The organism is Bacteroides sp. RTP21281st1_H5_RTP21281_210402, from assembly GCF_040918965.1.
Lineage (GTDB): Bacteria > Bacteroidota > Bacteroidia > Bacteroidales > Bacteroidaceae > Bacteroides > Bacteroides congonensis.
Genome location: NZ_JBCOWR010000001.1, coordinates 794,749 through 910,091, shown reverse-complemented (window position 1 = coordinate 910,091; position 115,343 = coordinate 794,749). Strand labels below are relative to the sequence as shown.

Annotated in this window: 99 protein-coding genes, 1 tRNA gene and 1 pseudogene (2 of these 101 only partly in view); 54 read left to right on the top strand and 47 right to left on the bottom strand. The window is 40.7% G+C overall.

Annotated features, from left to right (window positions below; all coding sequences use genetic code 11):
* On the top strand, positions 1 to 1,068 hold the 3' portion of the coding sequence (locus tag AB5443_RS03650; protein WP_368119588.1) for a restriction endonuclease subunit S. It extends 378 nt beyond the left edge of the window; 1,068 of the gene's 1,446 nt are visible here — the last part of the coding sequence; the start codon falls outside the window, past its left edge; its stop codon occupies positions 1,066 to 1,068.
* Here the strand turns inward: AB5443_RS03650 and AB5443_RS03645 are convergent.
* The gene (locus AB5443_RS03645; protein ID WP_368119587.1) at positions 1,063 to 1,590 is read right to left on the bottom strand and encodes a restriction endonuclease subunit S; all 528 of its coding nucleotides are present in this window, start codon (positions 1,588 to 1,590) and stop codon (positions 1,063 to 1,065) included. The genes AB5443_RS03650 and AB5443_RS03645 overlap by 6 nt on opposite strands.
* Before the next feature lie 6 nt (positions 1,591 to 1,596).
* On the opposite strand from AB5443_RS03645, the gene AB5443_RS03640 reads away from it, so the two are divergent.
* The gene (locus AB5443_RS03640; RefSeq protein ID WP_368113264.1) at positions 1,597 to 2,400 is read left to right on the top strand and encodes a tyrosine-type recombinase/integrase; all 804 of its coding nucleotides are present in this window, start codon (positions 1,597 to 1,599) and stop codon (positions 2,398 to 2,400) included.
* A 29-nt stretch (positions 2,401 to 2,429) separates the two neighbouring features.
* Here AB5443_RS03640 and AB5443_RS03635 read toward each other — a convergent pair whose 3' ends face one another.
* A complete protein-coding gene (locus AB5443_RS03635) occupies positions 2,430 to 3,692 on the bottom strand; it encodes a restriction endonuclease subunit S (RefSeq protein ID WP_368113263.1) in 1,263 nt (420 codons plus the stop codon).
* 282 nt (positions 3,693 to 3,974) lie between these two features.
* Between AB5443_RS03635 and AB5443_RS03630 the strand changes: the two genes are divergently transcribed.
* Positions 3,975 to 6,311, top strand: coding sequence for an AAA family ATPase (locus AB5443_RS03630; RefSeq protein ID WP_368113262.1), 2,337 nt, complete (start codon positions 3,975 to 3,977; stop codon positions 6,309 to 6,311).
* Positions 6,308 to 7,354 (top strand): 5-methylcytosine-specific restriction endonuclease system specificity protein McrC, encoded by a 1,047-nt coding sequence (gene mcrC, locus AB5443_RS03625; protein WP_368113261.1) that lies wholly within the window; start codon positions 6,308 to 6,310, stop codon positions 7,352 to 7,354. The genes AB5443_RS03630 and mcrC overlap by 4 nt, the downstream gene beginning before the upstream one ends.
* Positions 7,355 to 7,357: 3 nt before the next feature.
* Here mcrC and AB5443_RS03620 read toward each other — a convergent pair whose 3' ends face one another.
* A complete protein-coding gene (locus tag AB5443_RS03620; RefSeq protein WP_368113260.1) occupies positions 7,358 to 10,132 on the bottom strand; it encodes an AAA domain-containing protein in 2,775 nt (924 codons plus the stop codon).
* A gap of 256 nt (positions 10,133 to 10,388) precedes the next feature.
* Here AB5443_RS03620 and AB5443_RS03615 point away from each other — a divergent pair, with 256 nt between their 5' ends.
* Positions 10,389 to 11,423, top strand: a complete 1,035-nt coding sequence (locus AB5443_RS03615; RefSeq protein ID WP_368113277.1) for an alcohol dehydrogenase — start codon at positions 10,389 to 10,391, stop codon at positions 11,421 to 11,423.
* 54 nt (positions 11,424 to 11,477) lie between these two features.
* Positions 11,478 to 12,284, top strand: coding sequence for a TrmH family RNA methyltransferase (locus tag AB5443_RS03610; RefSeq protein ID WP_368113259.1), 807 nt, complete (start codon positions 11,478 to 11,480; stop codon positions 12,282 to 12,284).
* A 35-nt stretch (positions 12,285 to 12,319) separates the two neighbouring features.
* Here the strand turns inward: AB5443_RS03610 and AB5443_RS03605 are convergent, their stop codons facing one another.
* On the bottom strand, positions 12,320 to 12,733 hold the full coding sequence (locus AB5443_RS03605) for a secondary thiamine-phosphate synthase enzyme YjbQ (protein WP_022138118.1): 414 nt from the start codon (positions 12,731 to 12,733) through the stop codon (positions 12,320 to 12,322).
* A gap of 765 nt (positions 12,734 to 13,498) precedes the next feature.
* On the opposite strand from AB5443_RS03605, the gene AB5443_RS03600 reads away from it, so the two are divergent.
* The 13 genes from AB5443_RS03600 to AB5443_RS03540 all read left to right on the top strand — a co-directional run bounded on the left by AB5443_RS03600 (position 13,499) and on the right by AB5443_RS03540 (position 29,813).
* Positions 13,499 to 13,819, top strand: a complete 321-nt coding sequence (locus AB5443_RS03600; protein ID WP_368113258.1) for a helix-turn-helix domain-containing protein — start codon at positions 13,499 to 13,501, stop codon at positions 13,817 to 13,819.
* Positions 13,820 to 13,822: 3 nt separating this feature from the next.
* Positions 13,823 to 15,079 (top strand): type II toxin-antitoxin system HipA family toxin, encoded by a 1,257-nt coding sequence (locus AB5443_RS03595; RefSeq protein ID WP_368113257.1) that lies wholly within the window; start codon positions 13,823 to 13,825, stop codon positions 15,077 to 15,079.
* 326 nt (positions 15,080 to 15,405) lie between these two features.
* A complete protein-coding gene (locus AB5443_RS03590; RefSeq protein ID WP_009036648.1) occupies positions 15,406 to 15,636 on the top strand; it encodes a helix-turn-helix domain-containing protein in 231 nt (76 codons plus the stop codon).
* 10 nt (positions 15,637 to 15,646) lie between these two features.
* Complete coding sequence (locus AB5443_RS03585; RefSeq protein WP_368113256.1) at positions 15,647 to 16,732, top strand: DNA cytosine methyltransferase; 1,086 nt, start codon at positions 15,647 to 15,649, stop codon at positions 16,730 to 16,732.
* A gap of 2 nt (positions 16,733 to 16,734) precedes the next feature.
* Positions 16,735 to 18,252, top strand: a complete 1,518-nt coding sequence (locus AB5443_RS03580) for an ATP-binding protein (protein WP_368113255.1) — start codon at positions 16,735 to 16,737, stop codon at positions 18,250 to 18,252.
* Positions 18,227 to 21,118 carry a Z1 domain-containing protein gene (locus AB5443_RS03575; RefSeq protein ID WP_368113254.1) on the top strand — a complete coding sequence of 964 codons (2,892 nt, stop codon included), beginning with the start codon at positions 18,227 to 18,229 and terminating at the stop codon, positions 21,116 to 21,118. The genes AB5443_RS03580 and AB5443_RS03575 overlap by 26 nt, the downstream gene beginning before the upstream one ends.
* On the top strand, positions 21,108 to 22,019 hold the full coding sequence (locus AB5443_RS03570; RefSeq protein ID WP_368113253.1) for a PD-(D/E)XK motif protein: 912 nt from the start codon (positions 21,108 to 21,110) through the stop codon (positions 22,017 to 22,019). The genes AB5443_RS03575 and AB5443_RS03570 overlap by 11 nt, the downstream gene beginning before the upstream one ends.
* A 12-nt stretch (positions 22,020 to 22,031) precedes the next feature.
* Positions 22,032 to 24,149, top strand: coding sequence for an AIPR family protein (locus AB5443_RS03565; protein WP_368113252.1), 2,118 nt, complete (start codon positions 22,032 to 22,034; stop codon positions 24,147 to 24,149).
* 10 nt (positions 24,150 to 24,159) lie between these two features.
* The gene (locus AB5443_RS03560) at positions 24,160 to 25,152 is read left to right on the top strand and encodes a hypothetical protein (protein ID WP_009036654.1); all 993 of its coding nucleotides are present in this window, start codon (positions 24,160 to 24,162) and stop codon (positions 25,150 to 25,152) included.
* On the top strand, positions 25,149 to 26,954 hold the full coding sequence (locus tag AB5443_RS03555) for a hypothetical protein (protein WP_368113251.1): 1,806 nt from the start codon (positions 25,149 to 25,151) through the stop codon (positions 26,952 to 26,954). Before AB5443_RS03560 ends, AB5443_RS03555 begins: the two co-directional genes overlap by 4 nt.
* A gap of 3 nt (positions 26,955 to 26,957) precedes the next feature.
* Positions 26,958 to 27,917, top strand: a complete 960-nt coding sequence (locus AB5443_RS03550; protein WP_005939588.1) for a hypothetical protein — start codon at positions 26,958 to 26,960, stop codon at positions 27,915 to 27,917.
* Positions 27,918 to 28,253: 336 nt separating this feature from the next.
* Positions 28,254 to 28,763: a very short patch repair endonuclease gene (locus AB5443_RS03545; protein ID WP_009036657.1), complete on the top strand. Its 510-nt coding sequence runs from the start codon at positions 28,254 to 28,256 to the stop codon at positions 28,761 to 28,763.
* 27 nt (positions 28,764 to 28,790) lie between these two features.
* Complete coding sequence (locus AB5443_RS03540; RefSeq protein ID WP_009036658.1) at positions 28,791 to 29,813, top strand: virulence RhuM family protein; 1,023 nt, start codon at positions 28,791 to 28,793, stop codon at positions 29,811 to 29,813.
* 809 nt (positions 29,814 to 30,622) lie between these two features.
* On the opposite strand, the pseudogene AB5443_RS03535 reads toward AB5443_RS03540, so the two are convergent.
* The 6 genes and pseudogenes from AB5443_RS03535 to mnmE all read right to left on the bottom strand — a co-directional run.
* Positions 30,623 to 30,916 (bottom strand): annotated as a pseudogene (locus AB5443_RS03535) (mobilization protein); the annotation flags it as partial.
* Positions 30,917 to 30,918: 2 nt separating this feature from the next.
* Positions 30,919 to 31,296 (bottom strand): helix-turn-helix domain-containing protein, encoded by a 378-nt coding sequence (locus AB5443_RS03530; RefSeq protein ID WP_368113250.1) that lies wholly within the window; start codon positions 31,294 to 31,296, stop codon positions 30,919 to 30,921.
* Between the two features lie 122 nt (positions 31,297 to 31,418).
* Complete coding sequence (locus tag AB5443_RS03525) at positions 31,419 to 32,207, bottom strand: hypothetical protein (protein WP_368113249.1); 789 nt, start codon at positions 32,205 to 32,207, stop codon at positions 31,419 to 31,421.
* Between the two features lie 175 nt (positions 32,208 to 32,382).
* A complete protein-coding gene (locus AB5443_RS03520; protein WP_368113248.1) occupies positions 32,383 to 33,495 on the bottom strand; it encodes a tyrosine-type recombinase/integrase in 1,113 nt (370 codons plus the stop codon).
* A gap of 115 nt (positions 33,496 to 33,610) precedes the next feature.
* Positions 33,611 to 34,489, bottom strand: coding sequence for a helix-turn-helix domain-containing protein (locus tag AB5443_RS03515; protein ID WP_368113247.1), 879 nt, complete (start codon positions 34,487 to 34,489; stop codon positions 33,611 to 33,613).
* 272 nt (positions 34,490 to 34,761) lie between these two features.
* Positions 34,762 to 36,159: a tRNA uridine-5-carboxymethylaminomethyl(34) synthesis GTPase MnmE gene (gene mnmE, locus AB5443_RS03510; RefSeq protein WP_368113246.1), complete on the bottom strand. Its 1,398-nt coding sequence runs from the start codon at positions 36,157 to 36,159 to the stop codon at positions 34,762 to 34,764.
* A gap of 166 nt (positions 36,160 to 36,325) precedes the next feature.
* Between mnmE and AB5443_RS03505 the strand changes: the two genes are divergently transcribed.
* Complete coding sequence (locus AB5443_RS03505) at positions 36,326 to 36,985, top strand: NAD(P)-dependent oxidoreductase (RefSeq protein ID WP_368113245.1); 660 nt, start codon at positions 36,326 to 36,328, stop codon at positions 36,983 to 36,985.
* Positions 36,986 to 37,088: 103 nt separating this feature from the next.
* Here the strand turns inward: AB5443_RS03505 and AB5443_RS03500 are convergent, their stop codons facing one another.
* The 4 genes from AB5443_RS03500 to AB5443_RS03485 form a co-directional block, all read right to left on the bottom strand.
* Positions 37,089 to 37,967, bottom strand: coding sequence for a nucleoside phosphorylase (locus AB5443_RS03500; RefSeq protein WP_044655146.1), 879 nt, complete (start codon positions 37,965 to 37,967; stop codon positions 37,089 to 37,091).
* Between the two features lie 157 nt (positions 37,968 to 38,124).
* Positions 38,125 to 39,126, bottom strand: coding sequence for a flotillin-like protein FloA (floA, locus tag AB5443_RS03495; protein WP_073347997.1), 1,002 nt, complete (start codon positions 39,124 to 39,126; stop codon positions 38,125 to 38,127).
* A 22-nt stretch (positions 39,127 to 39,148) separates the two neighbouring features.
* A complete protein-coding gene (locus tag AB5443_RS03490; RefSeq protein ID WP_368113244.1) occupies positions 39,149 to 39,619 on the bottom strand; it encodes an NfeD family protein in 471 nt (156 codons plus the stop codon).
* A 17-nt stretch (positions 39,620 to 39,636) separates the two neighbouring features.
* Positions 39,637 to 41,058 (bottom strand): tetratricopeptide repeat protein, encoded by a 1,422-nt coding sequence (locus AB5443_RS03485; RefSeq protein WP_368113243.1) that lies wholly within the window; start codon positions 41,056 to 41,058, stop codon positions 39,637 to 39,639.
* Between the two features lie 184 nt (positions 41,059 to 41,242).
* On the opposite strand from AB5443_RS03485, the gene AB5443_RS03480 reads away from it, so the two are divergent.
* Both AB5443_RS03480 and AB5443_RS03475 read left to right on the top strand, forming a co-directional pair.
* Entirely contained in the window at positions 41,243 to 41,989 is a 747-nt protein-coding gene (locus tag AB5443_RS03480) for an ATP-binding protein (RefSeq protein WP_277135638.1), read from the top strand.
* A gap of 25 nt (positions 41,990 to 42,014) precedes the next feature.
* Positions 42,015 to 42,386, top strand: a complete 372-nt coding sequence (locus AB5443_RS03475; RefSeq protein WP_044653118.1) for a DMT family protein — start codon at positions 42,015 to 42,017, stop codon at positions 42,384 to 42,386.
* Positions 42,387 to 42,526: 140 nt separating this feature from the next.
* Here AB5443_RS03475 and AB5443_RS03470 read toward each other — a convergent pair whose 3' ends face one another.
* Entirely contained in the window at positions 42,527 to 43,852 is a 1,326-nt protein-coding gene (locus AB5443_RS03470) for a VapE domain-containing protein (RefSeq protein WP_368113242.1), read from the bottom strand.
* A 309-nt stretch (positions 43,853 to 44,161) separates the two neighbouring features.
* On the opposite strand from AB5443_RS03470, the gene AB5443_RS03465 reads away from it, so the two are divergent.
* Entirely contained in the window at positions 44,162 to 44,803 is a 642-nt protein-coding gene (locus tag AB5443_RS03465; protein ID WP_195408258.1) for an HU family DNA-binding protein, read from the top strand.
* A 148-nt stretch (positions 44,804 to 44,951) separates the two neighbouring features.
* Here the strand turns inward: AB5443_RS03465 and AB5443_RS03460 are convergent, their stop codons facing one another.
* From AB5443_RS03460 to AB5443_RS03435, 6 genes are read right to left on the bottom strand one after another with little or no spacing between them, the layout of a single operon-like run.
* The gene (locus tag AB5443_RS03460) at positions 44,952 to 45,962 is read right to left on the bottom strand and encodes an FAD:protein FMN transferase (protein WP_368113241.1); all 1,011 of its coding nucleotides are present in this window, start codon (positions 45,960 to 45,962) and stop codon (positions 44,952 to 44,954) included.
* 30 nt (positions 45,963 to 45,992) lie between these two features.
* Positions 45,993 to 46,574: a manganese efflux pump MntP family protein gene (locus AB5443_RS03455; RefSeq protein WP_307997555.1), complete on the bottom strand. Its 582-nt coding sequence runs from the start codon at positions 46,572 to 46,574 to the stop codon at positions 45,993 to 45,995.
* A 6-nt stretch (positions 46,575 to 46,580) separates the two neighbouring features.
* Positions 46,581 to 47,378, bottom strand: a complete 798-nt coding sequence (locus AB5443_RS03450) for a DUF6048 family protein (RefSeq protein ID WP_368113240.1) — start codon at positions 47,376 to 47,378, stop codon at positions 46,581 to 46,583.
* A complete protein-coding gene (locus AB5443_RS03445) occupies positions 47,314 to 47,865 on the bottom strand; it encodes a DUF6452 family protein (RefSeq protein ID WP_307997551.1) in 552 nt (183 codons plus the stop codon). The genes AB5443_RS03450 and AB5443_RS03445 overlap by 65 nt, the downstream gene beginning before the upstream one ends.
* A 20-nt stretch (positions 47,866 to 47,885) precedes the next feature.
* Entirely contained in the window at positions 47,886 to 48,836 is a 951-nt protein-coding gene (locus tag AB5443_RS03440; protein WP_022137230.1) for a glycosyltransferase family 2 protein, read from the bottom strand.
* 29 nt (positions 48,837 to 48,865) lie between these two features.
* Positions 48,866 to 49,423 carry a DUF4199 domain-containing protein gene (locus AB5443_RS03435; RefSeq protein ID WP_044655467.1) on the bottom strand — a complete coding sequence of 186 codons (558 nt, stop codon included), beginning with the start codon at positions 49,421 to 49,423 and terminating at the stop codon, positions 48,866 to 48,868.
* Between the two features lie 308 nt (positions 49,424 to 49,731).
* Between AB5443_RS03435 and AB5443_RS03430 the strand changes: the two genes are divergently transcribed.
* Positions 49,732 to 49,805 (top strand) — tRNA-Thr (locus AB5443_RS03430).
* A 318-nt stretch (positions 49,806 to 50,123) separates the two neighbouring features.
* On the opposite strand, the gene AB5443_RS03425 is transcribed toward AB5443_RS03430, so the two are convergent.
* Positions 50,124 to 50,600 (bottom strand): hypothetical protein, encoded by a 477-nt coding sequence (locus AB5443_RS03425; RefSeq protein WP_195408255.1) that lies wholly within the window; start codon positions 50,598 to 50,600, stop codon positions 50,124 to 50,126.
* A gap of 349 nt (positions 50,601 to 50,949) precedes the next feature.
* Positions 50,950 to 52,230: a phosphopyruvate hydratase gene (gene eno, locus AB5443_RS03420; RefSeq protein WP_073348026.1), complete on the bottom strand. Its 1,281-nt coding sequence runs from the start codon at positions 52,228 to 52,230 to the stop codon at positions 50,950 to 50,952.
* A gap of 328 nt (positions 52,231 to 52,558) precedes the next feature.
* On the opposite strand from eno, the gene AB5443_RS03415 reads away from it, so the two are divergent.
* From AB5443_RS03415 to AB5443_RS03405, 3 genes are all read left to right on the top strand, one after another.
* On the top strand, positions 52,559 to 53,197 hold the full coding sequence (locus tag AB5443_RS03415; RefSeq protein WP_288862937.1) for a Crp/Fnr family transcriptional regulator: 639 nt from the start codon (positions 52,559 to 52,561) through the stop codon (positions 53,195 to 53,197).
* A gap of 140 nt (positions 53,198 to 53,337) precedes the next feature.
* Positions 53,338 to 54,021: a hypothetical protein gene (locus AB5443_RS03410; protein WP_277135679.1), complete on the top strand. Its 684-nt coding sequence runs from the start codon at positions 53,338 to 53,340 to the stop codon at positions 54,019 to 54,021.
* Positions 54,018 to 54,626 (top strand): hypothetical protein, encoded by a 609-nt coding sequence (locus tag AB5443_RS03405; protein WP_277135678.1) that lies wholly within the window; start codon positions 54,018 to 54,020, stop codon positions 54,624 to 54,626. Before AB5443_RS03410 ends, AB5443_RS03405 begins: the two co-directional genes overlap by 4 nt.
* 48 nt (positions 54,627 to 54,674) lie before the next feature.
* Here the strand turns inward: AB5443_RS03405 and AB5443_RS03400 are convergent, their stop codons facing one another.
* Genes AB5443_RS03400 through AB5443_RS03385 form a run of 4 tightly spaced genes read right to left on the bottom strand, consistent with a single transcriptional unit; the run spans position 54,675 to position 57,353 of the window.
* Positions 54,675 to 55,337, bottom strand: a complete 663-nt coding sequence (locus tag AB5443_RS03400) for a pentapeptide repeat-containing protein (RefSeq protein ID WP_277135677.1) — start codon at positions 55,335 to 55,337, stop codon at positions 54,675 to 54,677.
* Entirely contained in the window at positions 55,334 to 55,708 is a 375-nt protein-coding gene (gene crcB, locus AB5443_RS03395; protein WP_022137351.1) for a fluoride efflux transporter CrcB, read from the bottom strand. The genes AB5443_RS03400 and crcB overlap by 4 nt, the downstream gene beginning before the upstream one ends.
* 18 nt (positions 55,709 to 55,726) lie before the next feature.
* A complete protein-coding gene (locus tag AB5443_RS03390; RefSeq protein ID WP_277135676.1) occupies positions 55,727 to 56,509 on the bottom strand; it encodes a hypothetical protein in 783 nt (260 codons plus the stop codon).
* 10 nt (positions 56,510 to 56,519) lie between these two features.
* Positions 56,520 to 57,353 (bottom strand): M23 family metallopeptidase, encoded by an 834-nt coding sequence (locus AB5443_RS03385; RefSeq protein ID WP_277135674.1) that lies wholly within the window; start codon positions 57,351 to 57,353, stop codon positions 56,520 to 56,522.
* A gap of 272 nt (positions 57,354 to 57,625) precedes the next feature.
* On the opposite strand from AB5443_RS03385, the gene AB5443_RS03380 reads away from it, so the two are divergent.
* The 6 genes from AB5443_RS03380 to AB5443_RS03355 all read left to right on the top strand — a co-directional run bounded on the left by AB5443_RS03380 (position 57,626) and on the right by AB5443_RS03355 (position 66,770).
* On the top strand, positions 57,626 to 59,785 hold the full coding sequence (locus AB5443_RS03380) for a glycoside hydrolase family 97 protein (RefSeq protein WP_368113239.1): 2,160 nt from the start codon (positions 57,626 to 57,628) through the stop codon (positions 59,783 to 59,785).
* Between the two features lie 164 nt (positions 59,786 to 59,949).
* Positions 59,950 to 61,359, top strand: a complete 1,410-nt coding sequence (locus AB5443_RS03375) for an amidophosphoribosyltransferase (RefSeq protein WP_022137355.1) — start codon at positions 59,950 to 59,952, stop codon at positions 61,357 to 61,359.
* 119 nt (positions 61,360 to 61,478) lie between these two features.
* Complete coding sequence (pepT, locus tag AB5443_RS03370) at positions 61,479 to 62,702, top strand: peptidase T (protein WP_277135672.1); 1,224 nt, start codon at positions 61,479 to 61,481, stop codon at positions 62,700 to 62,702.
* A 76-nt stretch (positions 62,703 to 62,778) separates the two neighbouring features.
* The gene (gene gcvT, locus AB5443_RS03365; protein WP_277135671.1) at positions 62,779 to 63,864 is read left to right on the top strand and encodes a glycine cleavage system aminomethyltransferase GcvT; all 1,086 of its coding nucleotides are present in this window, start codon (positions 62,779 to 62,781) and stop codon (positions 63,862 to 63,864) included.
* Between the two features lie 154 nt (positions 63,865 to 64,018).
* Positions 64,019 to 66,292, top strand: coding sequence for a cation:proton antiporter (locus tag AB5443_RS03360; RefSeq protein WP_277135670.1), 2,274 nt, complete (start codon positions 64,019 to 64,021; stop codon positions 66,290 to 66,292).
* Positions 66,293 to 66,344: 52 nt separating this feature from the next.
* Positions 66,345 to 66,770 carry an HIT family protein gene (locus AB5443_RS03355; protein ID WP_022137359.1) on the top strand — a complete coding sequence of 142 codons (426 nt, stop codon included), beginning with the start codon at positions 66,345 to 66,347 and terminating at the stop codon, positions 66,768 to 66,770.
* 163 nt (positions 66,771 to 66,933) lie between these two features.
* Here the strand turns inward: AB5443_RS03355 and AB5443_RS03350 are convergent, their stop codons facing one another.
* From AB5443_RS03350 to AB5443_RS03335, 4 genes are all read right to left on the bottom strand, one after another.
* Positions 66,934 to 67,356 (bottom strand): RNA-binding S4 domain-containing protein, encoded by a 423-nt coding sequence (locus AB5443_RS03350; protein ID WP_022137360.1) that lies wholly within the window; start codon positions 67,354 to 67,356, stop codon positions 66,934 to 66,936.
* A gap of 13 nt (positions 67,357 to 67,369) precedes the next feature.
* The gene (gene pth / locus AB5443_RS03345; protein ID WP_044656324.1) at positions 67,370 to 67,936 is read right to left on the bottom strand and encodes an aminoacyl-tRNA hydrolase; all 567 of its coding nucleotides are present in this window, start codon (positions 67,934 to 67,936) and stop codon (positions 67,370 to 67,372) included.
* Positions 67,937 to 68,074: 138 nt separating this feature from the next.
* On the bottom strand, positions 68,075 to 68,665 hold the full coding sequence (locus tag AB5443_RS03340) for a 50S ribosomal protein L25/general stress protein Ctc (RefSeq protein WP_044656322.1): 591 nt from the start codon (positions 68,663 to 68,665) through the stop codon (positions 68,075 to 68,077).
* Positions 68,666 to 68,801: 136 nt separating this feature from the next.
* Positions 68,802 to 69,203, bottom strand: coding sequence for a PUR family DNA/RNA-binding protein (locus AB5443_RS03335; RefSeq protein ID WP_022137363.1), 402 nt, complete (start codon positions 69,201 to 69,203; stop codon positions 68,802 to 68,804).
* 168 nt (positions 69,204 to 69,371) lie between these two features.
* Here AB5443_RS03335 and nusB point away from each other — a divergent pair, with 168 nt between their 5' ends.
* The 6 genes from nusB (at position 69,372) to AB5443_RS03305 (ending at position 73,259) form a co-directional block, all read left to right on the top strand.
* On the top strand, positions 69,372 to 70,298 hold the full coding sequence (gene nusB, locus AB5443_RS03330; RefSeq protein WP_073348036.1) for a transcription antitermination factor NusB: 927 nt from the start codon (positions 69,372 to 69,374) through the stop codon (positions 70,296 to 70,298).
* Between the two features lie 39 nt (positions 70,299 to 70,337).
* Positions 70,338 to 70,655, top strand: coding sequence for a preprotein translocase subunit YajC (gene yajC / locus AB5443_RS03325; protein ID WP_073348037.1), 318 nt, complete (start codon positions 70,338 to 70,340; stop codon positions 70,653 to 70,655).
* 21 nt (positions 70,656 to 70,676) lie between these two features.
* On the top strand, positions 70,677 to 71,690 hold the full coding sequence (locus AB5443_RS03320) for a YbbR-like domain-containing protein (protein WP_073348504.1): 1,014 nt from the start codon (positions 70,677 to 70,679) through the stop codon (positions 71,688 to 71,690).
* Positions 71,680 to 72,297 carry a dephospho-CoA kinase gene (gene coaE, locus AB5443_RS03315; RefSeq protein WP_195661849.1) on the top strand — a complete coding sequence of 206 codons (618 nt, stop codon included), beginning with the start codon at positions 71,680 to 71,682 and terminating at the stop codon, positions 72,295 to 72,297. The genes AB5443_RS03320 and coaE overlap by 11 nt, the downstream gene beginning before the upstream one ends.
* Positions 72,298 to 72,317: 20 nt before the next feature.
* Positions 72,318 to 72,752, top strand: a complete 435-nt coding sequence (locus tag AB5443_RS03310; RefSeq protein ID WP_073348038.1) for a DUF5606 domain-containing protein — start codon at positions 72,318 to 72,320, stop codon at positions 72,750 to 72,752.
* A 258-nt stretch (positions 72,753 to 73,010) separates the two neighbouring features.
* The gene (locus AB5443_RS03305; RefSeq protein ID WP_022137758.1) at positions 73,011 to 73,259 is read left to right on the top strand and encodes a hypothetical protein; all 249 of its coding nucleotides are present in this window, start codon (positions 73,011 to 73,013) and stop codon (positions 73,257 to 73,259) included.
* A 57-nt stretch (positions 73,260 to 73,316) separates the two neighbouring features.
* On the opposite strand, the gene clpB is transcribed toward AB5443_RS03305, so the two are convergent.
* A complete protein-coding gene (gene clpB / locus AB5443_RS03300; RefSeq protein WP_022137759.1) occupies positions 73,317 to 75,905 on the bottom strand; it encodes an ATP-dependent chaperone ClpB in 2,589 nt (862 codons plus the stop codon).
* Positions 75,906 to 76,128: 223 nt separating this feature from the next.
* On the opposite strand from clpB, the gene AB5443_RS03295 reads away from it, so the two are divergent.
* Positions 76,129 to 76,713 (top strand): DUF6621 family protein, encoded by a 585-nt coding sequence (locus AB5443_RS03295; protein ID WP_073348039.1) that lies wholly within the window; start codon positions 76,129 to 76,131, stop codon positions 76,711 to 76,713.
* A gap of 54 nt (positions 76,714 to 76,767) precedes the next feature.
* Complete coding sequence (locus tag AB5443_RS03290) at positions 76,768 to 77,664, top strand: LysR family transcriptional regulator (protein WP_044656511.1); 897 nt, start codon at positions 76,768 to 76,770, stop codon at positions 77,662 to 77,664.
* Positions 77,665 to 77,880: 216 nt separating this feature from the next.
* Here AB5443_RS03290 and AB5443_RS03285 read toward each other — a convergent pair whose 3' ends face one another.
* Complete coding sequence (locus AB5443_RS03285; protein ID WP_277135669.1) at positions 77,881 to 78,525, bottom strand: HU family DNA-binding protein; 645 nt, start codon at positions 78,523 to 78,525, stop codon at positions 77,881 to 77,883.
* A gap of 499 nt (positions 78,526 to 79,024) precedes the next feature.
* Between AB5443_RS03285 and AB5443_RS03280 the strand changes: the two genes are divergently transcribed.
* The 3 genes from AB5443_RS03280 (at position 79,025) to AB5443_RS03270 (ending at position 80,946) form a co-directional block, all read left to right on the top strand.
* A complete protein-coding gene (locus AB5443_RS03280; protein ID WP_277135668.1) occupies positions 79,025 to 79,444 on the top strand; it encodes a DUF1810 domain-containing protein in 420 nt (139 codons plus the stop codon).
* 15 nt (positions 79,445 to 79,459) lie between these two features.
* Positions 79,460 to 79,834: a YccF domain-containing protein gene (locus tag AB5443_RS03275; RefSeq protein WP_277135667.1), complete on the top strand. Its 375-nt coding sequence runs from the start codon at positions 79,460 to 79,462 to the stop codon at positions 79,832 to 79,834.
* Positions 79,835 to 79,953: 119 nt separating this feature from the next.
* Positions 79,954 to 80,946, top strand: coding sequence for a YeiH family protein (locus tag AB5443_RS03270; protein ID WP_022137765.1), 993 nt, complete (start codon positions 79,954 to 79,956; stop codon positions 80,944 to 80,946).
* Between the two features lie 149 nt (positions 80,947 to 81,095).
* Here the strand turns inward: AB5443_RS03270 and recA are convergent, their stop codons facing one another.
* The 4 genes from recA to AB5443_RS03250 all read right to left on the bottom strand — a co-directional run bounded on the left by recA (position 81,096) and on the right by AB5443_RS03250 (position 85,212).
* Positions 81,096 to 82,133: a recombinase RecA gene (gene recA, locus AB5443_RS03265; RefSeq protein ID WP_044655992.1), complete on the bottom strand. Its 1,038-nt coding sequence runs from the start codon at positions 82,131 to 82,133 to the stop codon at positions 81,096 to 81,098.
* A 26-nt stretch (positions 82,134 to 82,159) separates the two neighbouring features.
* On the bottom strand, positions 82,160 to 82,615 hold the full coding sequence (gene bcp / locus AB5443_RS03260; protein WP_073348043.1) for a thioredoxin-dependent thiol peroxidase: 456 nt from the start codon (positions 82,613 to 82,615) through the stop codon (positions 82,160 to 82,162).
* 22 nt (positions 82,616 to 82,637) lie between these two features.
* Positions 82,638 to 83,831: a saccharopine dehydrogenase family protein gene (locus AB5443_RS03255; protein WP_022136868.1), complete on the bottom strand. Its 1,194-nt coding sequence runs from the start codon at positions 83,829 to 83,831 to the stop codon at positions 82,638 to 82,640.
* A gap of 97 nt (positions 83,832 to 83,928) precedes the next feature.
* Positions 83,929 to 85,212 (bottom strand): hypothetical protein, encoded by a 1,284-nt coding sequence (locus AB5443_RS03250; protein WP_277135666.1) that lies wholly within the window; start codon positions 85,210 to 85,212, stop codon positions 83,929 to 83,931.
* A gap of 143 nt (positions 85,213 to 85,355) precedes the next feature.
* Between AB5443_RS03250 and AB5443_RS03245 the strand changes: the two genes are divergently transcribed.
* From AB5443_RS03245 to AB5443_RS03200, 10 genes are all read left to right on the top strand, one after another.
* Positions 85,356 to 86,144 (top strand): META domain-containing protein, encoded by a 789-nt coding sequence (locus tag AB5443_RS03245; protein ID WP_022136866.1) that lies wholly within the window; start codon positions 85,356 to 85,358, stop codon positions 86,142 to 86,144.
* Between the two features lie 326 nt (positions 86,145 to 86,470).
* Entirely contained in the window at positions 86,471 to 88,387 is a 1,917-nt protein-coding gene (gene dnaK, locus AB5443_RS03240; RefSeq protein ID WP_022136865.1) for a molecular chaperone DnaK, read from the top strand.
* 203 nt (positions 88,388 to 88,590) lie between these two features.
* Complete coding sequence (locus AB5443_RS03235) at positions 88,591 to 89,136, top strand: helix-turn-helix domain-containing protein (protein WP_277134801.1); 546 nt, start codon at positions 88,591 to 88,593, stop codon at positions 89,134 to 89,136.
* Positions 89,133 to 90,395, top strand: a complete 1,263-nt coding sequence (locus tag AB5443_RS03230) for a site-specific integrase (protein ID WP_283139984.1) — start codon at positions 89,133 to 89,135, stop codon at positions 90,393 to 90,395. Before AB5443_RS03235 ends, AB5443_RS03230 begins: the two co-directional genes overlap by 4 nt.
* Positions 90,396 to 90,705: 310 nt before the next feature.
* On the top strand, positions 90,706 to 91,059 hold the full coding sequence (locus AB5443_RS03225) for a helix-turn-helix domain-containing protein (protein ID WP_277134803.1): 354 nt from the start codon (positions 90,706 to 90,708) through the stop codon (positions 91,057 to 91,059).
* Positions 91,056 to 91,655, top strand: a complete 600-nt coding sequence (locus AB5443_RS03220) for a BT4734/BF3469 family protein (protein ID WP_277134804.1) — start codon at positions 91,056 to 91,058, stop codon at positions 91,653 to 91,655. The genes AB5443_RS03225 and AB5443_RS03220 overlap by 4 nt, the downstream gene beginning before the upstream one ends.
* Positions 91,606 to 93,411, top strand: coding sequence for a DUF3987 domain-containing protein (locus AB5443_RS03215; protein WP_277134805.1), 1,806 nt, complete (start codon positions 91,606 to 91,608; stop codon positions 93,409 to 93,411). Before AB5443_RS03220 ends, AB5443_RS03215 begins: the two co-directional genes overlap by 50 nt.
* 102 nt (positions 93,412 to 93,513) lie before the next feature.
* Positions 93,514 to 93,882: a MobC family plasmid mobilization relaxosome protein gene (locus AB5443_RS03210; protein ID WP_277134806.1), complete on the top strand. Its 369-nt coding sequence runs from the start codon at positions 93,514 to 93,516 to the stop codon at positions 93,880 to 93,882.
* Complete coding sequence (locus AB5443_RS03205) at positions 93,866 to 94,765, top strand: relaxase/mobilization nuclease domain-containing protein (RefSeq protein WP_277134807.1); 900 nt, start codon at positions 93,866 to 93,868, stop codon at positions 94,763 to 94,765. Before AB5443_RS03210 ends, AB5443_RS03205 begins: the two co-directional genes overlap by 17 nt.
* A complete protein-coding gene (locus tag AB5443_RS03200) occupies positions 94,765 to 95,391 on the top strand; it encodes a hypothetical protein (protein WP_277134842.1) in 627 nt (208 codons plus the stop codon). Before AB5443_RS03205 ends, AB5443_RS03200 begins: the two co-directional genes overlap by 1 nt.
* A gap of 133 nt (positions 95,392 to 95,524) precedes the next feature.
* On the opposite strand, the gene AB5443_RS03195 is transcribed toward AB5443_RS03200, so the two are convergent.
* The 10 genes from AB5443_RS03195 to AB5443_RS03150 form a co-directional block, all read right to left on the bottom strand.
* Entirely contained in the window at positions 95,525 to 97,324 is a 1,800-nt protein-coding gene (locus AB5443_RS03195; RefSeq protein ID WP_227211374.1) for a hypothetical protein, read from the bottom strand.
* Between the two features lie 10 nt (positions 97,325 to 97,334).
* Positions 97,335 to 101,447, bottom strand: a complete 4,113-nt coding sequence (locus AB5443_RS03190) for a restriction endonuclease (protein ID WP_368113238.1) — start codon at positions 101,445 to 101,447, stop codon at positions 97,335 to 97,337.
* 10 nt (positions 101,448 to 101,457) lie between these two features.
* Complete coding sequence (locus tag AB5443_RS03185; RefSeq protein ID WP_277134809.1) at positions 101,458 to 104,337, bottom strand: helicase-related protein; 2,880 nt, start codon at positions 104,335 to 104,337, stop codon at positions 101,458 to 101,460.
* Between the two features lie 5 nt (positions 104,338 to 104,342).
* Entirely contained in the window at positions 104,343 to 109,529 is a 5,187-nt protein-coding gene (locus AB5443_RS03180; protein ID WP_283139986.1) for a DEAD/DEAH box helicase, read from the bottom strand.
* A 27-nt stretch (positions 109,530 to 109,556) separates the two neighbouring features.
* Positions 109,557 to 110,387, bottom strand: a complete 831-nt coding sequence (locus AB5443_RS03175) for a hypothetical protein (protein WP_277134811.1) — start codon at positions 110,385 to 110,387, stop codon at positions 109,557 to 109,559.
* A complete protein-coding gene (locus AB5443_RS03170; protein WP_277134812.1) occupies positions 110,384 to 111,097 on the bottom strand; it encodes a hypothetical protein in 714 nt (237 codons plus the stop codon). Before AB5443_RS03170 ends, AB5443_RS03175 begins: the two co-directional genes overlap by 4 nt.
* A 14-nt stretch (positions 111,098 to 111,111) precedes the next feature.
* On the bottom strand, positions 111,112 to 112,611 hold the full coding sequence (locus AB5443_RS03165; RefSeq protein WP_007845336.1) for an RNA-binding domain-containing protein: 1,500 nt from the start codon (positions 112,609 to 112,611) through the stop codon (positions 111,112 to 111,114).
* 376 nt (positions 112,612 to 112,987) lie between these two features.
* Complete coding sequence (locus AB5443_RS03160; protein ID WP_022136864.1) at positions 112,988 to 114,004, bottom strand: inorganic phosphate transporter; 1,017 nt, start codon at positions 114,002 to 114,004, stop codon at positions 112,988 to 112,990.
* 16 nt (positions 114,005 to 114,020) lie between these two features.
* Positions 114,021 to 114,668 carry a DUF47 domain-containing protein gene (locus tag AB5443_RS03155; RefSeq protein ID WP_022136863.1) on the bottom strand — a complete coding sequence of 216 codons (648 nt, stop codon included), beginning with the start codon at positions 114,666 to 114,668 and terminating at the stop codon, positions 114,021 to 114,023.
* A 78-nt stretch (positions 114,669 to 114,746) separates the two neighbouring features.
* Positions 114,747 to 115,343, bottom strand: the 3' portion of a protein-coding gene (locus AB5443_RS03150) for a DedA family protein (RefSeq protein ID WP_022136862.1). 39 nt of this gene lie beyond the right edge of the window; the window shows 597 of its 636 coding nt (coding positions 40-636); the start codon falls outside the window, past its right edge; the stop codon is at positions 114,747 to 114,749.

Below are 115,343 nucleotides of genomic sequence, written 5' to 3'. Positions count from 1 at the left end.
ACGCATCAGAAAATGAAGGGCACTGAAGTGCTTGCTAACGACTTATTATTGAATATTACAGGTGGATCATTAGGAAGATGTGCCGTAGTTCCTGCTGATTTTAATCGTGGCAATGTTAGTCAGCATGTTTGTATAATGCGTCCGATTCTAATAGAGCCTGAATATTTTCATGCATTAATCTTATCGTCATACTTTTCTAAATCAATGAAGATTACGGGGAGTGGTCGTGAAGGATTACCAAAATACAGTTTAGAACAAATGACTTTCCCTTTACCACCTTTTGCCGAACAACATCGTATCGTAGCTGAAATAGAAAGGTGGTTCTCTTTGATTAACATCATTGAAAATGATAAATACGATTTACGAACTACAATCAAACAAGCCAAGAGCAAAATCCTTGGCCTTGCTATTCATGACAAACTTGTACCACAAGACCCGAATGATGAGCCAGCCATTGAACTGCTGAAGCGCATAAATCCCGACTTTACACCTTGTGATAACGGGCATTATACGCAGTTGCCTGATAGATGGACTATAGCTACACTCAAAGATTTATGTGAGAACATCAATGGCTTGTGGAAAGGAAAGAAAGAACCATTTGTTAATGTGGGGGTTATACGCAATGCAAATTTTACAAAAGACTTTAAGTTGGACTATACAAATATTGAGTTTATTGACGTAGAACAACGAACTTTTGCTAAACGCCATTTAATCAATGGCGATTTAATTGTAGAGAAATCAGGCGGCAGTGATAATAATCCTGTGGGAAGAACAATACTATATGAAGGAGAAAGCGGTGTCTTTTCATTCAGCAATTTTACAATGGTGTTAAGAATAAGGTATAATGATACCGTATTAAGTAAATACTTGTATTACTATATTCTAGCAAAATATCAGACTGGGGCTATGAGATTGATGCAAACACAAACTACGGGTTTGCACAACTTAATTCTTGATAAATTTTTATTGATGCCTATATGCTTACCTCCACTCTATGAGCAGAAACGAATAATAGACCGAATAGAAACGATTTTTACCACTTTAGATGCAATAATGGAGAGCCTATAAACTCTCCATTACTGTATCCAAAGACATAAACGCTTTATTTATAGCCTTTATAATCCTTTGTTGTTCCTTGTAAGGTGGAATAGGAACTTCTATCGCTTTGAATAATTTCTTGTTCAAGTGAGGAATGGCAGAACCAACCTTACTTTCTCGCAAGACTTTCCTATGCAAGTTGATAACTTGTAGTACATATTCTTCGTTCATATTTTCGTTGATAAGCAACTGTTTGAAAGTACTTCCTTGATAGCCGTCAATCGGAGTCCTAAATACCTCACCAGAGTTCTCGCCATCTACTAAAATCAAAAGTGAATTTGCAGTAATATATTTTCCAGAAGTCAAAGTTTTGGCATCACGCTCACCACGCAAATATTTGACATCAAGATTTATTCGTTCTATTCCTTTTTGCTTATCACCATCAATCAACGAACATAGTATGTGCATAGGAGCTACAGTCCAACAATCAGGTAAGTTCGTATAATGCCCGATATATTCTATTATATTGTTACCGTATTCATTATAAATCAATATAATATGGTAACAAAATTCAAAAGCTATCTCGCCAAAACTAATTTGGCAAAAAACACTGTTACATCGTATGTGTGGACAGTACAGTATTTCCTCAATCATTATGGAGAAGTAAACAAAAAGAACCTTTTAACATATAAAGGGTATCTGGTGGAGAACTTTAAACCGCAAACGGTAAACCTACGATTGCAAGGTATCAACAAGTATTTGGAATTTACAAAACAGGAGAAACTGAAGGTAAAGTTCGTTAAAGTGCAGCAGAAGAACTTTTTGGAAAATGTCATCAGCGATGCAGACTACAAATTTCTAAAAACACGCTTAAAGGCTGATGGTTATAATGAATGGTATTTTATCGTATGGTTTATGGCTGCCACAGGCGCACGTGTCAGCGAATTACTTCACATCAAAGCAGAGCATGTACAAATTGGTCATCTTGATCTTTACAGTAAAGGTGGAAAAATACGTCGTTTATATATTCCGAAAAATTTGCGTACAGAAGCCACAAAATGGCTCAAAGAAAAAAGTCTTATTTCCGGCTATATATTCCTGAACCGATTTGGGGAACGTATTACAACACGTGGCATAGCCCAACAACTGAAACATTTTGCGGGAAAATACGGAATGAATAAGGAAGTGGTTTATCCTCATTCATTCCGTCATCGTTTTGCCAAGAACTTCCTTGACCGATTCAATGACCTTGCTCTACTTGCTGACCTTATGGGACATGAAAGTATTGAAACTACTCGTATTTATCTCCGTCGAACAGCTAGTGAACAGCAAAAAATTGTGGACAAAGTAGTAAACTGGTAAGTTTTATCTATCCTTAGAAGTGTAATTAGTTACACTTCTAAGGATTTTTGAATATCATCAAGGAATGAAAAAAGTTCTTCTATCTTTTGAACGATGCGTTGTTGCTCGTTGATAGGGGGGAGTGGAAAATACATATCATTAAAGTCTGTAATATTAAATCCTGTTTGAGCCGTCCTTGAAATTTCTTTTAGTTTTCCTTGATATAGGTCAGATAAATAATAATAGTATGCATACTCCTTGTATATGAGATTTTCAAATTTAAAGATAACCTTTGCCATTGCCACATTATAAGCCCCTTGTTTAGCATGAAACACTTTTCCTAAAGAACCACCATAACGTGCTAATAATATATCTCCTTTTTCGGTCTGTTTTGAAGCAAGATTAATTGGGATATAAACAGGTACAGGAGACTCTCCATAATCTCTAATCTGATAAAGTCTAATGTAATTTGGTTTAGGTATAGTTTCAAAATAACTCTTCGCAGGTTGTGATCCTCCAGATATGTCTAAGATAGAATTATGACTACACCATACCCATGTCTTAGGTATTTTATAAGGTAACTTCCCACTATGCCCGTTATCACAAGGTATGAAGTCGGGATTTATACGCTTCAACAGCTCAATTGCTGGCTCTTCATTTGGGTCTTGCGGTACAAGTTTTCCGTGAATGGCAAGGATGAGTATTTTGCTTTTGGTTTGCTTGATGGTTGTTTGTAAATCAGCTTTGCCTTGTTCTATTTGGTCAATCAACGCAAACCATTTCTCTATTTCTACCACAATACGTTGTTGCTCGGCAATGGGTGGTAATGGTATCATTCCTTTGCACGCATCATTTGTGCTTAATCTTGGCATTTTAACACCGTAACCACATTGTTGCGTATAATCAAGGAAATATGCAGACCGCAACACATGGCACAAATAAAAATTGGAAATACCACAATATGAATTGAAAGGAATAATTTCCGTTGTACAATACCCAGTTTTAGGAGCAACCAACACCTTATTTAAATATGTGCGCAATTTGGAATATAATACATCTCCTTTGTCGAATTTGTAACGTACACCTTTGATGTTTCTTTCTTTTTTCGATAGCATTTGAATAATGGAAGCTGTATCTTTTTCTAAATCTTCAAGTTCTAGTATCCATTCGTCAGCGGCAATATCTATGACAGAAACATTATTGCAATCACCATAATTACTTATTTCTCCTAGTGTTGTCCATACCCATGAACTCGGCACCTCAAACGGTACATTCTCATAATGTGGCGTATGTGGTTTTAAAGTAATAAACAAAAGTGGTTTATTGCATGAGTATTATTCATAGCGACAATATTATTCTGTGTAATGTAGATAGTAGGTATATTTCAATAAAAAACACAGGTGTTTACTATATTAAAATAACTATTCTGTATCTTTGTGACTTAAAAAGTAATTCGCGGGTAGGTGATTTTGTTTTTATAAAGGTGTTTGTTCTGTTGTAGGGTGCTTTTGATTACATTGTTGAAAGAATTGAACATGATAAAATAAGGCATTGGAAGGTGAATTAATGAAGAAAAGTTTTAATACTATTTGAGTATGATTGACAGAAGACAGATATATCAAGATTTTCAAGCTGCTTTTCCGAAAGAGCATCTTGTAAAAATGACACTTACACAATATACAAATCTCGAAAGACAGAATTCGTTTTGTTATTGGGTTGAATCTAAAACATATGATTTAGGTTCTATTTGGGGTGGCTCTTCTTATAAGTTTGGTATTTATGAATATAGAAACAAACCCAATAAGAATGATTCTCGCATTGTTAGCAATGATAAGTATGCTTGGTATAACAAATATGATAAGCAGACTGCTGATGAAGCATTTTCTGTTGTCAGAAGTACAATAATTAAAATAGTGGAACATGCAAGCAAAGGTGAATTGGAAGCAATAGAAAAAATAGATGAGTTAGGTGACGCTTACAAATGGAAAATAGCATTTTTATATTCAGATGAGACTCTAATACCAGTATATAAGCGTGATATGTTGGTTAAGTTGGCTAGTTATTTTGGTATGTCTGTCACAAATAAAACTAAAATTTCTGATTTGCAAAGGTTCCTGATAGAACAGAAAGGCGAAAAAGACCTTTTCGAATTTTATGAGGAGTTACTAAATATTGTAAATGAATTAGATAGTTCAAATATGGAACATAAGATTTGGTTATACGCTCCGGGAGAAAATGCATCCAAGTGGGATGTATGTCTATCTCAAAATATAATGTGTATTGGTTGGGATGATATGGGTAACCTTTTGGAATACTCTTCTAAGAAAGAAATGGCAACTAAGTTGCAGGAGATATATGGAAAACCGGAGGCTTCATTTAAAAATGATAGTTTGGCATTATGGGAGTTTGCTCATGAGATGCAAGTGGGCGATATTGTTATAGTCAAGAAAGGTCAGAATCAAATAATAGGGCGGGGTATTGTGGAAAGTGACTATGCTTTTGATGATTCTTTTCCTGATTTTAAGCATATTCGTAAAATGCAATGGACGAATGTCGGAGAATGGGAGACAGTAGGTAAGAATGTCCAAAAAACTTTGACCGATATAACCAAACAGCCGGATTATGTGAAATCTTTGGAGAAGCTATTTGAAAATAAATCTCAAAAACAATATTGGTGGCTTGTGGCTAGTCCTAAGATATGGAGCTTTTCGAAAGCTCCGGTTGGGGAAATACAAGACTATACGCTTTATAATGATAGTGGAAACCAACGAAGGGTATTCCAAAATTTTATTGATGCAAAAGAAGGAGATGTTGTTATTGGCTATGAAGCTACTCCTGTTAAACAGGTGGTAGCTATTGCCGAAATAGCCAAATCTGCCGATGGACAAAAAATATATTTCAAAAAGACTGAAAGTTTATTGAATCCTGTTGATTATTCAGTTATAAAGGATATACCGGAATTAAGTGGTATGGAATTCCTGAAGAATAAGAACGGCTCGTTTTTCAAACTGACAAAAGACGAGTATAACATCTTGATGAAATTAATACGTGGCGGAAATCCTATGCATAATCCTCAATATTCCGAAACAAATTTTTTGGATAATGTATTTATAAAATCAGAAGAGTATAACAAATTGAGAAACCTGTTGTTGGCAAAGAAAAATGTCATATTACAAGGCGCTCCGGGTGTTGGTAAAACGTATTCGGCAAAACGTTTAGCTTATTCTATTATAGGAGAAGAAGATAGAACTAAAATAGAGTTCATTCAATTTCATCAGAATTATTCCTACGAGGATTTTGTGATGGGGTATAAGCCAAAAGAAGATGGTGGTTTTGAGCTTAGACGAGGGGTATTCTATAATTTCTGCCGGAAAGCCCAAAGTGATCCGGATAAGAAGTATTTCTTTATTATTGATGAAATTAATAGAGGAAATATGAGTAAGATTTTTGGTGAGTTACTGATGCTTATTGAAAACGATTATCGGGGCGAAAAACATCAAATCCGTCTTGCATACAATGATGAGTATTTTTCTGTACCGGAGAATCTTTATATCATAGGTATGATGAATACGGCAGACCGTAGCCTGGCTATGATTGACTACGCTTTGCGTCGTCGGTTCAGTTTCTTTGATATGGTGCCGGGATTTGATTCTGATGGTTTCAAAAAGTATCAGGAGAATCTTGATTGTGACGCCTTTAATAGGGTGATTGATGCCATCAAAGCTCTGAATGTTGAGATTGCTAAAGATGATTCACTCGGAAAAGGCTTTTGTATCGGTCATAGTTATTTCTGTAATCAGGAATCTATTGATAATATGTGGCTTGGAAATGTGATTGAATATGATATTGCCCCTATGTTACGCGAATATTGGTTTGACAATGATAAGAAATTCAAAGAAGAAACGGACAAATTATTGAGCTTGATAAAATGACAATAGACAAAGGTATATTCATTCGCAATATCTATTATATGTTGACTTATGCTTTTCAAGAGCTTAAGCAGAACAACTATGAAGAAATAGCAGGTGAAGAATTTGACGAGATTCATGATTTATTTGCTGAAATTCTAGTTCGTGGTATTTCGTATCAACTTAAGCAGGGGTTACATAAAGAATATATTTCCTGTCATGGTTCATTATCTACGTTGAAGGGTAAGCTTGATATAAATGGTACTATCAATAATTTGATGCGAAAACAACAGAAAATAGATTGTGAGTATGATGAATTATCAGAGAATAACAAGTTTAATCAGATATTAAAGACGACTGTTCAATTCTTGCTGAAACATCCGAAAGTCAAATCGGACAGGAAAGCTTCGTTGATGCGTCTTATGCTTTTCTTTAGCAATGTAGAAGTTATTGATATTCTGACAATAAACTGGACTATTATGCGCTTTGATAGAAATTGCAAGACTTATCAGATGCTTCTATATGTTTGTTATTTCATTCTCGACGGGATGTTAATGACTACGGAAAAGGGTACGTATAAAATGAGGGATTTCTCCGATGAACATATGTGCAGGCTTTACGAGAAGTTTGTTTTGGAATATTACCGAAAGCATTATCCGGAATTAAAAGCAAAGGCTACGCAAATAGACTGGAATATTGATAAAGAGCAGTCTACTTCCAGTATTCTTCCTATAATGCGGACGGATATAACGCTGACATTTAAAGAGAGAACATTGATTATTGATACCAAATATTATAGTAAATCAATGCAATGCCAATTTGACAAGAGAACTATTCATTCTAATAATCTGTATCAAATCCATTCTTATGTAATGAATTATGATGTTGATCATACTGGGAACGTGGATGGAATGTTGCTGTATGCCAAGACAGAAGAAGATATAACACCTGATGGACAGACGACATTTAGGGATGGGAATATCATATATTACCGGACACTTGATCTGAATCAGGATTTTGAGAATATCAAGAAACAATTGGATGGATTTCTAGTACATGGTCTATAACTATTATTGGTGTAATACTTCACATAACTTATCTACAACAACTTTCTTCTCATTACTACCAATAGTAGACAATCTCACCAACGGAATGCCGTACAACTCCAATATATGATCCTTTTTAACATCACGTTCCGCCTGCCTTGTCCCAGATTTATGATACATATAACCGTCCGTCTCAATAGCCAATACCGGTTGTTTGCTCACACGATTATAAATCAGAAAGTCGATATGGGTATTAATATTTGCAGCATATTTGCTCTCTTCAGCATTTAGCAGAGAATAGTCTTGAATCAACATATAAAGAGGTAAATGGCAAATGATATTCAAATGACTCATATTGATGTTCTCTTGCAGAATGTCTTCTATCAAGGCAAAGGTCAGATTCTCGGAATCATATTCAGATATTTTCTTATGTTTCTTTAAATAGGCGATTCGGGCATCCGTATATTGTTCGTATAGATAATCGAATATGGAATGAATCTTACTGGCGATGACTGTACCGTTATTGTATTCGATGTAGGCAATCAGGTCGCTGATATTACAATCTTTGGGCTGTTCGTTTCCTGATACGACCAGATAGAACTGCTGTTTGGCTCGGGAAACAGCGACATTCAGCAGATTCGGATCATCGGAAAAGGCGGTGATAGTGTCATCGACCGTAGTCATGATGATGGCATCCTTCTCCCTTCCCTGAAACTTATGGACTGTTGCTACATCAATACTTTCTTCAAGTGCGGATTTAACGGCATTTACCTGCTTGTTATATGGGGCAATGACACCTATCTCATCTGTTTCATAGGATAGGGCAGGTAACACTTCTTCTTTGATAACATCTATTTCCCGTTGATTCAGATGGCTGCGGGAATGGTTGCCTTTGGCGGTTCTTATGGCACGGATTACGTCCTTTTCTCCTTTATCACGTGTCATGATAACAAGGTTTCCGCCATAAAATTTTTGATTGCAGAAGTTGATGATTTTAGGGTGACACCGATAATGCTCCCGTAATAAAGTCTGTGGTACATTCGGAATCACTTTGCAGACAGATTGCAGGAAACTCATACGGGCACAATCATATTCAGCCTTAATCAGACATGCGTTAGCGATAAAGTCCAACTTTTCCTTATCTTCTTCCGTGACTACATTGGGGAGCTGCATGGTGTCTCCGACAATGATTGCATTTTTAGCGCATGACAATGCCAAAGCTCCTGTTTCTACCGAAACCTGTGAAGCTTCATCCATTATCAGATAATCATATACGGTATCCCGATGCAGGCTACTTACTGATGAAAATGTAGTGCTTAGTATAATCGGATACTCTTTCTGTACTTCCCGCCAATTATATTTCAAGTCTTCTAAAGTAAAGACCGTTTTGTCATGATTATTACCATAAGTATGGAATAACTTGTTTTTCAGATACTTCATCGATGCATCAGCCATTTGCTTAGCCATTTCGGATGCATCTTTGTTGGCAAGTTCCTTTTCTAATGTATCTATCTCAACTTTCAGTTCAGCGTGTTTTGTCCGGTAGAATAAGGTTTGGAAGTCTGCGATAATCGAGCTCATCTCCCGCTTATAGAAATTCTTGTCGGGGATTTTGCAAACCGTTTTGCTTTTGAATCTGAAGAACAGCCATTTCAACCGTTGTATAAAAGCTACGATTCCCCGGAAATTTGACGTCTGCTCTTTTTCCGTAAATTGCTGACATTCGTTCCATAAGTTCAGAAGAGTAGCAGAGCCGGAGTTTCCACGTAGTTTTATAGTAGATTCTTTAGTACCGAATTCTTGCAGGTAATGCTGCCATTCTATTTTCAGGGCTTGTATTTCCTGTCTTGCCATGGCAAGGCGTTCCTGTTTGGAAAATATGCTTTTGAGTTCTTCCGTCTGACGATGTATCTTATCGAGAAACAGGGGCTGGTCGGCTTCCACATCATGCCACGATTCGAAATTCTCCGGATATTGTTTCTCTTCTTCCTGAGTCTCTATGAATTTCTCTTTGTTGGCTGTGCTGCCGAGCAATGCGACGATAAATCCCATATCGTATTTGGATAACTTCTCAAGTATATTTACAATGGCGGAGTTATTGTTAGATACAACCTGAACAGTTTTGCCGCGTACCAGAATATTGGCGATAATATTCAGGATAGTCTGTGTCTTTCCGGTTCCCGGCGGGCCTTGTACAACGCTTATCTGGTTCTCAAAAGCTGTCTGGACTGCCTTTTGTTGGCTGGCATTACAACCGAAAGGGAAAATCAGAGTCGATGTGCTTTGAGCCTGCAATTTATACTTTTGAGGATTCAAATATGCGGCAATAGCCCTGTTATCCGCTATAAAGTTAACCTTTTCATATTGTTTAGCCAATAACTTCGTTCCGTCATCAGCTTTTAATCCGTTCACATCGGCAACTTTCTTCAAATATTCGAATACGCTTCTCGAACAAGGTTCTCCCAGACATGATTGGGTAATCTGCAAATCTTCTCCTTTATAATCATACTCTTTGCCGTTCTGAAAACGAATGTGCCAATAACTGTGTTTTCCGGCGTAAAAAACGTATAGAGCTTCAATATTTGATAAAGTTCTTCCTTTACTGACTATTTGATAATCATTGGGAGCAGGCTTCTCGGGAGAGGTTAACCAAAGAACATTTTCTTCTTTGTAGGTATAAGCACTCGAAGAATTACGGAATAGTATCTTATAGTTGCCACCATAGTTTTGGCAACTCTCTATCTCGGCAGTCTTGATTTGTCCTTTTATTATAATCAGATTTTCGGAAGTATCTATCATAGGCTTGTGTGCAGATGTTATAAGGCGTGCTGATGTCTTTGTTGTTTATTGATTATTTAGGACATAAAAGTAAGAGTATTTTTCAAAATATCAAAGAGCTGAAGTAAAAAAACAGTAAACTACTTTATTGTGCTTTTTATTACTGTAAAATAGAATGGGATTCTGTTTGAGATTATCGAACATGATAAAATATTTATGTTTTGCCAATGAAATCACTATCTTTGCAAGGTATATATTAATAGACAAGGAGAAGATTATGCTTGCATACACATATATTGAACACGGAAAATTTGAGTTGCTCGAGAAGCCGAAACCGGAAATAAAAGATTCACGGGATGCGATCGTACGCGTGACACTTGGCAGTATCTGTACTAGTGATCTTCATATCAAACATGGTAGCGTGCCGCGTGCAGTGCCCGGAACGACTGTTGGGCACGAAATGGTAGGTATCGTGGAAGAGGTGGGGAGTGATGTAACTTCAGTGAAGCCGGGAGATAGAGTGACTGTGAATGTGGAAACTTTCTGTGGGGAATGCTTCTTCTGTAAACGAGGATATGTGAATAACTGTACTGATTCCAATGGTGGTTGGGCTTTGGGCTGTCGTATTGATGGCGGTCAGGCGGAATATGTCAGAGTTCCTTATGCTGACCAAGGGTTGAACCGCATTCCTGATACGGTTAGCGATGAACAGGCTTTATTTGTCGGTGATGTGCTTGCGACAGGCTTTTGGGCTGCTCGTATCTCGGAGATTTCCGAAGATGATACTGTTCTTATTATCGGCGCCGGGCCTACCGGAATCTGCACTTTATTGTGTGTGATGCTGAAGAAACCACAACGTATTATTGTCTGTGAAAAGTCTCCTGAAAGAATACGGTTTGTTCGTGAACATTATCCTGATGTATGGGTGGTAGAACCTGAAAACTGCCAGGATTTTGTACTTCACAACAGTGAGCATGGTGGTGCTGATGTTGTGTTAGAAGTGGCTGGTAGTGAGGATACTTTTCGTTTGGCGTGGGAATGTGCCCGTCCCAATGCTATTGTGACTATCGTAGCCCTTTATGACGAACCACAACTTCTCCCTTTGCCTGATATGTATGGCAAGAATCTGATTTTTAAGACAGGTGGAGTGGATGGTTGTGACTGTGCGGAGATTCTAAATCTGATTGCAGAAGGCAAGATAGATACTACTCCTCTTATTACACATAGATTTCCACTTCATAAAATAGAGGAAGCCTATCGTATCTTTGAGAATAGACTGGACGGCGTCATTAAGGTAGCTATTTATAAATGACCTGTTCAGTGAATGAAATGCCCGTATGTTTAATTGAAAGTAATAAATAATAGTATGCCTATTATCGAAATATCATCTTTATCTCATCCCGGAGTTGAAGTATTCAGTACTCTTACTGAAATACAGTTGCGTAATCGCATCGAACCTGATAAGGGTATTTTTATCGTAGAAAGTCCAAAGGTTATCAGGAGAGCTTTGGATGCCGGTTATGAACCTTTGGCTATTTTGTGTGAACAGAGACATATTATCGGTGATGCCGCTGATATTATTGAACGTTGTGGTGAACTGCCTGTCTATACGGGTAGCAGAGAATTACTTGCCGAGCTAACCGGCTATGTTCTGACACGTGGTGTGCTTTGTGCCATGCGTCGTCCTGTGTCACGTAGCATGGAAGAAGTGTGTCAAGAAGCCCGGCGTATTGTTGTAATCGACAGTGTTGTTGATGCAACCAATATCGGCGCAATTTTCCGTTCGGCTGCAGCCCTTGGAATTGATGCCGTATTACTGACACGCAATTCTTGTGAACCGTTGAACCGGCGTGCGGTCAGAGTATCTATGGGAAGTGTTTTCTTTGTTCCATGGACTTGGATGAATGGCTCTCTCTCTGAACTGAGGAATTTAGGGTTTCGCACGGCTGCTATGGCACTCACGGACAACTCTATTTCTATTGATAATCCTATCCTGGCTGTTGAACCTAAACTAGCTATCGTGATGGGGAACGAGGGGGACGGACTTCCCTGTGAAACGATTGCCGAGGCTGACTATGTAGTCCGTATCCCTATGTCGCATGGCGTCGATTCGCTCAATGTAGCTGCTGCGGCCGCTGTGGCCTTTTGGCAACTTCGTGCTCCACAATCTTGAGATTAGTGTGTACCAAAGTTATAATAACCATATAGTTATTCTCCACTGATAGTTGCTACAATTCTCCGATTACCACCGTAATCCCGGAATTCACAGAGATAGATGCCTTGCCAAGTTCCGAGATTCAGCTTTCCATTGGTAATGGGTACTGTGACGGTTGTTCCTATAATGGAACTTTTTGCATGAGCCGGCATGTCGTCATCTCCCTCTAAAGTGTGTTGATAATATGGTTCACGTTCTTTTATCAAGTGGTTGAAGATACTTTCCATATCAACCCGAACATCAGGATCTGCATTTTCATTAATACTTAACCCGGCAGAAGTATGTTTGATAAATAAATGCAATAATCCGACTTTGGGCAATGGTGGCAAATTACGCAGTACTTCTCCCGTTATAAGATGAAATCCACGTTTGCGTGACTGCAATTCAAATTCTACTTGTTTCCACATATTATTATAGTTTCATATTTCAGGCACTGTACTTGTAGTCATATATTGATAAGTAAAAGTACGATTGATGTAAGAATTCTACTTACCGATGCAGCATACATAGCTGCTTGAATGATAGATTATTGCAATTTAATCGGTAGAAAAGTCGTTTTTGAGACCTCTGAGACTTGTTTTTGAGGCTGTTTTACACTCTTTTCTTAATGAATCAGAACCATGAGGAAATTTTGCATCCTCAATGAAGTTCACCTATCTTCTATCCGGCTACAAAGGTACAAAATTCCGTGATGTTTTCGCCTATAGTGTCAACTAAATGCAAGATATTCTCATGGATAATGTTTGCTGACCAAAAGAGTAAAAATCGGTTGAAGCCTTTTCTTCCCTCTGCTTGACTTAACTTTATTGCCCGTGTATATAATGACGGTCATTAAAGTCAAGTTGAGAGGTAGAGTCAAGTCTTTTTCTTTTGGCGAGCAAAATAGTTCTTTGATATGATGAGTGTATGATGAACAATTTGCATCGTTTGTAACGAATAACATATTGTTTGTAGGTGTATATGGTGCTTACAAACAGCATTATGGCATTTAGTTTTTGGAAGTTTTTGCTCAAAATAGATTATGTATATGGTTAATTATGCCAAGACGTGCATTTTTCTATGTGTAATACATCATTAAATAAATAAAAAGTATTACCTTTGCATATTATATGATAGGTTGATTATAGCAAGGTCATTAACATAGTTGCTTTGCACCTTAAATTGATGTAGTAATGGCAAAGAATACAATGGGAACCAAGCTTCCTCGAAAATTGGATCAGAAGATGCAGATTGTGGGCGAGCAGATTAAGTTGGCTCGCTTACGTCGGAATCTGAGTGTGGCTCAGGTTGCTGAACGTGCCACCTGTTCACCGCTTACTGTGTCCCGAATAGAAAAAGGGATTCCTACAGTTGCAATAGGGATCTATCTACGTGTTTTGTACGCATTGCAACTTGACGATGATATTCTATTGCTTGCCAAAGAAGATAAAATGGGAAAAGCTTTGCAAGATTTGAGTTTGAAAACAAGAGAACGTGCATCCAAGAAAGAATAATCTATGAAAAAGTTGTATGTATATGCCGATTTCGATTGGCTCAAAGAAGTGGAACTCATAGGCGAATTGGGCTATGAGTCTCTTCGTGGTGCGGACAGCTATAGTTTTACGTTCAATAATGAATGGTTAAGGCAGCACAGCGATCTGTTTTTGAGTGACGACTTGAATAATTATCCCGGTCAGCAATACACGCAACCAGGTAAAGATATATTTGGTTGTTTCTCTGATGCCTTGCCCGACCGTTGGGGACGTACTTTGTTGTTGCGTCGTGAGCAAATTGTAGCGGCAGAAGAACAACGCCCCGTAAGGAGATTGTCATCTTTCGATTTCTTAACTGGTATCGATGATTTCTCTCGAATGGGTGGATTCCGTTTTAAGGAAGACCTCGATGGCGAATTTATCAATGTGAGTGAATCATTGAAAATTCCACCTTTGACGGATATTCGGGAACTGATTGCAGCCAGTGCCGAGATAGAGAAATGTGAAGAAAACAATATGCTCCCCGATAGAAAATGGATTGCACAACTTGTGCAACCGGGAACATCATTGGGCGGTGCGAGACCTAAAGCCAATGTCGTAGATGCAGATAAGACTCTTTATGTAGCCAAGTTCCCGTCTCGCAAGGATGACTATGATGTAGGACTTTGGGAGCATTTCAGTCATTTGCTTGCCACAAAAACAGGGATAAACGCTGCAAAAACAAAAGTGTTAGCAACTGGAGAAAAATATCATACATTGCTGTCACAACGCTTCGATAGAACCCAAGAAGGAAAACGCATTCATTTAGCATCTGCCATGACCTTATTGGGGCTGAGTGATGGTGACAATGCAACTACCAGGCATGGTTATCTGGATATAGTTGACTTTATTATTCAGAGCTGTACCGATGTGGAGCGAAACCTACAGGAACTATACCGTCGTGTGGCTTTCAATATATGCATAGGCAATAGTGACGACCATTTCCGCAATCATGGTTTCCTTTTGACTGCAAAAGGATGGATACTGTCTCCTGCATATGACATGAACCCCACGTTAAATGAGTATCAAAGTTTGCTTGTTTCATCAACTTCTAACAAAGCAGAGTTGAGTATTTTGCTGGATGCTTGCGAAGACTACATGCTAAACCGTAAAACGGCAGAAAAGATTATTTCGGAGGTGATTGAAGCTGTAAAAGGATGGCGCGAATTGGCAACACGATTAGGAATTTCCAAGAGAGAGATGGATATGTTTGCCGGAGTGTTGGATGAACGATGTAAGTGAGAATAACTGTTTCAGTGTGCCAAATTACCAAATAAAAACGCGCTAAATTTCCAAGAGATATGATGTTGATTTGTATGTAATTGAGTAGTGAAATGCGATTGAAGATTTGTATTATGCTGCGCGAACATAATGTTTGTGTAGCATAATTTTTTGAAAGGTGAAATTCATTGATGGAATGGATAAAAACAATACATGTGTTCTTTTGCATATCTTTATGCCAACTGTAGTCATTCCTTTAAACGATGTTTTTGTTGCTTATCTACTTGGCTATATGGGAAATTAGATGTATCTTTGTTTGCAATATAACGAGTATAATTTGAATACTGATGTCGAACAATCAACAAATAATGATGAATAGGATTAAGGCGGTACTGGCTGAAAGGCAACGAACCAATAGATGGTTGGCAACTCAAATGGGCAAATCAGAGAACACAATTTCAAGATGGTGTTCTAATAAATCGCAACCATCTATTATTCAATTGCAAGAAATAGCGAATTTGTTGGATGTTGACATTCGACAGTTGCTAACTACAACAAAAGATAATAATGACTTATGATGCTCTGCTTATGAAAAAAATCGGTATAGACATATTTTCAGGAGCAGGCGGATTAAGTCTGGGGGGGGTAATGGCGGGAATTAAGGTTCGCTATGCTATTGAGGTTAATCCTCACGCAGCCAAATCTTTTGAACTTAATCACAAAGGAGCAAAAGTAATATGTGGCGATATTCGGGATGTCAAAGCTACAGATTTCTTAAATAAAGACGAGGAAGTATTTATAATCATGGGAGGCCCTCCTTGTCAGGGATTTTCTATGTCAAATACGATGTCTCGCAATATGGACAATCCTAATAATTTATTGTTCAAAGAGTTTGTTCGTTTGGTCTCAGAAATAAAGCCTAGATGGTTTGTCCTTGAAAATGTTTGGGGAATGACTAAAATGAACAATGGAGAAACAATAGAAATGATAAAACATTGTTTTGAGGAGATAGAGCCAGGCTATAAGGTCAAATGGAAGGTTCTATGGGCTGATGAATATGGTGTTCCACAAAGACGGATGAGAATGTTTATGGTCGGAAACAACCAAGGAATTGACTTTGAGTTTCCAAAGCCTTTTGATTATAAAGTGAGTGTAGAAGAAGCTATTGGAGATTTACCTGTTTTACATAATGGTGATATGATAGATTCATTGCCTTACACTAAGTCAATAAAGGAATCTAGCCCTTATGCGCAACAGATGAGAAAAGGTTCAATAGAATCAAAGCAGAATTTTGTGTCAAAGAGTAACGACCTTGTGATGCAACGTTACAAATATATCGGTCAAGGTGAGAATTGGAGAGCTATTCCGGAGTCCTTGATGCGAAATTATTCAGACAAGACTCGTTGTCATAGTGGAATATATAAACGTCTGAAAGCAAATTGCCCTTCTGTTGTCATTTCAAACTATAGGAAGAGTATGCTAATTCATCCATATCAAGACAGAGGTTTATCGGTGAGGGAAGCGGCACGTTTACAAAGTTTTCCTGATACGTTTATCTTTCAAGGGCCTCATATGAGCATACAGCAACAGATAGGTAATGCGGTTCCTCCGTTATTGTCTAAAGCTGTGATGGCGCAGATTCTGGAATACGATTCATCATACAATAAGGAATAACTATGAGTACTTATAGACAAAGCATTCCACAAGCTGATACTCTTATGGGGGCTATGCGTTCAATGGGGTATTCTTTCGAAGCTGCTATTGCTGATATTATTGACAATGGTATTAGTGCAAATTGCAGCGTAGTCAAACTATTCTTTCCTTCAGAACCTATTGATGATCTTGTTGTGGGAATCTTAGATGATGGAGAAGGAATGTCTGCAGGCGTCCTTTTTGAAGCTATGAGGTATGGAAGTAGGGACTCTGAACTTGAAAGAAATGCAAATGATTTGGGACGATTCGGTTTAGGAATGAAATCTGCCTCTTTGTCTCAATGTAGAATTTTGACGGTTGTCAGTTTGCAGGAAGAAAAGATTAGTAGCTATTCTTGGGATTATAATTATATTCAAAATAGAAAAGAGTGGGTGGTGAAGGAGCTGTCACAAAATGAAATAAAAGCACTTCCTTATATTCACTCTCTCCTCGAATTGCCACATGGCACGCTTGTACTATGGCAGGATTTCGATGTGTTGGAGAAATCAAGTGGTGGAATGGTTTATGATGCTCTTGTTGAACTTAAAGAATCTGTAGCCAATAATATTGCTCTGATTTTTCATAACTTTCTTTCAGCAAAAGGTAAGGGGCAGATCAAGATGTACTTGAATAAAGGGAGAATAAAACCAATGGAGCCTTTCCTTGAATCACATTCTAAGACAACAACGAAGAAAGCACGTTCCATTGCTATTCGTGACAGTAAGGGTCAAGAACGGCAAATCTGGGTTAAACCATATATCTTGCCATTTGCAACAGATTTAAACGATGAATACAGAAAACTCATAGGAGGAGTAGAGACATTAAGAATCAAACAAGGTTTCTATGTTTATCGAAATAAGCGTTTGATAATTTGGGGAACTTGGTTTGGGATGAAACCGCGTGGTGAACTCACAAAAAATGCTAGAGTTAGAGTAGATATTCCGAATTCACTTGATGACATATGGAGTATTGATATAAAGAAACAAACAGCTTCTATTCCAAAGCAGATTCAGCGTCAATTGCGCCAAACAGTTATTGAAGCGATGGATATTTCTGTTAGGAAGCAAACCCATCGTGGTCGAAAAGAAAATGTTGAGGATATTGACTATATTTGGGATAGAATGGAAGGCAGAGGAAAGACTTTTTATTATCAAATCAATCGTGAGAGCAAAGTGTTCCAGATGGTGAGGGATAGAATGTCAGAAGAAGACTATACTCTGCTTGAGATGCTTTTGAAAGAAATTGAGCAAAACGTTCCGACTCAGCAGATTTACATTGACAAGTCTAATGATGCAATCAGTCAAGATGAACCAGATAATCGTGTCGATGAGATTTTCCAACTTGGGATTTATATGGTAAACTTGGCAAAATCTTTTAACAAGAAATCTATAATAGAGATTGTTTCTGATCTGATGAAATCAGAGCCATTCTGCAAATATAAAGTTGTTGAGGAAAAACTTTTAGATAACTACAAGGATGAAATTAACAAACGAAGCATATAATAAGATTCTACTCATAATTTCCGCACGTTTGGAACTTATGAAGGAACTGTCGGGCTTTGTTCCATCTTTGGAAAATATTAAGCCTGCGATTGAAGACGCAATAGCCTTCTCTGGTATTGATTGTGATGAGGAAGACAAAAATAAATTGTTGGAAGAAATAGAATACCGAGAGAAAATCACTCATGTATTGGGCGATATTATTTATGATGATTATGAACAAAAGAAGTGGTATTTCAATGATAAAGTAGATGACAGCTATTTTTGGGAGAGATATTATCGTTATTTAAAAGAACACACTTCAATTGACGACAAAAGTATTAATCTTTTGCACGAAAAGACATTGCCTGACATAATGAATTGTTTATACAATCCAAAGGAAGAATTTGAAGGTAAACGTTTGAAGAGGGGCTTAATAATTGGTGATGTACAGTCTGGTAAAACCGCTACATATTCAGGTCTGATTTGTAAAGCTGCTGATGCAGGATATAAAGTTGTTATTCTTCTAGCTGGTATAACAGAAAGTCTTCGTCAGCAAACACAAGAACGTATTGATGAAAGTGTTGTTGGGTACACTATTCGTAAGGTTGAAAAACATATTCGCGAGGGGAAGGTAGGAGTTGGTAAAGACAACAAGCAACGTAGAGCTACTTCTTTTACTACATGTGTAAAAGATTTTGTTAAAGGAAGTAATTTGATTTCAACGACTTTATCGGAGCATAATTCTCTGGTCCTTTTTGTCGTTAAAAAAAATGTATCAGTTCTGACAAAATTGCATGATTGGTTGAAAAACCAGAATATGGATGTTCGTACAAATAGTATAAACCATCCAATGCTTCTTATTGACGATGAGGCAGACAATGCATCGGTTAATACAAAAAAAGATAATACAGATCCAACTAAGACAAACGCTATAATTCGTAAGATTTGCAATCTTTTTCAGACTGCGAATTATATTGGTTTTACTGCTACTCCATTTGCAAATGTTTTTATAGATCCGGATTCGGTGGACAGTATGAAGAATGCAGATTTGTTTCCAGAGCATTTCATATATACGTTACCGACCCCTTCCTCATATATTGGTGCCGATAAAATTTTTTATGAGGATAAAGAGTACTATCGCAATTTACGTTTTATAACTGATGTTGAAGAACCAGACTACACTTCAGATGAATATAGGACTGATTTACACGAAAATATAGAAGAACTTAATTCTGGGACATTCTACTCTCGTCACAAAAAAGAATGGAATGGAGTCTTGCCAAATTCGCTGAAGGAGTCCGTATATTGTTATTATCTGGCAAATGTTATTCGAGATTTAAGAGGACATGCCTCTAAACCAAGAAGTATGTTGGTTAATATGTCTCGTTTCATAAGGGTGCAACAGGTGATTAAGGAACATATTGAAGAAATACAGAACAACTTTATTCAAATACTAAAATACAACTTTGACGAAGATACCTCAAAGAATGCTCATCTGTCACTGTATAAAGAACTGAAACGACTTTGGAAAAAACATTTTGATAATATTACTGATATCTGTTTTATTGATGTTATAAAAAAGAAGAATTTATTAGGTGCTGTGTTCGATATTGAAGCTGATGTTCCAAAGATGGAAATTATCGTTGTTAATGGTAGTAGCGCAAGCAAATTAGATTACAAATCTAATCCTTCGTTGAGAGTAATTGCTATTGGAGGACTTGCTCTTTCGCGAGGTCTCACATTAGAGGGCTTGCTTGTAAGCTATTTCTATCGAAACACTGCAACATTTGATGTGTTGATGCAGATGGGGCGTTGGTTTGGTTATCGACCTGGTTATGCTGATTTGTTCCAAATATGGACAAGTCAAGCAAGTGCAACTTGGTATAGAGAAATAGCGACAGCCACCACCGAATTGAAAGCAGATATTAAGAAAATGTTTGAGCAACATCTTACTCCTAAAGATTTCGGCATTAAAGTTCGTGACTATTGCGACGAATTACAGATAACAGCCAACAATAAGATGCGGACTGCGTACGAATTGTTGATGATGGAATCCTACTATGGAAATATCTGTGATACCCCTTACCTTAGTGTCAAGGCGGAACATAATGAAGAGAATTGGAATCAAGTAAAATGTTTTACTGCCCACCTGTTTGAAAATGATTATAAATTTGGTTTCGCGAATGTCGACAAATACAAAGATGAGGATGTATGCTCAGATATTGATAAATCTAGATATTTTTCTGATGTGTCCAAAGAATTGGTGGTAGACTTCCTGTCTAATATAAAATGTTCATTAGTTAACATGAAATTTAACCGGCAAAACTTAATTGATTTTATTTGCGACAAAGAAACAGAAGGAGTAGATAAATGGGATATTGTTTTCGAAGGTGGTGATGGGCAGACCTTTTATGACATACCAGGACTTGAAATGATACGTTGTCCGAAACGTCAGATTGAGGAACATGATCATGTAATTCAAATTTCGAGTCGTCGTAGGATTCTTGGTTTACGAGAAGGAAAGTTCTGCTTAAGTCAAGATGAGATAGATTTGGCAGAAAAACGATGCAGAGAAGTTTGGGCGAGAGAAGGTTCTGAGTTTGGAGGACGGCATATTCCTATTAAAGCATATTTTGAGCATCTTCCACACAGAAAACCTGTATTGATAATTATGCTCATCGAACCGGTAGAGCCAGAAAATATTGAAGCCAACAAGAATGCCTTAAAATTCATAGAGAAACTTAATGGCAATAAAATGATAGCTTTTGCTATTGGTTTCCCTGGATTAAAAGAAACAGGTAAAACCAAGAAATATAAAGTTAATAAAACATATTATCAGCTTAACATGCTTGATGAACCAGACGAAATAGAAGAGGATGAAGAATAAATTATCTACAACATTCTCGCAAGGATTCCAAAGCGGAGCTTTTATCCGTGTTGGTGAAAACCGCGACCTCAGTCTTTTTGTAGGAAAGGATGAGAAAGGAAACTATGCCTTTGATTTTAGAGGTACATACGTTCCAGTTAGAATAGCTCAGTCGGATGTGATTACAGTACAGCAGGGAAAGAGTGGCGAGAATTATATTCTTCGCTTTTCACTCTGTAATTCAGAGTTGCTGGAATATTTTAGTACGTTTTGCCAGGATTTGCTCGATTCTACGGAAGCTATTAAGGACGATGAAGATGCTTATAAAACACTTTGTTCAAGATATTTCTCATGGAAAAAATTGTTCCGACCAAATAATGGTGGAATGAATGACAATGAGGTAATGGGGTTGATAGGCGAACTGCTTTTTATGCAGGATTATATGATTCCTCACTATGGTGTGGATATGGCATTAGATAGCTGGATGGGTCCAGAAAAGACCCATAAGGATTATTCTACAGAGAGTGTTTGGTATGAGATAAAGGCAATAAGTGCAGGCAAAGATTCTGTAAAGATTTCATCACTTGAGCAACTGGATGGAGATGACGAGGGCTATCTTGCTATTTATTGTTTGGAAAAGATGAGTCCAACATTCAGTGGTATAAAATTGAATGTACTGGTTCAAAACCTAATGGCAAAAATGGGGACAGCTCAAAATAGAGAGACTTTCATGTCTAAACTGAGTATGTACGCATTCGATTTCTCTCCAGAATACGACAAATTCGTATTTACGAATGTGGGATTCTCAATGTACAATGTAAGCAACGATTTCCCTCGCTTATGCAGAAAAAACATACCGAATGCAATAAACAGAATTCAGTACGAGATTTTTCTTTCTGAATTAGAAGAATATAAACTTTAAATCCGTTACACTATGGAGATTGAAGAATATAGAGCGCAATTTATTGATCAGCTTAGATTTGATGCCGATCACGAAGGAACAGAACCGGAAACTCAGTTTATTCTAAAAACATTAGAAGAACTGGAATCTATCGGGGAATTTAATGATCCGATGCCGATGTCTATTGAAATGAGAGGCAAGCGTGGTCGTATCATGGCTTTTGATGCTTATGCTTACGACGAAGCTGACAGTGCACTCATATTGATTGCAAGTGATTTTACCAATGAGCGTGATGCCGTAAACACGTTGACCAATACCCGCATCATGGATTTGTATACTCACATGTGCAATTTCCTTGACGAAGTTGTCAACGGCAAGATGAGTGACTATTGTGACGATTCTGATCCTGCCATTATTTTAGCAAAAGAATTTCGAAAGAAAATTGGCAAAGGACTGTTGGACACAGAGATTCTTCGCTTCAAGTTTTATATTATTTCTAACTCGATTCTTAGTAAGCAGGTGAAGAGTGTCTCTCAAGAAGATTTTCTTGAGAGACCGGTAGAGTTAAATATCTGGACGCTGGAACGGCTGTTCCAAACATTTATGTCCGATGCAAGTGAGATTGTTGAGTTTGATACAAAAGATTTTGATTGCGAGGGGATTCAATATCTAAAAGCAGATTTAGGAGATAGTAGCGACTATGATGCATATCTTGGAATTGTTCCAGGAAAGTTCTTGGCAGATATCTATTTGAAATATGGGAGTAAATTATTGCAAGGCAATGTGCGGGCTTTCCTGAGTGTTCGTGGTAAGGTAAACAAGGGTATCCGAAATACTATCATTAATAGTCCAGAGAATTTCTTTACCTATAATAACGGCATTGCTATTGTTGCCCGTTCAATAGGTTTTTCTGCAGATAACACTCGAATTACTCATTTTAAGGATTTACAAATTATAAATGGTGGTCAGACAACCGCTTCGTTAGCTAATGCAATTATTCGCAAAGAGGACAAAAAAGGCATGGACAATTTGTTTGTTCCGATGAAGCTGACTGTGCTGAATGTGGACAATGATATGTCGGAGGAAGAGGTTGAACGTTATAACAATATTACTAAAACAATCTCAAAATGCGCTAATTGCCAAAATCCTGTTTCGGATGCCGATTTTTTCTCTAATCACCCATTCCATGTAATGATGGAGAAACTATCGCAAAAGGTTCTTGCTCCTCCTGTTGCAGGTAAACCATATCAGACTCGTTGGTTCTACGAGCGTTCTCGTGGAAAATGGGAACAGGAACAAATGAAACTTACACAAGCGCAACGAAAAACCTTCTGCGAGAAAAGTCCGAAAAATCAGGTTGTCAAGAAGGAAAAGCTGGCGAAATGTTTGAATACTATTCGTATGAATCCTCACCAGGTTTGTCAAAGCTCTGCCATCAACTTCAATCGTTTTGCGGATTATGTTGAAGAACTTTATGATAAATCAAAGGATAGTATTAATGAGGTGTTCTTTAAGAAAGGAATCTGCTCCGTCATTATGTTTGATGAATTGGACGTAATGATCAATAAGTCAGAATGGTATCCTAAAGGAGGAGATAAAGCTCAGATTGTGCCATACACAATTGCAAAACTGATATCAATTTTGCCAAAGGATGCCGATCTTGACTGGGTTACGATTTGGAATAAACAGACACTGTATCCGGCTCTTGCAAATGAGTTGATTCGTTTAGCTTTTGATACACAGAAGTTTTTGACAAAACAAGCTGGTGGAGGCCTTGTTAGAACGATATCCAGAACGCTTGCAGTTTGGGATGACTATAAGAAAGTTCCGTTTGAACTCTCTGACGAATTTATTAAATCCCTTGTTTCCCAAAAGGAGATTAAAACAACAGAAGCTGCTGCTAAACGAGCGCACAAATTCAATTCAAACATTGAAGCAAGCGTTGAGATATTTAATTTGGGTGCTGACTATTGGATGAGGGTTTATAACGAACTTTTAAAAGAAAATGTTCTCTCGTACGGAGACCTTGATTTTATTAAGTCTATTGCAACTAGATTTATAGCTAAAATGGTTCTTCCTTCGTCTGCCCAATGTAAGAGACTCTTGAAGATTGTCAGCAATGTTGAAGATAAGGGATATGTAATGCCGTAAATAATGTAAAATGAATTTAGAAGAATATTTTGAAACAAAAAGCAGTCAGGATTTTCCATCCGAAAAAGACTATGTTGCTATATATCGCACTTTTAAACAGTTTATGAATTCAGAGATCCATAATGAAGTTAAAGCGATTACTACAAGACTGGATAATACTGTGTATCTAAATGATCACAGTGCTAATCATGTAAAAATGGTTATGGTTAAAGTATCTTCCATACTGAAAGATTGTTCATACCTTACTCCATATGAATGCTTTATACTATTGGTCGCGATTCAAATTCATGATGCGGGACATATCTTTAATGGCAGAGACGGTCATGAAAAATCTGGCAGATATCTTCTGGAAAATTTAAACGTTGATACAATTGAGAGAAAAATTATTGGGGATATAGCTAAAGCGCATTCAGGCAAAAATGATCCGATTGGGAATTTGCCATACAAGACCTCTATCTCGGGGCATGATGTGAGAATCCGTGAACTAGCAGCTTTGTTAAGATTTGGTGATGAACTTGCGGATGAAAACAGTCGTGCGTCTTCTTACTTGCTAAAAAAGGACTTAATACCTGAGGATAGCAAATTGTATCATGCTTTCTCTGAAAGTTTGTACAACTTCAATCCAGATAAAGACAGTCATTGTATTCAGATGGGCTTTTCTCTCACTAAGAATCAAGTTCAAAATAGATATAAGAAAGGTGAGTCTTCTATTTATTTGTTGGATGAAATATATACAAGAACATTCAAGACATTCCAGGAATGTTTGTACTATAATCGTTTTGTTAGCTATGAGTATCAATTCCATTCGATTATTATTTCTATAGAATTTATAGATGAAGGGTTTGAACCTTTCTTTGATACAATATCTTATCGTATAGAGGAAAAGGGATATCCAACGTTATCAATAAATAATGTTTTTGAGTATTGTGGGGCACAATTAGAACGAAGTAACAACAAATTAACAGGTGATTATGTTCATCAATGTGTAAATAGTTCATTATGAAAGAAAATCCATTTGAAATAAAGACTCCAGAACAGAACTCCGCTCAGGATGTTGTCGATTTATTTGTTGATGTTTTTCCTGACTTTTATCAAGTATTAGAAAAAGGACATACATTTATTAATGGTCCAAGAGGTTCAGGTAAAAGTATGATGTTCCGCTACATACAACCAGATTGTCAGTGTTTAGCCAAGCATTGCCAAATATCTGAGCTGGATTATTTTGCTGTATACGTTCCTATAAAACTAACAAATATAAATATTCCTGACTTGGCGCGCCTTGAGACTCATGCCGAAATTATATTAAATGAGCACTTGTTAACGACATACGTAATGTCTAATGTGTATAAGTCGGTTGGATGTTATTTGGGGAATATATTAAATGATTATAAAGAGCAGATATGGCAATATTATAATACTGATTTTCGGGATGTTCTTTCTTACTGCGGTGTTAACAACATTGTTGAATTACCAAACGATACAGACAAGGATGGACTAACAATGATGGAGTTAATGGCAAAAGAGGTAGAACGGATAAATCGTTCCTGTCGAATCTATTGCAATAAAATAGCTTTGTCAAAAGATACTTCTATTCCATATGATGGACCAATTGTTGATTTCATAGATTTTATGAAACCACTACTTGTGTCTTTAAAATCTTTACCATTTTTCCCTCAAGATAAACCTTTGTATATTTTGATTGACGATGCTGGCTATCTAAATGTGGCTCAAACAAAGGTGTTGAACACTTGGGTGTCATATCGCACAACAAAAGACATATGTTTTAAGATCTCTACCCAGTTAGATTATAAAACACATTTGACGAATAACGAGAAAAGAATAGACGCACCTCATGATTATTCTGAGATAAACATTTCTACAGTTTATTCAAGTAGTAAAAGTAAGTATAATGAACGACTTCAAGAAATTGTTAAGAAAAGACTAAAGAGATATTTGAACCTTGATATTGAGACAAAAGATTTCTTTCCAGAGGATAAAGAACAAGAGCTAAAGATTCAAGAGATATATAATCAGATGTTGATAGATTATGCAGATCCTGAGAAAAAATATGCAGGTGGGGATGCAGCAAGACGCTATGCAAGACCTGAATATATAACACGGTTGCAACAGAATCATAAAGCAGGCTCTACATATAGCTATGCTGGTTTTGATCAACTTGTAGCTGTGTCTTCCGGTATTATTCGACATTTCTTAGCTCCTGCGCAAGAAATGTATTCGTTAGCAATTACAGAACTTGGAGCAAATGAAGATAATATTACCAGCATCAAACCTTCTATTCAAGATGAAGTTATAAAAAAATACTCCAACAACTATTTGGTTGGTGAGTTTGAAAAACTTAAAAAAGATATTGACAATAATAACACTAGGCAAATACAATTGGAAAAATTATATCGAATGATAGACTCTTTGGGACAATTATTTCATTTGCAGCTTACTTCTAACTCCTCAGAAAGAAGAGTGTTCTCTGTAGCAATTACAGATACTCCAGATGACGAAATGAATGAAATAATTGACATGGGAGAACAGCTGGGTTATTTCCATAAAAGTACAATTGGAAATAAAACAGGTACTGGAAGAAATCGCTTAATCATATTAAGTAGAATTTTGGCACCTCATTTCAAGTTGGATGCTACAAGTTTTGCCGGTTACAAATTTATGGATAGCGCCAAATTGAGAATGGCAATGATTGATACTAAGAGATTTTTAGCACAGTTTAAATTTACCGAAGATGACAGTTCTTCGGCTACTCAATTACTATTGTTTGACGGTAATAATCCTATTTAAGATATGAAAAAAATATTAATAAACAGTATAGATAAAGAGATAGTTAACGATTCTTTGTTTATTTGTAGTTCAAGTTTTGAGAAAAGATGTTTAATAATACCTAATGAGATTTCCAAGAATGAATCTATTGAGGCTGTTATTTGCTACTTTCCAAATAACTATACAGAAACAGAGAAGAATGCTGAGAGTTTAAAAGAACTATTCATAGGACGATCTTCTATCATAGAACTCTCTCTTGAGAATCCGTTGGATAATTATGATAATTTGTTTGATGCAATAACAACAAGCAAAAAAGAACACCTATATGTTGATGTATCAACATTTACTAGAGAAACATTGTTGATAATAATAAAAATCTTATCCTCTTCAATAGTTGAATTTACTGATATACATCTGTGTTATTGTCCGTCGAGTAGATACTCATCCTATGAAGAGGGTACTTCGTTACCTTGGCTTAGTAAAGGGGTAAGGACAATACGTTCTGTTGTTGGCTATTCTGGCGATATGTCACCAATAAAGGATTTGTTACTAATTATATTAGTCGGTTTTGAATATGAACGTGCTCAAACATTGATAGAGGTTTTCGAGCCTAGTAAGTTATATTTAGGTATGGCTTCGCCAACAGAAAGTCATAATGAATCTCTAAGCGAAATTAATCGTTCGAATTTCGAAAAATTACTTGAAAAAAATTCTCGAGCTTCAAATTTTCAATTCTCATGTAAAAATCTGGAGCAAAATATCAAAGAAATTGGTAAGATTGTTGACGAGAATAGGAAAGATTATAATATAGTAATCAGTCCAATGAACAATAAACTATCAACTCTTTCTATAGCGGCTATTGCCCAGAAATATCCTGATGTGCAAATTTGTTACGCTTTAGCAAATCAGTATAATACTGAATCCTATTCGAATCCGGAAGATTATATATATATGCTACCAATCGATGAAATAATAAAAAAGTGAAATGAAAATCATCAATAAACGTTGCATAAATTAGGGACATTATTTTGTGCAATATCTTTCAAGTAGCATTCGTCAAATACAATGAACGTTGTCCGGATGAACAAGCCGAAAAAATGGCTAATTTGACAAAATATGGTACTTACAATACGAAACATATATGGATGTTAAGGTACGGGATGTCCTTTGAAGATATTGAATTGTTAGAAGACTATATTGAATCAATTGATGAACGAGGAATAATAGTAACGCAAGAATTCTCGAATCTTCCACAAAAAGTAAAGGGATGTATCGATAGATTTGTAGAATAATAGATAACTGTCAGTAATATGTTAATAAATGGATAAATTGACCAAGGAACAGCGTCATCGTTGCATGTCTGCGATAAAGGGCAAGAACACGAAACCGGAATTATTGGTGAGAAAGTTCTTGTTCGGCCGTGGCTTTCGGTATAGGCTGAATCACCCACGGCTTCCAGGACATCCCGATTTGGTTTTACGTAAATACAGAACTGTTATTTTCGTAAATGGTTGCTTTTGGCACGGTCACGAAGGATGCAAATACTACGTTCTACCAAAGACAAATGTTGAGTTTTGGAAGAATAAAATTGAGCGTAATCGGAGTAGAGATATAGAGGAACGGCAACTGCTAACTTCGATGGGGTGGCATTGTATTACCATTTGGGAATGTCAGTTGAAACCGAAAGTCCGCCAACAGACTTTAGAGGCTTTAGAATACACGCTTTACCATATTTATCTTGAGGATAGAAGAATCAAATCATATGAGACAACTGAAGAAGAATATAGCATGGTGGCAGAACCCATTGAAAGTTATGGCAAATCGAAATGAATAATTGCGAAGGTGATAATTTAAATTATGGCAAAGAATATAGAAATACGAAATAGTACAGCTGAGTTTCTTATCTTCATGTTTGAAGGCAAAGAGGATGGGATTCAAGTGATGTATAAAGATGAGACCATTTGGGCAACACAAAAGGCGATGGCGCAGCTTTTTGATTGCTCCACTGACAATATTAGTCTGCACTTAAAAAACATATTCGCATCCGGAGAACTTGTCAAAGATTCAGTTACCGAGAAAAACTCGGCAACTGCCGCAGACGGGAAAAATTATCAAACAATGTTCTATAATCTTGATGCCATTATCAGTGTCGGGTATCGCGTCAATTCTGTTCGTGCCACACAGTTCCGTCAGTGGTGTACGTTTGTACTCCGTCAGTTTGCCATCCGTGGATATGTACTTGATCATAAGCGAATGGAGAACGGGGCTTTCTTAGGTGTAGATTATTTTGAACATTTGCTTGCCGAAATAAGGGAGATAAGGCTGAGTGAGCGTCGTTTTTATCAGAAACTGACCGATATTTATGCTACGGCTATAGACTATAACAAAGATGCTCCGACAACTCGTCTTTTCTTCAAAAAGGTACAGAACAAAATGCACTATGCTGTGCATGGGCATACTGCTGCGGAGTTGATAGTCGAACGAGCTGATGCGAATAAGGAACACATGGGATTGACCACTTGGGAAAACGCTCCGAATGGAAAAATTGTCAAAACAGATGTGTCTGTAGCAAAGAACTATTTGCGAGAAAAAGAATTAGAAGAAATGGGTAGGATAGTCAATGCGTCCCTTGATATGGCAGAAAGTATGGCTATGCGTCATATACCTATGACAATGGAAGATTGGGCAAAGCGAATAGACAAATTCATTAATTTATTTGAGAGCCCGATATTACAGGATAGCGGAAAGGTTTCTGCCGAATATGCCAAAGAGTTTGCTGAATCAGAGTTTGAAAAGTACAGGATCATTCAAGACCGTCTTTTTCAATCTGACTTTGATAGATTTGAAGATAATAGTCTTCCTGCATTAGATATTGAATAATTATAATGTCATTTTGAGGTTGGCAAAATCGCCTTTGGGATATGGCAGATTCATGTCGTTAAATTGTCAAGTGTTCGGACAATAGTTCTGTTTTCATCATTTAGTATCTGCATTTATGGTGACCGACGTTACTCCAGTATACCACTTAAAAGCAAGAAAAGAGTTCACATAAGAGTTCATAAAAGAACCAGTAGGGTTCATAAAAGAGTTCGTAAAAGCACTACTGAAATACACTCCAAAACCGCAATAATGCCAAATCTAGCTTGCAGAGGATTGGCAAAGTCTCACGAGCGATTTATTGCTTGGGGTATTGAGTTACCCTAACTCAATAAGATTTGTATAATGGGCAAGCCCTGTGAGCAATTAAGTATACAAATTTCGTTTTTGCGATGGCTGGCGAAAAGATAAAAGGCTCAAATAACGCCTTTTTATCACCAATTAGCTTGCTGAGAGATTTGGCACTCTCAAACGACCTATTGGTCGCTTGGGGTATTAGGCTCCCCATACAAGATAATGTCTGTACAACGGGCAAGCCCAATCAATGGCAACGACCGATTCCGTGGATTATTATGAAACCAGTCGTTGCACTTAGACTTTGACTTATATACGAATGGACACTTTTAGAATAAAGTCAAGTGGAGAGTCAATAATGGTAATCCGGCATGAACCGATAAATGCCACGGCTTTCCTGAACCACCATCCGTTTGTTCGTGAGAAACTTAATTATCTTCACAATCTTGTTGTGATTAAATTTCGTTCCTGCCAGTTCGTAGGCAGTGGTCAGTTCTTCTTCCAAAGCCTTGGTTTTGACTTTGTTCTGTGTCGATGTAAAGGATGCGGTTCTTTCCTTCAGGGAAGTCCGTTGTGTAGTTAAGAATTTCCTTCCCTGACAAAGCTGCTGCCACCATAGTGGAAACATTGAAAGTCTTTTTGCTTTTAGCCTTGCCTATGGATGCACTGAAATTTCCCAATGTCCCGATAGGTACTCCGTCTATTTTCAGAACTTCCGGCTCCTGTTCGTACTCCTTTTCCAAACTGAGCATGGTATCTTGCCATCTTGTAGCGACCTGAGCAAGATTTTCAATGGGTGCTACCGTTTCCATACTCACCAGCTTTTAGGATTGGCTTTGCGACGTGTAGTTGCAAGCATTCGGGCGTGTTCTTCCTCTATGCTTATAGGCGTTTCTCCTTTTCTTCCGCTTTCCAACCATTTGTCCAATTCATCACGATAGACAAACAAGTGTTTTCCTTGTTTGATGATTGGAATACCACCATGTTTGGCTTTGTAATAAAAGGATGATTTCGAGATACCTAAGTATTCGCAGACTTCATCAACGGTCATTGGGACATGGGTATCCTTTTTTGCCTCGTTATGCTGCTGATGAAGTTTTTCTATCAGCAGATTCTCCATACTTGAGATTCTCTCGCAGAGTTCGCCTACCACTTCCGGTAGGTCATTGAAGGTTAATTTGTTTCTTTGCATGATATAACATTGTTTTTGTTAAACATGCTGCAAACCAACACAATGATGTAATGCTGACAACTATCAGAAGGCAATAATATTTCAGTCTGTGTTGAATAACCCTAATCGGTTGAATTTTCTTTTTATTCTTGGGCTTCTTTCATACATTTGAAGTGATAATCTCCGGTTTTAGGAATATCAAGGGCTATTTTGCAAACTCCGCATGTTCGGAGATTTTTAGCCAGATATTTAATCGAAGCATCTTTTAGTTCATGTGGGAATATAGTATGTATGAATGTTGCTCTATCTATAAGAGAAATGCTCAATCTCTCCCCGATGTTCCATACGAAATGCATCAGGTCGATAGAACGGAGAGAATTATCTACTTTTGAACGGATTGGCTTGTATAAATTAGATTGTCCGTACGCAAAATACTCTATGTTTTCATGCAGAATTTCAAGATCTTCTTTTGAGAGAAATTCCGTCATTACAAATGTGGTATATTCATGAATGACACGCTTAATGTCTGCCTGCCTTTCGGCTTTTTTACGTTCAATTTCAGCCACACGTACCTCATAATTATCCATATAATCTTGTTTTGCAACACTTTCTGCAACTAAAATTGCCGGATTTATATCCTTGTCCTTTGGACACTCCGGATCAATCTCCTTAATTTGTTCGGGTAGAGGTCTTACTTGCTTGCCAAAAGACAAACTCAATTCATTTTTTGTAATGAATTGGAAAAAGAAACGCTGAAGTACTCCACAGGCAAGTATCATTGCCGTGATATATAAAATAACTGGAGTGGAATACTCCATCATGTCGATATGGCAATTAAGATATAAATAGGAGTCTGTTGCCCAATAAAGGATGACACTTGCTGAAAGTATGAAACTGGTTCTTTGTGGTGTGATTTTAATACTATTCGTCATAAAGTGATACTATTTGAATTCTACAATAAAACAAATGTATATGTAGATTTCCAAATAGTTGCTGTTTGTAATAGATAATCGTTCAGAATTTAAGAAAAAAATATGCTCAGAGTATGATTTGATGCAAAATATCATACTCTGAGCTATAAAAACGGGATTATTTGGACCTTAACTCTTACTTGCGGATTAAAGAGATCCTGTTGCTGGCTTCACGCTTGTTGCTGTCCACAACTTTCATGTACCGTTGTGTCGTGGTGATACTTCTATGTGCCATATTACTTTGAATGGTACGTATGTCTGTGCCGGCTGCTCCTTGAAGTGTTGCATATGTTCTTCGGTAGGAGTGGAAAGTGATATTCTTGGTAATACCGGCTTCGCGAATCCACTCTTTCATGGGTTGCTGTGTCCAACTTCGTTTCAATCCTTTAAATACTAATCCGGTTTTTTCCGGAGAATAGCCGATTAATTGCAGGGCTTCGTCACTGATTGGAATGATGTCCTCTGTTTTGGTCTTTTGGGTAATTGTATGGACACATTTTCCTCCAGCTGCAAAGTCAATGATTTCATGCCATTGCAACGATAGTATGTCGCTGATTCTAAGACTGGTCAGACATGAAAACAATGCCGCTGTTTTCAGAATTGGCTTTTTGCAAGGTGTTTCTGCCAATTTGTATAGTTCTTCCACACTTAGATAATCTTTTGGAGTATCTTCTGTTTCGATTTTATCCAAAAAATCATTGATATTGGTTTTGATTAGCCGATTGCGATAAAGGATTTTCAAAAGTCCCCGGAATGTTGACCAATAGCCGGAAGCAGAGTTCTTTGAAATGCGACCGTCACGCCTGAGTTGCTTGGCATTTAGCAGATACTCACGAAACTTATTGCAAAGGTCAATATCAATTTCTTCAAAAGTACATTTGCCATGAACGAAGTTGTAGAAATGGTGGTACACAAATTCCCACTTTTGGTCATGCTTGCGAAGCTGCTTGCGGTAGTATTCCAGAAAATCCGCTTTGAGTTTGTGCCTGTCAAAGAAATCATACCTGTCATTAACGATAGATTCAAAGCGTCGGCATCGGATGGCTTCCGCCTTTTCCGACATAGTTGCATTGAAGTTGCGTTCACGTTCATTCTTAGGATTGGCATAAATATAAATGTTCAATCCTTCGTGACGGATGGTTTTCATTGTTTCCTGGTCACGATACCCCGGATAATAATCTAGATAGAAAGACAGCATCCCATGTTTCAAAGGACGTGTTCTCAATGTTACTGTTTTACATTCTAACATAGTTACAATTAGTATTAGTTTATACTTGATTTGCTGCAAATGTCCGGAATGGCTTGACACAGACAATGCTCATTCTTAGAATCATTTTCTGGTCTGCATAAATTCAGGATTAGTCTTATTTTCGGGCTCCCATTACATGGTCAAATTCCACTTTCAGGAATCTCACGAAACGACCTTTCTTTTCACGTTTGATTTCGTGGAACTGCAGAATGCCATAGACAGAATCCCGTGTGAGATTGTATCTCTTCATGGCTTCCTGCACGGTGTAGTATTCCGAAGCATTATCTTCGGCAGTCTGCTTGGATAGGTCAAAATGTAGCTTTGAGTAGAATATCTGACCGTGTTCTTTCTTGGACGGGATGTTGTTGCGATAGACATGGGAGCGGATGGCAACCCGACTCATACCATACTTTTGTTCTATCTCTTCGGGAGTGTACCATTCGGTCAGATCATTATCTGTCTTGTATTTGGCAAAAGCAGCATCAATATGCTTTTTGCTGTAATAGTTGAACTGACGGATTTTTACTTTTGGTACATTATGCTCCCGTGTATAAGTCCATACCCATTTGGTGTTGACCTTGTATTTTTGGGCAATTTCTTCAGCAGTGTAATATTCAGCAATATCAAATTCGACTTTTGACATCACACGTTCATAAGGTTTAGATTTAAGCAAAAGTTCTATATCAGCTCTTCGAATAAAAGACATTCGTGAACTAATCCGACTTGCTCTCAACTTATCCTCTTTGACTAATTTGTAGATGTACTGACGAGAAACTCCCATCAATTTAGCTGCTTGTGAAAAGGTAAAGTACTCTTGATTTTCCAGCATCTTCTTTACCTCCAACAATTCTTGACTCTGAATGAGCTCCATTCTTCGCTCTTTCATTCGATGTTTGTAGCCTCGTTTAGAACATTGAGGACTACAATAATTGGTGGTGGTTTTCTGAGCTATAAAAGGTTTACCACACCATTGACAAATTCTTTTTACTTCCATGTTGTTTTCTCCATATTTTTAGTGAAACCATAAAGATTTAATTTCTCTTTTTGTCTCTCTACGTAAACCATTGTTCACCCATGTCGCCAAATGCGTCACTGTGACATCGGGGACAAACCCCAATTTGTTTCGCGGTAGAAATACGGTAGAAAAATATGGTGAACAACACTATCCAATCGCTATGAACTGGATTTTGGATAAATAAAAAAGCCGCTGAATTTCAGCGACTTCATTATAGTTGATTCTAATTCGTTGCGGTTAATTGCGATATATCATTTCCCGACGCAAAAATGCTGAAAGATATTTTGAAGCACCATATCATTCGTAACTTCCCCTGCAATATCAGAAATGAAGAAAATGCACTCGCGTATGTCCTGCGAAAGAAAATCACCTGAAATATGTGAATCAAGCCCATCTTGCACTCTGTGAATAGCTTCTAAGGCTTTGCTTAATGCTTCGTAATGTCTTACATTAGTTACGATTATATCATTCTGTGTTACCATAGGTAAATGCGCAGCACTAATAAGCATTTTTTGTAATTCACTCGTATTCTCTCTCTGTTTGGCTGAAATAAAAATATGCTCTGTTGACTCTTTTGGGAAATCTTTCAATAAAGCTGATAAATCTTCATTTTGATTTTCTTCAATTAAATCAGCCTTATTGAATACTACAATCAGATGTTTTCCTTCACAACGTGGAACTATCTTTTCTGATAACTGTTCAATTTGTGATGCGGCATTCACTGAATCCACCATCCAAAGAACAATTTCCGCCTGATCCAGCTTTTGGAAGGTGCGTTCGATGCCCAGGCTTTCAATCGTATCATTAGTCTCCCGGATTCCGGCGGTATCAATGAATCGGAAAGTGATTCCACCGATATTCATAGTATCTTCAATCACATCACGGGTCGTTCCGTGAATATCGCTGACGATTGCTTTATCTTCATTCAATAAAACATTCAATAAAGTCGATTTTCCTGCATTCGTTTCACCAATGATAGCCACGGGAACGCCATTCTTGATAGCATTACCTACGCTAAACGAATGAACCAGGCGGGAGATGACCAGTTCTATTTCGTCAGCCAATTTCCGCAATGCCGAACGGTCGGCAAATTCAACATCTTCCTCGCTGAAATCCAGTTCCAGTTCAATCATCGAGGTGAAGTTCAGTAGCTTGTTGCGTAAGTCGGTCAGTTCCTTGCTAAAGCCACCCCGCATTTGGCTCATAGCCAGTCGGTGAGTGGCGGCGGATGAAGAAGCAATCAGGTCTGCTACGGCTTCTGCCTGGCTTAAATCCATTTTGCCATTGAGGAATGCACGCTGCGTATACTCTCCCGGTTGAGCCATGCGGCAGCCATTCTTAATAAGCAGTTGCATCACTTGCTGAAGAATATAAGAAGAACCATGACAAGTGATTTCCGTGCTATCTTCTCCTGTGTATGAATGAGGAGCACGGAAAAGGCTGACAAGCACTTCGTCGATAATCTCGTTACCGTCGTAGATACGTCCGAAAGTCAAAGTGTATGGTTTCTGCTCACTAAGTAACTTGCCGGCTTTGGCCGGTTTGAAGATGAGGCTGGTGATGGAAATAGCTTCCGGGCCGGAAACACGGATGCTTCCGATAGCGCCGCCCTGGGCGGTGGCAATAGCACAGATAGTATCTTGGTTCATTGTATTTCTTTTTGGATAGTGCAAAGATAGTTGTTTCTGAATAAAAAATAGAATGAAAGGAAGGATAGAATCTTATATTGGTTGATTAAATGTCCAAAAGGAAAACAACATTCCGACTGTTGTTGTGTTATTAAAGTAATAATAACACCCTAAAAAATGTTGGAATATGAAAAAAGTAAAGAAGGTTGTCCTTATAGGCGCGAGTGGTTTTGTAGGTTCGGCCATACTGAATGAGGCTCTGAACCGTGGCTTTGAAGTGACTGCCGTGGTTCGTCATCCTGAAAAGATAAAGATAGAAAATGAAAATCTGAAAGTAGTGAAGGCGGATGTGTCTTCGCTCGATGAGGTGGCTGAAGTTTGCAAAGGAGCAGATGCCGTTATCAGTGCATTCAATCCGGGATGGAGCAATCCTAATATATATGATGAGACAATCAAAGTCTATCTGACTATTATTGATGGGGTAAAGAAGGCAGGAATTAACCGTTTTCTGATGGTTGGCGGTGCCGGTTCTTTATTCATTGCTCCGGGGTTGCGGTTGATGGATTCCGGTGAAGTTCCTGAAAATATTTTACCGGGAGTGAAAGCATTGGGAGAATTCTATCTGAATTTCCTGAAGAAAGAAAAAGAGGTAGACTGGGTGTTTTTCTCTCCGGCAGCAGATATGCGACCGGGGGTACGTACCGGACGCTACCGTCTTGGCAAAGATGATATGATTGTAGATATTGTAGGAAACAGCCATATCTCCGTAGAGGATTATGCTGCTGCAATGATTGACGAACTGGAGCATCCGAAGCATCATCAGGAGAGGTTCACAATTGGATATTGATAAGAGAATAAATTAGAAAAAACGGCTTGAATCAACATGATATACATGTAAGATTCAAGCCTTTTTTTTTATTTGGACACTGTCAAATTCAGATAAGTCTGTTTTAGATTCTGTCAAGAACAGTCTTAATCAGCGTATCAATCGTATTCTTATATCCGGTATTGGCTTCCTTAATCAGCCGGTTGGCAATCACCATGCAGACAGTCATCGCCTTATGTCCCATTAACCGGCTAAGTCCTGCCAAAGCCGAACTTTCCATCTCGAAGTTAGTAATCTTGAAACCTTTGTATTCGAATGTTTCAATTTTGTCATTCTGTTTCGGGTCTGCCAACGGGACACGAAGCTCACGTCCTTGCGGGCCGAAGAAACCACCGGCAGCAATCGTAACACCACGCACCATATCATCTTTGGCAATCCGGTCAATCAGTTCTTCGCTGGCATCAATCACATAAGGAGCAGGGGCACACATATTTCCCGACCAACCCATATGATTAAGGAAAGCACGTTCAAACGGCAAATCACATACCTCATTGCGTCCGGCATAGAAATTCAACAACCCGTCAAAGCCGATGGACTTCTGCGAACAAACGAATGTACCTACCGGAGTATTAGGCTGTAAACCACCACACGTGCCGATACGTACCAATTCCAATGGACGGAAATGATCCTTCTCTTCCCGAGTGTTAAAGTCGATATTGGCGAGAGCATCCAGTTCATTCATGACAATGTCGATATTATCGCAACCGATTCCGGTAGAAACCACCGTAATCCGCTTTCCTTTATACGTACCCGTGATAGTTTTGAATTCGCGGCTTTCCACTTCACATTCTTTGTTTTCGAAATGAGAAGCTACGAGAGCTACACGTCCGGGGTCGCCTACCAGGATTACTTTATCTGCCAGCCATTCGGGCTTTACGTGAAGATGGAATACAGAACCGTCTTCGTTGATAATCAATTCAGAGGATGGAAAGTACTTTTTCATGTTATTGAAAGGTTTTAGTTTTACAATATGATTGTATCTATAAATAGAAACGCCGGAACCGGATTTAAGTTCAGAAGAAGCATCTTTCTTTTTCCGTAGAAAAGGGAGAATACGTCTTGGAACTGAAATGAAACCGGGTTCCGGCGTTTGTAGTAACTTATTTACTTAGCGGCTGATTGCCTGTATTGCCTGCTGTCGGTTTGGCAATCGTTTCGCGCATCGAGGTATCCGCTTCGATATTCTTCATCCGGTAGTAATCCATGATACCCAGATTACCGCTGCGGAAGGCTTCTGCCATTGCTTTAGGTACTTCCGCTTCCGCTTCGATTACTTTCGCGCGGGCTTCCTGTGCTTTCGCTTTCATTTCCTGCTCGGAAGCGACAGCCATTGCACGGCGTTCCTCGGCTTTTGCCTGGGCGATATTCTTGTCCGCGTTTGCCTGGTCAATCTGCAAGGCAGCACCGATGTTCTTACCTATGTCGATGTCCGCAATATCAATAGACAGAATCTCGAAAGCAGTTCCTGCATCCAACCCTTTACGAAGTACGAGTTTGGAGATAGAATCCGGATTTTCGAGTACCGACTTATGATTTTCCGAAGAACCGATGGACGAAACGATACCTTCACCTACACGGGCGAGAATCGTATCTTCACCTGCACCACCGACCAACTGGCGAATGTTGGCACGTACCGTAACACGGGCCTTGGCAATCAACTGGATACCGTCTTTGGCAACAGCCGTTACAGGCGGAGTGTCAATCACTTTCGGATTAACAGACATCTGTACGGCTTCGAATACGTCACGTCCCGCCAGGTCGATGGCCGTAGCCATTTGGAAAGGCAGTTCGATATTCGCTTTCGACGCGGATACCAGTGCGTGGACGACTTTCTCAACGTGTCCGCCGGCCAGGTAGTGGGCTTCCAGTTCATCACGGGTGATGTTTTTCAAACCGGCTTTGTGGGCTTCAATCATGCCCGGCACGATGATATACGGCGGAACATTACGGATACGCATTAGAAATAACTGTATCAGTGAGATATGCACTCCCGATACTTTGGCCGACAGCCAAAGGAAGAAAGGCACGTAATGGAAAAATATTATCAGGAAGATAATACCTCCGGCTATCAGAAAGATAGGCAAGTAAAAAGATGATTCCATTGATAGATTGTATTAGTGAATATTATTTTTTGTGTTTCTCAACCATGATTGTTCCGTCGCTGATGCGGTTGACGATGATCGGGGTCTTTTCATCCAGGAAACCGTCTATTGATTTGACTTCAACGATTTTGTTGTTGATTTCCGCATAACCGATTTGTGCGAGACGGGTAGTACTGATACCTGTGTCACCGACTTTCACACTTTGTTCAGCGCTACGGTCTACCTTTGAGTCAATGTCTTTTTTCAAAGCCAGTTTATCCAGCATCTTCGATCGCATAAACCAGACCAGTGACCCTATACAAGCGACGGCCGATATACCCAAAGTGGCAAATCCTCCTGCCATTCCTATATTGGCAAATGCGTAGTAGTTGGCATAAAGGATGCAAACCAATGCCGAAATTCCCGCCAGGCTGATGCCCGGGATAACAAACAGTTCTACAAGAAACAGTATGACTGCGGCAATAATGAGAACGGTGATAATGAGTATATCCATAGTTCAGTGTTATTAATTTATTTCGTTTTTTCTGCGTTACGTACATTGGTTTCCAGAGCATCCAGTTCGCCTGACATTTGCAATATGCGTTTTTCCAGGTCGAGGATGGCAGGAGCGATTCTTTCTTTTCCCTGCTTGTTGCTTGTGGAATATTGCTGGCGCAAGCTGTTCAGCTTTTCTTCTTGTTGCTGAAAGTCTTTCTCCATCTGCCGGTAGCGTTGGAAAAGCTGTTTGGCCTTGGCGGACTTGAAATCATTCATCAGATAATACGTTGTGTTATCATCAATGACAAATTCAAAATCAACGATACGGCGTTCTTTTGGTTTGTGGCTGATAGCAGCTTCCAGGCGTTGCAATGCTTCGCTGACTGCCTGCTTGTCCTTCCAAGTTTCTTTCAATGAATGGATTTGTGCCAGGCGGATAATTTGCTTCTGATCCATCGCTTCGTAATTATACGTCTGCTTTGAATTATTCGGGATGAATACATAGATACAGACTTTGCCTTCCGGTTGGAAGCGGTCGGAAGCAAACCAACCCAGATTATTATACTCGTCAATGACATACATATAATCATTGTACGGGGAATTGAACGGCATACCCACATTTTCCGGGACGAGATAAGTGTCGTTATTCGTGTTGTAGCGGGTGACGAAAATATCATATCCACCCAGTCCTTCACCGTCACTTGCATAATAAATGGTGATACCGTCTGACATTACATACGGATAATTGGCGTTTCCTGAAGCATTGATACTGCCGGGTAGCGGTCGTCCGTTGCTCCATTCGTTCATCAGTTTATTCTTCGAGAATATGTCCAGGTTACCTCTTTCACCTTTCTCGCTGTAATAGATTTTATTTCCGATTTCGGTTTCGTAGACAGTCCCTTCATGCTCCCCTTCTGTCTGGAAGAATTCGTTGAACGTGAACAGCTTGCCTGATTCTTCGCTGATTTTATAAGCATTCAGAAAAGTAGCTTTATCCACAACGAAGCTGTCGATAATGCAAACATCTTCCACACCTTTCAGCATACGAAGATCTGCTTTGCTCTTTTCCAACAGCCCTTCCGCTTCTTCTGTCGGTCTTTTACGCTTCTTCAAGTCGGCGATGTATTCTTCAAAACATTCTACTGCGTCTTCAAAGCGATAAGTCTCGCTGTATGCCTGTCCCAAATAGAGCTGACCGCTGGCTACGCGTTTCTTAACTGCCATTTCGAGAGGTTTTACCGCTTCCCCGGCTTCTCCGGTTTTCAGGCAACATACGCCGTACCAATAATTATAATTCCCGTTGGAAGGTTGGGATTTTGCATACTTTTTGAACACAGGCTTGGCTTTTTCGTAATCACCTTTTGTAAATAAGGTGCGTGCCTGTTCAAGTGTTTGCGCGGAAACTTCACAAAGGAAGAGACTGCAAAATAAAAATAGAATATATTTCCCTTTCATCGTTTTTATCGTTTATGAGTGACGGATTGTTTTGAAAGTACTGCTACTTTCGGGCATCTGTCAATTTTTCAATTGTTCAAAAGTACAAATTTATTAGAAATAAACCCTTTTTCAGAGATTCTATTATGTTAATTCTTCTTTAAATCATTCTTTTCGCTTACTTTTGCAGCCGATTTTTGAATATATGGCACAATTTACAGAAGAAGAGAAAACCATTCGCCGCATTGACAAGCGGTTCAGCAAAGGAGTGGTGCAATATGGACTGATAGAAGAAGGTGATAAAATTCTCATCGGATTGTCGGGCGGGAAAGATTCGTTGGCGCTTGTAGAACTGTTGGGCAAACGCGCACGCATCTACAAACCTCGTTTTTCTGTCGTTGCCGTCCATGTGGTGATGCGGAATATTCCTTATCAGAGTGATACTGAGTATTTGAAAGCGCATTGTGAAGCCTGTGGAGTGCCTTTTCTTCAATACGAAACTTCATTTGACCTTTCTACGGATACGCGCAAGTCTCCCTGTTTTCTCTGTTCGTGGAATCGGCGTAAAGCCTTGTTTACGGTTGCCAAGGAACAGGGGTGCAATAAAATTGCTTTGGGGCATCATATGGATGATATTCTGGAAACATTGCTGATGAATATCACTTATCAGGGTGCGTTCAGTACTATGCCGCCCCGGTTGGTGATGAAGAAATTTGATATGACGATCATCCGTCCGATGTGCATGGTTCACGAATCGGATTTGATAGAATTGGCGGCTTTGCGTGACTACCGGAAGCAAGTGAAAAACTGTCCTTACGAATCGCAGTCCAGCCGGAGCGATATGAAAGGTGTTTTGCGGCAACTGGAAGCGATGAACCCGGAAGCCCGATATAGCCTTTGGGGGAGCATGACGAATGTACAGGAAGAATTATTACCGGATAAAATAGATTAAAACAGATAAATTAGAATAGATTGTTATGAAAGGAATATATACAATTTTGTTGCTCATCGTGTCTAATGTATTTATGACATTTGCCTGGTACGGACATCTGAAGATGAAACAGGAATATAGCTGGTTCGCAGCTCTTCCGTTGATAGGTGTGATTGCTTTCAGTTGGGCGATTGCTTTTTTTGAATACTCATGTCAAATACCGGCGAACCGTATCGGATTTATCGGTAACGGCGGCCCGTTTTCGTTGATGCAGTTGAAAGTGATTCAGGAAGTGATAACTCTTGTCATCTTTACAGTGTTTACAACTGTGTTTTTCAAAGGTGAAACGTTGCATTGGAATCATTTGGCGGCTTTCGTTTGTTTGATTGCGGCGGTGTATTTTGTGTTTATGAAATAAATGAAAAGAGTTATATTTTACAGGTATTCAAATAGCATTTATTAATGCCCGCTTAGGTTAGATAGTTCGTTCTCCACTTTCTTCACATAAAGCTTATCCGTTCATTCACAACTACTTCCTGTGAATGAACGGCATTATTTTCACTCTTCACCATCCTTCACCCTCTTCACCAGATACATATTCCCCAACCTTGTATGCTGTCGGCTGATACCTGCTGCGGTCAGGATTTGTGCCAATTGGATAGGAGTGCAGTTGCGAAGTACGGCCGGAAACTTCTTTTTTAATTCCTGATGGATAATAGCGGCGGAGAGCGATAGGCAATCCGGTTCATCCATCGCGGCAGGCACGTATGTGTTGCGCACAATATCTTCTATGGGGTTGACATGATAATATGCGCTGTTATGACGTTGCAAGGCATGTTCTTCCTCTTTGCTGAACCAGTGGCGGGCTCCTGCAAGTAGTTCCTCTTTCAGTTGGGCATAGATTTGTGAATGCTCTATTCCGGTGCAGTCTATATCATGCTCCACTTCAATACAGATGAATCTGCGGCTACCCGTCGGGTCACGGAGCAGGTCGGTACGGTTACTTGTTCCGATGAAAGAAGCGATACGTGGGAGCGACCGGAAATTTTTCTGATAGGCTTTGCATATGTTGAGGCTGGACATTTGCATCAGATTTTTCAGTAACGGCATCTTTTGCGCTCCGTATTTGTCAAATTCGTCCATATTTAGTAATCCCATCTCGGCAAGGAGACGTTCGGGGTTACCCTGCGCGGTTAGTTTCAGATTATCCGAGTAATAACGGGCTAGTTGCGGCGGCATCAGCATACGGCAGAAGGTGGACTTATGACGTCCCTGTTCTTCGCTGATAAGTATCGGGGCTACGCTGTTTGCCTGTGTCTGATTTATCCCCAACCATTGGGCGGCAAGACCGAGCATCCAGGTGTGGAAACTTTTAATCCATATTGGAGCGTCGGATACCCGCTTCGCTAAGGGTTTCAACCGATCCGCCCCGTCCCACGTTGGTAGCTCATTCATATAGAGCCGGAATGGGTGGTAACTTTCCACTTGGGTGGAGTAGATATATCTTTGAAGGTCTTTGTCCCAGCAGTTGATTCCTTCTTTATGGGCTTCCAGGCAGAAGGTGTTCAGTTCCCGCTTGTCTATACGACAGAAAGGGATATTCCGTTGACCAAATGGACGGAATTCGGTTTCTTCGGTGAGCAAGTTGTAGCGGAAGTCATATTGTACTTTCAAAAAGTCAATCACTTGTTGCGTCAGGAGAACGGGTTGCTTATGTGTTTCATGCCTATGTGCTTCCTGTTCATGTTTATCTTGTTCATGTGTTTCTTGCATTTGCGGTTCGTCTTTTTGGCCGCTCGTTGAAACGATGACGTTTGGCGATTCTTTCATCAATACCCGTATCCTTTTTGCCAGGCGTTTTGAGTTATATTCTAATGTCTTCATATTTTTCTTTTTTGTTAAATAAATAAATGTTGCTTTTTCGACCGGTTGATGCTGCTAAGGTATAACATGAAATATGGGGTTTGCAAGTATTTAACAAAGAAAATGTTTATTTTCTTCTGAAACGAAAAACATGCTTTCTTATGCTGATATGTCGTTACTTTGTCGTATCTTTAGTGCTTGTTTGAGGAAAGCCGATTGGAGTTGTCCGGTCGGCTGACTATAGTTGACTGAACAGCCGATTCCAGTTGTCCGAGTAGCCGATTACAGTCGTCCTATGATGAAGTTACACATTTTAATTGATAAGAAGTAATGGCTATTGTGTTTGATTGGTATGAAAATCCTAACGCATCTTCGGAAGAAGGAGAGGCAGCGTTGCATCCCCGTATCTTTATGAATGGTAAGGTGGATACGGATATGCTTTGTTACAAGATTCATGATTACAGTTCGTTGACTGTGGGTGATGTAAAGAATGTGCTCGACAACCTGTCGAAGATTCTCGGCGAGTCGTTGCGTGAGGGAAAAGAAGTGCATATTGAGGGAATCGGTTATTTTTATCCCACTTTGGCGGCTACGGGGAAAGTGACCCGCAGCACTCCGCATAAAACGAATAAAGTGACTTTCAAAACCGTCCGTTTCCGTCCTGACAGTAATCTGAAAGGGCATTTTGTTGGCGTCCGTGCCAGTCAGTCCAAGTACGTCCGTCATTCGGAGAAGGTTTCGGAAGTGGAGATTGACATGCTGTTGAAAGAATATTTTGCCGGACATCAGATGATGACCCGTCGTGATTTTCAAGAGATATGCGGCTTGGCTCGTACTACTGCCAAAACGCATTTAGTCCGTCTGCGTGGAGAAGGAAAACTTGTGAATATCGGCTTGCGTAGTCAACCGATGTATGTACCTGCTCCCGGTTATTATGGGGTGTCGAGAGATGCGGCACATCCTTCACGATAAGTCGTGTTTCTGCGATGGTAAGCGTTTTCGCGATGATGCCCGGTCGTGAAGGATGTGAAAAAGGCTTTTTATTCGGGTTATCACACGAAATAGTTGATAACTTGAGAGTTATCCTCATGTGAAGAGAATGAAAGAGAAGAAGCGGACTTTATTTCGCTATGTACTTTTTCATTCCTTCCGTGTAGTAAGTCTTGAACTCTCCGTTTTCTCCGCTGTATATAAAGTAAGCGTCGATTTCCGGGTTTGCCTTGCAGAAAGTTTCCGCTTTTTCCAGTCCCATTACCATGAATGCGGTAGCCAGGGCGTCGGCGGTCATGCAGTCCTTGGCGATTACGGTAGAGGACAAGATGCTGTGCTGTACCGGATAACCCGTTCTCGGATCGATGGTATGCGCATATTTCTTGCCGTCTTTATAGTAATAGTTGCGGTAATTTCCTGAGGTTGCCAACCCTAAATCAGAAATTTCAAGTATCGTTTGCAAGTCCTGGTTTACGGCTAGCGAATCGTCGACGGGCTTGTTGATTCCAATGCGCCATAGTCCGTCGGAAGGATTTTTGCCTTTCACCACTACCTCGCCGCCGATATCTACCATATAATTTTTTATACCTTTCCGGTCGAGCAGGCGTGCTACTACATCTACCGAATACCCTTTGGCAACTGCACTGCAACTCAACATGATACGGGAATCTTGTTTGACAACCTCCCCATTCTCCAGTTTCACCTTTTCATAACCGGTGATTTGCAACAGGCTGTCTATCATTAATGAGTCGGGGAAAGCGCCTTTCTTGAAACCAAATCCCCAGGCGTTGGCAAGAGGGGCTATCGTGATGTCGAAAGCGCCTTCGGTTTCGCGGGAGATTTCCATCGAACGGTTGAAGCAATTTTGAAAGAAGCTGTCGGTAACCAATTCTTCGTTACGGTTTACACGGCTAATGACAGAACTGTCGTTAAATGGCGATAGAGAATTGTCAAAGCGTTGCAGTTCCGCTTCGATTTCCGGCTTTAAGTCGCCCTCGTGCTGATAGGTGATTTTATATACGGTTCCGAATACCAGACCTTTGATGCTATTGTAGTTGGATTGCTGATTGCGTCTGGCTAATATCCAGATAGTTGCCAGAATCAGGAAAGCCAGCCAAAGGAAACTCTTCTTTGTTTTCATATGCTCTTTTGTTTGATGGGAAAACTCTTTTTATTGGAAAAACAGATGCTCGATTAATATTTTCGTTCCGATGATGACCAGAATAATGCCGCCCCATAATTCCGCTTTCAACTTCCGGGCAAGTCCGCAACCGCATTGAATGCCGAAGATAAGCCCGAACATGGACATGACAAATGAGACGAAGCCTATGATAAGGATAGGGGAGAGGATTTCGCTGTAGTCCTGAACTCCTAAAAAGGCGAATGAAATGCCGACTGCCAATGCGTCGATACTTGTTGCTATTGCCATAGTGAATACCACTTTCAGGCTTGCCGGATTGAATAATTGACAGCACTCTTCTTCCTTGAAAGACTCCCAAATCATCCGACCACCGAGGAAAGCAAGAATCGCGAAAGCAATCCAATGGTCTACGCTTTCTATAAGATGGCTGAAACTTTTGGCAAACATCCATCCGATAAAAGGCATGATGGCCTGAAAGAGTCCGAAGGCAAAAGCCATGACCAGCATAGGTTTCCATCGGGTGCGTTTCAAAATAATGCCGCTTGCAATCGAAACAGCGAAACAATCCATCGCCAAACCTATGGCAAGCAACCAAATCTCTAGTCCTGTCATTATATTCTAAAGAGGCAGTTTGTAAATGAGGGAATAGGTGATTCCCATATTGTTCGATTTAAATTTTCCGTAGCCGGGCACATACCACGGGTCGCCGTACTCTCCGGTAGAAGCGCTTGTCTTGTACTTCATGCGTATCGACCAACCCATATTGAAATTCTTGTAAATACGTACTTTAACGCCTAAGACGATTTCCAGCCATTGTACCGAGCCTTTCATTCCCAAGTGGCTGAAAGGGACGCTTCCGCCCCAGTAATCATCTTCCAGACTCGGATTGCCTATGACGTCTCCCCAAATAGGGTCACCTGCCGGCATGGTGGATACATCGTATTTGAAGGAACTGAATGCGTAACGAAGGCCTGCATACAGGTAGCTGTTCTTTTCTTTCTTCTTTGCCATGGTGTTGTAGTCCACACCGATCCGGAAGAACGGGGCAGCTTTGCTCTTATAGTGGATACCCGTTTCGCTCCAGGTGTCTGTTCCACCCATACCGAATTCTATGGTAGGGATGAATTTGTTTTTGAGGTTGACTGCCACGCTGATTTCGGAACTCATGAAGTCGCTACCAAGAAGTTTGCTTCCCGGGCCGTATAAGTCCACGCCAATGTATGTACCATTGTAAAAAGGAATGGTATCTACTTCGGCAACCTTATTCTTTTTCTGATCTCTTTTGGGTGTATGGGTCGGGCGTTGTTGCTGCGCTAACAACGGGAGTCCGATACAAAAGAGCAGAAGCAGGCTAGTCAGTCGTATCCGGTGTGCGGTCACGATATTTAAAGAATATCTGTAGATTCTCAATTTCATTACTATTGGCTTCTTTATTTCTAAAATAGATAGAGTCTATTTTCTCCGAACTATTGGCTCTGTTTCCGAACTTGGTGCTGATGATATTTTGTTTCATCATATATCCGCATTCCATTGACTGGAAATAGGGCGTGTTCTGCTGTACGATATATAGGGTATCTACATCGTCAGGATTGTCTACCGGATTGTATTGGAGAATAAACACGGTAGAATCGCTGGTATAACGTAACGGCAGCATTATCTTATGCACTTTTTTCTCGTTGTTGAGAATGATTGAGTCCGTCCCCAATGCTTTGATTGTCAGTGAGTCAAGTGTGTCGTTTAACACCTTGGTCGGGTCAAGGCTCTTGTCTATGGTCTTGAATGTGCAATACATCATCGGGCGTCCCGCCAACGAACAATCGTTCTCGTCCGAGCATGAACTATGGATGCTCACAGCGGCACCGACGATTATCAATAGGAGAAAGATACGAACTAAATTCTTCATAGTCAATTATTGAATGTGAATCAAATTTTCTTTTCTATCTGATAGTTGTTCCGTTCCGGCGCATTGCGCGAGATTAATTCGCCAAGGAATCCGGCAAGGAATAATTGTGTACCTATAATCATTGCCGTGAGTGACAAATAAAAATAGGGAGAGTCGGTCACCAATCGGTAGGGCAGACCGTTGGACATGGCATATAGTTTGCTGGCGCCTACGATGATGACAGAAATCATTCCGACGAGAAACATCAAAGAACCCAGCAATCCGAAGAAATGCATCGGCTTGATTCCGAATTTGGAAAGGAACCAAAGGGAGAGCAAGTCCAGATAGCCGTTGACAAAGCGGTTGAGCCCGAATTTGGTAGTGCCGTACTTGCGTGCCTGGTGATGTACCACCTTTTCACCGATTTTTTTGAATCCGGCGTTCTTTGCCAAGTAGGGGATATAGCGGTGCATTTCACCGTACACTTCGATGTGTTTTACTACATCTTTGCGATATGCTTTCAGTCCGCAGTTAAAATCGTGCAGGTTTTTGATACCCGAGACTTTGCGTGCAGTGGCGTTGAATAACTTGGTTGGCAGTGTTTTCGATAATGGATCATATCTTTTTTGCTTCCAACCGGATACGAGGTCGTAACCATCTTCGGTTATCATCCGGTAGAGTTCGGGAATTTCGTCCGGGCTATCTTGCAGGTCTGCATCCATCGTGATAACCACGTCACCCTGGGCTTCGGCGAATCCGCAGTAGAGTGCGGGAGATTTGCCATAGTTGCGGCGGAATTTGATACCTTTTACGTGTTCTGATTGCGTCTTGAGCTTTTCTATCACTTCCCATGAGTGGTCGGTGCTTCCGTCGTTAACGAAAATCACTTCGAATGAGAATCCGTTGGCTTGCATTACCCGTTCTATCCAAGCGTAGAGTTCGGGTAGTGACTCTTCTTCATTGAATAATGGGACTACAACTGATATATCCATCTTTTTATTACTAAATTACGAATTACAAATTACGATTGCGAAGGTTCGTTGTTCTCAGGTTTTGCTCTTTTCATCACCATTAATGCGGTAGGGATGGCAAGGAGGCTTCCCCAGAATACATCCCATGATAATAGTTGCATGGTGATATTTATGGAATTGAGTGAACGGACACTGTCTATCGTCTCTTTTATAATCTCTTTGCTTTCAATCAGGGCGGGGGTGTTTGCCATCAGTTCGTCCCATAGTTGTGTATAAGAATTGATGATAAAGCCGTGGTCGATAAACTGGAAATAGATGTAATGGGCTACAGCTACCAGCAAGGAGGCAAACATATACATAAATATAGTAAAAAGGACAGCATGCGAAAACTGGATGCTTCCTCCGCATATCTTATCCCGATACATCTTCGTATAGTGGTAGCCGATGAACGGTACGGCCAATGTCAGGATTATAAATAAGAAAGAAAAGAAAGGGATACGAAACCCTAGTGGGAATAGTATGAATTTCAATATCCAATAGGCTCCCATATACGTGCCAAAGTGCATGGCATATTTCTGTAAATAGCTTCTGTTTTCTGTCATCTTCATTTATAAATTGCGCACAAAGGTACGAATAATATCGGTTGGTAGGGGAAATATGGTTGTTAAAGTTAATAAAGCAATAAAAGTTGCTACCCGGGATTTTTTTTGTACTTTTAATTGCTTGAAATGTAGTCTGTTAGTCTTTTTGTGTGAAAAAAGTTATCCATATCTATTGCAGGATTCATAAAAATGCCTACCTTTGCAACCGCAAAACGGGTAAGTCCTATACGGCCAGCTCCCTTCGAATCCTCCAGGGCTTGATCGCAGCAAAGGTAGTTGGTTGTAGCGGCGCGATATAGTTAGCTTACCCACCCGCCTCTTTAGCTCAGTTGGCCAGAGCACGTGATTTGTAATCTCGGGGTCGTTGGTTCGAATCCGACAAGAGGCTCAAAAATTGGATATACAGCCAGTTCACGAAGGAAAAAGCATTCAGGTATTTGCCTGAATGCTTTTCTTTTTTTATATTTGTACATTAGCGAAATATACATTAGCGAAATGTACAGTTCCGAAATGACCAGTTCGGAACTACGTATTTCGGAAGTATGTAAATCGTTACTAAATTGAGGAATATGAAAAATAATGGTTATCAGTAATTTAGTTGAAGATTAGTGGATGATTTTAAAAAGGTATTGTAAAGAGGACGGCAATGCATCCTCTTTATAAGTGATTGTTTTCTTTCTTATTTCATTTACGTATTCAAGTTCCACTATTCTTCTGACTTAGAATGTGCCGGATAGGAGCGAAGCAAATGCGTCACATTGGAGAGATGCTGATGCAATATTCCTTGAATTTGCTTGATAATGTTGCTATTGCCGGATAGAAAAACAATGAATTGTAGTTGAGAGGCAATTTCCTGGTTGGTCTGTTTGCGTACTTTGCTGTCTATGTCGTTTTGCATCAGATAAATGCCTAATGCTTTTTGGATGTTCGCTATTCCTTTCTCCCATTCGTGGTCGCCTAGCGTTTGGATAAAGCTGTAATATTGTTTAAGTTTGCTGCATAGCTTCTTTAATATGGTGTACTCCTTATCAATAGAGGGGTGGTTGTCTGTTGAACGTATCATTGTAGACATTTGTAAATAATACGTTTTCATTTCTTTTTCAGAGCGGAATTGGGATAAGATGTACTGGTTCATGATTCCTGATACCTCTTCCTGAACGTTTTTTGTTTGACTGTTTTCCATAATCTTAAAATTTAAAAGATGAATAATAGATTGATGGGAGGGTGGAAGAGCTAAAAAAGAAAGCGGTTTCGCCTGTCCCATTGTCTAACATACACAACGGCAGGTTTAGAGGTGCATTAACACTCCCTATGGGGGTGCGAAACCGCCATATAGGAACTTACGTACGAGCATAAATGCCCGCCGTAAAAAATAGGCAGGTTCCCCCCTGCCGTTGTTAATAAGTTAGACGTTACAAATGTAGTTATTATTTTTTTTAATCTATCAAATAAGTAGAGAAATAATTATGCAAAAAAGAGAGGATGGATTACAATTGAATCCACCCTCTCTCATTTTTATAAAAGGAATCTATTTACTTAATTCTCTTATATCCATACACAGCCAAATCACCAAGCTCTTCTTCAATGCGAAGTAACTGATTATACTTGGCCATACGGTCAGAACGGCTCAAAGAACCAGTCTTGATTTGTCCGCTGTTGGTAGCTACTGCGATGTCGGCGATAGTAGCGTCTTCCGTTTCACCGGAACGGTGAGAAGTGACGGTAGTATAGCCGTGGCGGTGAGCCATTTCGATAGCGTTCAATGTCTCAGTCAAAGAACCGATTTGGTTTACTTTAATAAGGATAGAGTTGGCGCAACCTTTTTCGATACCCATTGCAAGGAAATCGACGTTTGTCACGAACAGGTCGTCACCTACCAACTGGCAGCGGTCACCGATACGTTCAGTGAGTTTCTTCCAGCCGTCCCAGTCATTTTCACTCATACCGTCTTCGATAGAGTCAATAGGATATTTGTTGATTAACTCTTCCAAATAGTCGATTTGTTCCTCGGCGGTACGTTTCTTGCCTTTTTCGCCTTCAAACTTGGTATAGTCGTAAATACCGTCATGGTAGAATTCCGAAGAAGCGCAGTCCATACCGATCATTACGTCTTTGCCCGGTTCGTATCCTGCTGCTTTGATAGCGGCGAGAATAGAATTCAAAGCGTCTTCCGTACCTTCCAGGTTAGGAGCAAAACCGCCTTCGTCACCTACGGCGGTGCTAAGTCCGCGGTCTTTCAATACTTTCTTCAATGCATGGAATACTTCAGCACCCATGCGCAAACCTTCTCTGAAAGAGGGAGCACCTACCGGGCGAATCATAAATTCCTGGAATGCGATAGGAGCGTCACTATGTGAACCACCATTGATGATATTCATCATTGGTACAGGCATTACATACGTATTTGTTCCACCGATATAGCGGTATAAAGGAAGGTCTAAATAGTTGGCGGCAGCTTTGGCTACGGCAAGAGAAACACCAAGGATAGCGTTAGCACCCAAGTTGGATTTGGTCTTGGTGCCATCCAATGCCAACATAGCGTAGTCGATTCCTCTCTGGTTGAGTGAAGACATTCCGACCAATTTCGGAGCAATGACTTTATTTACATTGTCAACCGCTTTTTGTACACCTTTTCCACCATAGCGTTGCTTGTCACCATCGCGAAGCTCCAATGCTTCGTGTTCACCTGTGGAAGCACCCGACGGCACTGACGCGCGTCCCATAATGCCTGATTCCAATACTACGTCAACTTCTACTGTGGGGTTACCTCTTGAGTCGAGAATTTCTCGAGCTACAATTTTTTCAATTTTCATCGTTTCTATTGTTTTTGAATAAGATTTTTGCAAAAGTACGGACTTGACGGGGAGTGGGAAATCACTATAAATAGGTATTCTTTTTGTTCCTGTTCCCTATATGTCATTAGTTCACGTCCTTATACTATAACAACGGGACGATGCTTTTTGTTTGAACGTAATGAAGGAAATGTGAAGTGACAGGGGCTTCCTGTTTGAAATTTGTTCGGCATTATGGGGAATTCTTTTTACGTATGTTTTCCGAAGGAGGTTTGGTTGCAGTGATTGGAGTAGAGTATATCGAAGAGGATTGTAATAGAATATGATTGAGGGATAAATTTCTGCAACTATGGCAGATTATTCATCGAACTTCGTTATATTTGCAATGTATACTCGTTGGTTAAATCGGAATATGGCAAACTTCAATTCATATATAGACAATTTGGATATGACTTTCTGGCATGGAATCTGTCTGCAAAACGGAATGGTAAAGCATTACCGGAAAGGAGAGGTCTTTGTTTGGCAGGGAGATGTCATCAAGTATTTTGGGATTATCAGGAAGGGATATTTCAAATATACGATAACGGACACTGAAGGCCACGAACATATTACAGGGTTTGTATTCAGCAATGGCCTGGTGGGTGATTTTCTAAGTACCGTAAATAAGGAATCTGTTAAGACCAATATCATTGCAGCGACAGATGCGGAGGTGATACAATGCCCCGCCAGCGTACTGAAACGCCAGCTTGAGCATTCGCCGGCACTGCGTCGGGCTCTGACAGAAGGCTTGTTTCGTCAAGCTTATATGCAGTACTTGGATTTGTATAGCTCGTCGCCCAAAGCGCGTTATCTTGCTCTGCTGAAGCGATGTCCGGATATATTGCAAAACATTACTCTCAAAGAAATGGCCTCTTATCTGCAAATAACGCCTACACATCTGAGCCGTATCCGGAAAGAACTGACATTCACCAATAATACATTGGAATAAAATTCTCCGCTCCTATCTTCAGCTAATATATTTTTTCCTTTTTCTGAATTTTATGTTATGCTTGCAGTTCTCAACCTATGTTGAGAATCATTTGTCTGCTATGCCTTAATTTTGCATTCATCATTTAAATATAGACTCGTATGAAACCTTTAAGAATCACCCGCTTTCTACTGATTGCTATGGCGGCATTCTGTGTATGGACGTTCAACTCTTGCCAAGTTGTAGAATTAGTAATCAGTGGTACAACTTATTATGAAACGGAAATTACTACGAAAGACAATCAACTGATTGCCGGACAAATAGGCGGCCAACGTTCTTCTAACCTGCCTTCCGGAGCCAAAACCATCAGTATCAAGACAGAAGAAGGACGAAAAAAAGTCAAGAGTGAGGAAATCAAATACATGACGCTGGCGCGTAAGAATCATCCGGAAAAACGGCAGACATTAGTATATGCAGAATTCAAGATGCCATATACAAAGAAGGGCGAACAGAAATTTCGCACATTCAAGAATTGGCAGATATTGAACAGTGTAGGCGACCATCTTCTCATAACTGCGTACGGACACACTTACAGCCTCGCTAAAGATGGAGCTTTAATTATCACTTACAGTAGAGACGAGGGAATACAATATTGTATTCAGCGTCAGAGCGATGATTGTCCGATACTTATCGGAAGAAGCATCTCCAGCCGGTCGTATATGCGCAAACAGTGGCAGGCATACCTTGCTGATGATCCTGTATTATGTGAGAAGATAGCGAAGAAGGAGATTGACGCATTTGATTTTACCGCTATCACCGAACAATATAATCCTGTAGGTAAATGACTTTCGGGTATTTCTTCCTGCTTGTTGCAATACTCTTCTCGCCATGCTTATGTCATAATGTATCGGCTCAGGAAAGTAATCTCAAAGACGGGTCAGCACTTTACAGTATAGGATTTGGCTATGAATGGATGTCGGACGCTTATTCTTCCCATGGATTTGCGCTTGATGTACGCGCCCGTTTCTATATGTCAGGGCGGCTTTTTTGTGAACTAATGGGACATTGGGGCACGCACGAGGGAAGTAAGAACGTGCTGCAAAAAGGAAAACCATTCGATGTTGATGATGAGCGAAACACGTTGCTGGGAGCCGTAGGCCCCGGTTACGAGATATTTCAGAATGAGAATCAAACGTTTGACATCTATATCAAAGGGCTTGTAGGCTATGGCATCAGGTCTTCTCGTTTTGATGATTACCAAATAACCGGCAGTGAAGACGGGCACGTCACGCTGGGATGCGATAAAAAGAAAAAGGGGATAGCTGCCGTTGTCGGATTGGGAATGGACACGCGTTTCAAACGATGGACACTTACCCCCTCTGTTGATGTGTTTTATATCGGGAATGAATGGAATGTGGTTACAATGATATCTTTTGGCTTTTTTCTTTGAGATACACTTGTAAACCATTGCGGAGGCGGACAGCTCTTGAACGGCTTTTTAATCTTCGATGACAACGCCTAACAGTGGAAGTAAATCCATAGCTTGCAGGGAGGTGATGACAGCTCCTTTCAAGTCGCTGATATTAAGCGTGATTCCACAGATTCGGGAAGTGCGCAAGTCTATTCCGCGAAGCGGGGCATGCGAGAAGTCGGCTTCCACCAAATCGCAACTATCAAAAGCGATGGAAGAGAACCGGCAGTCGTTCAAACTTCCGTTACGAAGCAGGCTGTGCGCGAAGCGTACCTGATTCATTTTGCTCATGGCCAGATTGATATATCCAGCATTGCAATCATGCAGCAGGACATGATTCATGGTCGTTTCGGATAAATTAGTTCCCAACAGTTTGCAGGAGATGAATTCTACCCGGTAAAGTGAACTTTCGGCAAAAGAGATGTTAGATAAATCGCAATTCTCAAACCGGACATCGGTCAGTTGGGAAGAACGGAACTTGCACTCGCTAAAGGTCTGATGCCGGAAGGTGCAGTTCTTGAAGCTCTTATAAGACTTGTCGATGCCTTCCTCTCTTCCTTTGCAGAATAAGAGATGGGAAATGGTTTCTTCCCTGTCGAGCCATTCTTCTAAAGTGATTGTGCTGATTTCCTGTTCTTCCATTATGGGAGAAACTACGCGGACGGGTTTGGCTGAATTTCTTTTTATCATGCCTTTCCCACATATCCGCCGGCCAGTGCGGCAGCTAGTCCTATACCTATACTTAATAAGGTATAGAGGATGAATGTACCGTAAAATTCTCCTTTCAGCAGACCTATGCCGTCACTGGAGAAAGTGGAGAAGGTGGTGAATCCGCCACATAATCCCGTTGTCAGAAATAGGCGGACTTCGAAAGGAAGGTGGAACCGTTCTGAAAGGGCATAAAACAGACCGATAAGAAAACTGCCGAGAAGATTGACGGTGAACGTTGCCCACGGGAAATGGTAGGGGACAATCCGTTCGTGCATAAATAACTGGACGCAGTAGCGTAATGCGCTGCCGGTACCACCACCGATAAAGATATAGATAATTTCCTTACTCATTTGATTTTAACATTTGCATTATTTGTAAGCAGCTTCGAAATCTTTCTCGAATTTCTGGAAACCGCCGGGATAGACACGGTCTATCCGTTCAGAAACGGTTGACGAGTCGTTTTTGTTTTGCAGGGAAGCGATGAGGCTTTTTAGTATGTCCCTTGGCACTGTTTCTATCCAGAATGTGACAAGCGCGTGCGCAAGAATGTATGAATATTGCTCGTCAGTTGTCTGCCGCTTCATGAACTTGCCGTGTCCGCTATTTATAAATGTAGGGAGATCGACTTCTCCCAGCATATACATTGTGCGGATTCTGCCTTGCTCGTATTCGGAAAAAGTGTGGTGGAGTCCTTTCTTCGTCACTTTGCAATGCTCGAAATATTCCGATAAGCCTTCGTTGAGCCAGCTAGGCGGGAATCTCCCGAGGATTTGCCGGACGAAGTGGTGGCTGAGTTCATGGTAAATTATGGCAAGGCTTCGTTCCCGTCCTTTTTCCCGTCCCAATATGATTGCCTTTTGTAGTTTCGACGAATATACGCCGCTCGCTTTGAATGGCGGGGGAAAGGATATATTTACGCTTTCCAGGTATGCTAGAGCTTCTTTTCTATTCTCGAATACCAGCAATTGAAGGGTAAGAGTATCAGGTAGCCCGAATTGCGTGTAGAAATTGACTTCATGACTGATAAATTCTTCGATATTCCGCCGGTCTTTATCAGGAAGCGGGTCGCCACTGTATTCTATTTTTACAGTCTGTGCATTGAGCAGACCGCAAAAGATAAAAAGTGAAAAAAGAAGATAGAATATACGCATGATAATATTACTATTTCAGGTTTTTCTGTTTCATATATTTCTTTTTGTCACGTTTGCTCATATCCTGCATGATAAGTTCATCATTGGTCAGCGCTTGGTAGATTGTTTTCTCTTTAGGTTTAATGTCTCCTTCTGTTGTGCGGAATACAGGTATGAAGTGGGAGTAAGGATATCCCGAAGATTCGCCACCTTTAAATTTATTCTCATCCAAAAAGAAGAATGAGATGGAAACTTTCAAAGCCCCTGCTTTTCCTACGGGCTGTCCGACTTGTACTTTCTCGCCGGGCTGGATGTATTTTTCGCTCATCATCAGGTAAGCCGCGAAAGTCTGGTCGGCGTGATAGACAAGCAGTTGCCGTGGATTGCTTGTCTTACAAGCTATTCCGCTACGGGTGGCATAAACCAAGTCACCTTCTTTTATGCGGAAGTTGAGCGTCTTTGCAAATTCTCGCGGGTCGGTTTGCCACTCTGTCTTTTCTCCATTTTTCACGGGTAAGGCATAAGGAGTATTGATTTGGAAGTCTTTGGGAAACTTACCGCGATAGCATTTGTAACTCGACGCGCTTTTGAACGGATTCTCGAACGACGCGTTTTTTTCTATTTTGAATATGGTATTTTTCCCGGGAGTCAGATTGTAGGAGCGGTCATTCATGCGGTATAGATAATAGTCGCAATAATCTTCGTTGTAGTAATTAAGCTCCCTGTCTCCCTGTGTGCTCGTTTCCCATTTTGATTCAATGATTCCGAACGGGCGTTCCATTAATTTCCGTAAGGACTGGGCGGAGATGTGGCAGGCGGATAGTGAGAATGCGAATAAGATAATAAATTTAAGGTGTTGTGCCATAATTTACATAAATAGATTGTATAACCTTTAGAGAAATAAATAATTTGCTTGCAAATATAGAAAGAAACTGCGATATATGAAGGTTATCATGCTATTTTATTCGGCAAAGCCACTATATTTTTTCTTCTTTATGAGTTTTGTAATCTGCTTATAGTTAATGTTTTATGTGACGTGTGATACCCTTTTTCTCTATATTCTGATTATAAAGAAAAACAGCCGTCATGTTTCTTGTCTATCTTTGCCATACGATTACTAACTAACGTATTTATATCATGAAGAACATGAAAACAGGAACTGCAATGTGGCTTTGCCTGCTGCTTGCTTTTTTAGTCGGCACGTCAGCGAAAGCCGAAAGTATTACATCTCCCGATGGGCAATTAAAACTTGATTTCTCCGTCAATGCGCAAGGAGAACCCGTGTATGAACTTTCTTATAAAGGAAAGGAAGTGATTAAACCTTCCCGACTGGGATTGGAACTGAAGAATGATCCGGGGTTAATGAATGGATTTACTTTGGCCGATACCCGGACTTCTACTTTTGATGAAACTTGGGAACCGGTGTGGGGAGAAGTGAAATCAATCCGCAATTATTATAATGAAATGGCTGTTACCTTGAATCAAAAGGCACAGGAGCGCAGTATTATTATCCGTTTCCGCCTTTATAATGATGGTTTGGGATTTCGCTATGAGTTTCCGCTACAAAAGAATCTGAATTACTTTGTTATTAAGGAAGAACATTCGCAGTTTGCCATGGCAGGGGATCATACGGCCTTTTGGATTCCCGGTGACTATGATACGCAGGAATATGACTATACCGAGTCCAAACTTTCGGAGATCCGTGGGTTATTGCAGGGAGCAATTACCGGAAATGCTTCTCAAACTTCTTTTTCGCCAACAGGCGTACAGACTTCTCTGCAAATGAAAACAGCCGACGGCCTGTACATCAACTTGCACGAAGCTGCTTTGGTAGACTATTCTTGTATGCATTTGAATCTCGACGATAAGAATTTGATTTTTGAATCATGGCTGACACCTGACGCCAAAGGGGATAAAGGATATATGCAAGCTCCTTGCCGGTCACCTTGGCGCACAGTGATTGTCAGCGATGATGCCCGCGATATTCTGGCTTCCAAATTGACGTTGAACCTGAACGAGCCTTGTGCTTACGAAGATGTTTCCTGGATTAAGCCGGTGAAGTATATCGGTGTGTGGTGGGAAATGATTAGCGGTAAAAGCTCATGGGCATATACGGACGATGTTTATTCTGTGAAACTCGGTGAGACGGATTATTCAAAGACAAAGCCGAACGGACGGCATGCTGCGAATAATGACAATGTGAAACGTTATATTGACTTTGCGTCCCTGCATGGATTCGACCAGGTGCTGGTGGAAGGATGGAATGAGGGTTGGGAGGACTGGTTCGGCCATTCCAAAGATTATGTTTTTGATTTTGTTACTCCTTATCCCGACTTCGATTTGAAAATGCTCAATGCGTATGCGAAGGAAAAAGGAGTGAAGCTGATGATGCATCACGAAACTTCTGCTTCCGCGCGCAACTATGAACGTCATTTGGATACTGCTTATCAATTTATGGTAGATAACGGATACGACGCTGTCAAGAGTGGTTATGTAGGTAATATCATTCCTCGCGGAGAACATCACTACGGACAATGGATGAACGATCATTATCTGTATGCAGTGAAGAAAGCGGCGGATTACAAGATTTGTGTAAATGCGCACGAAGCGGTTCGCCCGACGGGATTATGCCGTACTTACCCCAATCTGATTGGCAATGAATCGGCACGCGGTACGGAATATGAGGCCTTCGCAGGCAATAAGCCGTTTCATACGACACTGCTTCCTTTCACCCGTCTGATTGGCGGCCCGATGGATTATACTCCGGGCATCTTCGATACAAAACTTTCTTTCCTGCAAGGCGACCATAGTTTTGTGCGTACCACGCTGGCAAAACAACTGGCTCTTTATGTCACGATGTATAGCCCGTTGCAGATGGCAGCCGATTTTCCGGAGAATTATGAGCGCCACTTGGATGCTTTCCAATTTATTAAAGATGTAGCGCTCGATTGGGACGACAGTAAATACCTGGAAGCAGAACCGGGGGATTATATCACCGTAGCCCGTAAGGCTAAAGGCACTGATAACTGGTTTGTGGGCGGTATCACCGACGAAAATCCCCGCACTTCTACGTTCGCGCTCGATTTCCTTGAACCGGGAAAACAATATGTAGCTACGCTGTATGAGGATGGCAAAGACGCGGATTTTGAAAAGAATCCGACTTCTTATCAAATAAAGAAAGGTATCGTAACCGCTAAAACCCGTATTTCGGCGAAACTTGCCCGGAGCGGTGGATTTGCTTTGAGTCTGATCGAAGCAACTCCGGCAGACAGGAAGATAATTAAGAAATGGAAATAAGATTCAGGTAGAGGGATTGTGTTCGGATTTCCCGCTTTTAATAAATATTAGTTATTGCCCTGCGAAGAAATATTAAACTTTGCGGGGCTCTTTATTTTATCAGACGGATTCTTTTTTGTACTTTTGCGCATCTTTTTTAAAACATCATCAATAAAGAGAACGACATGGGAGGTTTTTTCGGAACAGTCTCGAAAACTAGTTGCGTGACTGATTTATTCTACGGTACAGATTATAACTCACATCTGGGTACAAAGCGGGGAGGACTCGCGACATATAGTAAGGAAAAAGGGTTTATCCGTTCCATTCATAATTTGGAAAGTACCTATTTCCGAACCAAGTTCGAAGGAGAACTGGACAAGTTTAAAGGAAACGCCGGAATCGGCATCATCAGTGACACAGACGCACAACCTATCATTATCAACTCTCACCTCGGCCGCTTCGCCATTGTTACCGTCGCAAAAATAGCCAATATCCAACAATTGGAAGACGAGCTTCTCAGCCAGAATATGCACTTCGCCGAACTTAGTTCGAGCAGTACCAATCAAACGGAACTTATCGCGCTGCTTATCATACAAGGCAGAAACTTTGTCGAAGGGGTCGAAAATGTGTTCAAGCATATCAAAGGTTCTTGTTCCATGCTTATCCTGACGGAAGATGGAAGTATCATCGCCGCCCGCGACCAGTGGGGACGTACTCCGGTGGTAATCGGCAAGAAAGACGGTGCTTATGCTGCGACAAGCGAATCGTCCAGTTTCCCGAACCTGGATTATGAGATTGAGAAATATCTGGGGCCGGGTGAAATTGTCCGTATGTATGACGACCACATTGAGCAGCTTCGCAAACCGAATGAGGATATGCAGATTTGTTCGTTCCTGTGGGTGTACTACGGTTTCCCGACTTCCTGCTACGAAGGCAAGAATGTGGAAGAAGTCCGTTTCACAAGCGGATTGAAGATGGGGCAGACAGATGAATCGGAAGTGGATTGTGCCTGTGGTATCCCTGATTCGGGAGTAGGCATGGCTTTGGGGTATGCGGAAGGAAAGGGAGTTCCCTATCATCGCGCCATCTCAAAATATACGCCGACATGGCCTCGCAGCTTTACCCCCAGCAATCAGGAAATGCGTTCGTTGGTTGCCAAGATGAAGTTGATTCCGAACCGTGCGATGCTTCAGGGAAAACGTCTGTTGTTCTGTGATGATTCAATAGTCCGCGGCACGCAGCTACGTGACAATGTGAAGATTCTATATGATTATGGAGCAAAAGAGGTACATATGCGTATCGCCTGTCCGCCGTTGATTTATGCTTGTCCGTTTGTGGGATTCTCTGCTTCCAAGAATGCGTTGGAATTGATTACCCGCCGTATTATCAAGGAACTGGAAGGTGACGAAAATAAGAATTTGGAAAAATATGCTACTACCGGTTCGCCTGAATATGAAAAGATGGTCAGCATCATTGCCGAGCGTTTCGGGCTGTCTTCCTTGAAGTTCAATACGCTCGAAACACTGATTGAAGCTATCGGATTGCCCAAATGTAAAGTGTGCACACACTGCTTTGACGGCAGCAGCCACTTTTAAAAAAGATTATACAATAAAAAAGAGCCGTGAATTGCTTTGTAATTCACGGCTCTTTTTTTACCTTTACGGCATTGTAAACTATCAAATAGTAAGTAGTAAATCGTTAAATCGTAAATAAAATGACTTTAGTAGACAGATTTTTAAAGTACGTGAGCTTCGATACACAATCTGATGAATCGACAGGGCTTACTCCCAGTACTCCGAAACAGATGGTATTCGCCGAATATCTGAAAGCGGAACTGGAATCTTTGGGATTGGAGGATATTACTTTGGACGGACATGGCTATCTTTTTGCTACGCTTCCTGCCAATATAGATAAAGAAGTTCCGACTATCGGATTCATAGCCCATATGGATACAAGTCCTGATATGAGCGGCAAGGATGTGACTCCGCGCATCGTTGAAAAGTACGATGGTTCGGACATTGTGCTTTGTGCGGAAGAGAATGTAATCCTTTCTCCTGCGCAATTCCCCGAATTGCTGGATCATAAGGGCGAAGACCTGATTGTGACCGACGGAAAGACTTTGCTCGGTGCTGACGATAAGGCGGGGATTGCGGAAATCGTTTCGGCAATGGTTTATCTGAAAGAACATCCCGAAATCAAGCATGGAAAGATTCGTATCGGATTCAACCCCGATGAAGAAATCGGTGAAGGTGCTCATAAATTCGATGTAGAGAAGTTCGGTTGTGAGTGGGGATATACAATGGATGGCGGTGAAGTGGGAGAACTGGAGTTCGAGAACTTCAATGCTGCTGCCGCCAAGGTTATCTTTAAAGGGCGCAATGTGCATCCGGGTTATGCCAAGGACAAGATGATTAACTCTATTTATCTTGCCAATCAGTTTACCAACCTGCTTCCTGCACAGGAAAGACCGGAACATACTACGGGATATGAGGGTTTCTATCATCTGATAGGAATTCAGGGTGAAGTGGAGCAAAGTACTGTTTCTTATATCATCCGCGACCATGACCGTGTTAAATTTGAAGACCGCAAGAAGGAGATGGAACGTCTGGTGGCTCAAATGAACGAAGAATATGGCGAAGGTACGGTGACTCTTGAGTTGCGCGACCAATATTATAATATGCGTGAGAAGATAGAACCGGTAATGCATATCATCGACACTGCTTTTGCCGCAATGGAAGCCGTTGGCGTGAAGCCGAACGTGAAACCGATTCGTGGTGGTACGGATGGTGCGCAACTTTCTTTCAAAGGGTTGCCTTGTCCGAACATCTTTGCCGGCGGTTTGAATTTCCACGGACGCTACGAGTTTGTTCCTGTTCAGAACATGGAAAAGGCTATGAAAGTCATCGTGAAGATTGCCGAACTAGTCGCTTCCAAATAAAAAGTCTTGCTTGGACTGCTTCCTGATAGCACATAATACTTGATTCTTAATACTTGAAACTTAATACTTTAAAATAATGAAAACCACTCCGTTTACAGAGAAACATATAGCACTCGGTGCTAAGATGCATGAATTTGCAGGTTATAACATGCCTATTGAATACTCCGGTATCATTGACGAACATCTCACTGTTTGTCAGAATGTCGGTGTGTTCGATGTGTCCCATATGGGAGAATTTTGGGTGAAAGGGCCGAATGCGTTGGCTTTTCTTCAAAAAGTGACTTCCAATAATGTGGCGGCACTGACTCCGGGAAAGATACAATATACTTGTTTTCCTAATGAAGAAGGTGGTATCGTAGATGACTTGCTGGTTTATCACTTTGAACCGGAAAAATATATGCTGGTAGTCAATGCTGCCAATATGGAGAAAGACTGGAACTGGTGCGTTTCCCATAATACGGAGGGTGCGGAACTGGAAAATTCTTCAGATAATATCGGGCAGCTTGCTGTGCAAGGCCCGAAAGCGATTCTTGCTTTGCAGAAGTTGACGGATATTGATTTGTCGGCTATTCCGTATTATACGTTTAAGGTAGGAACGTTTGCGGGCAAAGAGAATGTGATAATCTCCAATACGGGTTATACCGGTGCGGGAGGTTTTGAACTGTATTTCTATCCGGATGCCGCCGATGTTATTTGGCAGGCTGTTTTTGAAGCAGGTGAAGAGTATGGTATCAAGCCTATCGGTTTGGGAGCTCGTGATACGCTTCGGCTGGAGATGGGATTCTGTCTGTATGGAAACGACCTGGATGATACAACTTCCCCGATAGAAGCCGGATTGGGATGGATTACCAAGTTTGTGGACGGTAAGGATTTCATCAACCGTCCTATGCTGGAGAAGCAGAAAGCGGAAGGAACTACCCGCAAGTTGGTCGGTTTTGAAATGATTGACCGGGGGATTCCCCGCCATGGTTACGAACTGGTGAATCCGGAAGGGGAGAAGATTGGTGTAGTGACTTCGGGCACTATGTCGCCTACCCGCAAGATTGGTATCGGTATGGGGTATGTGAAGCCTGAATATAGTAAGGTGGGCACGGAAATCTGTATCGACATGCGCGGACGTAAATTAAAAGCAGTAATAGTAAAACCACCTTTCAGAAAATAAGATTTTAAATCTGTCTTGTTTGATAAGGCCCCGGATAAGTTCTGAATTTATCCGGGGCTGATTGATTTTATGCCGGCTATCATAAAACATATCCGTAAATATGTTGTTTATACCATAGAATTATTTTAATTTTGTCAGCAAATACGATAAAATAATGTCTCAATTACCTACCCTGATAGCTGACCTTGCACTGATATTGATATGTGCGGGCATTATGACTTTATTGTTTAAGAAGTTGAAACAACCTCTAGTCTTGGGATATGTCGTTGCCGGTTTTCTGGCAAGTCCGCATATGCCTTATACACCTTCCGTAATGGATGCTGCGAATATCAAGACATGGGCGGATATAGGTGTCATCTTCTTGCTGTTTGCCCTCGGACTGGAATTTAGTTTTAAGAAGATCGTGAAAGTGGGCGGTTCTGCCATTATTGCTGCCTGTACCATTATCTTCTGTATGATTTTGTTGGGAATAGGTGTCGGCATGGGTTTTGGTTGGCACAGGATGGATAGTTTGTTTCTGGGTGGTATGATTGCCATGTCTTCCACTACCATTATTTATAAGGCTTTCGATGACCTTGGATTAAGGAAAAAGCAATTTACCGGATTGGTATTGAGTATCTTGATTTTGGAGGATATTTTGGCTATCGTGTTGATGGTGATGCTTTCTACTATGGCGGTGAGCCATAATTTTGAAGGTACGGAGATGTTGGAGAGCATCGGAAAGTTATTATTCTTCCTTATTTTGTGGTTTGTAGTCGGTATCTACCTGATTCCGGAATTTCTGAAGCGTTGCCGTAAGTTGATGGGGGAGGAGACTTTGCTTATCGTGTCGTTGGCATTATGCTTCGGTATGGTGGTGATGGCTGCCAATACCGGATTCTCTGCTGCATTCGGCGCGTTTATCATGGGTTCTATCCTGGCGGAAACGATTGAAGCGGAATCCATAGATCGGTTGGTGAAACCAGTGAAAGACCTTTTTGGAGCTATCTTTTTCGTATCAGTGGGTATGATGGTAGATCCTGCGATGATTGTGGAATATGCCGTGCCTATTATCGTGATTACTTTGGCAGTCATTTTAGGGCAGTCTATCTTCGGGACTTTCGGAGTGATACTTTCCGGTAAACCTTTAAAGACGGCTATGCAGTGTGGATTCAGCCTGACGCAGATTGGCGAGTTCGCGTTTATTATAGCGTCCCTGGGAGTCTCGTTGCATGTGACGAGCGACTTTCTGTATCCGATAGTGGTAGCGGTTTCTGTCATTACTACTTTTCTTACTCCTTATATGATTCGCCTTGCCGAACCTGCTTCTTCTTTTGTTGACGCTCATCTTCCCGCTTCGTGGAGAAAACTTCTGATGCGTTACTCTTCCGGGTCACAGACTGCACTCAACCATGAGAATTTGTGGAAGAAGCTGATATTGGCAATGGTACGGATTACAGTGGTTTATTCCATTGTCAGTATATCGATTATCGCGCTTTCTTTCCGTTTCGTCGTCCCTTTCTTCAAGGAGAACCTGCCGCATTTTTGGGCGTCATTGTTGGGGGCGGTGTTTATCATTCTTTGTATTGCTCCTTTCTTACGGGCTATAATGGTGAAGAAAAACCATTCGGTGGAATTTATGACTTTGTGGCATGATAGTCGTGCGAATCGTGCTCCTTTAGTATCGACAATTGTTATCCGTATTATGATAGCGGCACTCTTTGTCATCTTTGTGATTTCCGGTTTGTTCAAAGCATCTATCGGATTGGTTATCGGTGTTGCTGTGCTTGCCGTATTGTTGATGGTATGGTCGCGCCGCCTGAAAAAGCAATCTATTTCGATTGAACGTCGTTTCTTTCAGAATCTTCGTTCCAGGGATGTGCGTGCGGAGTATTTGGGGGAGAAGAAACCGGAATATGCCGGACGTTTGTTGTCGCATGACCTGCATCTGGCGGATATGGAAATTCCGGGAGAATCCAATTGGGCGGGAAAGACGTTGATGGAGCTTAATTTGGGAAAGAAGTTTGGCGTTCATGTGGCTTCCATTCTTCGGGGGAAGAGACGGATTAATATTCCGGGCGGTTCCGTTCGCCTGTTCCCGATGGATAAGATACAGGTGATAGGAACGGATGAGCAGTTGAATGTGTTCAATGAAGCGATGCAGAATGGAGCGAAGATAGACTGGGAGGTATACGAAAAGAGTGAAATGACCTTGAAGCAGTTTATCATTGATGGTGATTCTGTTTTCTTGGGCAAAACGATACGCGAATCGGGTATCCGGGAAAAATATCATTGCATGATAGCAGGGATAGAAAGTGAGGACGGGACATTGATGGTTCCCGACGTGAATGCACCGCTCAAAGAGGGTGATGTGGTATGGTTGGTAGGCGAAAAAGAGGATGTGTACCAATTAGTCAATCAAAAAAACGAAAAAGTACAAGCCGGATAAGAATGGAATCCTTATTTTTGTGACGATAAAAACTTAAAATTATAATAATATCATGAAGAGCGATCCGAAAGAATGTCTGTATTGTCAGAATAATGAGACGCTGCATAATCTGATGATTGAGATTGCGCAGTTGAGTGTGTCACGTGTATTCCTGTTTAAGGAACAAACGTATCGTGGACGTTGCCTCGTAGCATACAAAGACCATGCGAACGACTTGAATGAATTGAGTGACGAAGACCGCAATGCTTTTATGGCCGATGTAGCACGCGTTACCCGTGCCATGCAAAAGGCTTTCCAACCGGAAAAGATAAATTATGGTGCTTACTCGGATAAGTTGTCCCATTTGCACTTCCATTTAGCGCCTAAATATGTGGATGGGCCTGATTATGGTGGTGTATTCCAAATGAATCCGGGAAAAGTTTACCTGACAGATGAAGAATATCAGGAGTTGATTGATGCTGTAAAAGCAAATCTATAAATGATAATTTTATTGCAGACAGAGTAATAAATTTCTTTTTAGACATAAGAACATAAGAACAAAAGATGAAACAGTAGTAGTTTAATGACCGGCAGAAATAATTTTCCAAGCGCAGCCTCCTTTATGTTCTTTTGTTCTTATGTCTAAATTAAAATCCCATTTACTATTCTTCACTATCAAAATCGAAATCAAAGTCAAAATCATCCATAAACTCCGGTGCAGTGAAATCTTCCAGTTCCCGGCGGTCTTTTTTGGTAGGACGTCCGGTGCCGCGTGCACGGTCTATGAATCCACTGATTTTGCTCATCTCCAATAGTTCGTATTGGTCAGGAGTAGTCACATTTTCCATCATTTCCGGTACGAGCTTTGCGCCTATACGCTTTTCGATAGCTTGCAGTACTTTGAAGGAATAGGTGATAGGCGGCTTTTTTACTTGAATGACATCTCCCGGTTTCACCATACGGGCAGCCTTGGCCAGGGAGCCATTGATGGTGATACGTCCTTTTTTGCAGGCTTCTGCCGCAATTGTGCGTGTCTTGAAGATGCGCACAGCCCACATCCATTTATCTATTCTTGCTTCAGCCATGTTTTTAGTGATTTCATTTCTTATTGAACTGGTTCATCGTGATGTCGATTCCGGCCAGGCAGAAACTCTTGATAATGTCTCCCGCCATTTCCAGTCTTTCGTCCATCGTCTTCCAGTCTTCGTCCGTGAAGTGTCCGAGCACATAATCAACCTGTCCGCCACGTGGAAAATCGTTTCCGATGCCAAAACGCAGTCGGGCATAATTTTGAGTACCCAGGGTGGCGGCGATATTCTTCAGTCCGTTATGTCCGGCATCGCTTCCTTTACCTTTCAGACGTAACGTACCGAAAGGGAGAGCCAGGTCGTCCACTACGATCAGTACATTCTCCAATGGGATATTTTCCTTCTGCATCCAGTAGCGGACAGCCAGCCCGCTTAGGTTCATAAAAGTCGACGGTTTGAGTAGTGTCAACTGTCGCCCTTTGACAGAGAAACTGGTGGTGAAACCGTAGCGCCCGTCAATGAAAGGCGGGGCATTATTGGTTCTAGCCAATGCTTCTACCGTCATGAATCCGATATTATGCCGAGTTTCGTGATACTCGGGGCCAATATTTCCCAGTCCGACAATTAAATATTTTATCATTGCTTTTCGGTAAAACAGTTCATTAATTGGAAAGAGAAACGCAGATTAATACAAATTAATGCAGACTGAACATCTGCTTTAATCTGCATTAATCTGCGTTTGTAGTATATCTCTTTTTACAGGGATAATCTCAGATTACTTGCCAGCGGTTGCTGCTGCACCTCTTGCTGCACGAGTCAACTTAACAACACATACAACGGCTTCTTTAGCACTCATCAGTTCAAGACCTTCAAAGCTCAATTCGCCAACCTTAACAGTCTTACCTAATCCCAGGTGAGCAACGTTTACAGTCAGTTTTTCAGGAATTACATTGTACAGAGCTTTCACTTTGATCTTACGCATCTGCAATGCCAACTTACCACCGGCTTTAACACCTTCTGCAAGACCTTCCAACTGTACAGGAACTTCCATTACGATAGGTTTAGCTTCGTCGATTTGATAGAAGTCAACGTGCAGGATAGTGTCTTTTACAGGGTGGAACTGAATATCTTTCAGGATAGCGTTTACTTTTTTGCCATCGATGTCCAGGTCTACGATGTAGATGTGCGGAGTGTAAACAAGATTACGAAGGCCTTCGTTAGGCACTGTGAAGTGAACTACTTCATTACCACCATAAAGTACACAAGGTACACCACCGTTCTTACGGATTTCTTTCAAAGCTCTTGCTTGTTCTGAAGAGCGTTCTGCAATTGCTCTTGCAGTTCCTTTTACTTCAATTGATTTCATTTCTTAAAAAAATGTGTTACTCTAAATTAAGTTATTTTGCTTAATTCACCATCACACGATGTGGATTATCACACGATGTTGCAAAAAAGCGGTGCAAAAGTACATCTTTTTTTTGAATTATCAAAGATTTACTTCCTTAAAAGTCGATATCAATCTTAATTTCGCTTTCCAATTTGTCCTCTTGTGCTTCTTCGGCAGCTTTTAGTTCATCTTCTTCATCTGCTTCCTGGTTCAGGCGGCTGATATAGTCGTTCATGTCGCTGCGTTCTATGAAGTTGACAGCTTCCTCAAGTCCTGCCATGAACTTCTGAAAATCTTCCCGATATAAGAAGATTTTGTGTTTCTCGAAACTAACTTGAGAATCATCACCTTCTCCCGTTATCACTTTCTTACTCTCTGTAATAGCCAGGAACATCTCATCTTTACGATTCTTTTTTACGTCGAGATAGTAGATGCGTTTACCTGCTTTGATAGACTTGGAGAATACAATCTCTTTGTCATTCATGTCTGCGCTCATTTTCTTTTTTAAATCTTCCATGTCTTACGATCTGTTTATAATCGGCTTCAAAATTGGATATTTTTTTTAAACTGTCAAAAGAAAAAGCGCAGAGAATCAAATACTGCATTAAAAAATGTGATTTATTTGTGGAAACTCGCTAAAAATATCTACTTTTGCAGTTCGATAACAACAGTATTAAATTGAATTATGATCAACAGAGTTCTTATTCGTCTTAAGATTATACAGATAGTATATGCCTATTATCAAAATGGCAGCAAAAATCTAGACTCAGCGGAGAAAGAGTTATTCTTTAGTCTTTCAAAGGCGTATGACCTTTACAACTATTTGCTAATGCTGATGATAGCATTGACAGAGTATGCACAAAAACGTATTGATGCGGCAAAAGCCAAACTGGCACCCACGGCAGAAGAGTTATATCCCAACACGAAGTTTGTGGACAATAAATTTATTGCCCAGTTGGAAGTCAACAAACAACTAATGGAGTTTATCGCCAATCAGAAGAGAACCTGGGTGAACGACCAGGATTTTGTGAAAGAACTCTACGAAAAAATTGTGGAAACCGACATCTATAAAGAGTATATGGCTTCTGATGACAAATCGTATGAAGCGGATCGTGAATTATGGAGAAAGATCTATAAGACATACATCTTTAATAATGATTCTCTCGATCAGGTATTGGAAGACCAAAGTTTGTATTGGAATGACGATAAAGAAATAGTAGATACATTCGTATTGAAAACAATCAAGCGCTTTGACGAGAAAAAAGGCGCGAATCAAGAATTGCTTCCTGAATTCAAAGATGACGAAGATCAGGAATTTGCGCGCCGTCTGTTCCGCCGTACTATTTTGAATTCAGACTACTACCGTCACCTGGTAAGTGAGAATACGAAAAACTGGGACTTGGATCGTATTGCATTTATGGATGTCATCATTATGCAGACAGCATTGGCAGAAATTTTAAGTTTCCCGAACATTCCGGTCAGCGTTTCGTTAAATGAATATGTGGAAATTGCGAAGTTATATAGCACCTCTAAGAGCGGTAGCTTTATCAACGGAACATTGGATGGAATAGTTAATCAATTGAAAAAAGAAGGTAAGTTGAATAAAAACTGATACCTTTGTATATATAATAGAAACTAAAACTGATTATTTATGAACGTATTTACTGTATTATTGCAAGCTCCTGCTGCTGGCGGTGGAAGTATGATGTGGATCATGCTGATAGCAATGTTTGTTATCATGTATTTCTTTATGATCCGTCCTCAAAATAAGAAGCAAAAAGAAATAGCTAATTTCCGTAAATCTCTGCAGGTAAATCAGAGTGTGATTACTGCCGGTGGTATTCACGGTATAATCAAGGAAATTACAGACGACTATATCGTACTTGAGATTGCTTCTAACGTGAAGATTAAGATAGATAAGAATTCTATTTTTGCTGATGCTTCAGCAGCTAGCAATCAATCTAAGTAAATCGTCGGTAAAAAAATGCCTATGTTTGATCGTAGGAAAATAAGATATACGTATTTAAAGTTATCTAAGAGAATTAAGGATTTTCTGCTCAGTGATAAGAGCAGGGAATTCTTAATTTTTTTATTTTTCTTCCTGATAGCCGGTGGTTTTTGGCTGCTTCAGACATTGAACAATGATTATGAAGCGGAATTTTCTATTCCGGTGCGTATTAAAGACCTTCCCAATAATGTGGTACTGACTTCGGAACCCCCTTCCGAACTTCGTGTCAGAGTGAAAGATAAAGGTACTGTTCTCCTTAATTATATGCTGGGAAAGAGTTTCTTTCCGGTAAACCTGAGTTTTTCCGATTATAAAGGAAAAAATAATCATGTGAAGATTTACGCATCCGATTTTGAGAAAAAGATATTGAGCCAGTTGAATGTTTCTTCCAGGATTCTTTCCATTAAGCCTGATACATTGGACTATATCTATTCTGAAGGGAAATCCAAGTTAGTGCCTGTCCGCCTTCAAGGAAAAGTGACAGCCGGACTTCAATATTATGTGTCGGATACGATTTGCAGTCCCGACTCGGTATTGGTCTATGCCCCGGAAGGGATTTTGGATACGATAACCACTGCTTATACTCAAAAGATAAACTTGGAGAATATATCGGATACTACCCGTCAACGGATTTCTTTGGCTTCGGAAAGGGGAGTGAAGTTTGTTCCGGGTTCGGTTGAGGTGACATTCCCGGTGGATATTTATACGGAGAAAACGGTGGAAGTACCGTTGCATGGGATTAATTTTCCGGCAGATAAAGTACTGCGTGCTTTTCCTTCAAAGGTTCAGATCACTTTTCAGGTAGGACTGAAGCGATTCCGTAGTATAAAAGCAAGCGATTTTGTGATTAATGTTTCTTATGAAGAACTACTGAAGCTAGGCTCGGATAAATATACGGTTAAACTGAAATCATTTCCGAGCGGAATCAATCAAATCCGTATTATTCCCGAGCAAGTTGATTTTTTGATAGAACAAGTAACTCCAGATGGCGATTAAGATTGGCATAACCGGTGGCATCGGTAGCGGAAAGAGTGTAGTTTCCAGACTGCTGGAAATAATGGGAATCCCTGTTTATATATCGGATATAGAAGCGAAACGTATTACGCATACGGATGAAGTGATCCGTCAGGGACTTTGTGACTTGGTGGGTAGGGACGTTTTTCAAGATGGAGAATTAAACCGTCCTTTGCTTGCATCCTATATGTTCGGACATCCCGATCATGTGAAAGAAGTGAACAGCCTCATTCACCCGCAAGTGAAAGAAGATTTTCGTCAGTGGGTAATCCGGCGAGGGAGTGAACCGTTAGTAGGCATGGAGTCCGCCATTCTCATTGAAGCCGGTTTTAGGGATGAAGTCGATTTCCTCGTAATGGTTTATGCACCGTTGGAAGTAAGGGTAGAGCGTGCTGTAAAGCGCGACTGTTCATCAAGAGAATTGGTGATGAAACGCATTGAGTCGCAAATGAGTGATGAGGCTAAGAGAAATCATGCTGATTACGTGATTGTGAATGATGATGAAACACCGTTAATTCCGCAGGTTTTGGAGCTTATTTCTTTGCTATCTAAAAATAATCATTACCTTTGCCCCGCAAAAAATAATTAATAAACAAAAGTATATATACTATGTTGAAGACTATCTTGTCTATCTCCGGCAAACCGGGATTGTACAAACTTATTTCGCAAGGAAAAAATATGTTGATTGTTGAATCAATCAATGCTGAGAAGAAACGTTTCCCCGCTTATGGTAATGAAAAAATTATCTCATTGGCAGATATAGCAATGTACACGGATGATGCGGAAGTTCCTTTGTACGATGTGTTGGAAGCGATCAAGGAAAAAGAGCAATCAGCAGCGGCTTCTATTGATCCTAAGAAAGCTACACCCGAACAGTTGCGCGAATATTTGGCAGAAGTACTGCCGAACTTCGATCGTGACCGTGTGTATGTAGCGGATATAAAGAAACTGGTTTCCTGGTATAATATTCTGATTTCTAATGGTATTACAGAATTCAAACAGGAAGAAACCAAAGAAGATGAGAAAGAGGCAACGGCAGAATAGTCGATGTCGCTTATCCTGAAAGACTAAAAAACATGGTAATCATTTAAAAGTTGGTTATCATGTTTTTCTTTTATATAAATGCTTGTTTGTTAAAGAAAAAATTAGTATATATTGGGTTATCTTTTCTTTAAATAAATATCTTCTACTTATATTGTAAATAATGATGCTTTTTTATGTATCTTTGCCACTGTTCATAATTTCATGGAATTTGGGCGTGGATAAATATAATAGTAGAGAACAAATCTGTTATGTAAGGGGATGGAAACGATAACAAATAAAGAAGTGAATGTCCATTTGGACAAAGAAACAGGGATATTATGCCTGACCAGGTTACTGGCGGGTACAATGGTATTCTTATATGATTCTCAAGGTGAGCTAAGGGGGAAGCATCAGTTTGCTCTGCCTTCACTTACCATAACAATACCGAGACATGGTACTTATGTTTTAGTGATGAGTCACCCGAACTGCCAGCCTGAAGTTCGGAGAGTCGTATATGCAGGAATATAAAAAAAGTCGGTAGGTCTGAAAAGAACCTGCCGACTTTTTCATTTAGCTTGATGCCGTTTAATTTCTGAACACCAATCCGTCGCCGCCTGCATCAACGATAATTGCCTTACTTCGATCTACTTCCTGAGAAAGTAGTTTCTTGGACAAGTCATTCAACAAGTAGCGCTGAATAGCTCTCTTGACCGGACGTGCTCCGAATTCGGGATCATATCCTACCTGGGATAAGAAGTCCAAAGCGGCTTCCGTCATTTCCAGTTCTACCCCGTTTTCAGCAAGCATTTTCTGTACACTCTTAATTTGCAAAAGTACGATCTGCCTGATTTCCTTTTCCGTTAACGGCAAGAACATGATCGTCTCATCAATACGATTCAGGAATTCGGGACGAATAGTCTTTTTAAGCATATTCATCACTTCCTTTTTCGTTTCTTCGATTACTTCTTCCTTATTAGCGCCATTCAGCTTTTCCATCTGACTTTGTATATAAGAACTACCCATATTCGAAGTCATAATGATGATTGTATTCTTGAAGTTAACCACCCTTCCTTTATTATCTGTCAATCGTCCGTCATCCAAAACCTGCAACAGGATATTGAAGACATCCGGGTGAGCTTTCTCTATCTCATCAAACAGTACAACCGAGTAAGGTTTCCGCCGGATAGCTTCCGTCAACTGACCGCCTTCATCGTATCCTACATATCCCGGAGGCGCTCCAACCAAACGGGAAACACTGTGTTTCTCCTGATATTCACTCATATCGATACGGGTCATCATCGTTTCGTCATCAAACAGGAATTCAGCCAAGGCCTTTGCCAGCTCGGTCTTACCCACACCGGTCGTTCCGAGGAAGATAAATGAACCTATCGGACGTTTCGGATCTTGCAATCCGGCACGACTACGACGCACAGCATCCGCAACCGCTTCAATTGCTTCATCCTGACCGATTACACGTTGGTGAAGTTCTTCTTCCAAGTGCAATAACTTGTCTTTTTCACTTTGCAACATCTTGCTGACAGGAATCCCTGTCCAACGAGATACGACATCCGCAATATCTTCAGCATCTACTTCCTCTTTAATCATGGCTTTATCGCCCTGCATCCCACGGAGTTTCTGTTGCGTTTCTTCTATCTCTTTATCCAAAGCCTGAAGTTTGCCATAACGGATTTCGGCTACCTTTCCGTAGTCGCCTTCACGTTCAGCCTTTTCAGCCTCAAATTTCAGATTTTCTATTTCGACCTTATTCTGCTGAATTTTGTCCATCAAAGTCTTTTCGCTCTGCCATTTAGCTTTGAAAGACTTTTCCTGTTCTTTAAGCTCGGCAAGCTCCTTACCGATGATTTCCAGTTTCGGCTTGTCATTCTCGCGTTTGATGGCTTCGCGCTCAATCTCCAACTGCTTGATTTTACGGGAAATCTCATCCAGTTCTTCCGGAACGGAATCCACTTCCATACGCAATTTGGCGGCAGCTTCGTCCATCAGGTCGATAGCTTTATCCGGCAAGAAACGGTCGGTAATATAACGGCTACTCAATTCCACGGCAGCAATAATCGCATCATCTTTGATACGTACATGATGGTGATTCTCGTAGCGTTCCTTCAATCCACGAAGGATAGAGATAGTGCTTAAATTATCCGGCTCATCCACCTGTACAATTTGGAAACGACGCTCCAGTGCTTTATCCTTCTCAAAGTACTTTTGGTATTCGTCGAGAGTTGTCGCACCGATAGAACGCAATTCTCCACGGGCTAGGGCAGGTTTCAGGATGTTGGCTGCATCCATGGCGCCTTCACCTTTTCCGGCTCCCACCAAAGTGTGGATTTCGTCAATAAACAGGATGATGTCACCTTCCGATTTCTTCACTTCATTGACAACCGATTTCAGTCGTTCCTCAAATTCACCTTTATACTTTGCACCTGCAACAAGTGCACCCATATCCAATGAATAAACTTGTTTGTTCTTTAGGTTTTCAGGTACGTCACCACGAAGGATACGATGTGCCAAACCTTCTACGATAGCAGTCTTACCCGTACCCGGTTCACCAATCAGAATCGGATTATTCTTTGTACGACGGCTTAATATCTGAAGTACCCGACGTATTTCTTCGTCACGTCCAATCACCGGGTCTAGTTTGCCGCTACGGGCAGCTTCATTCAGGTTGATGGCATATTTTTCCAGTGACTGATAAGTATCCTCACTTGACTGTGACGTAACCTTTTCTCCTTTTCTCAATTCACTGATAGCATTGCGCAGTTCCTTTTCCGTCATACCGGCATCCTTCAGGATGGTAGATACGGTGCTCTTTACAGTCAGCAATGCCAGTATGATATGTTCCAATGAAACGAACTCGTCGCCCATTTCCTTGGAATACTGTGTTGCTTTCTGCAATACTTCATTCGATTCACGACTCAAATACGGCTCTCCACCGGATACCTTCGGCAGTGAATCTATTTGCTTGTCGACCACGAGCGCCACTTGCTGTCCATTCATGCCAAGCTTCTGGAAGATAAAGTTGGTGACATTCTCACCTACTTTCATCACTCCCTGCATGATATGGGCAGGCTCAATAGCCTGTTGTCCCCGGTTTCTTACCAGGTTCACGGCTTCCTGTACCGCTTCTTGGGATTTAATAGTAAAATTGTTAAAGTTCATATCGTTGTTCTCCTTTCTTATTTCACGTTTCTAATAACACCTAAAAGGGCGCAAAAGATTTGCCAAGTAGAAAAATATGACAAAATAGCATGGCTATTAGGGAGTTAAAGGACAAAATGACCTCTTTCATTTATATACGACTGACGAATTTGCTGCGAAATGAGGGTGATAAATAAAAGTATTGTAGTATCTTTATCGGCTGTAATAATATTAAGAATAAGGTATGAACGATAAACCTCAAATAAAACTGTCTGAGACAGTAGTGTTGATTGATGCGGCTTTTCTGAACTTTGTAATTACAGATATGAAGGGATATTTTGAAAAGACCTTGCGGCGTTCTCTGCAAGAGATAGACCTTTCGATACTGACTACTTATCTGACATTGGATGCAGGGATTACAGAAGGAAAAAATGAAGTGCAATTTCTTTTTGTTTACGATAAGGACTCGGAGCGGCTTGTGTATTGCCAGCCTTCCGATTTGGAGAAGGAACTGAACGGTGTTGCTTTTCAAAGCCCTTATGGTGAGTATTCATTTGCAAGTGTTCCTTCGGAAGGAATGGTGACAAGAGAAGATTTGTTTCTTGATTTGTTGTCCATCGTTGCCGATTCGGCTGATGTGAAAAGAATGATTGTGGTTTCATTCAATGAAGAGTATGGAAAGAGGGTGACTGATGCGTTGAATGAGATAAAAGGCAAGGAAGTTATTCAGTTCCGGATGAATGAGCCGGATGCTCCGTTAGCGTATAAATGGGATATGTTGGCTTTCCCCGTCATGCAGGCATTAGGGATTAGAGCTGATGAACTTTGATAGCCCCATGCCCGATGCTTGATATCTAATGCTTAATACTTAAAATTTAGCCCCATGTCCGATTTTCGTTTAAAAGTGTTTCAGAGTGTGGCGAAGAACTTGAGTTTTACGAAGGCTTCGCAAGAGCTGTTTGTCAGCCAACCTGCTATTACCAAGCATATTCAGGAATTGGAGACTTATTATCAGGCTCGCTTATTCGAGCGTCAGGGAAGTAAAATCTCCTTGACCGATGCAGGTGAGTTGCTATTGAAGCATAGTGAGAAGATTCTGGATGACTACAAACAGTTGGAATATGAAATGCATTTGCTTCACAACGAATATATCGGCGAATTGAAATTGGGAGCCAGTACTACAATTGCCCAATATGTCTTACCGCCCTTATTGGGAAATTTCATCGCTAAGTTTCCACAAGTCAACCTTTCCCTGATTAATGGAAATTCCCGTGGAGTGGAAACAGCTTTGCAGGAGCATCGGATAGATTTGGGTTTGGTAGAGGGGATCTTCCGCCTTCCTAACTTAAAATATACTTCATTCCTGCAAGACGAACTTGTGGCAGTGGTACATGCACATACCAAACTGAATATTCAGGATGAAATAAGTCCGGAAGACTTGCTGAATATTCCATTAGTCCTGCGTGAAAGAGGATCAGGGACGTTGGATGTATTCGAGCGTGCTTTGTCGCAACATAACTTGAAACTGTCTTCTTTGAATGTAATGATGTATCTCGGCAGTACGGAAAGCATCAAACTTTTCATCGAACATGCTGATTGTATGGGGATTGTTTCAATCCGTTCCGTACATAAAGAACTCGTAGCGGGCAATCTGCGCGTGATTGAAATAAAAGGGATGCCCATGCAGCGCGAATTTAATTTCGTACAACTGCAAGGGCAGGAGGGAGGACTGTCCCAGGTCTTCATGCGGTTTGCGGGACATCACAGCAAAAATTTATAATTCAGGTTCAGGCTCCCTGTTGCTCTACACAAGAAATGGAAAAAGTATTTCTCATATTCTCATAAATTTTAGTCAACAGTCTTCTAACCAATGAACTACTGTATGAGAAATGCTTTCACGGAAGTGCATTTCTCATCATTTTAAAGAGAAAATAGCCTTGAAAAGGTTGTTTCTCATACCCTTTCTCATCATTTCTCATACTGTTATTGCTTTTTTCTATTGCCCTTCTTCTACTATTTTTTTCTTTATATATACTCTATGGACACCTCTGCCGGCTATTTCTATTCCTGAATCAGGCTGGTGTCCCCATTGTCTCAATTCATTGGTAGCAGCAGTTTGAAGCAATCCGGTCAGTTTGCGGTATTCCCATACAGTAAGGAAAGGATTCTCGTCAAGGTACTTTATTGCTAATGCCAATCGTTGCTCCGGTGTGAATTTCTTCGAAGAACGTTGCCGTTTCCAAGGTGCTCTTTCCAACCGGCATCTTTCGCTGATGTTTCTTATCATCGTCCTATCTGCACGGAAATTAACACCACCTATAAAGATGCTCTGTGCATTACGATGTGTTCCACCTTCTTCTGCGTCTTCCCGTTCCTTATCCCTGCCCAAGGTAAGCGACGGGGTAAATGTCCCTATCCCGTCTATTTTTACCGAGCGTCCTTCTGCCATCAGACGTGCCATTTCGATGCCTGTCTGAAGCAGTACGCCTTCTATGTCTCCGGCACTGAAACCGCTTACATCGCCCACCCGTTGCGCCAATTCTTTTAGACTTGCATTGTCTATCCGTGCAAATCTGGGATAAGTAATTCTTTTGCCTGTTTTTTGGAGATCGGGCATCTCTTCCATGATGTAACGTGCCATACATTCTTTGGTTTAAAGTATTAATAGGTGGGTTCTTGTCTATTAAGAGAAAACTTTCTCTGCATTAAGTGCAAACTTCTTTTCTCCTAATCCTAAAGTTCCTTTTGATTAATCATAAACTATAAATGGAAGTTCTGTTTTTATAAATGAAGCTTGCAATTATAAAAATAAAGCTTGCATTTTTATAATCAAAGCTTGCATTTATAGTTTATGATTAGGCAAAGATAAGTTTTCTATTTGATAAAAGTAAGTTTATGATTAATAAAGTGGAAGTTATTTGTTAATAGACTGGGGGAGAAGTAGTAATAGATGTGGAGAAGAGAGGTATATGTTTAATAAAGGATGCCAAGATTACACAGAAAGAGGAGTTATCTTCGAAAAAAGAGTGTGTAATACCTCTGTTTATCTCCGGAAAAAGTGTATATTTGTTAGTCGTTTATGCGTTAAAGCAATAAAATATATCAATATAAAGCAAACAGAAGAAAATTGATGATTTGATATGGGAGACTATAATTTACAACGATTTCTTGACGCCCAACAAGGCGACTATGAACGTGCCCTTACAGAAGTCAGAAACGGGCGGAAATATTCTCATTGGATTTGGTATATATTTCCTCAACTGAAAGGGTTGGGAATGAGCTATAATTCACAGTATTATGGAATCAGTGGCAAGGAAGAAGCTGAAGCATATTTGGCGCATCCGATTTTGGGTAAAAGACTAAGAGAAATAACATTGGCTTTTCTGCAATTGAAAGGTAAGACGGCGCAGGACGTTTTCGGCGCGTTGGATGCGATGAAGGTACTTTCGTGCATGACGCTTTTTAATGAGGTTGCTCCGGATGATTTGTTTCAGCAGGTGATAGAACAATATTATCGGAGCGAAACGGATGAGATGACAAAAAGAATGTTGGATAAATAATAAAAAGTTATTGTTATGGGCTGTTTGATGAACCTTTTATGGTTGTTGCTTGGTGGTATTTTCACGGCAGTAGAATACCTTATTTCAAGTATATTGATGATGATTACTATTATCGGCATTCCTTTTGGAATGCAAACGTTGAAATTGGCAGGACTTGCTTTGTGGCCTTTTGGTAAAGAGGTGAGAAGCGGAAGTCGTTCCAGTGGCTGTCTTTATATATTAATGAACGTGATATGGATATTCGTGGGTGGCATTTGGATTTGTTTGTCACATTTAGTTTTTGGGGTGATTCTGTGTATAACTATTATTGGTATTCCTTTTGGATTACAACACTTTAAGCTGGCTGCGTTAGCATTGTCGCCTTTCGGAAAGGATATCGTAACTGTATGAAAATAGTCCAAAGTAGGTTGTCTATAACCAAAAGTTATAATGCATAATTAGAAACTATTGGTATGTCTTGATTGTTTCCTGTACCTTTGCACCCCGAAAACAATTAAAGATAAAATTATATGATTTCAACAGCTACAAAAACGTTGCAGACAAACAACAAGACAATTTATGTCGCGTTACTTTCTACTTTGACTTTCTTTCTGTTTTTAGATTATATTCCGGGATTGGAAGCATGGTCGGCATGGGTGACTCCACCGGTTGCTTTGTTTCTTGGACTTATTTTTGCATTGACTTGTGGACAGGCACATCCGAAGTTTAATAAGAAAACATCTAAATATTTGTTACAATATTCAGTTGTCGGACTGGGTTTCGGAATGAACCTTCATTCGGCTTTGGCTTCCGGTAAGGAAGGTATGGAGTTTACTGTAATTTCTGTTATCGGTACTTTAGTGATTGGTTGGTTTATCGGACGTAAGTTATTCAAGATAGACCGGAATACCGCTTATCTTATCAGTTCGGGAACTGCTATCTGTGGTGGTAGCGCCATTGCGGCAGTAGGGCCGGTGCTGAGAGCGAAGGATAGTGAAATGTCTGTTGCACTGGGCACTATTTTTATCCTGAACGCAATCGCACTCTTTATCTTCCCGATGATTGGTCATGCTTTGAATATGGATCAACAGCAGTTCGGAACATGGGCGGCGATTGCCATTCACGATACAAGTTCGGTTGTCGGTGCAGGTGCTGCGTATGGTGAAGAAGCCTTGAAAGTGGCTACCACTATCAAGCTGACCCGTGCGCTTTGGATAATTCCTATGGCTTTTGCCACTTCGTTTATCTTTAAGAGCAAAGGACAGAAAATCAGTATTCCCTGGTTCATCTTCTTCTTTGTTCTGGCAATGGTGGTAAATACTTACTTACTTGACGGAGTGCCGCAGTTGGGAGCAGCAATCAATGGAATCGCCCGTAAGACCTTGACGATTACTATGTTCTTTATCGGTGCTTCTCTTTCTATTGATGTGTTAAGGGCAGTCGGGGTCAAGCCGTTAGTTCAGGGAGTTCTGCTTTGGGTAGTGATTAGCTTGAGTACGTTGGCTTATATTTATTTCGTATAAAGAAGAGCCACACATAAATACACATATATGAGGCACACATAAATACACATATATATAGAGAGAGAAAAGTGGGAGAATATCCGTGTCATGCGATATTCTCCCACTTCTTTTGGGATACAGCCCTGTCTTAAAAAGATGACAGAATCCCGTTATTCTTTTTTCTTCAATTTCTCGAAGATAAGTCCTTCCAGTTCCTCGGCAAGTTCGGGATTGTCAGCGATACATTGTTTTGCCGCATCGCGTCCTTGTCCTAACTTGGTGTCGTTGTAGCTATACCATGAGCCGCTCTTCTTGATGATTCCCAAGTCGGCACCCAAGTCGATGATTTCTCCGGAGTGGGAGATACCTTCACCGAACATAATGTCGAATTCTGCTTTCCGGAAAGGAGGAGCCACTTTATTCTTCACAACTTTCACTTTAGTCAGTTTACCCAGAATTTCTTCGCCATCCTTGATAGGTTGGCTGCCACGAATGTCTATACGTACGGAAGCATAGAATTTCAGAGCATTACCACCGGTAGTTGTTTCCGGATTACCGAACATAACACCGATCTTTTCACGCAACTGGTTGATGAAGATACAAGTTGTACGTGTCTTGCTGACTGTACCGGTCAACTTACGTAATGCCTGTGACATCAAACGCGCTTGCAAACCTACCTTATTGTCGCCCATATCACCTTCGATTTCTGCTTTCGGAGTCAATGCGGCAACAGAGTCGATAACGATGATGTCGATGGCGGAAGAACGGATTAATTGTTCGGCTATTTCCAGAGCCTGTTCGCCATTATCCGGTTGGGATATATACAAGTCGTCAATGTTCACGCCCAGTTTGGAAGCATAGAAACGGTCGAAAGCATGTTCTGCATCAATGAAAGCGGCGATACCGCCGGCCTTTTGAGCTTCGGCAATGGCATGGATAGCCAATGTCGTTTTACCGGAAGATTCCGGGCCATATATTTCGATTATCCTGCCTCTTGGGTAACCACCTACGCCGAGCGCCACGTTCAAGGCGATAGAGCCTGTCGGGATCACTTCTACCTGTTCAACACTATCGTCACCCATTTTCATGATAGAACCTTTACCGAAGCTCTTTTCTATCTTTTCCATGGCAGCCTGTAAGGCTTTTAGTTTTTCGCTTGATGCCATTTTATTATCTGTTTCAAAATTAAGTTCGTCTTTCTTTGCCATACCTTATTATTCTATAATTAATGGATTTATTGGTTTAAAATTTGTGAGGCATGTTCTTTGGTCTTCACTTCTTTCGGAGTGATGATCCGTTCTACGATTCCTTCTTCGTTAATCAGGAAAGTAGTGCGGAAAGTCCCCATATATGCACGTCCGTACAGCTTCTTTTCTCCCCACACGCCAAATTCTTCTACCAACTTCTTGTCAGTATCGGCAATCAGGGTGAAAGGAAGGTTGTTCTTCTCGATAAATTTCTGATGCGACTTTTCATTGTCTACGCTGACGCCGATCACTTCGTAACCGGCCTTGCGCAGATCGGAATAATTATCACGCAGATTGCACGCTTGCGCCGTACAACCCGATGTGCTGTCCTTCGGATAGAAGTACAACACAATCTTTTTTCCTTTGTAAGCACTCAGACGGATTTCTTCACCTTTTTCATTGATGCCCAAAACTTCCGGTGCTTTATCTCCAACGTTAATCATGACTTCCTTTTTTATGAATGTCTTACAATTCCAAATCCTGATCGATAACTTCATGCCAAGGCAAACCCTGCTTGTTCAGTTGCTCCATAAACGGATCCGGATTGAACTCTTCTACATTGTTTACACCCGGACGTTTCCATTCTCCCTTGAAGAACATCATGGCTCCGATCATTGCCGGAACTCCGGTGGTGTAGCTTACTCCCTGCATACCCGTTTCCTTGTATGCTTCCTGATGGCTACAATTATTGTAAACATAGTAAGTACGTTCTTTACCGTCTTTCAGACCGCGGATACGACAACCGATGGAAGTTTCGCCTTCATAGTTCTCACCCAAATCCTGCGGGTTAGGCAATACAGCTTTCAAGAATTGCAAGGGAACAATCTTCACTCCGTTATAATCAACTTCATCAATACGGGCCATACCGATATTCTGGATGACACGTAAGTGAGTCAAGTATTCCTGTCCGAAAGTCATCCAGAAGCGGGCACGTTTGATAGTCGGGAAATTCTTCACCAATGATTCTAGTTCTTCGTGATAAAGAAGATAGGAGTCACGGGGGCCGATATTCGGATAAGTCAGGTCTTTATGAATTTCCAACGGGCCGGTAGTTATCCACTTGCCGTTTTCATAATAACGCCCGTTCTGCGTAATTTCGCGGATGTTGATTTCCGGATTGAAGTTAGTGGCGAATGCCTTATGATGATTTCCGGCATTACAGTCTACGATATCCAGATATTGGATTTCGTCAAAATAATGCTTGGCCGCATAAGCTGTATAGATACCACTGACTCCCGGATCGAATCCACAACCGAGGATAGCTGTCAGGCCGGCTTCCTTGAAACGTTCATGGTAAGCCCATTGCCAGCTATATTCAAAGTGAGCTTCATCTTTCGGCTCATAATTGGCCGTATCCAGATAGTTCACTCCGGCTTTCAGGCAAGCTTCCATGATAGTCAAGTCCTGATAGGGAAGAGCAACATTAATCACCATTTCCGGTTTGAAATCGTTGAACAAGGCTACCAGTTCGTCCACATTGTCTGCGTCGACTTTAGCTGTCTTTATATTGGGATTACCTATTGCCTCGACGATTTTGTCGCATTTCTCTTTTGTACGGCTGGCAATCATAATATCTGTAAATACATCGGCATTTTGTGCCACTTTGTGCGCAACGACAGTGCCAACACCGCCTGCACCAATAATAAGAACTCTACCCATTTCTTTAAATTGCGAATTAAAAATTAAGAATATAAGAATTGTTTATGGAGCAAATATACGTGATTATTTTCAGATAATCATTCGTCGGTACTCCTTTTTATTTGTATCGCCGTAAGGTACCGTTCTCAAATTCCAGCGTTTTGCCATTGTAGAACCAAGTTTCAAAACGATTATCTTTTTTTAACTCGATTTCTACCGGATCACCGATGGACAAACGGCATTCATCAGTGCTCATACCTGTTTCCAACTCACCGCGGGAGATGAGCTGCCAACGTTTTTCAGTGATGCCCGGATATTTTTTCTGTATATCTTCAAATCCGAAAAGATCCTCGATATAATTCGCATTTCTGACAATAACATCATATTTCAAGTCAGCTTCCAGTTCATAGAAGACTCCGGCTTTGTCTTCCAATGACAGAACACTCAGACTGCCTGATGAAGCCAAATTAATGTCTTTGATATTCAGAACCGTATATCGGGGCAAGTGAACACGTGATTCCGTCTGCTTGCCTTCAAGGGAAACCACCCTTTTGGCAGGCAATACCTTTTTAGGATAAACGGTTCGTCCCAGATATTTGTTTTTCAGTCCTTCGATATTATCAGAGTTTTTATTCGTGAAGCTGATCGCATTCGAAAAATATTTCATTCTCTTTTCGCCTTGAAAGTCATTCAGATCCATGCCTGAGTTGGTTCGTGAGAGGGCGACTTCGAGATAGTAAGAATGTCCTTGCGTATCCTTAAATATGATTTTCACAGGATATGTCTGATTACCGACTCCGACGGCGGTTATTGTAGCTTCCGTATTGGCAGGAATGGCTACATCCCGATAACCGGAATAATTATTAGTATCATCTACACGCACGCTTTCGGATTGAATATAGATTGTTTTTCCTATTAACAGGTTCTTTGCCGTATCTACATCTTTCAAATAGACTAATCCATTGACGCATGCGCGGGGAGCTTTCTCGCAAATTTCATCCAGTCGCATATTTTTTATGTCATAGTAATATTTTTCTCCTTCACATTCGAAAATGAAACGGGTGGAATAATTGGTGCTGTTTGATATGTTTTGGGCTTTTTCTTCAGTTCCGGTGAAAGTGAGGATTTTGTGTTTCAGCAAACTATTATCTACCCCCTTGTCGGTATCATAGTTAGAAAGTGTAGGCAGGAACATATCCCGTGAAGATGGAGCGAACATAAATTTCATTCCGGGCGTCCACTTGCACAAAAGTTGCAATGGGAAGTTACTTTTGATAAATTGCTCTTCTTCACTTACGGGAATTTCCTGAGTGGAAGGGGTGGTGACAATATAATCGTTTTGTGCTGTGACAGGAGACGTACCACAACAGAAAAAAATCAGAAAAAGAGCGATGATTCTCATATTTATTTACTTTTTGTGAACTATGTAAATTGTTCGTTTGTTGTACATTCAATGGCAAATGTATATATTTTATATTGTATTGGATATTATTTTCCAATCTTTTTGATATCTTTGCCCCCAATTTAACTTAAACGTTATAACATATGAATAAAGTATTAGTTTCAATTTGCATTGCCGGTGCGGCGCTTGCAATGTCTTCATGCCGTTCGGTTGAGAAGGCGATCCCTTTGTCATCTATCAATGGTGAGTGGAATATCATAGAAATCAATGGCTCGAAAGTTACTTCGGGCGAAAGTAGAACACTTCCTTTTATTGCTTTTGATACCGCAACGGGGCGCGTGTCCGGTAGTAGCGGTTGCAACCGTATGATGGGTAGCTTCGACGTAAACGCGAAACCGGGAAGCCTTGAACTCGGCGCAATGGGCAGCACTCGGATGATGTGTCCGGATATGACAACAGAGAGAAATGTATTGAGTGCTCTTGCACAAGTGAAAGGATATAAGAAAGCCGGCAAAGACAAACTGTATCTTTGCAATGCGTCCAATCGTCCGGTTATAACTTTGGAAAAAAAGGAGGCTGATGTGAAATTGTCGGTATTGAACGGAGAATGGAAAGTGAAGGAAGTGAATGGCGAAGCAATTCCTTCCGGTATGGAGAAGCAACCTTTCATCACTTTTGATGTGAAGGAAAAGATGATTCATGGTAATGCCGGATGTAATATGATAAATGGCGGTTTTGAAACCAATACAAATAATGCCAAATCCATTTCTTTCGCGAGAGTGGTAAGCACGATGATGGCTTGTCCGGATATGGAAACGGAAGGCAAGATTCTGAAAGCGATGAATGAGGTGAAATCATTTGATGTATTGTCCGGTGGTGGTATCGGTTTGTATGATGCCAACAATGCATTGGTGCTTGTTTTGGAGAAGTAATAAAATAAGAATAGTATATATTAAGGTATGCCTGTGTCGAATATGACGACACAGGCATATTTTTTTTCCTGCATTGAACCGAAGCCGTCTGCATTTGTTTTATGAAGCAGTTGCTGATTGAGTCCGGACGTGACTATGTCAGCAGTGTTTATTTATTAAAACTGTCTTTTTGGCAGATATTATGTCATGCATTCGTATAATTTCCTTTTGGCACACGGTTTGCTTTTTAATAAGCGTCCGTTCGGGACGAAGCTCTGCAATAGGAGCGGAGAAACAACCGGACAAAAAGAAATCATTGAATAATAATAAATAAAAAAATAACGATCATGGGAAAAATTATTGGTATTGACTTAGGAACAACAAACTCTTGTGTTTCTGTATTTGAAGGTAACGAACCGGTAGTAATCGCAAACAGCGAAGGTAAGCGTACGACTCCTTCAATAGTTGCTTTTGTAGATGGTGGCGAACGTAAAGTAGGTGATCCTGCCAAACGTCAGGCTATTACCAACCCGACACGTACGATTTTCTCTATCAAACGTTTCATGGGTGAAAATTGGGATCAGGTACAAAAAGAAGTGACTCGTGTTCCTTATAAAGTAGTGAAAGGTGACAACAATACTCCGCGTGTTGACATCGACGGACGTCTGTACACTCCGCAGGAAATCTCTGCAATGATTCTTCAGAAGATGAAGAAGACTGCTGAAGATTACTTGGGACAGGAAGTGACAGAAGCTGTTATTACAGTTCCTGCTTATTTCTCTGACTCTCAACGTCAGGCCACAAAAGAAGCCGGACAGATTGCCGGTCTGGAAGTAAAACGTATTGTAAACGAACCGACAGCCGCTGCTCTTGCATACGGTCTGGACAAGGCTCACAAAGATATGAAGATTGCCGTATTCGACCTTGGTGGTGGTACATTCGATATCTCTATCCTCGAATTTGGTGGTGGTGTATTTGAAGTGCTTTCTACAAATGGTGACACTCACCTTGGTGGTGATGATTTCGACCAGGTAATCATCAACTGGCTGGTACAGGAATTCAAGAATGACGAAGGTGCTGACCTGACTCAGGATCCGATGGCTTTGCAACGTTTGAAAGAAGCTGCTGAAAAAGCTAAGATTGAACTTTCTTCTTCCGCAAGTACAGAAATCAACTTGCCGTATATTATGCCGGTAGGTGGTGTGCCCAAGCACTTGGTGAAGACTTTGACTCGTGCTAAATTCGAATCTTTGGCTCACAGCTTGATTCAGGCTTGTCTTGAACCTTGTAAGAAAGCAATGAGTGATGCAGGTTTGAACAACGCTGATATTGACGAAGTAATCCTTGTCGGTGGTTCTTCACGTATTCCGGCTGTACAGAAATTGGTAGAAGATTTCTTCGGTAAGGCTCCTTCCAAAGGTGTGAATCCGGATGAAGTGGTAGCTATTGGTGCTGCTGTACAAGGTGCTGTTTTGACAGACGAAATCAAGGGTGTGGTATTGTTGGATGTAACTCCGTTATCAATGGGTATCGAAACACTGGGTGGTGTAATGACTAAGTTGATCGACGCTAACACTACAATTCCGGCTCGTAAGAGTGAAACATTCTCTACTGCTGCCGATAATCAGAGTGAGGTTACTATCCATGTATTGCAGGGAGAACGTCCGATGGCTGCTCAGAATAAATCAATCGGTCAGTTCAACTTGTCAGGTATTGCTCCGGCTCGTCGTGGTGTTCCTCAGATTGAGGTTACATTCGATATCGACGCTAATGGTATCTTGAAAGTCTCTGCCAAGGATAAGGCTACCGGTAAGGAACAGGCTATCCGTATCGAAGCATCCAGCGGTTTGAGTAAGGAAGAAATCGAAAAGATGAAAGCCGAAGCTGAAGCTAATGCTGAAGCAGACAAGAAAGAACGTGAAAAGATTGATAAGCTGAACCAGGCTGACAGCGTAATCTTCCAGACTGAAAATCAGTTGAAGGAATTAGGCGATAAGTTGCCTGCTGACAAGAAAGCGCCGATTGAAGCTGCTTTGCAGAAACTGAAAGACGCTCACAAGGCTCAGGATTTGGCTGCTATTGATGCTGCTATGGCAGAGGTAAATACAGCTTTTCAGGCTGCAAGTGCTGAAATGTATGCTCAAGGCGGTGGTGCCCAAGGTGGTGCACAGGCTGGCCCTGATATGAATGGTGGTGCTGGTCAACAAGACGATAGCAAGCATGGAGATAATGTTCAGGATGCTGACTTCGAAGAGGTCAAATGATTCCGATAAGGAAACAGATAATAAGCAATAAGCAAAAGCGTGCAGCTCAATGAGTTGCACGCTTTTTGCGTTTATGGAGTTCATGGTTGCTATGTGTTTTCTATGGGCTTTTTTATCTCTTATTTGCGACATGTTTGCGACACGTCTTATTTGGCGATAAGATGCAACTTAGATTGATATAAACCATTTAAAACGAGAAGAATATGCCAAGAGGAAATTACACCATTCAAAGAAGTTGCGAGGAGTGCGGTAAAATCTTTATTCCTCCCACATTAGTGTCGAAGTATTGTTGTCCGGCTTGTTCCAAGAGAGCGTATAAGAAAAGGCAAATCGCAAAAGAGAAAGAGGCGATACGTCAAGCATTGGTCAAGCGAATACCATCCAGTAAGGGATATCTAACGGTTAAAGAGGCTATGCTGATTTACGGCATTAGTAAAGACGTTCTTTATCGTATGATACGGCAAGGCTTGATACCGTCATACAATTTTGGTCAGCGTCTGATACGCCTTAGTCGGCAGTATATGGATGAACACTTCAAAACAAAGGCAGGGAGTAGAAAGAGAAAAAAGGAGGCATTGTCCTTTGAACCCAAAGATTGTTACACCATCGGAGAGATCGCAAAGAAGTTCCATATCAATGACAGCAGTGTGTTTAAGCACATACGCCGTCATTCTATTCCTACACGCCAAATCGGTAACTATGTTTATGTTCCCAAATCTGAAATTGATAAATTGTATAAGTCGTTATGAAGAAAGCATTACCCAATACCAAAGTGACCGTCAAACTCAGAAGGTCGAATTATAAAGAAGAGTGGTATCTGATTATAGAGTCATACCCAGTGTATAAGCGAGGTTCTAAACGGGCAAGCCGTGTGGTGGAATCTATCAACAGAACTATATCCACACCCATTTGGGATAAGTCATCCATAGCACGAATCTTGCCGGATGAAACATTCAACTATAAGCCTAAACGTGATTTGAATGGAATTATCCAATGCCGTTCAACGATAGACCAAGAGGCTTGCATCTATGCCGACAATGTGCGGAAGTTACGGCAGCATGAATACGATAGTGCCATCCTATACACTGATAAGGAAAACGAAATCGCTGCACAGAATGAGCGGAGCGAACAGGATTTTATCAAGTATTTCAATCGTATTATAAGCACACGTCATCCCAATAGTTCCGATTCGATTATAGTCAACTGGAGGCGTGTAGGTGAATTATTGAAAATGTATTCACAAGGGCAACCAATTCCATTCAAGGCGATTTCCGTTAAACTGCTTGAAGATATAAAGATGTTCCTTCTCCGTGCTCCAATGGGAGGGAATAAGAAAGGTACTATCTCACAAAACACGGCATCAACCTATTTTTCCATACTTAAAGCTGGACTGAAACAGGCGTTCATTGATGAATATCTGACCGTTGATATAAGCGCGAAAGTAAAGGGAATAACAAACATAGAGAAGCCTCGTGTTGCGCTTACCATGAATGAAGTGCAAATGTTGGTTGATACTCCTTGCAAGGATGATGTTTTGAAACGTGCGTTCTTGTTCTCTATTCTCACTGGATTGCGGCATAGTGATATTCAAACTTTGAAATGGAAACAAATTCAGCAAACAAGCAAAGGTACATGGCAAGCAGTAGTAATTCAGCAAAAGACAAAAAGGCCCGATTACAAGCCAGTCATTCAACAGGCACTTCAACTATGCGGCATACGTCCAGACGATGATGAAGCACTTGTTTTTGAAGGATTGACTGATGCCTCTTGGATTTCTCGCCCGTTGAAAGTCTGGATAGAAGCATCCGGTATCAAGAAGCACATCACCTTCCATTGTGGGCGGCATAGCTATGCTTCGCTGTTGCTGGAAAATGGCGTTGACATATACACAATCAAGTCTTTGATGGGACATACAAACGTCAAAACTACGCAGATTTATACGCATCTTGTAAACGAACAAAAGGAGAAAGCCGCCAATACACTGTATATAGAAAATTTGGATTTATAGGTTGTGGTGGTTATATCCACCATTGAGCACCAACGACTTATGTAATACCAATCATATACTTACCACCATTTGCCCCTCATGAAGCATCGGCTTTTTGAGGGGTGTTTTGTAGCATTGAGACTTTCGGTGAGGAATGTGTTAGTCCCAATAATAGTTTATTCCCCTTTTATTATGTTTTCCAATAAATTCTCGTATTAATAACTTAAATCTGTCAGTGGTAAATGAGCGGTTGATTGGTGGTGGTTAAGCACCTATTTAGCACTCATAAACATCCCTATACTTTTGCGGCATCAACTTTAATACGAAGAAAATGGCTTATAAAGTAAATTCATTGGAGGAAATGCCGAATGCGTTGTCCTACCTGATTGAGTCCGTAGAAGTACTACAATCCAAAGTAAATGCCTTGCAACATAAGCAGGCAAGTAATTCACCTAAGTGGATGGATATAGATGAGCTTTGTACTTATCTGCCATCACATCCAGCCAAACAGACAGTTTATGGATGGGTATCTACCAAGCAGATTCCTGTACATAAAATAAATAAGGCTTTGGCTTTCCTGCAATCGGAGATTGACGATTGGTTGAAGAACAAATCGCACAAGACCCAAGCAGACTTAATGGAAGAAGCCAGACGATTTGTCGAATCTAAAAAGATCATCAGATGAGGAAAACGACAGATTATTGCTTTTCGTTCTTTCGCAAGCCCATTCAAAACATTGAACCGATAAGGGCTGTGGGAATTGTGGATGTGTATCGCTATGTTATCGGGCATTATGCACAACCACAAACCGAGTCTCTGCGTTCGATGCTATTTTCTCCCGAATCCAAAAGATACAAAGCCACCCATTTCGACTATTGTACTTTTTCGGGATTATTCCGCAAACGGAATGAAAAGGAACTGATTATGCACTCAGGATTGATGTGTCTGGATTTCGACCATGTGGAGAATATCGTGGAGCTAAAACAGCAATTACTCAATCATGAGTATTTCGATACGGAACTGTTATTTGTCAGCCCATCCGGTAATGGATTGAAGTGGATAATACCAGTTGACTTGAAAGGATGGGAACATTCCCGGTACTTCAAGGCTGTTGCCAACTGCATCAAAGCGACAGGTTTGCCATCAGTGGATATGTCCGGCAGTGATGTGGCTCGTTCATGCTTTCTGCCATACGACCCACAAGCATATATTAACCCTAAATACAAAGATGATGTCGAAGAAAATATTTTCCGCCCAAGATTGGGAGAATGTCCCTTCTAAAATACAGCAAACACATACGCCTGATATTGCTCCTATATGTAATAAGGTAAAAGACGATATAGAAAGTGTTGTTCAGGAGATAGAACAACGTGGCATTGATATAGCACCCAATTATAAAGATTGGGTGGAGTTGGGTTTCGCACTTGTTGATGAATTGGGAGAGAACGGACGGGAGTATTATCATCGCATCGGCAGGTTTTACCCTACCTATCAAAGGGAAGAAACAGACAAACAATATACGTATTGTCTGCAATCCAAAGGGCAAGGCATTACTATCCGTTCTTTCTTCCATTTGGCAAATCAAGCTGGAATCTCATTGGCTCTGTCCGGCAAGGAACATTTATCCATTTTGCCAAATATCCAAAATGGCAAAACGGGCAAATGGATAAAATTAGAGGAAGAACTTCCTGCATTTCCTGAATGTGTGTTTGAGCATCTTCCTCCTTTTCTAAATGAGGTTGTCAACAATTCCATCTCGGTGGATGACCGTGACACGATATTGATTGGAACTATTGTGTGTTTGTCGGTATGCTTTCATAATGTCTGCGGTGTATACGATGAACGCATTGTTTATTCGAATCTTTATCTGTTTGTTGTGGCAGATGTAGGTATGGGAAAAGGGGCATTAACCCTATGCAGAGAACTGGTAGTACCCATTAACCGCAATTTGCATGAACTTTCAAAGCGATTGGAACAGGAATATAAAGAAGCGATGGCGGCTTATATCAAAGGTAAGAAAGATAGTGGAATGACTATGCCGGCCGAGCCGCCCATGCGTATGCTTGTTATTCCTGCCAATAGCAGCGCAAGCTCTTTCTTGAAGATACTGGGAGACAATGACGGTATCGGACTGTTGTTTGAATCGGAGGGCGACACGTTAAGCCAAACATTGAAGTCGGACTATGGCAATTATTCCGATGTGTTGCGAAAGGCATTCCATCATGAGTTGGTCAGTTTGAGCCGTCGCAAGGATAGGGAGTATTGTGAAGTAGCTAATCCGAGAGTTTCTGTAGTTTTGGCTGGAACTCCCGAACAGGTAAGAAGATTGATACCTGATGCGGAGAACGGGTTGATGAGTCGCTTTTGCTCTTATATCATCCGCTTCAAGCGAGGTATAAGAAATGTGTTTGCCACAAGCGATATTTCTCAATCTAAAAATGCAATGTTCAAACTGTTGGGAGATAAATTCTGCCGTCTGCATGAGGAATTTGTACGACAGGGAAATTATTCCTTTTCCCTTCCCTCCGATTTACAGGAACACTTTATTGAATATCTCAGCCGTGTGAATGAGGAGTGTTGTGACGAAGTGGATAATAAGATGCAAGGTGTAGTCAGACGGATGGGACTGATTGCTTATCGTATAATGATGGTGTTGACCGCTGTCCGGCATTTGGAGAATGTACATCGTAATTCTTCCTCACTTGACGAGGCAGAGCAATTGGTTTGCCATGAGTATGACTATTCTACAGCCATGAATATTTGCGAAACCTTACTTTATCATGCCGTATTCATTTATCAGAATTTGTTAGGAAATCAGTCCAAACGATTCAATTTCGCTTCGCAAGAGACCGGCGTTTATGCACGAAGGAATACCCTTTATAATATGTTACCCGATACTTTCACAAAGAAGGATTATGATATACTGGTTTCATCTTTGGGCGAAAATGGAAGTACGGCAAACAAGTGGATAGAAGCCTTTATTAAAGATGGTAAGCTATGTCGGATAGAGCAGGGGAAATATAGGAAGATTTTTTGAGTGGCAAGTTTGTGTTTTAGTGTCACTAAAACCTATGCGGCAAGCGGATGGAACAGCCACTCTCAAAAAATCAATTCATGAACATCGAAAGTTAAGATAAATATGAAGGAGAAGAAACTAGGCGGTCGCCCTAAGTTGGCGAACTATCAGAAACGTACCAAATGTTTTCGGGTAATGTTTACCGAGAACGACTACATTTATATCCAATCCAAAGCGGAACAGGCTGGATTGTCTGTAAATGAATTTTACCATCAGGCGGCAATGGATTGTCAGGTCTGTCAGCGTATCAGTCCGGAAATGGCATCGGCAATCCGTGACCTTTCCGGCATCGCCAACAATGTCAATCAGATTGCCCATCAGATGTACACTTATGGTTTGGAAGCAGTCAAGCAACAATGCTTTTCAATCATATCAGAAGTCAGTAGAATTATCACCCAAGTAAAGAACAATAGCCATGATAGCGAAGATTAAAACAAGAACGGATTTTGGAGGAATAGTGAATTACGCCAATGACCAAAAGAACAAGAAGAAGTGTGCCACACTTTTAGCACACGAAGGTGTCTGTGCCATTAGTAATAAAACCATAGCCGATTCTTTTCAGATACATGCGTCCATGCGTCCGAAAGTAAAAAGTCCGGTGAAACACGTATCACTTGCTTTTTCTTCGCAGGACATTAGCCGTTTTCCCGATAACGAAGAAGGAGATGCGCTGATGGTAGAGATAGCCAAAAAATGGATGGAACAAATGGGGATTAGCAATACTCAATATATCATAACCCGACATCACGACACGAAACATCCTCATTGTCATTTGGTGTTCAATCGGATAGACAATGATGGCAATCTCATTTCTGACAGCAATGAAAGAATACGTAATACTAAAGTATGTCGAGCTTTGACTAAAGAGTATGGATTGTACTTTGCTCCTAAAAATAGTAAAGCCAGAAACAAGAGTCGTTTGCGCCCTTATCAATTACGGAAGTATAATCTACGTTCTGCAACTCTTGATGCACTGGCTGTATCTCATTCATGGAATGATTTTCTTGGCATTCTCAGAGGTCAGGGTATAGATATGCGCTTTAATCGTACAGATAACTCTGATAAAATTCGTGGCATATCATTCTGTCAAAATGAATATAGTATAGCCGGTTCTAAACTTGACCGTGATTTGAGTTTTAACAGCCTTTGCATTACGTTTGGCAATGTGGCTTCGGAACTGATAATTCAACCTCATCAAGCCATAACTTCCGGTGGAGGTGGAGGAACAAGTAATGAACTGGGATGGCGAGATGACAAAGACGAGGATAACCAAAGAACCGAACCTTTTTATAAACCCTCAAAACGTAGAAGATGATGAAAGAAGATGTAGTAGCTGCAAATCTTACAAATTTGCGTCAAAGTATCAACGAGCTAAAAGAGTGTATTGAAAAACAGAATACCACAATTCCTAAATCAGAGCAATCTGTAAAAGTGGACTTTGATGAAAAGACCATTTATAATGGAGTCGCCAAAAGTTTCTGTACTTGCTGGAACGATGCGTTATCAGTGGTGAAGAAGCATATCTGGAAGCAACAGCTGGACACATTGCCGTTTTCGCTATGGTTCCCGAAGCTTATTGAATTATTCAAGCAGAAGTCCAAATTTCTTGAATATCTTTATCGGCACGTTTGCGATTATAATCTCAATCGCATGAATATCGAAGCAAATACCGAAAGCATATTAAAACGGCAGGATGAGATATTTGCCAAAATCAATGAATTGAAAAGTCCTGTAACCATTATTCCACCTAATATCAATGGGATGTTTATACGGGGGCATCATATAAAACTTCGATATGTTGTGGTCTTTATTGTCATCATTGTTACGTGGGCTGTTACTGCGTCGGTTAGTAGCGTGAAGCATAGAGAAGAAGCCTTTGCGTATTATTCGATGTATCGGGCAGTGAAGGAACAGTGTGAAAAGCAATGGGTAGTAAAATAAATTGAATGACTTAGTTTGTATTTGGTAGGTGATATTGTTCCCACCTACTAAATACAATAAATGTCTTTATGGATACAATTTTACTTTTTTAACTGTTGTATAGTATTGCCTACCTAATACAAAAATCCATTATCTAATTGTTGCAACAATTAGGAACTTTAGCAAAAATAGCTATAGGAAAGTTCATAAAACGAGCCTTCACATCTTCTGGAAATTGTTGAATTACGAACTGAGCTACATCCAACTTGTCTAACAGTAAAAAAGCCCCTGCTTTTACCATATCAGAATCGTTTTGAGACAGTTGAAGCAATAAGTTAACTTCGTCTTCGGTAAATGTTCGCTGTCGTTTAATTATTTGCAAAATATTTAATTGATGTATTGCTATCATTGAGTTATCACGTTCATTTTCCAAAAGCCATTCCGCTAACGATTGGGCAACTCCGATTATAAACTTACTCTTCTCTAATTTGCCTGACAATTTTAATTCATCATAAGCCTTTAGTATGTGAAGTAAATCCAAGTTTGCCTGTATAAGTACACGAGAATCTTTTATATAGCACTCATTGTATGCTTCTACAATTCTATCATACGGAATGTTATCAAAGAGTACATATCCATTTTGTTCTAAGAACGAGAATATCGGTACTCGAAACGGGGTAACATCATTATTCTGTATTACTTCGATAGATGATGTAAAAGCATTGTCTAAATAAAACTTTCCTCTATTGTCACTTTGGCATACTAAAAGCACATTTATATTTGCAATGCTTATCTTAAATATACCTTGTGGGTTTGTAAGTCCAATAGCCTTGTTCTCGATAAAAGCTTTATACAATTGGTGCATAGAAAAATCGTCCTTTTCCGTAAACACCTTATAATTTATCGGAGTCGTTATGTTTAAAGCATTAAGGACTGCTTGATGAATACTGAGATTTGATAACTGCTTATTTATCGTTGATAAAAGAACATTTTTATTAGACGCATTAATTGTTATTTCTGTATCTCCAAACTTTATACTTCCATATTCTATAAGTAGCTTATAAACTTCATAAGCTTTTATCTGTTCATCTGTAGTATCAGCAAGTATTTCTAATGTACTTATACGTTTGGTCGATGGTGGTTTCTGTTCGGATTTAAGAAGGAATAAGTTTTCTAGTTTATAAGATACGCTCTCCTTTGTATAGGTTAAAACATAATTTGAGGCAACAATATCATTCCCGATATAAACACTTTCTTCTTTTTTGATGGTCAACTCAGGCATGAATATATTCATCAGACCATTTCCTATAGGTATTTCAACATCTTCCTTTGTTTTTAGATACAGGAAGGATTTAAATCCTCCAAGAAAGTCTTTCAGTAGATTATTTTTCTTCCCTTGAAAAGTAAATCCCCATTGGTAATCATGGACATTTTTGACATCTTCAATGCTAAACGGATTTTTTGAAGCAAAACTTTTCTGTTTGATACAATCTGATAAAAAAGCTTTTAATTCGGCCTCAGTCCAAGATTTATCCATGCTTAGTGGCTCAAATGGCATACTTCTGGTCTTTTGCTGTTTGTTTATAGTAGCAAGCAGTCCTCGTATCTCAATAGGAGCCATCTTCTTGTAGAATATCTTGTTATCGCCATTGGGCATAACTTCTACAACAAAGAACACAAATCCTTCGTTCTTTGCGTTTCTTAAAAATATGGTCTCGATAGGAAATGTCTCTTTGGTCTTGAATTTTGAAACCTCTTTTCCTTTTACCTGAATCCGAAGACTTCCTATATAATTTTTCCTAATATCTTTTTTAGTTTCATATAGGTTGAGTTCTCCATCCCAATCAGGAGTTTTATCATTCTCCTGAATTTGGGGCGAGATTAAGTTACAAGTGTTGAAATAACGTTTTACTGCACCTGTAGCCAGTTCTTCTATGTCTTTTTTACTCAGCATAAATCTTCAATCAGTTATCAAATCCAAATTTGTTCCAAGCTTCCAGCACAAGGCGCTTGGTACGGTATTCACCTAATTCACGGATTTCACGCTCTTTTAGCACGCGGAATGTTTCGTTGATGCAGCCCTTTCCGCATATATCTTCAGGATCGAGAATGTAGCGAAGGTCTTCTGTGCTCAGTCCGTAAAGGTGGGCGAATATGGCATCCAGCTCTGCTTGCCATATGGCACGCTTTTCCTCGTCCCATATCACAGGCTCATCCGGTAAATCATAATCTTTCGGACATTCCTTACGTAGTTCTTCCATCCAACCGTCAAGGTCATGATTGAACCAGCAGAGGCGGGCTACACGTTCTACAATATCACGTCCATAACCTGATTCTTGTATTTGTTCCGGAGTAAGGAACGGTAATTGCTTCATCATAAAGAATCCCATACTTGAACCACCTACTTTTTGTTTAACTATGAAGTCGAATGTTAGAGAAGACAGCATGGCTAAAAATTCGCAACTGGGGATAAGGCCCCGCGAAGTGAAAACGAGCGGGGCCTTATGCCCAGCACCAACGGTGCTGGGCATAAGGCTTGCTACGCAAGTCCGCTCATTCGTTGCGTTTGTTACATCACGAAAAGCTATATAGAAGTTATGATTCCATTGCCAAGTTATATTACCCTTAGAATCTGTTTTAACCAGTTTGGCTTGAACATCCTCCTGTTTTACCCAATACCATGGACGTAAAGCAGAGTTCGGATTCTTTAAGGTATCAATGGATGTTGCCGGAATAGAATTGGGACGTTGTACATTTTCTAATGGAAACTCACCATAGTGATGATTGTAGAACCAAATCATTTTTCCTTCATACAAAGGCACATAAAGTATATCATTAGCATTAAATTTATCTCCTATCTCTTGCGCACCCATTTCAAGCAGTTGCTGTCTTGTTTTGAACTGCGAGGAAGCAGTTGCCATATTAAAAAGCGTTGCCAAACGAATATCCCAAGGATTTTCACCTGTTTCTTCATTTACAAGAATAGGTGCCATATTGTATAATTTCTTTGTAAGTACGGCATCTCTACTAGTTCTAAAGACAGGACATGTTTTTGTATTTGGATTCAGTTTTGTAAAGTCTGCTGTCTCTAGTTTATAGATCCTATTGGGATCAAGTAAATGGTCCAAACGAGTTAAGTAAAATCCACCAGACACCTCACGAGGCTTACTCTGTTGTTGCCCAGCTGTAAAAAGACAGAATTTATACCTACTGTCTATATCAAATAATTTTTCTCTATTTTCAAAATCATAAAGGGATATTAGTCTATTCTCTGTTACCAGTTTTTCAAAGAAGTACTTTGTTGAGTCTCCAAAAGCAATAGAGGTCGGTATAACTAATCCCCATGCTTTTTTTGAGAAGTCCAGGCATATTTCCGCAAATAAGGAAGACAATTCTATTTTGCCTCGATTCGTTAAATTAAAGCGACCTGAATACTTCACATACCGCGTTTGGCTGGCAATAGACTCTCTAACAGTACAATATTCGTTGAATAAATTTGGATTACTTGTTTCAAGTTGTGCGATTAGTTTATCACGTGCAGCCTGATTAGCCGCACTTACGATAGAATTGTCTTTTCCAACAAACCACTTTCCATCTTCCATCTGCAATTTATCCCAAGGCGGATTGCCACACATCACATCAAATCCACCACCATCGGCAAACACTTCGGGGAACTCCACGCACCAGTGGAAGAAGCGGTTGGCACGTGCCACTTCGTTCACTTCATGTTTGAACGAATCGGGAAGCACTTGCAGACCTTCCATTTCTTCGGCTGTGTAATCAAGATACTTTATCTCTTGCAACGCATTATAAACGGTACGGGTGTAGGGAATGTCAAGCGATGTGAATATATTTGTCTCTTCGTCAAATTGAGAAATAAAATCTTCATCTTTGAACTGTTTGAAGAAACTATAAGTGTAAATGTCGCAAGCACGCCGCAAACATTCCACACGTGGCGATTGCATCAGTTCTTCCCACTTAGACTGTTTGGTAAGTTCCTGCAAAAGTGATTCTTCCGGAAGGGCACTGATTTCTCTTACTTTTCCGGCAAGACCTACCTGCTCGCCGTCAATGCTCTGTATGGCAATGTCTCCGCTAAACAATGTCATCGCATATCCTGCCGACTTGCCGTCTTGAACCAAAGCCACATCTTTAAGAGCTTCCTTATTCAAGTCTATAATCTTTTTCTTTGCTTCTTTATTCTTGGCAGAGAAAGCTTCTTTAGGCACACCTTTGAGCAATGTGTCGAGATTGGTGACACCTATCACAGAGTTTCCGCAACGCACATGATGGTCGAGGAATGAAAGCGGCTTACCTGCACAATAACCTTCAATCCAAAGCACGACTTTGCATAACTCCACTGCATCAGGGTTGTAATCGACTGCATAGATACACTTTTGAATGACCTCACGGAGTGCTTCACGGTAGTCCTGCGAAGCCGGATTGTCCTCACCTGTACGCAAGGTACAAATATACCATGCCAGTGTACGAGCCATAGCTAATACAATATGACCGGAACCGCTGGCGGCATCGCAAACTTTCATAGAGAGCAGGGAACGTACTTTCTCTTCAGTGGTTTGGCATTGGGCAATGCGCCCTTTGATAACCGGTTCCAATGTGGTGCGAATCAAATTCTGTACAAGGTCGGGGCGAGTATAATAGGAACTGGATGACTTTCTATCCAAACCAGCACCAAACGTAAAGTCCCAATTTGTGAGAGAAGTACCCTGCGTGATGACGGCACGCATTTCGAGAATGCCTTCATATACAGAACCAAACTCCTCCACATCAAGAGAAGAATAGTTTATTTTCACTCGGTTCTGTTTTTCGTCCTTAAACTCGTTCAGACATGCGAAGGCCTCGAGGAGTTCCTTGTTGGTAATCCGACAGTACCGTAAGTAGTGGAGCGTATCCTTGTCGAACAAAATGCCGCCAAGCGGCTTGATGCAAAGGGGCGCACCGAAAGCACCATCCTCAAACAGGTGAAACGAGTCCATCAGTCCTTCCCACAGGTCATGGTATCTGCTGCTACGCAAGTGGGGTAACTCTGACAATCCACGCAGACGTGAGACTGCATAGAACTTTTTGTATATGTCCTGACAATGTACTTTTCGGTCGTAGTCGGCATCTTTATCAGGGACACCAATTTGGTACACCAAGTTTCTGTCTTCTATGATGAAGAGGAACAACACGCGATAGATGAAGTGTATCAGTTCCTTGTTGAGTATTTGGGAGTTGGCCTCACCATTCATCACAGCCTGCCGAAAGGCTTCATTGCCACCGCCCTTGCCGCAAACAACGGCACGGCCCAATATCTCCATCGCTTTCTGGACGGCATCACTCAACCCGGCACGAATGCGGTTGCCGCTCTCAATGGAACGGTTGAACCATTGCTCCATAATGCACGCATCGTCGCCGCCATGGATGAATCGTGAAGTGTGCATTAGGTGGAATAGCAGGCAGAACTCGGCATAGTGGTCTTCTTCGACCATACGCCGCAGGTCAAATTCGATATAGGTCAGTTTGACAAGCTGTCCGGTGTTGCGAATCAGGCGAAGTACCTGCCCGTTGGTGACAATGCCATAGATGTGTTCAGTGCTGTTGAGATAGTCGAGCATGGTGGCATGGGGCGATTTCTGACGATGCTCACCTTTTACACGTTGGTCAAGCGTACACTTATCCATCGTATCGAGTTCGATGTCACCGGTTTTGTCGCCAACGATGATGACGGGCATCTGCCCAAGTTCCGGACAGATGTAGGGAATGTCAAACTTGCGATCGTTGGCCTCTATCTGAGTAGGCTGATAATCCAGTTGGTAGTCCAAACTGGAGAAAAACCGTTCCATCAGACGGCGTACGGACTTTGTGCCGTATGGGTCGCGAAGCGTGTTGCGCTCGGCGAAAAGTTTCCAGTCATTGCGTAGACTGCTCCAGGCATTGTCAATTTTGGCCGTGAGTGAAACATCTATATTGAAATCCTGCTCACGATTTCCCTGCATGGATGAGTCGGTTTCTATCTCATGCAAGATGTCATCGGAAAGGAGATGGCCATATATATGTATTGATGTATAATCCATGTGAATTTATTTATAATTGAGGAACTTTTGGCATATAGACAAATGCTGCGATAACATCCATCGGAAGTACCGGTCTCACCACCTGATACTCAGCTTCTGAAAGATAGGTTCGATATTGCGCAAACGAGCGAACGAGATTGTTGGCGCGTTCGGTAGCGATGTCATCGGTATGCCGGCGCAGTGTTGTCTCGTCAGCTACCCATTCCAAACGTCGCTTGAAAGTGTTGCGCTGGGTCACGAGGTCGATATCCCCCGTGGCCTGTGACTCCAAGAACAGACTGCGACACTCTTCTTCCGGCAGGAAATCGTGATTCTCTACTTTTCCTTTATAACCCAGGAATATCATTTCTTCGCCCACGAGTTGGCGGTCGCTATGTTTCGCTTCACTAATTACGGAACGGACACGCATCAAGAGCACCGTTGTTACCGTCTGTACCTTGTCGGTCTGAATCACCATGCCACGGCATGCTCCAAGATCGCCACCGTTGATGGTATCATTGACTACTGCTCGTGAGAGATCTTCCACAAAAACATGATTACGACCAATATACATATAGTTCTTGGGGGTAGGTGATGTGAATGAAATGCGTACCATTCCCTTCTTGTCAGATGCTCGTAAGAAATAAGGTTTTAGATTTTCTTCAAGTTCGACAAACTGGAATGAATAACAAAGAGGCATATTATCCGTTTTTACATTCACACCGGCATGGCGAAGTTCACCAATTACAAAGTCTCTCGTATCATAGATGTCACCTATAACCTTCTTGGCTTCATTCAGACTTTCCACCAAACGGGTCGGATCCATCGCTTTTGTATTATGGGCAAAGTAGGTATGGGATTTCTTCTCAATTTCTACCGCACGTTGAATACGCTTGTCGTGCTCCTCGGTTGTTTCCTTGAACTCATCCATGTCAAATAGTGTAGGCTGATGGATGAGATTCTTTTTGGTATCAAGTACGATAATCTCTTCCATAATGCTTTCCATCAGTGAGGAATCATTGTCTGCAATGGGGATATAGATGCCCAAAGACTTGCGAATCTGGTTCTGCTTGCGATAAAGCACCTTCATGATAATCTTGTCCACCGGATTGGTATCTTCATCAAAAAGGGTGAAGATAGCCACCTCTTTTTCAGTTTGGCCAAAACGGTCGATACGACCGTTACGCTGCTCCATGCGGTTGGGATTCCACGGTAGGTCATAATGAATGATGCTGTTAAATCCCGTTTGAAGATTGACTCCTTCTGATAGACAATCGGTACATACAAGGACATGACGAGGTGACCTTGACAGTTCGTCAATTTTCATCTTCCGGTCTTCATCCGTAAGCCGGCTGGTAACGACTTCTATGGCCACGTCCTTGTATCTCTTATCAGAGGACAAATATTTGGTTATATAATCTTTACAATATTCAGCTGTCTGGATATATTGGCAGAAAACAATAGGGTTATAATTTGAGTTTAATGCAAATTCCACATTCTTTGCCAACTCGCTTATTTTGTTGTCTTGCTTATTTTCCTTGATTTCACGAAGCCGTGTAATAAAAGAACGGAACTTGGTCTTTTCGCTGTTGGAGGATTTTTCGTATGATTCCGGGAGTACATCGTCACCAAGAAGCCCGTCTTTCAGCGCATCATTGAACTTGTATGTCTTTTCCTCATCTTCCGCAACATCTTCAGAGTCATTGGAACGCTTGGCAATCTTGTTCTGTAACATACTAATGCCGGCTTCAGGACTTGACATGACACCTCGGATGAGTGCCAACAAATCCCAATAGATATAGCGTTGTTTCACCTTGCCCAAGGTACGGGCTATCTTTACTCCCTCACGCACATAGTCTATAATATCCATCAAAAGTGCATGGTATTGTTCGCTAAGTGCATAAGTGGCATCAAACTGCACACGAGATGGAAAGATTATATCGTCACCTACATAAGGTTTTACGTCTGCTCGACGACGCTGAATGAAATAATGGGACAGTTCCTCACGCTGCTTTGCATCCTCTAAAGTGAAATTCCTGAATTCCGGCTTTAATAAACCGATGACAGACTGAAACTCTTCGCTGTTTCCACTATGAGGTGTAGCCGTCAAAAGCACAATGTGGCGTTCCGTATTTGCCAAATCCGAGAGCAGGGAATGGCGTAATTGTTGCCCTTTGTTCGCACCCTTGGGTTTGGCACATGTATGGGCTTCATCCACAATGATGAACTCGGGACAATGTTGCAAGAACATGGGCTTACGGTCGGAAGACTTGATGTAGTCAATAGAGATAATCTGGAATGGAATATCACGGAACACACTTTGATTGGCACGCATATTCTTTTCCAAACGACTGATTGTGCTGGAACGGATGATTTCGGCTTCCAGACCGAATTTATCCCGTATCTCATTTTGCCACTGTTCACAAAGATGTGGCAAGCAGATGACTGCGAAGCGCTGTATCTCTCTGCGGTCAAGCAATTCTTTGGTTATTAGTAATGACTCCAAAGTCTTGCCAATACCAACGTCATCAGAGATAAGCAGTCGTATCAGTTTATGTTTGAGGGCAAGAATCAGCGGCACCATTTGGTAGGGACGAGGTTCAAAAGAAAGTTTTCCCAAACATTGGAAAGGCCCCGCCACGTCACGAAACGAGAGCCTGCACGCATTGTAAAGAATACGTGCGGCCTCAGGATAGCTGTTTACACCCACATCTTCCGGTGATGGCTTGCGGAAATTGTATGAGCTTACCGTAGAATCAAGTTTATCGCCATACAGAGGTTTATATAAACCAATGGTCTCGGCATCAGTACCTCCAAGAGGCTTGATGACAAGCAGGTCTTTATCTGATGATTGCTGAACCACCCAGGGACGTGAGCGAAATTCAACGAGTGTTCCTGTCTTATAATCCATGTCTATTAACTTATGGGTGTAAATATATCAGAATGTGCGGCCACAAAATCTGCCAAAGGTGTAGCATAGTGCCATGCTATCACTATATAGCCGGCATCTTCAAGCACTTCACGCTTGTTCCTGTCATCTTCCTGTACTTCCGGCAAATCGTGAGGCGTACCATCACAGAAGATGACAATTCTGTCACCATACATGAAATCCGGCTGCACGTAATACTGCTCCGGGAACATAGGCTGTGCCTTGTCCGGCAGGCGGAGTTTATGCTCATAAAGGTATTTCAGAAACTCGTACTCCGTACTACTATTGTGGTCACGGGCTGCTTCAAGAGCTTCGTATTGTTTATCGTAACTTTGGTACTGACCGGCAGAACGTACCTCTATATCAGCGTTCATCATGATGCAAAGCGTATTGTAAATTTTACGCACATCGATAAGTTGATGATACGGCTGGTTGTAATAGTTGAGTAGATTTGTATAGTCTGCCGGTATTAGTTTCTCACGCTCTTCATCAGAAAGCAGTGATGATTTTTTATAGCAAATTTCATAGGCCCGTTTTACAACGGCGTGATAAGAGGCAGGTTCAGCAACGAGGCGACTTAAAACGCCTAAAGAACCTTCCGCATTTTCATAGATGAGTACGTTGGGGATTTTCTCTTCGCCCATCACATCTGCACCTATCTCGCTGCCCTCAATTTGGAACACATCTTCTATGGCCTGCTTAAAGGCATAGAGAAATGTACGCACGGCTCCCTTGTCTCCAAGCGCAAGAGCTTCAAGCGGCTGAATATAGATGGCATTGGCCGTTGTTTCCGTAAACAACTTGACATACTTGATGTGACTGGGTTCTTCCGGATGTTCTTGCTGCTTTTGTGCATAAATTGTCATACGCTCTGAACTAATCCAGTCACCTGTTTTTGTGTCGAATGCAAATCCGTTTGCATTATTGTCATTCTTGGATTCAAGGATGTAAGTCAGGCGGCATGAAGGTATATATCGTATATTGGCAAGATGGGTACCATTGCCAGTCTTCAGTTCGCACATACTCATTGCATGCGTGTCATCAGATGAAAAGTAGGTCTTTAGTTGATAGAACTTTCGGCTACGTTCTTCTTCCTGACAAGTGATTTTTTCTGTTTCCTGTGCCACCATATCCTGTGATTGGATGCAGTAACCGGGGATCATTCTTGAAATACCATCGAGACTTTCACCTGTGATAATATCGGTATGGTGGGCTGCATTTTCCTGATTTTTATAGATTACTCCTGTCTTGGGATTATAGAAGAATTTATTTGGAGTCGGGTCACCTGTGAGCATCATACGTGAGATACGGAATTTCCCTCCATTATTGTAGATGATATTCTGCGGACCGAACTCAGTTAATGCTAATGATTTGGCACGACTCAAATACTCAACCTTGTCACTATTCTTATATTGTAAAAGAGCACGTTGAGGAAGTTTCGTGAAGTTATAACCGGGTAAAAAGCCCTCACTTGCAAAGTAACGGTATGGATAAAACTCATTTTCCTCTGCATTTTTACCTTGATTTTGACCAAGCAACATATCACGAAGTTCTATACCACGTTTTTCTTTTAGCAGGGCCTCCTTTTTCTCGTTGGAATTTTCTCCGTACACATTGTTCCGGAGAATAGTCTGCGCTTCTTCAATTTGTTGTTGCGCCAATTTATATAAGCTACGCCAGCGATTCAATGCCTTATCGAAATCAGCCAGATAGTTGTTGAGTATGTTATCCATCCAACTATTCGTAAACCAATATGGCAATTCATTAGAAATTCTGTTTGACAGATATTGGTCTGCAATCACCTGCTTAAAAATCTGTTTAATCTCAGTTTTTCGCTCATCGGAAAGTTGAAGATGGTGTACGACTTCCTGCTTTAAGGTAATTGCATTAGCATTACTATAATCAACAAGGTCTGCAATGCCATTAGACAACTGAAGAATAGGGCATATTGAAAGTATCGTAGAATGAAAATGTGTAGAGAACAACTCTTCGTTGACCAATTCCATACGCGGAGCCTTTACCTCACCACTTACCATTTTCTCTGGATGACGAAGATAGTAATTCTCGTGGGAGTTACGGGGACGGCAGTATGTGTAGATCAAAGCCGCCTGACCGCTACGTCCAGCACGTCCGGCACGCTGTGTATAGTTTGCCGGCGTAGGAGGCACATTGCGCATACCGACAATAGACAGATCTTTGATGTCGATACCTAACTCCATTGTAGGAGAGCAATAAAGTACTGGAAATTCACCGTTACGGAACTGTCGTTCACGTTCTTCACGCTCTGATTTAGATACCTGTCCGGTATGGTCTTTGGCTTCCAATTTCACGTTCGCCATAGGGATCTGTTTGTAAAACTCTTGAAAATACTTATTCGGAGTATATACAATTTCATCGCCTATTGTCCTAATTTTGATGAGGTCGGCTCGAATATTCTTTTCATCGCCTTTCTCCCACAAAATGCAGGAATAGTACAACTGATAAGCACCGTCATTTTCTTGAATATAATTACCTAGTGCGGCAAATAATGACTGCATATAAGCGACATATTCTTCGGCAGAGTTGATTGTCACAGCACTTCCGTTTGCATTTAGAAAATCACGAACAAAATAAGCAAGTTTAGAGCGATAACCGGCAACCTCCTTACCGTATGACTTTCGCTTGTTTTGTGGCTTTACAAAACACAAAGCGTGAGCGGACGCAATTTTATCATTGTCATCCAACGTCCATGGACTTTTAAGATTCTCTCGAACCTGTTTTTCTGTATCCCTTGCTGCTTCTTCCGTTCTTTCATCAGAATAGATACACAGTTTATGACGCATATAGTCCAATATCTGAACGATGAAACGTTCTTTGCTCTCATCGGACAAACCCTCTAATTGAGGTATGTCATACAAACGTTCGCTGCCATTTTCACCCGTTATCTCATCATGAAGAAATTCGTAGTTAATTTTCAGTAAAGCACAATCTTCCAAATTGGGCATATTAACTTGCCAGTTTCCAGCCAAATCATCAAAAATGATAGTGCCCAAATATCTCTCCATGACACTTTCCACTTTCTTTGCACGACCACCACTCCAGTTTGGATAACGGAAGTAGTCTTCGTGAGAAAGGTTAAGATGTTTGAATACAAGTCGAGCGATTTTATCACTACCAACAGGATCTTCAGAGTTTTTTACTGCATTCCATATTGCAGAACGGATTTTTCCAATGCGTATAAAGTCGTTAAAGTGTCCGGCTTGAAGCGCAGCATCTTGACGAGCATCCACAAAGGTCATAACTTTCCTGTCAGCTGAATCGACTCCGGCATTATTCATTTTAATAATATTCTCATAAGAAAGCACTGTAGTGGCCGTACTTCTACCTTCACTGCCAATTTTTGAAAGTTTTGACCATTCTTTACTGGAACCCGAGAAAATGGCCTTGGCCGTCGGATCATACTTCAGTGGACTTGGTATGTAGACACCCTCGATTGAATTTTCAAGCATATCTTCAGTTTCAGACAATTGCCCAAATACATTGAAATATATTTTCTTAGGGAATCGATTTGAGTATGTTTTCTTGAATTTACGATTTCCTTGTCTATCTAACTTATACCAATCTTCTGGTATGTCATCCGAATTGGGGTCAAGCAGGAGGTCGTCTATACATTCATTGTCGTGAGGCACAATAATATATCCATTATCAACGGATTGTTCCTGCTCTTCTTCGTCAGAATCATTTCGTTCATCGAAATTGCGAGGTGAAAGTGTCCCGTTACTAATTTTAACCGAATATAGTTCATGTCCGCTAAGACGGCTGAACATGATGGGATAATACATTACCTTGCTACTTTCATTTGACAACTCTTCACAATATAATTTTTCCTCTACAGTGATATATCTATCCCTTGGATTTCCTAAAGTAGCATAAACATTACCGGTTTGGGGAATAAACTGGTGAATTTTATAAGGCAAAAGATTGGTACCATGATTGACGTTTACTTCATTACACCAATTCAGAACACCTATGATATGGGAAAAACACTTTTCTTGCGATATAGTCCCGTCTATATCGTGGAATAATTTTTCTGCAATATTTTCAATAGAACATGGCGTTCCTCTGAAATATTTCCGTTCTTCAACGTCATAACGCAATGCTACGTTCTGCTCAATCCAGTTTGTCGTGGGAAAATCCTGAATCAAAGTGGCGTTCAGTTCAGATGGTATAGGCGCATTGATTGCCGCAACCAAATCAGATTTAGTGTAATGTGGATTTGTTAAGCCGGCCTTTAAGGTTTCGTCTACTACTTGACTTGAATCATATGTGCTACCAAAAATGCAAGAAGCCACATCTGCAACCTTTTGGCGTTGTTCTTTGTAAGAAAGTTTGTCATCTGCCACCATAGTCGCAGATGTACCAAAACACAGTACCTCACCTTTTGCTTGTGCTTTAATGCGACGAATCAAAAATGACACATCACTTCCTTGCATACCACGATAAGTGTGCAGTTCATCAAATACGAGATAATGCAAATTTTCAAGGAAACAATCTCTAAGATGTTTCTCGTCGCCTGCACGAGTCATCAATAACTCCAGCATCATATAGTTAGTCAATATGATGTTAGGAGGCGTTTGTTGCATCCGTTCACGAGCCTGCGAGTCTTCTTGTCCTGTATATTTTCCGAAAGTAAAGGGACATTTTTTTCCTGTTGTTTCTTCATATTGTTGCTGATAACGACCTAATTCTTCTGCCTGTGAGTTAATCAAAGCATTCATCGGGTACACAATGATGGCTATTGTCTTCTCAATGCAATCTTCTTGATGTTGTAAGACATAGTTAAAGATGGTAGCCATAAAAGTACGCGATTTGCCGGAACCCGTACCGGAGGTGACAATAAACTCTTTGTTTTGACATCCCAATTCGATTGCTTCTTGCTGATGTTTATAAAAAGGAGTCTTAAAAAATTGTTCCAAATCACTATGAATAGGAAGCCCCCTTTCTATCAATTGAGAAACGCCAATACCTTGGGCAAAGTTTGGATTGAATTGAATTAAAGCCTTAGGCCATAATTTCTCATCCTGAATCGCTTCACAGACCTTTTGCTTTATCCGTTCATCTTTTATAGAGACAAAACTTCCGATGTAGTTTTTATAACTACTCTTTAATTGGTTATATATGCTAATTATATTCATTCTGACTAATATTTAATTTATTGTATGTCATCTATTTACCTTATACCAGCAATGAACGGATACTTTTATAGGTTCATCGAGGGTGATAATAGTTTTGCGTAAGCTGTCTGTGCAGTATATGAGTTCTATCATATTCTCTTGAAGATAGAAGTTCCCAAAGATACTATCACATTGAACACAGCCGAATGAAGGATATGCTCCGCCAATCGTTTTGCTATATCTTGGTTTTATATCACCCATAATGAATGTTTCTGACGGATGTTCTTGTATATACCTCTTAAATCCCTTGATGATAGAGGGGTTGAATGTGAGGTCTTCATCTATCATTAAATTCTGTCCATCAATCACCACGCCTTTTTGTGAAAAGAGGCGATTGACGAAATATACATCATTTTCTCTATGACACTTCCAACATCTGTTTTTATAGAAGCATAATTCTACTTTGTTGATTTCTGCTTGTTCCGCAAACTTTATCTTGCCATCAATAATGGAATGAAGGAACGAAAATAACTCAATTTGATTAGTGGAGTTATCATCCAACTTTGAATTGAGACATACCATTTCCTTATCTGTTTTGGATATAAGGTTAAAACATGGAAGACTCTGTTCTTGATAAGATGAGTTTCTAGTTGGCAATAGTAACCAACATCCGCAAACACGCTCCTTACGCATAGCTTTGTATGCAACTTCTACATTGCGAGGACATTTACACACGTTGAAAGCCACTTTGTATGTTTTATGTTCTACAACTATATCTGCATTCCAGGTGGCAGACCTTACTTTGGTTATATAGTCTAACCCCATGGCTTTGCAAACGTCAATAATAGCTGATATGATTGTTTCTTTATTTATACTCATAATCTTGTTTGTTCTTCTTTCTCCCTTCTCTCTTTTACCTTATCCATCCCCGGCATCTTTTTGGCTAATACGCTTTCTCCAGCAGGGAAATAGAGTGGAAAGACTTGAATCAAGAAACTTACAATGTCATTACGCTTCTTACCCATATTGAAAAATGTAGAGCAAACGTAGTACATAAGTTCTTGCTGACTGCATGTTTCGTTGGGTTGGATTTTTATGGAAGGAGGTAGTATAAAGTCATGTTGGGCAAACGATAACGTACTGGCAAGAATTGCTTTTTGCTCTTCCTCGGTAAATATCTTTATTTTCCCTGCCAGCCATTCAAGCTCTCCTTGCAGAAGGACTTGTTGTTTTTCATTTTGATGTTCCAAAAGAATGGAAACCTTTTCCTGTTCTTTTGCCGTTAGGGCTTCCTCTAATTTTTGATTCTTACGTTTTACAGTGTTATACTTTTCCATATAAGCTACAGCAATGCAAAAATATCCGACTGCAATATCTAAAGCCAATACTGCATGAAACCTTATTTTAGCTGTCATGTCAGTTTGTATGTCGATATAATCGCAGGTCATAAAAGCTATCAGAATCATAAGGGTTGCGCCCACATACATTGTTCTGTATTTGGCTTTTGAACTTATTGGGGCTATGCCTAGTAATAAGGCTATGGCTAAGAAAGCTATAAGCAAGGTAAAGACTAATATGAATATCGCCATAATCCTATTCTTGTTTATGGTTTGACAATAATGCGCCAATAGCCAGCTTTATCCGAACCTTCATGCGTAAGAATCCCTCTGTCTCGAAGGTTTTTTATCTGTTTCTTGACACCATCTAAAGAGATACCCAATTCATCTGCCATTTTTTCACGAGTTATCATCGGGTTAGATATAACCATATCTATTATACGCTGAGCCGTTCTACCAACAGGTTTGTTAGTATTCCTTTTTACAGGGTACTTTTTGGGGGTACTATTTTCGTTTACAGGGTACTTTTTCACCGAACTTTCTTCGTTTACAGGGTACTTTTCGAGGGTACTATTTACCCTGTTGGCTACTTCTTCCACAGGAATTCTTCCGTTCTCGTCCCAGTTCAGGTTATAGAACGTGGTATAGAAAGAAGTCGCTTCCGTTTGATATTGCGGTTCTTTTCCTTGCAGGAAGTTGGGTAGTTTTTCCGTCAATTCTCGCATTTTGCGTAAGCCGGAACCTCGTTTCTCCATATAGTCCAGCTGTGTGAACACATCCGCAATGACGGGATTGCGGCGCATGGACGGCACTTTGTATATGTCACGGTCTTGAATTTGTGTACCGTCAAGCATGGCACCGGGCGATACCAGTTCCACTCGGTCATCGTAAATGTCAATATGTACTTCGCCACCCATTACCGTATAATCTCTATGGATAAGATGGTTTACCAACCCTTCAAAGATTGCACGGTCGGAATAGTCGGGGAGATTCAGACGATAGTTCGGCATCTTCACCCATCCGCTCATGGTGTAGTTCTTGATGAAGTCCATGCCGTATTTCAATAGCAATACTAGGTTAGCCCGATGTTCTACGGAACTGATGGCATCATCTTTATAAAGTCCGGTCCAACGGGTGCAGAAGATACGCGATTGGAATACGGTGCAATTATCCACGAACAATAATCCGGCATTGGTTAGTTTACCGTCAGGAGTAACCAGACCGAATGATTCCAGATACTTGTCATTCCATTCCTGATGGGTTTGCTCACGGAAAGTATTGGCGAGAATAATAAATGAGTGCTTGCTGGCATCCACTTGTGTAGGAAGAGAATCCCATGTCATGTGTGTACCTTTCAATACCAACGAAAGAAGTTGTTGTGAATTACACTCCACGCTTTCATTGCCAACCCGTACATATGCGGTACGTGTTCCGTCCTGATAATAGTAATAAGGTGTAAGCGTTCCTGCCTTTACTTTCACTTCAAGCAAAGAGTGCCCTTCGTGTTCTATCGGAATAAGTTGAACTTCCGGAACAGGGTCAAGTCTTGCCTTTATCATTTCGCTGATAAAGTCGGCATCGGCTTGTGGATTCTCTAAACCTACAATCACTCCATTATCGTTCACTCCATAGAACAAACTGCCACCATCCGTATTGGCAAAAGCCGATACAGATTTAAGCCATGACTTCACCTTCTTACGTTCCAGCATTTCCTTGAAATCGTAAGCCGAGCATTCCGCTATCAATGTATTGTTTTGAATTTGCATCGTTTCCTTATAATTGTTAGGGTACAACTCCCCAATATTATGTACAAAGATAAGGATAAAAGTGGAGATTCTGTTAAAATTGACACAGACTTTTGATTTTTATGCGTTTACATCTCTTTATTTATGAATAAAAATCGTACTTTTGCAGTCAAGAGCGGTGGTTGCTTCTGGATGCTTATTTTCGGATTTGCGATATAATTGCAACACGTGTACGCAAGTTGCTCATACTGAGATAATGTTGATTTTGAGGAAGTGAAATAAATACTGTAGATAAACGGTTATATATAGGAAAGAGCTGAAAGACATTGACTTTCAGCTCTTTTTATTTCATATCGGCTATTATTCAGTTTTTCTATAATTATGTATCGAATTCCATTTACAAAAACAAGGAAACAATAGAATAGATGCCAGCCGCTAAAAGTCCGCTGACCGGAATCGTGAGAATCCAGGCGATCATCAGGCTCTTGGTAACTCCCCAACGAACAGCGGAGAGGCGTTTGGTTGCACCTACTCCGATGATTGCTCCCGTGATGGTATGCGTAGTACTCACAGGGATTTTCAGCATTTCGGTGATGTAGAGAGTAAAAGCCCCTGCTGTTTCGGCAATCACTCCTTCCAGTGGAGTGACTTTGGTGATTCTTGTACCCATTGTTTTCACTATTTTCCAGCCGCCGGACATTGTTCCGAGTGAGATGGCAGTAAAACAGGAGAAGGCAACCCAGTCGGGAAGGTCATTGATACTGTTTATGCCCATGCCCAACCCCATCGAATGGGCGGCTATCATGGCGGCGGCAATGATACCCATTACTTTTTGAGAGTCGTTCAGACCATGCCCTACACTGAAAAGGGCAGAGGATACAAGTTGTAACCTTTTGAACCATTGCTCGGCTGTATGAGGATGTGCGCGTCGGCAGATATAAAGGACAAATAATGTGAATCCGAATGCTATAACCATACCGATAAAGGGAGCTAGAAAGATGAAGGCTGCAATTTTCAAGATGATATTAAGCTGGATAGCTTCAAATCCGTTTGCCATGATGGCAGCTCCGGCAAATCCACCGATAAGGGTATGCGAAGAGGAAGAGGGGATACCTTTCCACCATGTAATTAAGTTCCAGGTGATCGCAGCGATAACTCCTGCCAATATAATCGGTAAAGTGATATACTGCTCTACTACAGTCTTTGATACTGTATTTGCAATACCGAAACCACCTATTATATATTTGGCGATAAAAAATGCGACGAAGTTGAAGAAAGCAGCCCATAATACAGCCTGGAAAGGGGTTAGAACTCTGGTGGATACGATAGTAGCAATTGAATTTGCCGCATCGTGAAAGCCGTTGATATAGTCGAATATCAGAGCCAGAATAATAATAGTCACTAATAATTCCATGTGTTCCGGCTTGTTTTTATGCGTATTTTACAATCAGGCTCTTTAAAATCTTGCCTACATGCTCGGCAGCGTCGGTGGTCTTTTCAAGTTCATGCATGATTTCTTTAATTTTGATTAGTTCGATACAATCTTTTTCTTCTTCGAAGAGCTTGGTGATAAAGAACTCATAGACATCATCCGCTTGATTTTCAATCTCATGCAGTTTGGAACAATATTCCCGGAGTAGAGTTGGTTTTTTGCGGAAAGTTTCAAGTTCATCCATAGCTTTACAGATATATATGGCTTCTTCCTGAATCAGCCGGCTCAATTCTTTGCCGCTGTCGGAAATAGGACGAGGGTTGTAAATAGAGATTCGTTTGGCACAACTGTTTATTCCGTCGATAACATCATCCATACAGGAAGCCAGGTCGTGGATATCTTCACGGTCGAAAGGAGTGATGAACGTAGTTCCTAATTCGTCAAAAATCAGATGTGTAAGCCTGTCTCCTTCCCGTTCGAGATCTTTTATCTTTTTGTAATAGTCCGCGCGTTCTGCCGGTTGGTCATGTTGCAGACTTTCTACTAAAACAGCAGATGAGGTAGAAAGTACTTCTGACAATTGTTTCAGTAATGGGAAAAACTTCGGTTCCTTTGGAGTGAACCGGCTAAAAAAAGAATTTTTCATAAGTGTAAAAACTTTAAATTGTTTTTTCTACTCTATATCTATTAGTAACAAATGAATACAGATTATAGTTTGGTCTGATTAAGATTTCAGTTTGGCGCGTAGTACCTCAATTATGGCAGGTAGTATGGATATAAAGATAATAGCCACAATCAGCAGTTTCAAATTTTCCTGCACAAACGGAAGATCGCCGAATAAATACCCTGCATAGCAAAATATAGATACCCAAATAGCACCGCCGACCAGATTATATACCATAAAATAGTAATAATTCATCTTTCCCATTCCTGCTACGAAAGGGGCAAATGTACGTACTATGGGGATAAAGCGTGCCAGGATAATGGTTTTGCCACCGTATTTTTTGTAAAACTCATGTGTTTTCTCCAGATGGCTCTGCTTGAATATCTTGGATTTTGGATTATTGAACAGCTTTCGACCGAAGAAATGCCCGATCATATAATTGCATGAATCGCCTAATACGGCAGCAGCAAATAATATGATGACAAGTATATGTATGTTGATTGGCATATCCGGTAACGCAGAGATAGCTCCTGCAACGAAGAGTAAAGAGTCACCCGGCAGAAAAGGAGTGACCACTAATCCCGTTTCACAGAAGATTATAATGAATAAGATAGCATAAGCCCATGCATGATAATCACGCACAATCATGACCATATA

Bases quoted from the DNA above. Each gene is read 5' to 3' on its own strand.
- AB5443_RS03640 (WP_368113264.1), top strand. From the start codon at position 1,597: ATGGTAACAAAATTCAAAAGCTATCTCGCCAAAACTAATTTGGCAAAA.
- AB5443_RS03630 (WP_368113262.1), top strand. From the start codon at position 3,975: ATGATTGACAGAAGACAGATATATCAAGATTTTCAAGCTGCTTTTCCG.
- mcrC (WP_368113261.1), top strand. From the start codon at position 6,308: ATGACAATAGACAAAGGTATATTCATTCGCAATATCTATTATATGTTG.
- AB5443_RS03620 (WP_368113260.1), bottom strand. From the start codon at position 10,132: ATGATAGATACTTCCGAAAATCTGATTATAATAAAAGGACAAATCAAG.
- AB5443_RS03615 (WP_368113277.1), top strand. From the start codon at position 10,389: ATGCTTGCATACACATATATTGAACACGGAAAATTTGAGTTGCTCGAG.
- AB5443_RS03610 (WP_368113259.1), top strand. From the start codon at position 11,478: ATGCCTATTATCGAAATATCATCTTTATCTCATCCCGGAGTTGAAGTA.
- AB5443_RS03605 (WP_022138118.1), bottom strand. From the start codon at position 12,733: ATGTGGAAACAAGTAGAATTTGAATTGCAGTCACGCAAACGTGGATTT.
- AB5443_RS03600 (WP_368113258.1), top strand. From the start codon at position 13,499: ATGGCAAAGAATACAATGGGAACCAAGCTTCCTCGAAAATTGGATCAG.
- AB5443_RS03595 (WP_368113257.1), top strand. From the start codon at position 13,823: ATGAAAAAGTTGTATGTATATGCCGATTTCGATTGGCTCAAAGAAGTG.
- AB5443_RS03590 (WP_009036648.1), top strand. From the start codon at position 15,406: ATGTCGAACAATCAACAAATAATGATGAATAGGATTAAGGCGGTACTG.
- AB5443_RS03585 (WP_368113256.1), top strand. From the start codon at position 15,647: ATGAAAAAAATCGGTATAGACATATTTTCAGGAGCAGGCGGATTAAGT.
- AB5443_RS03580 (WP_368113255.1), top strand. From the start codon at position 16,735: ATGAGTACTTATAGACAAAGCATTCCACAAGCTGATACTCTTATGGGG.
- AB5443_RS03575 (WP_368113254.1), top strand. From the start codon at position 18,227: ATGAAATTAACAAACGAAGCATATAATAAGATTCTACTCATAATTTCC.
- AB5443_RS03570 (WP_368113253.1), top strand. From the start codon at position 21,108: ATGAAGAATAAATTATCTACAACATTCTCGCAAGGATTCCAAAGCGGA.
- AB5443_RS03565 (WP_368113252.1), top strand. From the start codon at position 22,032: ATGGAGATTGAAGAATATAGAGCGCAATTTATTGATCAGCTTAGATTT.
- AB5443_RS03560 (WP_009036654.1), top strand. From the start codon at position 24,160: ATGAATTTAGAAGAATATTTTGAAACAAAAAGCAGTCAGGATTTTCCA.
- AB5443_RS03555 (WP_368113251.1), top strand. From the start codon at position 25,149: ATGAAAGAAAATCCATTTGAAATAAAGACTCCAGAACAGAACTCCGCT.
- AB5443_RS03550 (WP_005939588.1), top strand. From the start codon at position 26,958: ATGAAAAAAATATTAATAAACAGTATAGATAAAGAGATAGTTAACGAT.
- AB5443_RS03545 (WP_009036657.1), top strand. From the start codon at position 28,254: ATGGATAAATTGACCAAGGAACAGCGTCATCGTTGCATGTCTGCGATA.
- AB5443_RS03540 (WP_009036658.1), top strand. From the start codon at position 28,791: ATGGCAAAGAATATAGAAATACGAAATAGTACAGCTGAGTTTCTTATC.
- AB5443_RS03530 (WP_368113250.1), bottom strand. From the start codon at position 31,296: ATGCAAAGAAACAAATTAACCTTCAATGACCTACCGGAAGTGGTAGGC.
- AB5443_RS03525 (WP_368113249.1), bottom strand. From the start codon at position 32,207: ATGACGAATAGTATTAAAATCACACCACAAAGAACCAGTTTCATACTT.
- AB5443_RS03520 (WP_368113248.1), bottom strand. From the start codon at position 33,495: ATGTTAGAATGTAAAACAGTAACATTGAGAACACGTCCTTTGAAACAT.
- AB5443_RS03515 (WP_368113247.1), bottom strand. From the start codon at position 34,489: ATGGAAGTAAAAAGAATTTGTCAATGGTGTGGTAAACCTTTTATAGCT.
- mnmE (WP_368113246.1), bottom strand. From the start codon at position 36,159: ATGAACCAAGATACTATCTGTGCTATTGCCACCGCCCAGGGCGGCGCT.
- AB5443_RS03505 (WP_368113245.1), top strand. From the start codon at position 36,326: ATGAAAAAAGTAAAGAAGGTTGTCCTTATAGGCGCGAGTGGTTTTGTA.
- AB5443_RS03500 (WP_044655146.1), bottom strand. From the start codon at position 37,967: ATGAAAAAGTACTTTCCATCCTCTGAATTGATTATCAACGAAGACGGT.
- floA (WP_073347997.1), bottom strand. From the start codon at position 39,126: ATGGAATCATCTTTTTACTTGCCTATCTTTCTGATAGCCGGAGGTATT.
- AB5443_RS03490 (WP_368113244.1), bottom strand. From the start codon at position 39,619: ATGGATATACTCATTATCACCGTTCTCATTATTGCCGCAGTCATACTG.
- AB5443_RS03485 (WP_368113243.1), bottom strand. From the start codon at position 41,058: ATGAAAGGGAAATATATTCTATTTTTATTTTGCAGTCTCTTCCTTTGT.
- AB5443_RS03480 (WP_277135638.1), top strand. From the start codon at position 41,243: ATGGCACAATTTACAGAAGAAGAGAAAACCATTCGCCGCATTGACAAG.
- AB5443_RS03475 (WP_044653118.1), top strand. From the start codon at position 42,015: ATGAAAGGAATATATACAATTTTGTTGCTCATCGTGTCTAATGTATTT.
- AB5443_RS03470 (WP_368113242.1), bottom strand. From the start codon at position 43,852: ATGAAGACATTAGAATATAACTCAAAACGCCTGGCAAAAAGGATACGG.
- AB5443_RS03465 (WP_195408258.1), top strand. From the start codon at position 44,162: ATGGCTATTGTGTTTGATTGGTATGAAAATCCTAACGCATCTTCGGAA.
- AB5443_RS03460 (WP_368113241.1), bottom strand. From the start codon at position 45,962: ATGAAAACAAAGAAGAGTTTCCTTTGGCTGGCTTTCCTGATTCTGGCA.
- AB5443_RS03455 (WP_307997555.1), bottom strand. From the start codon at position 46,574: ATGACAGGACTAGAGATTTGGTTGCTTGCCATAGGTTTGGCGATGGAT.
- AB5443_RS03450 (WP_368113240.1), bottom strand. From the start codon at position 47,378: ATGAAATTGAGAATCTACAGATATTCTTTAAATATCGTGACCGCACAC.
- AB5443_RS03445 (WP_307997551.1), bottom strand. From the start codon at position 47,865: ATGAAGAATTTAGTTCGTATCTTTCTCCTATTGATAATCGTCGGTGCC.
- AB5443_RS03440 (WP_022137230.1), bottom strand. From the start codon at position 48,836: ATGGATATATCAGTTGTAGTCCCATTATTCAATGAAGAAGAGTCACTA.
- AB5443_RS03435 (WP_044655467.1), bottom strand. From the start codon at position 49,423: ATGAAGATGACAGAAAACAGAAGCTATTTACAGAAATATGCCATGCAC.
- AB5443_RS03425 (WP_195408255.1), bottom strand. From the start codon at position 50,600: ATGGAAAACAGTCAAACAAAAAACGTTCAGGAAGAGGTATCAGGAATC.
- eno (WP_073348026.1), bottom strand. From the start codon at position 52,230: ATGAAAATTGAAAAAATTGTAGCTCGAGAAATTCTCGACTCAAGAGGT.
- AB5443_RS03415 (WP_288862937.1), top strand. From the start codon at position 52,559: ATGGCAGATTATTCATCGAACTTCGTTATATTTGCAATGTATACTCGT.
- AB5443_RS03410 (WP_277135679.1), top strand. From the start codon at position 53,338: ATGAAACCTTTAAGAATCACCCGCTTTCTACTGATTGCTATGGCGGCA.
- AB5443_RS03405 (WP_277135678.1), top strand. From the start codon at position 54,018: ATGACTTTCGGGTATTTCTTCCTGCTTGTTGCAATACTCTTCTCGCCA.
- AB5443_RS03400 (WP_277135677.1), bottom strand. From the start codon at position 55,337: ATGATAAAAAGAAATTCAGCCAAACCCGTCCGCGTAGTTTCTCCCATA.
- crcB (WP_022137351.1), bottom strand. From the start codon at position 55,708: ATGAGTAAGGAAATTATCTATATCTTTATCGGTGGTGGTACCGGCAGC.
- AB5443_RS03390 (WP_277135676.1), bottom strand. From the start codon at position 56,509: ATGCGTATATTCTATCTTCTTTTTTCACTTTTTATCTTTTGCGGTCTG.
- AB5443_RS03385 (WP_277135674.1), bottom strand. From the start codon at position 57,353: ATGGCACAACACCTTAAATTTATTATCTTATTCGCATTCTCACTATCC.
- AB5443_RS03380 (WP_368113239.1), top strand. From the start codon at position 57,626: ATGAAGAACATGAAAACAGGAACTGCAATGTGGCTTTGCCTGCTGCTT.
- AB5443_RS03375 (WP_022137355.1), top strand. From the start codon at position 59,950: ATGGGAGGTTTTTTCGGAACAGTCTCGAAAACTAGTTGCGTGACTGAT.
- pepT (WP_277135672.1), top strand. From the start codon at position 61,479: ATGACTTTAGTAGACAGATTTTTAAAGTACGTGAGCTTCGATACACAA.
- gcvT (WP_277135671.1), top strand. From the start codon at position 62,779: ATGAAAACCACTCCGTTTACAGAGAAACATATAGCACTCGGTGCTAAG.
- AB5443_RS03360 (WP_277135670.1), top strand. From the start codon at position 64,019: ATGTCTCAATTACCTACCCTGATAGCTGACCTTGCACTGATATTGATA.
- AB5443_RS03355 (WP_022137359.1), top strand. From the start codon at position 66,345: ATGAAGAGCGATCCGAAAGAATGTCTGTATTGTCAGAATAATGAGACG.
- AB5443_RS03350 (WP_022137360.1), bottom strand. From the start codon at position 67,356: ATGGCTGAAGCAAGAATAGATAAATGGATGTGGGCTGTGCGCATCTTC.
- AB5443_RS03340 (WP_044656322.1), bottom strand. From the start codon at position 68,665: ATGAAATCAATTGAAGTAAAAGGAACTGCAAGAGCAATTGCAGAACGC.
- AB5443_RS03335 (WP_022137363.1), bottom strand. From the start codon at position 69,203: ATGGAAGATTTAAAAAAGAAAATGAGCGCAGACATGAATGACAAAGAG.
- nusB (WP_073348036.1), top strand. From the start codon at position 69,372: ATGATCAACAGAGTTCTTATTCGTCTTAAGATTATACAGATAGTATAT.
- yajC (WP_073348037.1), top strand. From the start codon at position 70,338: ATGAACGTATTTACTGTATTATTGCAAGCTCCTGCTGCTGGCGGTGGA.
- AB5443_RS03320 (WP_073348504.1), top strand. From the start codon at position 70,677: ATGTTTGATCGTAGGAAAATAAGATATACGTATTTAAAGTTATCTAAG.
- coaE (WP_195661849.1), top strand. From the start codon at position 71,680: ATGGCGATTAAGATTGGCATAACCGGTGGCATCGGTAGCGGAAAGAGT.
- AB5443_RS03310 (WP_073348038.1), top strand. From the start codon at position 72,318: ATGTTGAAGACTATCTTGTCTATCTCCGGCAAACCGGGATTGTACAAA.
- AB5443_RS03305 (WP_022137758.1), top strand. From the start codon at position 73,011: ATGGAAACGATAACAAATAAAGAAGTGAATGTCCATTTGGACAAAGAA.
- clpB (WP_022137759.1), bottom strand. From the start codon at position 75,905: ATGAACTTTAACAATTTTACTATTAAATCCCAAGAAGCGGTACAGGAA.
- AB5443_RS03295 (WP_073348039.1), top strand. From the start codon at position 76,129: ATGAACGATAAACCTCAAATAAAACTGTCTGAGACAGTAGTGTTGATT.
- AB5443_RS03290 (WP_044656511.1), top strand. From the start codon at position 76,768: ATGTCCGATTTTCGTTTAAAAGTGTTTCAGAGTGTGGCGAAGAACTTG.
- AB5443_RS03285 (WP_277135669.1), bottom strand. From the start codon at position 78,525: ATGGCACGTTACATCATGGAAGAGATGCCCGATCTCCAAAAAACAGGC.
- AB5443_RS03280 (WP_277135668.1), top strand. From the start codon at position 79,025: ATGGGAGACTATAATTTACAACGATTTCTTGACGCCCAACAAGGCGAC.
- AB5443_RS03275 (WP_277135667.1), top strand. From the start codon at position 79,460: ATGGGCTGTTTGATGAACCTTTTATGGTTGTTGCTTGGTGGTATTTTC.
- AB5443_RS03270 (WP_022137765.1), top strand. From the start codon at position 79,954: ATGATTTCAACAGCTACAAAAACGTTGCAGACAAACAACAAGACAATT.
- recA (WP_044655992.1), bottom strand. From the start codon at position 82,133: ATGGCAAAGAAAGACGAACTTAATTTTGAAACAGATAATAAAATGGCA.
- bcp (WP_073348043.1), bottom strand. From the start codon at position 82,615: ATGATTAACGTTGGAGATAAAGCACCGGAAGTTTTGGGCATCAATGAA.
- AB5443_RS03255 (WP_022136868.1), bottom strand. From the start codon at position 83,831: ATGGGTAGAGTTCTTATTATTGGTGCAGGCGGTGTTGGCACTGTCGTT.
- AB5443_RS03250 (WP_277135666.1), bottom strand. From the start codon at position 85,212: ATGAGAATCATCGCTCTTTTTCTGATTTTTTTCTGTTGTGGTACGTCT.
- AB5443_RS03245 (WP_022136866.1), top strand. From the start codon at position 85,356: ATGAATAAAGTATTAGTTTCAATTTGCATTGCCGGTGCGGCGCTTGCA.
- dnaK (WP_022136865.1), top strand. From the start codon at position 86,471: ATGGGAAAAATTATTGGTATTGACTTAGGAACAACAAACTCTTGTGTT.
- AB5443_RS03235 (WP_277134801.1), top strand. From the start codon at position 88,591: ATGCCAAGAGGAAATTACACCATTCAAAGAAGTTGCGAGGAGTGCGGT.
- AB5443_RS03230 (WP_283139984.1), top strand. From the start codon at position 89,133: ATGAAGAAAGCATTACCCAATACCAAAGTGACCGTCAAACTCAGAAGG.
- AB5443_RS03225 (WP_277134803.1), top strand. From the start codon at position 90,706: ATGGCTTATAAAGTAAATTCATTGGAGGAAATGCCGAATGCGTTGTCC.
- AB5443_RS03220 (WP_277134804.1), top strand. From the start codon at position 91,056: ATGAGGAAAACGACAGATTATTGCTTTTCGTTCTTTCGCAAGCCCATT.
- AB5443_RS03215 (WP_277134805.1), top strand. From the start codon at position 91,606: ATGTCGAAGAAAATATTTTCCGCCCAAGATTGGGAGAATGTCCCTTCT.
- AB5443_RS03210 (WP_277134806.1), top strand. From the start codon at position 93,514: ATGAAGGAGAAGAAACTAGGCGGTCGCCCTAAGTTGGCGAACTATCAG.
- AB5443_RS03205 (WP_277134807.1), top strand. From the start codon at position 93,866: ATGATAGCGAAGATTAAAACAAGAACGGATTTTGGAGGAATAGTGAAT.
- AB5443_RS03200 (WP_277134842.1), top strand. From the start codon at position 94,765: ATGAAAGAAGATGTAGTAGCTGCAAATCTTACAAATTTGCGTCAAAGT.
- AB5443_RS03195 (WP_227211374.1), bottom strand. From the start codon at position 97,324: ATGCTGAGTAAAAAAGACATAGAAGAACTGGCTACAGGTGCAGTAAAA.
- AB5443_RS03190 (WP_368113238.1), bottom strand. From the start codon at position 101,447: ATGGATTATACATCAATACATATATATGGCCATCTCCTTTCCGATGAC.
- AB5443_RS03185 (WP_277134809.1), bottom strand. From the start codon at position 104,337: ATGGATTATAAGACAGGAACACTCGTTGAATTTCGCTCACGTCCCTGG.
- AB5443_RS03180 (WP_283139986.1), bottom strand. From the start codon at position 109,529: ATGAATATAATTAGCATATATAACCAATTAAAGAGTAGTTATAAAAAC.
- AB5443_RS03175 (WP_277134811.1), bottom strand. From the start codon at position 110,387: ATGAGTATAAATAAAGAAACAATCATATCAGCTATTATTGACGTTTGC.
- AB5443_RS03170 (WP_277134812.1), bottom strand. From the start codon at position 111,097: ATGGCGATATTCATATTAGTCTTTACCTTGCTTATAGCTTTCTTAGCC.
- AB5443_RS03165 (WP_007845336.1), bottom strand. From the start codon at position 112,611: ATGCAAATTCAAAACAATACATTGATAGCGGAATGCTCGGCTTACGAT.
- AB5443_RS03160 (WP_022136864.1), bottom strand. From the start codon at position 114,004: ATGGAATTATTAGTGACTATTATTATTCTGGCTCTGATATTCGACTAT.
- AB5443_RS03155 (WP_022136863.1), bottom strand. From the start codon at position 114,668: ATGAAAAATTCTTTTTTTAGCCGGTTCACTCCAAAGGAACCGAAGTTT.